At 59.1% G+C, this 97152-nt stretch carries 84 protein-coding genes, 1 tRNA gene, 2 rRNA genes, 1 pseudogene and 1 riboswitch (2 of these 89 cut by a window edge); of the genes and pseudogenes, 48 read left to right on the forward strand and 40 right to left on the reverse strand.

The features are described 5' to 3' along the window. A protein-coding gene (locus tag ACTG1P_RS10555) for a protein disulfide oxidoreductase (protein WP_440001213.1) crosses the window boundary here: on the forward strand, nt 1-35 show its 3' end. The gene continues 481 nt to the left of window position 1, outside the view; 35 of the gene's 516 nt are visible here — the last part of the coding sequence; its start codon lies off the left edge, out of view; its stop codon occupies nt 33-35. Between the two features lie 62 nt (nt 36-97). Here ACTG1P_RS10555 and ACTG1P_RS10560 read toward each other — a convergent pair whose 3' ends face one another. Continuing rightward, entirely contained in the window at nt 98-922 is an 825-nt protein-coding gene (locus ACTG1P_RS10560; protein WP_440001214.1) for a LysR family transcriptional regulator, read from the reverse strand. 130 nt (nt 923-1052) lie between these two features. Between ACTG1P_RS10560 and ACTG1P_RS10565 the strand changes: the two genes are divergently transcribed. The 9 genes from ACTG1P_RS10565 to ACTG1P_RS10605 all read left to right on the forward strand — a co-directional run bounded on the left by ACTG1P_RS10565 (nt 1053) and on the right by ACTG1P_RS10605 (nt 10667). Continuing rightward, a complete protein-coding gene (locus ACTG1P_RS10565) occupies nt 1053-1319 on the forward strand; it encodes an NAD(P)-binding domain-containing protein (RefSeq protein WP_440001215.1) in 267 nt (88 codons plus the stop codon). Beyond that, entirely contained in the window at nt 1316-2068 is a 753-nt protein-coding gene (locus ACTG1P_RS10570; protein WP_440001216.1) for an SDR family NAD(P)-dependent oxidoreductase, read from the forward strand. The genes ACTG1P_RS10565 and ACTG1P_RS10570 overlap by 4 nt, the downstream gene beginning before the upstream one ends. Nucleotides 2069-2348: 280 nt before the next feature. Further along, nucleotides 2349-2633: a cold adaptation protein ActJcold adaptation protein ActJ gene (atcJ, locus tag ACTG1P_RS10575; RefSeq protein WP_005343121.1), complete on the forward strand. Its 285-nt coding sequence runs from the start codon at nt 2349-2351 to the stop codon at nt 2631-2633. A 23-nt stretch (nt 2634-2656) separates the two neighbouring features. Then, on the forward strand, nt 2657-3199 hold the full coding sequence (atcA, locus tag ACTG1P_RS10580; RefSeq protein WP_440001217.1) for a cold adaptation protein AtcA: 543 nt from the start codon (nt 2657-2659) through the stop codon (nt 3197-3199). A 12-nt stretch (nt 3200-3211) separates the two neighbouring features. Beyond that, a complete protein-coding gene (atcB, locus tag ACTG1P_RS10585; RefSeq protein ID WP_005335887.1) occupies nt 3212-3979 on the forward strand; it encodes a cold adaptation protein AtcB in 768 nt (255 codons plus the stop codon). Nucleotides 3980-3990: 11 nt separating this feature from the next. Next, on the forward strand, nt 3991-4893 hold the full coding sequence (atcC, locus tag ACTG1P_RS10590) for a cold adaptation protein AtcC (RefSeq protein WP_440001218.1): 903 nt from the start codon (nt 3991-3993) through the stop codon (nt 4891-4893). Nucleotides 4894-5418: 525 nt separating this feature from the next. Beyond that, nucleotides 5419-6906 carry a peptide MFS transporter gene (locus ACTG1P_RS10595; protein WP_440001219.1) on the forward strand — a complete coding sequence of 496 codons (1488 nt, stop codon included), beginning with the start codon at nt 5419-5421 and terminating at the stop codon, nt 6904-6906. A gap of 312 nt (nt 6907-7218) precedes the next feature. Continuing rightward, nucleotides 7219-8016 (forward strand): CPBP family intramembrane glutamic endopeptidase, encoded by a 798-nt coding sequence (locus tag ACTG1P_RS10600; RefSeq protein WP_440001220.1) that lies wholly within the window; start codon nt 7219-7221, stop codon nt 8014-8016. A gap of 884 nt (nt 8017-8900) precedes the next feature. Then, the gene (locus tag ACTG1P_RS10605) at nt 8901-10667 is read left to right on the forward strand and encodes an ATP-dependent nuclease (RefSeq protein WP_440001221.1); all 1767 of its coding nucleotides are present in this window, start codon (nt 8901-8903) and stop codon (nt 10665-10667) included. Between the two features lie 82 nt (nt 10668-10749). Here ACTG1P_RS10605 and parC read toward each other — a convergent pair whose 3' ends face one another. From parC to nudF, 6 genes are all read right to left on the reverse strand, one after another. Beyond that, nucleotides 10750-13044, reverse strand: a complete 2295-nt coding sequence (gene parC / locus ACTG1P_RS10610) for a DNA topoisomerase IV subunit A (RefSeq protein ID WP_440001222.1) — start codon at nt 13042-13044, stop codon at nt 10750-10752. A 71-nt stretch (nt 13045-13115) separates the two neighbouring features. Then, nucleotides 13116-15011 (reverse strand): DNA topoisomerase IV subunit B, encoded by a 1896-nt coding sequence (gene parE, locus ACTG1P_RS10615; protein WP_440001223.1) that lies wholly within the window; start codon nt 15009-15011, stop codon nt 13116-13118. Nucleotides 15012-15143: 132 nt separating this feature from the next. Continuing rightward, complete coding sequence (locus ACTG1P_RS10620) at nt 15144-15731, reverse strand: YqiA/YcfP family alpha/beta fold hydrolase (protein ID WP_440001224.1); 588 nt, start codon at nt 15729-15731, stop codon at nt 15144-15146. 12 nt (nt 15732-15743) lie between these two features. After that, on the reverse strand, nt 15744-16562 hold the full coding sequence (gene cpdA / locus ACTG1P_RS10625; protein WP_440001225.1) for a 3',5'-cyclic-AMP phosphodiesterase: 819 nt from the start codon (nt 16560-16562) through the stop codon (nt 15744-15746). Between the two features lie 22 nt (nt 16563-16584). Continuing rightward, nucleotides 16585-17073 (reverse strand): DUF1249 domain-containing protein, encoded by a 489-nt coding sequence (locus tag ACTG1P_RS10630; protein ID WP_234917839.1) that lies wholly within the window; start codon nt 17071-17073, stop codon nt 16585-16587. Further along, nucleotides 17036-17677 carry an ADP-ribose diphosphatase gene (gene nudF, locus ACTG1P_RS10635; protein ID WP_440001226.1) on the reverse strand — a complete coding sequence of 214 codons (642 nt, stop codon included), beginning with the start codon at nt 17675-17677 and terminating at the stop codon, nt 17036-17038. Before nudF ends, ACTG1P_RS10630 begins: the two co-directional genes overlap by 38 nt. Before the next feature lie 305 nt (nt 17678-17982). Between nudF and tolC the strand changes: the two genes are divergently transcribed. Then, the gene (gene tolC, locus ACTG1P_RS10640) at nt 17983-19302 is read left to right on the forward strand and encodes an outer membrane channel protein TolC (protein WP_021231688.1); all 1320 of its coding nucleotides are present in this window, start codon (nt 17983-17985) and stop codon (nt 19300-19302) included. A gap of 116 nt (nt 19303-19418) precedes the next feature. Here the strand turns inward: tolC and hldE are convergent, their stop codons facing one another. Beyond that, complete coding sequence (gene hldE, locus ACTG1P_RS10645; RefSeq protein ID WP_440001227.1) at nt 19419-20846, reverse strand: bifunctional D-glycero-beta-D-manno-heptose-7-phosphate kinase/D-glycero-beta-D-manno-heptose 1-phosphate adenylyltransferase HldE; 1428 nt, start codon at nt 20844-20846, stop codon at nt 19419-19421. A 204-nt stretch (nt 20847-21050) separates the two neighbouring features. On the opposite strand from hldE, the gene lpxL reads away from it, so the two are divergent. The 7 genes from lpxL (at nt 21051) to ACTG1P_RS10680 (ending at nt 29228) form a co-directional block, all read left to right on the forward strand. Further along, nucleotides 21051-21974: an LpxL/LpxP family Kdo(2)-lipid IV(A) lauroyl/palmitoleoyl acyltransferase gene (lpxL, locus tag ACTG1P_RS10650; protein ID WP_440001228.1), complete on the forward strand. Its 924-nt coding sequence runs from the start codon at nt 21051-21053 to the stop codon at nt 21972-21974. A gap of 633 nt (nt 21975-22607) precedes the next feature. Then, nucleotides 22608-24530, forward strand: coding sequence for a PTS mannitol transporter subunit IICBA (locus tag ACTG1P_RS10655; protein ID WP_440001229.1), 1923 nt, complete (start codon nt 22608-22610; stop codon nt 24528-24530). Between the two features lie 37 nt (nt 24531-24567). Next, nucleotides 24568-25713, forward strand: a complete 1146-nt coding sequence (locus ACTG1P_RS10660; RefSeq protein ID WP_440001230.1) for a mannitol-1-phosphate 5-dehydrogenase — start codon at nt 24568-24570, stop codon at nt 25711-25713. A 133-nt stretch (nt 25714-25846) separates the two neighbouring features. Further along, nucleotides 25847-26368 carry an MltR family transcriptional regulator gene (locus tag ACTG1P_RS10665; RefSeq protein ID WP_005335907.1) on the forward strand — a complete coding sequence of 174 codons (522 nt, stop codon included), beginning with the start codon at nt 25847-25849 and terminating at the stop codon, nt 26366-26368. Between the two features lie 190 nt (nt 26369-26558). Then, complete coding sequence (locus ACTG1P_RS10670) at nt 26559-28346, forward strand: cation:proton antiporter (protein WP_440001231.1); 1788 nt, start codon at nt 26559-26561, stop codon at nt 28344-28346. After that, nucleotides 28343-28915 carry a DNA-J related domain-containing protein gene (locus ACTG1P_RS10675; RefSeq protein ID WP_440001232.1) on the forward strand — a complete coding sequence of 191 codons (573 nt, stop codon included), beginning with the start codon at nt 28343-28345 and terminating at the stop codon, nt 28913-28915. The genes ACTG1P_RS10670 and ACTG1P_RS10675 overlap by 4 nt, the downstream gene beginning before the upstream one ends. 64 nt (nt 28916-28979) lie before the next feature. After that, nucleotides 28980-29228: a hypothetical protein gene (locus tag ACTG1P_RS10680; RefSeq protein ID WP_005363113.1), complete on the forward strand. Its 249-nt coding sequence runs from the start codon at nt 28980-28982 to the stop codon at nt 29226-29228. Nucleotides 29229-29288: 60 nt separating this feature from the next. On the opposite strand, the gene ACTG1P_RS10685 is transcribed toward ACTG1P_RS10680, so the two are convergent. Beyond that, nucleotides 29289-29801: a mechanosensitive ion channel domain-containing protein gene (locus ACTG1P_RS10685; RefSeq protein ID WP_005354921.1), complete on the reverse strand. Its 513-nt coding sequence runs from the start codon at nt 29799-29801 to the stop codon at nt 29289-29291. 13 nt (nt 29802-29814) lie between these two features. Continuing rightward, entirely contained in the window at nt 29815-30780 is a 966-nt protein-coding gene (zntB, locus tag ACTG1P_RS10690; protein ID WP_440002296.1) for a zinc transporter ZntB, read from the reverse strand. Between the two features lie 140 nt (nt 30781-30920). Between zntB and ACTG1P_RS10695 the strand changes: the two genes are divergently transcribed. Further along, complete coding sequence (locus tag ACTG1P_RS10695; RefSeq protein ID WP_005335916.1) at nt 30921-31370, forward strand: YaiI/YqxD family protein; 450 nt, start codon at nt 30921-30923, stop codon at nt 31368-31370. 125 nt (nt 31371-31495) lie between these two features. Further along, on the forward strand, nt 31496-31996 hold the full coding sequence (locus tag ACTG1P_RS10700) for a metal-dependent hydrolase (protein ID WP_440002297.1): 501 nt from the start codon (nt 31496-31498) through the stop codon (nt 31994-31996). A gap of 64 nt (nt 31997-32060) precedes the next feature. Here ACTG1P_RS10700 and ACTG1P_RS10705 read toward each other — a convergent pair whose 3' ends face one another. After that, nucleotides 32061-33266: a NupC/NupG family nucleoside CNT transporter gene (locus ACTG1P_RS10705; protein WP_440001233.1), complete on the reverse strand. Its 1206-nt coding sequence runs from the start codon at nt 33264-33266 to the stop codon at nt 32061-32063. A gap of 542 nt (nt 33267-33808) precedes the next feature. Between ACTG1P_RS10705 and dbpA the strand changes: the two genes are divergently transcribed. Both dbpA and ACTG1P_RS10715 read left to right on the forward strand, forming a co-directional pair. Further along, entirely contained in the window at nt 33809-35188 is a 1380-nt protein-coding gene (gene dbpA / locus ACTG1P_RS10710; RefSeq protein WP_005335919.1) for an ATP-dependent RNA helicase DbpA, read from the forward strand. Nucleotides 35189-35277: 89 nt separating this feature from the next. Then, nucleotides 35278-35568 carry a YkgJ family cysteine cluster protein gene (locus ACTG1P_RS10715; protein ID WP_058059358.1) on the forward strand — a complete coding sequence of 97 codons (291 nt, stop codon included), beginning with the start codon at nt 35278-35280 and terminating at the stop codon, nt 35566-35568. Between the two features lie 27 nt (nt 35569-35595). Here ACTG1P_RS10715 and ACTG1P_RS10720 read toward each other — a convergent pair whose 3' ends face one another. Continuing rightward, a complete protein-coding gene (locus tag ACTG1P_RS10720) occupies nt 35596-36003 on the reverse strand; it encodes a hypothetical protein (protein ID WP_440001234.1) in 408 nt (135 codons plus the stop codon). 279 nt (nt 36004-36282) lie between these two features. Between ACTG1P_RS10720 and ACTG1P_RS10725 the strand changes: the two genes are divergently transcribed. Then, nucleotides 36283-37677: a PepSY-associated TM helix domain-containing protein gene (locus tag ACTG1P_RS10725; RefSeq protein ID WP_440001235.1), complete on the forward strand. Its 1395-nt coding sequence runs from the start codon at nt 36283-36285 to the stop codon at nt 37675-37677. Nucleotides 37678-37752: 75 nt separating this feature from the next. Here ACTG1P_RS10725 and ACTG1P_RS10730 read toward each other — a convergent pair whose 3' ends face one another. Further along, nucleotides 37753-38658, reverse strand: coding sequence for a 1,4-dihydroxy-2-naphthoate polyprenyltransferase (locus ACTG1P_RS10730; protein ID WP_005363134.1), 906 nt, complete (start codon nt 38656-38658; stop codon nt 37753-37755). A gap of 208 nt (nt 38659-38866) precedes the next feature. Here ACTG1P_RS10730 and ACTG1P_RS10735 point away from each other — a divergent pair, with 208 nt between their 5' ends. The 8 genes from ACTG1P_RS10735 (at nt 38867) to ACTG1P_RS10770 (ending at nt 47574) form a co-directional block, all read left to right on the forward strand. Beyond that, the gene (locus ACTG1P_RS10735; RefSeq protein WP_263719114.1) at nt 38867-40189 is read left to right on the forward strand and encodes an isochorismate synthase; all 1323 of its coding nucleotides are present in this window, start codon (nt 38867-38869) and stop codon (nt 40187-40189) included. Nucleotides 40190-40221: 32 nt separating this feature from the next. Next, nucleotides 40222-41979, forward strand: a complete 1758-nt coding sequence (gene menD / locus ACTG1P_RS10740) for a 2-succinyl-5-enolpyruvyl-6-hydroxy-3-cyclohexene-1-carboxylic-acid synthase (protein ID WP_440001237.1) — start codon at nt 40222-40224, stop codon at nt 41977-41979. Further along, nucleotides 41939-42730, forward strand: a complete 792-nt coding sequence (gene menH / locus ACTG1P_RS10745; protein WP_440001238.1) for a 2-succinyl-6-hydroxy-2,4-cyclohexadiene-1-carboxylate synthase — start codon at nt 41939-41941, stop codon at nt 42728-42730. The genes menD and menH overlap by 41 nt, the downstream gene beginning before the upstream one ends. Further along, nucleotides 42723-42860 (forward strand): hypothetical protein, encoded by a 138-nt coding sequence (locus tag ACTG1P_RS10750; protein WP_156135269.1) that lies wholly within the window; start codon nt 42723-42725, stop codon nt 42858-42860. Before menH ends, ACTG1P_RS10750 begins: the two co-directional genes overlap by 8 nt. Beyond that, nucleotides 42853-43713: a 1,4-dihydroxy-2-naphthoyl-CoA synthase gene (menB, locus tag ACTG1P_RS10755; RefSeq protein WP_440001240.1), complete on the forward strand. Its 861-nt coding sequence runs from the start codon at nt 42853-42855 to the stop codon at nt 43711-43713. Before ACTG1P_RS10750 ends, menB begins: the two co-directional genes overlap by 8 nt. Continuing rightward, nucleotides 43713-44642: an o-succinylbenzoate synthase gene (menC, locus tag ACTG1P_RS10760; protein ID WP_440001241.1), complete on the forward strand. Its 930-nt coding sequence runs from the start codon at nt 43713-43715 to the stop codon at nt 44640-44642. Before menB ends, menC begins: the two co-directional genes overlap by 1 nt. Beyond that, nucleotides 44635-46038, forward strand: coding sequence for an o-succinylbenzoate--CoA ligase (menE, locus tag ACTG1P_RS10765; RefSeq protein ID WP_440001242.1), 1404 nt, complete (start codon nt 44635-44637; stop codon nt 46036-46038). Before menC ends, menE begins: the two co-directional genes overlap by 8 nt. A gap of 300 nt (nt 46039-46338) precedes the next feature. Beyond that, nucleotides 46339-47574 (forward strand): winged helix-turn-helix domain-containing protein, encoded by a 1236-nt coding sequence (locus ACTG1P_RS10770; RefSeq protein ID WP_069554676.1) that lies wholly within the window; start codon nt 46339-46341, stop codon nt 47572-47574. Between the two features lie 2 nt (nt 47575-47576). Here the strand turns inward: ACTG1P_RS10770 and ACTG1P_RS10775 are convergent, their stop codons facing one another. The 7 genes from ACTG1P_RS10775 to ACTG1P_RS10805 form a co-directional block, all read right to left on the reverse strand. After that, the gene (locus ACTG1P_RS10775; protein WP_069554677.1) at nt 47577-48128 is read right to left on the reverse strand and encodes a fimbrial protein; all 552 of its coding nucleotides are present in this window, start codon (nt 48126-48128) and stop codon (nt 47577-47579) included. A gap of 11 nt (nt 48129-48139) precedes the next feature. Continuing rightward, entirely contained in the window at nt 48140-49168 is a 1029-nt protein-coding gene (locus tag ACTG1P_RS10780; protein WP_440001243.1) for a fimbrial protein, read from the reverse strand. Between the two features lie 5 nt (nt 49169-49173). Then, a complete protein-coding gene (locus ACTG1P_RS10785) occupies nt 49174-49449 on the reverse strand; it encodes a hypothetical protein (protein ID WP_440001244.1) in 276 nt (91 codons plus the stop codon). After that, nucleotides 49409-49903 (reverse strand): fimbrial biogenesis chaperone, encoded by a 495-nt coding sequence (locus ACTG1P_RS10790; protein WP_440001245.1) that lies wholly within the window; start codon nt 49901-49903, stop codon nt 49409-49411. The genes ACTG1P_RS10785 and ACTG1P_RS10790 overlap by 41 nt, the downstream gene beginning before the upstream one ends. Before the next feature lie 10 nt (nt 49904-49913). Then, nucleotides 49914-52448 carry a fimbria/pilus outer membrane usher protein gene (locus ACTG1P_RS10795; RefSeq protein WP_440001247.1) on the reverse strand — a complete coding sequence of 845 codons (2535 nt, stop codon included), beginning with the start codon at nt 52446-52448 and terminating at the stop codon, nt 49914-49916. Nucleotides 52449-52516: 68 nt separating this feature from the next. Beyond that, nucleotides 52517-52906 carry a hypothetical protein gene (locus ACTG1P_RS10800; protein ID WP_005354943.1) on the reverse strand — a complete coding sequence of 130 codons (390 nt, stop codon included), beginning with the start codon at nt 52904-52906 and terminating at the stop codon, nt 52517-52519. A gap of 99 nt (nt 52907-53005) precedes the next feature. Beyond that, nucleotides 53006-53551 carry a fimbrial protein gene (locus ACTG1P_RS10805; protein ID WP_069554681.1) on the reverse strand — a complete coding sequence of 182 codons (546 nt, stop codon included), beginning with the start codon at nt 53549-53551 and terminating at the stop codon, nt 53006-53008. Nucleotides 53552-54422: 871 nt separating this feature from the next. Beyond that, nucleotides 54423-54509: riboswitch (cyclic di-GMP riboswitch) on the forward strand. A gap of 91 nt (nt 54510-54600) precedes the next feature. Here ACTG1P_RS10805 and ACTG1P_RS10810 point away from each other — a divergent pair. The 3 genes from ACTG1P_RS10810 (at nt 54601) to ACTG1P_RS10820 (ending at nt 59279) form a co-directional block, all read left to right on the forward strand. After that, nucleotides 54601-54918 (forward strand): fimbrial protein, encoded by a 318-nt coding sequence (locus ACTG1P_RS10810; protein WP_069554682.1) that lies wholly within the window; start codon nt 54601-54603, stop codon nt 54916-54918. Nucleotides 54919-55384: 466 nt separating this feature from the next. Beyond that, nucleotides 55385-58144 carry a collagenase gene (locus ACTG1P_RS10815; RefSeq protein WP_440001250.1) on the forward strand — a complete coding sequence of 920 codons (2760 nt, stop codon included), beginning with the start codon at nt 55385-55387 and terminating at the stop codon, nt 58142-58144. Between the two features lie 187 nt (nt 58145-58331). Then, entirely contained in the window at nt 58332-59279 is a 948-nt protein-coding gene (locus ACTG1P_RS10820) for a SanA/YdcF family protein (RefSeq protein WP_440001252.1), read from the forward strand. Nucleotides 59280-59362: 83 nt separating this feature from the next. Here ACTG1P_RS10820 and ACTG1P_RS10825 read toward each other — a convergent pair whose 3' ends face one another. From ACTG1P_RS10825 to ACTG1P_RS10835, 3 genes and pseudogenes are all read right to left on the reverse strand, one after another. Beyond that, a complete protein-coding gene (locus tag ACTG1P_RS10825; protein WP_440001254.1) occupies nt 59363-59977 on the reverse strand; it encodes a superoxide dismutase in 615 nt (204 codons plus the stop codon). A gap of 17 nt (nt 59978-59994) precedes the next feature. Beyond that, nucleotides 59995-60474, reverse strand: coding sequence for a tetratricopeptide repeat protein (locus ACTG1P_RS10830; protein WP_236375938.1), 480 nt, complete (start codon nt 60472-60474; stop codon nt 59995-59997). Between the two features lie 174 nt (nt 60475-60648). Beyond that, nucleotides 60649-61664 (reverse strand): annotated as a pseudogene (locus tag ACTG1P_RS10835) (chemotaxis protein). A 203-nt stretch (nt 61665-61867) separates the two neighbouring features. Between ACTG1P_RS10835 and ACTG1P_RS10840 the strand changes: the two are divergent. After that, on the forward strand, nt 61868-62587 hold the full coding sequence (locus ACTG1P_RS10840) for an SDR family NAD(P)-dependent oxidoreductase (protein ID WP_440001256.1): 720 nt from the start codon (nt 61868-61870) through the stop codon (nt 62585-62587). Here ACTG1P_RS10840 and ACTG1P_RS10845 read toward each other — a convergent pair. Together ACTG1P_RS10845 and ACTG1P_RS10850 are read right to left on the reverse strand one after the other, a co-directional pair. Further along, complete coding sequence (locus ACTG1P_RS10845) at nt 62574-64640, reverse strand: tRNA(Met) cytidine acetyltransferase TmcA (RefSeq protein ID WP_440001258.1); 2067 nt, start codon at nt 64638-64640, stop codon at nt 62574-62576. The two genes, ACTG1P_RS10840 and ACTG1P_RS10845, sit on opposite strands and share 14 nt — an antisense overlap. Further along, the gene (locus tag ACTG1P_RS10850) at nt 64637-64948 is read right to left on the reverse strand and encodes an HlyU family transcriptional regulator (protein WP_005354958.1); all 312 of its coding nucleotides are present in this window, start codon (nt 64946-64948) and stop codon (nt 64637-64639) included. Before ACTG1P_RS10850 ends, ACTG1P_RS10845 begins: the two co-directional genes overlap by 4 nt. Before the next feature lie 136 nt (nt 64949-65084). Here ACTG1P_RS10850 and ACTG1P_RS10855 point away from each other — a divergent pair, with 136 nt between their 5' ends. From ACTG1P_RS10855 to ACTG1P_RS10870, 4 genes are all read left to right on the forward strand, one after another. Next, nucleotides 65085-65291 (forward strand): bacterioferritin-associated ferredoxin, encoded by a 207-nt coding sequence (locus tag ACTG1P_RS10855; RefSeq protein ID WP_440001260.1) that lies wholly within the window; start codon nt 65085-65087, stop codon nt 65289-65291. A gap of 144 nt (nt 65292-65435) precedes the next feature. Then, nucleotides 65436-65915 carry a bacterioferritin gene (gene bfr / locus ACTG1P_RS10860; RefSeq protein WP_005335967.1) on the forward strand — a complete coding sequence of 160 codons (480 nt, stop codon included), beginning with the start codon at nt 65436-65438 and terminating at the stop codon, nt 65913-65915. Between the two features lie 202 nt (nt 65916-66117). Next, entirely contained in the window at nt 66118-68229 is a 2112-nt protein-coding gene (locus ACTG1P_RS10865; RefSeq protein WP_440001262.1) for a DUF885 domain-containing protein, read from the forward strand. Between the two features lie 88 nt (nt 68230-68317). Next, nucleotides 68318-68776 (forward strand): methylglyoxal synthase, encoded by a 459-nt coding sequence (locus tag ACTG1P_RS10870; RefSeq protein ID WP_005363178.1) that lies wholly within the window; start codon nt 68318-68320, stop codon nt 68774-68776. Between the two features lie 89 nt (nt 68777-68865). Here the strand turns inward: ACTG1P_RS10870 and ACTG1P_RS10875 are convergent, their stop codons facing one another. Beyond that, nucleotides 68866-70017 (reverse strand): iron-containing alcohol dehydrogenase, encoded by a 1152-nt coding sequence (locus tag ACTG1P_RS10875; protein WP_440001264.1) that lies wholly within the window; start codon nt 70015-70017, stop codon nt 68866-68868. A 143-nt stretch (nt 70018-70160) separates the two neighbouring features. Next, the gene (locus ACTG1P_RS10880) at nt 70161-70616 is read right to left on the reverse strand and encodes a hypothetical protein (protein WP_019446593.1); all 456 of its coding nucleotides are present in this window, start codon (nt 70614-70616) and stop codon (nt 70161-70163) included. A gap of 473 nt (nt 70617-71089) precedes the next feature. On the opposite strand from ACTG1P_RS10880, the gene ACTG1P_RS10885 reads away from it, so the two are divergent. After that, entirely contained in the window at nt 71090-72562 is a 1473-nt protein-coding gene (locus ACTG1P_RS10885; RefSeq protein WP_440001265.1) for a C69 family dipeptidase, read from the forward strand. Nucleotides 72563-72624: 62 nt separating this feature from the next. Here the strand turns inward: ACTG1P_RS10885 and ACTG1P_RS10890 are convergent, their stop codons facing one another. The 3 genes from ACTG1P_RS10890 to ACTG1P_RS10900 are packed head-to-tail and all read right to left on the reverse strand — an operon-like array spanning nt 72625 to nt 74217. After that, on the reverse strand, nt 72625-73371 hold the full coding sequence (locus ACTG1P_RS10890; RefSeq protein ID WP_440001266.1) for an SDR family oxidoreductase: 747 nt from the start codon (nt 73369-73371) through the stop codon (nt 72625-72627). 56 nt (nt 73372-73427) lie between these two features. Further along, nucleotides 73428-73673, reverse strand: coding sequence for a DUF3624 domain-containing protein (locus ACTG1P_RS10895; RefSeq protein WP_069554691.1), 246 nt, complete (start codon nt 73671-73673; stop codon nt 73428-73430). A 31-nt stretch (nt 73674-73704) separates the two neighbouring features. Next, nucleotides 73705-74217, reverse strand: coding sequence for an N-acetyltransferase family protein (locus tag ACTG1P_RS10900; RefSeq protein ID WP_440001268.1), 513 nt, complete (start codon nt 74215-74217; stop codon nt 73705-73707). 187 nt (nt 74218-74404) lie between these two features. On the opposite strand from ACTG1P_RS10900, the gene ACTG1P_RS10905 reads away from it, so the two are divergent. Next, entirely contained in the window at nt 74405-75844 is a 1440-nt protein-coding gene (locus ACTG1P_RS10905) for a RimK family protein (protein ID WP_440001269.1), read from the forward strand. Nucleotides 75845-75927: 83 nt separating this feature from the next. Here ACTG1P_RS10905 and ACTG1P_RS10910 read toward each other — a convergent pair whose 3' ends face one another. Beyond that, the gene (locus ACTG1P_RS10910; protein ID WP_440001270.1) at nt 75928-77556 is read right to left on the reverse strand and encodes an alpha-amylase family glycosyl hydrolase; all 1629 of its coding nucleotides are present in this window, start codon (nt 77554-77556) and stop codon (nt 75928-75930) included. A 109-nt stretch (nt 77557-77665) separates the two neighbouring features. Continuing rightward, entirely contained in the window at nt 77666-79633 is a 1968-nt protein-coding gene (locus ACTG1P_RS10915) for a TonB-dependent copper receptor (protein ID WP_440001271.1), read from the reverse strand. On the opposite strand from ACTG1P_RS10915, the gene ACTG1P_RS10920 reads away from it, so the two are divergent. Continuing rightward, nucleotides 79622-79882: a hypothetical protein gene (locus ACTG1P_RS10920; protein WP_127006022.1), complete on the forward strand. Its 261-nt coding sequence runs from the start codon at nt 79622-79624 to the stop codon at nt 79880-79882. The genes ACTG1P_RS10915 and ACTG1P_RS10920 overlap by 12 nt on opposite strands. On the opposite strand, the gene ACTG1P_RS10925 is transcribed toward ACTG1P_RS10920, so the two are convergent. Further along, nucleotides 79879-80136 (reverse strand): DUF2442 domain-containing protein, encoded by a 258-nt coding sequence (locus ACTG1P_RS10925; RefSeq protein ID WP_005335997.1) that lies wholly within the window; start codon nt 80134-80136, stop codon nt 79879-79881. The two genes, ACTG1P_RS10920 and ACTG1P_RS10925, sit on opposite strands and share 4 nt — an antisense overlap. 259 nt (nt 80137-80395) lie before the next feature. On the opposite strand from ACTG1P_RS10925, the gene ACTG1P_RS10930 reads away from it, so the two are divergent. Then, nucleotides 80396-82360 carry an LTA synthase family protein gene (locus ACTG1P_RS10930; protein ID WP_440001273.1) on the forward strand — a complete coding sequence of 655 codons (1965 nt, stop codon included), beginning with the start codon at nt 80396-80398 and terminating at the stop codon, nt 82358-82360. Nucleotides 82361-82440: 80 nt separating this feature from the next. Here the strand turns inward: ACTG1P_RS10930 and ACTG1P_RS10935 are convergent, their stop codons facing one another. Next, entirely contained in the window at nt 82441-82911 is a 471-nt protein-coding gene (locus tag ACTG1P_RS10935; RefSeq protein ID WP_201948061.1) for an Lrp/AsnC family transcriptional regulator, read from the reverse strand. Between the two features lie 143 nt (nt 82912-83054). Between ACTG1P_RS10935 and ACTG1P_RS10940 the strand changes: the two genes are divergently transcribed. Next, nucleotides 83055-83573: a cyclin-dependent kinase inhibitor 3 family protein gene (locus ACTG1P_RS10940; protein WP_440001275.1), complete on the forward strand. Its 519-nt coding sequence runs from the start codon at nt 83055-83057 to the stop codon at nt 83571-83573. On the opposite strand, the gene metA is transcribed toward ACTG1P_RS10940, so the two are convergent. Then, on the reverse strand, nt 83574-84521 hold the full coding sequence (gene metA, locus ACTG1P_RS10945; protein WP_440001277.1) for a homoserine O-succinyltransferase MetA: 948 nt from the start codon (nt 84519-84521) through the stop codon (nt 83574-83576). Nucleotides 84522-84665: 144 nt separating this feature from the next. On the opposite strand from metA, the gene ACTG1P_RS10950 reads away from it, so the two are divergent. From ACTG1P_RS10950 to yidA, 4 genes are all read left to right on the forward strand, one after another. After that, on the forward strand, nt 84666-85904 hold the full coding sequence (locus ACTG1P_RS10950) for an HD-GYP domain-containing protein (protein ID WP_440001279.1): 1239 nt from the start codon (nt 84666-84668) through the stop codon (nt 85902-85904). 53 nt (nt 85905-85957) lie between these two features. Further along, a complete protein-coding gene (locus ACTG1P_RS10955; protein WP_440001280.1) occupies nt 85958-87106 on the forward strand; it encodes a CinA family nicotinamide mononucleotide deamidase-related protein in 1149 nt (382 codons plus the stop codon). Between the two features lie 252 nt (nt 87107-87358). Continuing rightward, a complete protein-coding gene (locus tag ACTG1P_RS10960; protein WP_440002298.1) occupies nt 87359-89026 on the forward strand; it encodes a FapA family protein in 1668 nt (555 codons plus the stop codon). 113 nt (nt 89027-89139) lie between these two features. After that, on the forward strand, nt 89140-89949 hold the full coding sequence (yidA, locus tag ACTG1P_RS10965; protein ID WP_440001281.1) for a sugar-phosphatase: 810 nt from the start codon (nt 89140-89142) through the stop codon (nt 89947-89949). A gap of 110 nt (nt 89950-90059) precedes the next feature. On the opposite strand, the gene ACTG1P_RS10970 is transcribed toward yidA, so the two are convergent. The 5 genes from ACTG1P_RS10970 to ACTG1P_RS10990 all read right to left on the reverse strand — a co-directional run. Beyond that, on the reverse strand, nt 90060-93143 hold the full coding sequence (locus ACTG1P_RS10970) for a transglycosylase domain-containing protein (RefSeq protein WP_440001282.1): 3084 nt from the start codon (nt 93141-93143) through the stop codon (nt 90060-90062). Nucleotides 93144-93351: 208 nt separating this feature from the next. Further along, entirely contained in the window at nt 93352-93669 is a 318-nt protein-coding gene (gene tmaR / locus ACTG1P_RS10975) for a PTS system regulator TmaR (protein ID WP_033136060.1), read from the reverse strand. Nucleotides 93670-94069: 400 nt separating this feature from the next. Further along, nucleotides 94070-94146 (reverse strand) — tRNA-Asp (locus ACTG1P_RS10980). 95 nt (nt 94147-94241) lie between these two features. Then, nucleotides 94242-94356, reverse strand: a 5S ribosomal RNA gene (rrf, locus tag ACTG1P_RS10985). Nucleotides 94357-94435: 79 nt separating this feature from the next. After that, a 23S ribosomal RNA gene (locus ACTG1P_RS10990) occupies nt 94436-97152 on the reverse strand; it runs 173 nt beyond the window's last position.

Raw genomic sequence — 97152 nt, forward strand, 5'->3', positions numbered from 1 at the left:
GCTTGCAGCTGCGACTCTGGTGGGCGTTGCTCTAGCCACGCAGCATCGTTGCCTGCAACAGGGCCATCCCACCGGATGGCCCTTTTTTATTCCGACATCAGGCGGGGAGCTGCATCCCGCGTACCTGCTCCAGCAAGGCAGTCACCGCTATCGAGCGCAACGCATCGGGGGCGTAGCAGAGCCCCACCCGCCGCTTGAAGGAAGAGGCCGCCAGCTCGACGACCGCACAACCGGGCGGACAAAGCGAACGGGGCAACCAGGCGATCCCCGCCCCGGCGGCCACCATAGTCGCCGCCAGTCGCAGCGACCCCGCCCGCCGTGGATAGAGCGGCGCCTGATTGCCGAGAATGGCGATCAGCCGCAGGTGGGAGTCGTGGCGCGGACAGGTGACCCAGGGCTCGTCCGCCAACGCTGCCGGGGTGAGCGCCCCCTTGCCTGCCAGCGGGTGATCCGGCGGTAGCACCAGCACGAACTCCTCCTCCAGCAGGGGGATAAAGAGCTCGTCACCACAGCGCAGGGATTCACAGCCCAGCCGCACATCGCCACAGCAGCCTTCTTCCAGAGTCAGCAGGATCTCCTCGTGAGCAAGCGCCCCTTGCACCAGCGCCCCCACCACGCCATCACCCAGATCCGCCTCAATCCCCACCGTCAGCTCAAGACAGGGGGAGGTTTCACGAAACTCGCGGGCGAGGGAGTCGGTGTCGGCGATCAGCCGCTTGGCGCGGGGATAGAGCCGGTGCGCCGCTTCGGTCCCCTCCACCCCGCGCGCCTGCCGCACAAACAGGGTCACCCCCAGCTCATCCTCCAGCGTCTTGATGGTGGTGGAGAGGGTGGGTTGGGTAATGAAGAGGCGGGTGGCGGCCGCCGTGATGTTGCGCTCCTCGAAGACAGCCACAAACGCACGCAGGGTTCGCACATCCATAGAATTCACCTATACCAGACAGTCATAAAAGCCATTTTTCACGGCGACACGGGGCAAATATAGTGGCTTACCTGCCACAAGGCATCCCAATTTTCTATATCAGCGTCTATCAACACAGCCAGGAGCCATCATGCGCCAGCTCTCTGTCATCGGCCTCGGGGCCATGGGCTCCGCCCTCGCCACCACCTTGCTCAAGGCGGGCCATCCGGTCACCGTCTGGAATCGCAGCGCCGCCATCAGCCGCCTCGCAGGTCACGCCACTGATGCCGGGATCGACAACCGCTTCCCGCGCTTTGCCACCGATCTGTTTGAGGAAGGGGTGGCGCAAGGGTTTGGCCAGCAGGAGGTGTCGGCCCTCATCAAGGTGCTGCGGGCGCGCAATGGAGCGGCACAATGAACGAGCAGACCAACCAGCCCCAAATTGCACTGATCACCGGCGCCGCTGGCGGGATTGGCCGCCAGCTCTGCATCGGGCTGGCCGAGGCGGGTTATCGGGTGATCGCCACCGATCTGGCTCCTCACGCTTTTGACCATCCCGAGATCCACTTTCATCCGCTCGATCTGCGGGACGAGCAGGCCATCGTACGGCTCTTCGCCGAGGTGCGCGCGCAGCATGGCGGCATCCATCTGCTGATTAACAATGGCGCCATCAGCAAGTTCCACACCCGCTTCGAGGAGCTGAGCGCAGCCCAGTTCGATCAGGTGATGACGGTCAATGTGCGCGGCGCCATGCTCTGCGCCCGCGCCTTTGTGCAGGCCAACCGCGGGTTGCCCTATGGCCGCATCATCAATATCGCCTCCACCCGCTGGCAGCAGAACGAACCGGGTTGGGATGCCTATGGCGCCTCCAAGGGGGCGCTGGTCGCTCTCACCCAGTCCCTCGCCAACTCGCTGGCCGACTACCCCGTCACGGTCAATGCCATCAGTCCGGGCTGGATCCAGGCGGAGGATTACCACACCCTGACCGAGGCGGATCATCGCCAGCACCCGAGTGGCCGGGTCGGTCGCCCCGACGACATCACCCGCGCCTGCCTCTTTCTGGCGGATCCTCGCAACGACTTTATCAACGGCGCCAATCTGGTGGTCGATGGCGGGATGAGTAAGAAGATGATCTACCACACCTCCGCCTCCTTCTGGGAGGAGTAACCCCTGCGGCGGCAGCCTCGCCCCGGCCTGCCGCCCGCCCCTTTCCTGCCCGTTTTTTCATCGCTTTTGCCCCGCCGCCCTTGCACTGGCCAGACCGACTGGCAACAATAGGCACTCAACTGACCCCTCTTCATTTCGCCCGTTAATTGATCGCCCAACTCATCGCGTTGGCGGGCTGTTTCCGTTAAAATGACGGGTTTTTGCCGTGCCTGGTTTGCCAATCCCCACCATCAGGCACTCGCAGCGTGAATCCTATGATGCCAGTGATGCAGGATCTGCCATGAACAACTACTTTCGGGTGCTGGGCGTCAAGTCCAACGCCAGCGAAAACGACATCAAGAAAGCCTATCGTCGGCTGTCGAACCAGTACCACCCCGACAAGCTGCACGGGGCCAGTGAAGAAGAGAAAGAGCAGGCAGCCATCAAGCTGCACCAGGTAAAGCAGGCCTATGAAGTGCTGTCCGATCCGAAACAGCGGGCCGCCTTTATCAAGGATTTCAACAACGTCATCGTGACCGACCCCGCCTCCGCCATGCAGGAGATGTGGGATCAGTTCTACCCCTGAAACAGCAGGCAGAAAGAGCAACTATGCAAAAGAGATGGGACCAGGCGCGGCTCAAGTCGCTGCAAAGCGATGCCAGCGAAAACATCGAATCCTACCGGGATCAGGACGACCCCAAGGGGCTGGAACAGTTCACCGACCAGATGAAGAGCCTGCTGCTGGCCGATATGAGCATGCTGGAGTTTATGCCCGAGTATCTGCCGCTGGCCCTCTATGGCCGGGTGCAGTTCCCGGCCAAGGCCAAGTCGCAGTGGAACAAGTGGCTCACCTGCGGCGAGCAGCCGGGCTGGGACGAGTTCAAGGTGAGCGTCGGCTTCAACAACGCCGCCCTGCCGCTGGTCAAGGCTGTGCGGGCCCAGAGCGAAGATCAGCTGATGGAAGCCTGCGCCGTGCTGTTCCTGCTCGACAACCCGCTGCCGCGCGGCAGCCACCGCGGTGATGACGACTATGAGCTGCGCGACGAAGAAGAGGAAGACGGGGAAGATGCCGACGCCGACTACCATGGTGGCAGTGACCGCTATGGTGATGACGACGGCGATCAGGATATGTACGACGAAGTCCGTTTCTAATTGGGGCAAGGCATGAGCAACAGTCTGATAGAAATTACCGCCATCGAGATCAAAGAGCTGGCCGTTATCGAGCCGAAGCAGGCCAGCGAGAAGTTCGAGCTGATCGCCAAGACCATGTCTGACGACCAGCTGGCAGAAGTGATTGAAAACATTGATATCGTTACCCTGACCCAGATTAACGGCCAGCACGATATCTCCTTCCCCTCCATCATCTCCGAGCTGATGACCCCGGAGCGGATCCGCGACATCGTCTGCCAGCAGCCGCTCTATTGGGAAGAGGCGATCAAGAACAACGCCGACGAGCTGCAACAGCACACCTTCGACTTCCTCAACTACCTGATCCGCACCCAGGATAGCGAAGCCAAGCAGCGCGAGATCCTCGAGTGCGTGGCCGAAGATCCGGCCGGTCTCTTCTACCTCGCCATCCCCTTTATCGAGTTCTATCGCGGCGATCGCTATGAAGAGGACGAAGGCTATCGCGACGTGCTGCACGCCGAAGAGGAAGATCTCGAAGAGTCCCTGCGCTACAGCGAGCGCCAGCAGAGCGAGGATGTCCACGACTACGCGCTGGATGACCCGAGAAGCCTCCTGATGCTCATTCGCGAGCTGGCCCCCGAGGTGGAGAAAGCCATCAAGGCGCTGCTGCGCAACGAGCACTCCACTTGGGACGGCATCATCAACAAGTTTGCCGCCGAGCTGGTGATGCAGGCCAAAGAGAAGAACAAGGTCGAGGAAGACGAGTACGGCGACGTCGACGACATGTTCAGCTTTCTGGATTAAGGAGCCCATTCATGCAGTTAGTCATTCGCGATGCCAACCAGGGCCCCTTTCTGACCCAGGTGCTGCGCTTTGGCCGCGACAACGAACTCTTGAGTCAGCAGCAGCTGGCCGCCATCAAGGGCAAGGCGGTGCTGATGAGCCTCAAATTCGCCGACAAGTACTACAACAAGTACAAGATGCACCTGCTGGAGCAGGCCGCCCACGACGTCATCGGCGTGGTGAGCCTCGGCCTGCAGGAGCTCTCGGCACGTGATCCGGCCAAGGCGCTGGCGCTGCTGCAGGCGCCGGAAGGCCCCATCAAGCCGTTCCAGAAGGGCTGGTCGATGCTCATTACCGTCAGCCCCAAGCAGGCTGGCAACAGCCTCTACGGTGACGTGGATGCCCGCCTGCTGGACAAGATCTCGAGCCCGCCCGATGTGGAGGAGTGGCAAGGGTGGCAGGAGTACGAGAAGGCGCTGACCGAGCACAACAAGAGCCGCCTGATGGAGCTCATCGACCAGCACTTCTTCGCCTGCGAGAGCGACCACCCCACCATGGAGGACAAGCTGGCCGAAGCGCTGCTCTACCGCATCCTCTGTGGCAAGGGTAGTGGCGCCGCCCCGCTCAAGGTGAAGCAGGATCTCAAGCGCAAACTGGCGCGGGAGATTGAGCTCGACGAGAGCTGGTATGACACCGACTACCTCGCCGCCCAGCTCGCCCTGATGCTGAACGCGCTGCCTGCCGACATGGCCGCCGCCCTGCGTCAGGAGCTGAGCACGGGCTTTGTGCCCAACCTGCTGCACACCCTCGGCTTTGTGCGCCAGTACCAGCTGCTGCAAAAAGAGAACGCCTCGCCGGAGAAGCTCGACAACATGGAGATGCGCGCCGGTCTCAAGCACCCGCTGCTCGGCTGGCCGCTCTACCACGACTTCTAAGGCCGCTTTCGCCGCCCATCAGTCGCACCACAACGCCCGGCCTGCCGGGCGTTGTTCTATCCTCCCCTCACCCTCTCGACAGCAAAGAGAGAACACACGCAAGTCACCCTGAGGCTGCCCCCTCTCTTCCCGATATTTATTCACCCAATGCCCAGGGATGAATAAACAACCTGCGATACAACAACTTGGCGACAGCTGCGTTTCGGGACAAAAAAGCGGGACGCGGATCCCGCTACAGGGCCATAATCGGCACCAAATAGCCGACTGGATCACATCAACCGTGCCACAACCGCGTGGTAAGTCGAGCTAAAACCACGGCTCAATCACGCATAAAAAGGCGGAATAGATCAATAAAAAGCAATTAATCGCGCCGGATTAAATTTCAGGTATGGCTATTTGCACCGCTTGGCCGCTAAATGACAGACCGGCCTTCAGACCAGCATGGAAGCGCACAAGGCTAGCCGGCAGCAGACCGGTACGCTCTCAGGACGAGTAATGACTTTCTTCTCTCACAGGAGACAGACCGTGAGCGCTTCGAATCAACACCCCACCATTCCCCCCGGCTCCGGGGCGCTGTTCTTTATCCAGACCTTCTCGACCCTGGGGTTTGCCGTGCTCTACTCCACGCTGGTGCTCTACGCCACCAAGCGGCTCGGCTTTAGCGAATCCCAGGCCAACGCCATGATGGGGGTCTTCGGGGCCTTCAACTATGGCCTGCACCTGTTTGGCGGTTATCTCGGCGGGCGCTACCTCAGCAACCGCAACCTGTTCGTGATGGGGATGGTGCTGCAGGTGATCGGCTGCTACTTCATCGCCGAGATGGGGATCACCGGCCTCTACTGGGGGCTTGCCATGTTCCTCACCGGCAGCGGCCTCAACGTCACCTGCCTCAACATGATGCTGACCCAGCGCTTCACCCCGGATGATCACCGCCGCGAGAGCGCCTTCCTGTGGAACTACGCCGGGATGAATCTGGGCTTCTTTATCGGCTTCACGGTGGCGGGCTACTTCCAGCTCACCGAGGATTACCGCACCCTGTTCCTGTTTGCGACGCTGGGCAACATCATCGCCATCATCGCCACCTTCGCCTGCTGGCCCATTCTGGCGGATATCAGCACCCCGCTGCGCCATATCAAGGGGCGCCGTTTCTATCTGCGAATGCTCGGTGGCCTCGCCATTCTGGCCATGCTGGTGCCCGCCCTGCGCCTGCTGCTGACCCACGCCAGCTTCAGCGGCAGCTTTGTGCTGATCCTGGGGGCCGTGGTGCTGGTACTGCTCTGCGTGATGACCGCCCGCCACCCGGACGCCGCCGAGCGCAGTCGCATGGTGGCCTACCTGATCCTCGCCCTCGGCTCACTCATCTTCTGGTCGCTCTACCAGCTGGCGCCCATGGGACTGATGCTCTTCTCCGAGCATAACATCAACCTCAACGTGTTCGGGCTGCGGGTCGCCCCCCAGTGGATCCAGAACATCAACACCATTGTCATCGTCATCGGTGGCCCCCTGATGGCGCTGCTGTTCAAGCGACTGCGCGAACAGGGGTGGAATATCGACATCCCCTCCCAGTTTGCCGCCTCCCTGTTCTGCATGGGGCTCGGCATGCTGGTGCTGCCGATCGGCATCAATCTGGCGGGGGCCGACGGGCTGGTCGCCTTCAAGTGGATCGCCATCAGCTATGTGCTGCAAAGCTTTGGCGAGCTGCTTATCTCCCCCATCGGTTACGCCATGATTGGCAAGCTGGCCCCCGCCAGCCTGCAAGGCTTGATGATGGGCTGCTGGATGATGGTGACCGGCGTTGCCTCGGTGCTGGCGGGCTATGTCTCCGGCGCCATGCCGCAAAATATCGGCAGCACCCCGGTTGCCACCAACCCGGGCTACAGCTCGGTGTTCAATATGCTGGGCTGGGGCTCGCTGGCGGGCGGCGTGGTGTTGCTCCTGCTGGTGCCCCGCCTGCGCCAGTTGATCGCCTCCAAGATCACCCCGCCACCGGCGGCAACCGCCATTCCTGTCTGATCGGGCTCGGGGGCCAGCCATTTGCCAGCGCGAACGGTTGAATCAGCGGCACTGCTGTTAATGCAAGGGGCCCCGCCATCATGGATGGCGGGGCCCTCTCTTTTGACGGGATGGATGGCTTTTTCAGGCGGGCAGAGTGGCGCCCATGATGATTTTTGCATCAAATCGGCCAATCCATTTTTGGCTGTCGCATCAATGAAACAATCCAGTATCTGGGACAAGCGGCGCAACCCATGGCCGCGGCAACCTCGCGGGGCACAACCTTGGTGTACGATTGTCTGCACCACACCCGAATACATATCGAGATACACCATGAGTGAAGATCAATCTGCCGCCATGCCGGTATTGAAGGACAAGGATTGCTATGGTTTCGAGCGTAAAAATGCCGGGGATTTTCCCTTTTATCGCGAGGGGCCCCATGCATTATCTGCCCGCCACTGGGTAGTGCTCCTGCTGGGTGCGGCGCTGGGTTTCTCGATGCTGACGGTGCCGATCGCATTTTTTAAAACCACCATGGGCGGCTTTGTTCCCGCCATCCTGTTTCCACTAATCCCGCTGGCCGTGCTCGCCATCATGGTGGGTAAAGGGTGGCGCGCCCTTTTTCGCACGCCGACATGGCGGGATGTTCTGTTGATGGTCGCCATTGCTGGCGCCAATATTCTGGTCTCCTTTACCGTGGCATTGTTGCTGCAGCTTGTTTTCAAGATGAATGCAAACCCGGCCAACGCCCTGCTGGCAGAGGCCTCCGATACGGCACTCATCCTCTTTTATTTAAAAACGGCGCCGCAGCTGTTCGGTGAGGAGGTGGTCTCCATATTGCCGTTTCTGGCTGTGCTCTGGTTTTGTCACCAAAGACTCGCCATGACGCGCAGGCGTGCCATTATCACCGCCTGGCTCTGTACTGCGCTTATCTTCGGAGCGTTGCATCTGCCCACTTATGAGTGGAATTTCGTGCAATGTTTTCTGGTTATCGGAACGGCCCGCATTGTGCTGCTCAGTGGCTACATCATTACCAAAAATATTTGGGTATCAACCGGCGCGCACATTATCAATGACTGGCTGCTATTTACCATCATGGCGGCATTTCTGGGGAGTCAGGCTGCCGGATAGCGGCAATTCATGCAATCCATTGCACCAGCAACCTCGCGGATTCAATAGCGGTGCAATTTCATTGCACCCTACGGTTACCTCCCCTCACCCTGACCCTCTCCCAAGGGGAGAGGGAACCAGTGCCTGCCAACCTGTAGCCATAGCTGTCACGCATTCCCAAAATGCTGCGGTCTGGGCTCCCTTCTCCCCTTGCGGGAGAAGGGTCGGGGATGAGGGGAGCAAACCATCGACAAGCAGCAGAACGTTAAAGAAAACAGAGAGAAGTAGGGTCGATTAGCGAAGCGTAATCGTCCGCACCGCAATCCCGGTGGCTATGAACATAGAGAAGAGATCGGCTGGAGCACCAGCAGAATTACGGCAACCGCTTTTCGCGATCGTCTGATTAGGCTTCGCTAATCAGACCTACGGGCTTCCCCTCACCCTGACCCTCTCCCAAGGGGAGAGGGGATCAGCGTCTACCAACCTGTAGTCGTAGCTGTCACGCATTCCAAAATTGCTGCGGTCTGGGCTCCCTTCTCCCCTTGCGGGAGAAGGGTCGGGGATGAGGGGAGCAAACCATCGACAAGCAGCAGAACGTTAAAGAAAACAGAGAGAAGTAGGGTCGATTAGCGAAGCGTAATCGTCCGCACCGCAATTCCGGTGGCTATGGACATAGAGAAGAGATCAGCTGGAACACCGGCAGAATTACGGCAACCGGTTTTCGCGATCGTCTGATTACGTTTCGCTAATCAGACCTACGACCAGATTACGTGACAACCATCACGACAATAACCCCTCCCATTTTATAACCTGTTGATTAAATAAAAATTAGTTTTTTATAGTGGAGTTATATTTGAACCAAGTCAAAATCATTGAACTCAGCCTATTTAGCATCGGAGTTGAAATTGAATAAAGTTAAAATAAGCTCAATTAAATTCACTAATTTTAAAGCTCTTAGGGATTACTCAGTAAGCTTAAGTGACACAAATATTCTAGTAGGCCCCAATAATGCGGGCAAATCCACAATTATTAGTGCATTCAGAATCCTAGATGTTGCATTAAGAAAAGCGAGAAGACTTAATGCGGAAAGAGTCCCATTCTTCGATGGTCGAACAGGCTTCGGCCATAGAGTGCCGGAGCAATCCATTAGCCTATCTCTGGAAAATGTTGCTACCGATTATAATGAAGAAGATAGTAAAATTGAATTTAGGCTAACAAACAAAAACAAATTATTTCTATTCTTCCCTAATGAAGGTGGATGTATTCTATATTGGGAAAATGAAGGTACGATAGTAAATACAACAACAAAATTCAAAAAGGCCTTCCCAATTAACATACAAGTAGTTCCAGTCTTGGGGCCTCTTGAACACCAAGAAATGTATGTCAACGAGGATACAGTTAAAAATTCATTAAATACCCACCGAGCATGTAGACACTTTAGAAACTACTGGCATTATTTTAGTGACGACTGGTTATCATTCTCAGAAATGATATCATCAACATGGCCTGGGATGAAGATAACTAAGCCAGAGTTAGATATTCAAAATAAAAAACTAAGTATGTTTGTATCGGAAAACAGAATTGATAGAGAAATATATTGGGCTGGATTTGGATTTCAAATCTGGTGCCAATTACTAACTCATTTATCTAGAGCGAATGATGCTAATATCGTTGTTATCGATGAGCCTGAAATATATTTACATCCAGATATCCAACGCCAATTGCTTAACATCCTAAGAGATATTGATGCCGATGTATTATTAGCAACACATTCAGTAGAAATTATTGGTGAGGCAGACCCATCAGAGATACTCTTAGTAGAGAAAGGAACTCACTCAGCCAAAAGACTCAAAGACATAGAAGAGATTCAGGTTGCAATAAAATCTCTAGGCTCTACACAGAACGTTACATTAACTCACTTAGCTAGAACAAAGAAGATACTTTTTGTTGAGGGATTCAGTGACTATAAAATAATTAGAAGATTTGCAAAGAATCTAGGATTCAATGATCTCTCTTCAGGTAATGACTTGACTGCATTTGAATCAGGTGGTTTTTCATCATGGGAAAAAATAAAAGCCTTTGCATGGGGAATGAAAAGCACTATCGATGCAAACATAAAGCTTTTTGCGATCTATGATAGCGATTATTATTGCAAAGAGGAAATCCATGAAATATCGAAAGACTTGAGAAGTGAACTGGCATTTGCGCACATTCATAAGCGAAAAGAAATTGAAAATTATTTGCTCATAATTCCAGTTTTAGAGCGAGTCCTTGCCAATCAGGTTGAAAATAGGAGCAAAAGGTCTGGCAATATAATCAACATTGATAAAGGTATTGTGGATTTCCTAGAGGAAATATCAAACCAACTGAAACATGAAACTCAAGCTCAGTATATTTCAAAAAAGATTTCTTTTTATAAGAAAAGCAATCTTGACACAAGCACCATTAGCTTGGATGCAATTAAAAACTTTGAGTCTCTATGGAGCGACATTAATTCAAGAATGGAAATCATTCCAGGAAAATTAACTCTAAGGATGCTTAGAGATGCAATTCAAGAGAGATATAAGGTGAACCTTACAGATGTTCAAATAATAGATGCATTCAATAAAAATGAAGTGCCAACTGACTTGCTCGAACTAATATACCAGCTTGACCAATTTAGAACTAATTGACGTGTGATATATATCATTTATGACTAGGCACATGTACTTTTTTAATAAAATAGAAGGGCGCTTTCGCGCCCTTCTATATTAATTACCCTTCCTGATTTTCCCCAGCAGCTGGTTCGGCGCCAGCGGCGGGTTCAATCTCGATGCGATCCACCCGCTGCAAACCGCGGGGCAGTTTGGCGCCACGGCGGCCGCGCTCGCCGCGGTAGTAGTCGAGATCGGACGGTTTCAGGGTCAGCTTGCGCTTGCCGGCAAACAGGGTGACCGACTGGCCCTGCGGGATCACGGCAGCCATCACCACAAACTCTTCCCGCGCCTTCACGCGCGCCGACGGAATGCTGATGAGCTTGTTACCCTTGCCCTTGCCGAGTACCGGCAGGGTGTTGAGCGGGAACAGCAGCATGCGCCCCTCGTTGGAGATGGCCATGCAGAGATCGGTCTCTGGCGAGCCAATCTTCTGGGGCGCCATCACCTGACCCCCTTCCGGCACGGTGAGCAGCGCCTTGCCGTTCTTGTTCTTGCCGATCAGATCGTCATAGGTACAGACAAAGCCGTAACCGGCATCGGAGCAGATGAGATACGGCTCCCCCTCGTTGCCCATCACCAGATGGCGCACCTCTTCCCCGGCCCCCAGCGCAAAGCGGCCGGTGAGCGGTTCACCCTGACTGCGCGCGGATGGCAGGGTGTGGGATTCGAGGGCGTAGGTTCGGCCCAGCGTGGAGAGGAACACCGCCTGCTGGTTGCTGCGGCCACAGGCGTGGGCCAGATAGCTGTCCCCCGCCTTGTAGGAGAGCCCCTCGACATCCACGTCGTGGCCCTTGGCGGCACGCACCCACCCCTTGTCGGAGAGGATGACGGTGACCGGCTCGCTCGGCACCAGCTCTTTCTCGGTCAGCGCCACGGCGGTGGCACGCTCCACCAGCGGGGTGCGGCGATCGTCGCCGTACTTCTCGGCATCGGCCAGCAGCTCTTTCTTGAGCAGGGTGTTGAGGCGACGCTCGGAGCCCAGGATCAGCTCCAGCTTGTCGCGCTCTTCGGCCAGTTCGTTCTGTTCGGCGCGCAGCTTGAACTCTTCGAGCTTGGCCAGATGGCGCAGTTTAAGCTCGAGGATCGCTTCGGCCTGGGTCTCGGTAATGTTGAAGCGCTCCACCATCACCTTGCCCGGCTCATCCTCGGTGCGGATGATCTCGATCACTTCGTCGATGTTGAGGTAGGCGATCAGCAAGCCTTCGAGGATGTGCAGGCGAGCCAGCACCTTGTCGAGGCGGAATTGCAGACGGCGACGCACGGTCTCGCGACGGAACTGGATCCACTCGCTGAGGATGGTCTTGAGGCACTTCACCTGCGGCCGGTTGTCGAGGCCGAGGATGTTGAGGTTGACCCGGTAGTTCTTCTCCAGATCCGTGGTGGCGAACAGGTGGGCCATCAGCCCCTCTACATCCACCCGGTTGGAGCGCGGCACGATCACCAGACGGGTCGGGTTCTCGTGGTCCGATTCATCGCGCAGATCGGTGACCATCGGCAGCTTTTTCGCCACCATCTGGGCGGCGATCTGCTCCATGATCTTGGCGCCGGAGGCCTGATGGGGCAGCGCGGTGATGACAATGTCGCCATCCTCCTCGCTCCAGACCGCCCGCTGCTTGATGGAGCCCTTGCCGGTCTCGTAGATTTTGCGAATATCGCCCTGCGGGGTGATGATCTCGGCGTTGGTCGGGTAGTCCGGCCCCTGAATGTGCTGCATCAACACATCGAGCCCCGCATTGGGGTTGTCGAGCAGCTCGGCACAGGCGTAGGCCACTTCCCGCGCGTTGTGGGGCGGGATGTCGGTCGCCATGCCCACCGCAATACCGGTCACCCCGTTGAGCAGGATGTGCGGCAGGCGGGCAGGCAGCACCACCGGCTCCTTCATGGTGCCGTCAAAGTTCGGCGTCCACTCCACCGTGCCCTGTCCCAGCTCGGAGAGCAGCAGCTCGGAGAAGCGTGACAGGCGAGCTTCGGTATAACGCATGGCCGCGAAGGATTTGGGATCGTCCGGCGCACCCCAGTTGCCCTGACCGTCCACCAGCGGGTAGCGGTAGGAGAAGGGCTGGGCCATCAGCACCATGGCTTCATAACAGGCGATGTCGCCGTGGGGGTGGTACTTACCCAACACGTCACCCACGGTACGGGCGGACTTCTTGTGCTTGGACAGCGCCGATAGACCCAGCTCGCTCATGGCGTAGATGATGCGCCGCTGCACCGGTTTGAGGCCATCGCCAATATGCGGCAAGGCCCGATCCATGATGACGTACATGGAGTAGTTCAAGTAAGCCTGTTCGGTAAAGGTGCGCATTGGCTGGCGCTCTACCCCGTCCAGACTGAGCTCGATAGCATCACTCATATGTTTTTCTCTTGCTATGGCGCGCCCCTGGAGGGCACGCCTGAAATGCGGGTCGGCAGGTGACCGACGGCTTAGATGATGGCGAGGTTGCCCTTCTCTTCCAGCCACTCGCGACGATCCGGGGCGCGCTTCTTGGCCAGCAGCATGTCCATCAGCTGCAGGGTCTCATCCCCTTCGGCCTCAGGCCCCATGGTGAGCTGCACCAGACGGCGAGTGTTGGGATCCATGGTGGTTTCCCGCAGCTGTTTCGGGTTCATCTCACCCAGACCCTTGAATCGGGTCACCATCACCTTGCCTTTCTTCTTCTCGGCCTCGACTCGCTGCAGCACACCGTTCTTCTCGTCCTCGTCGAGGGCGTAGTAAACCTCTTTACCGATATCGATCCGGTAGAGGGGCGGCATGGCGACATAGACGTGGCCCTGATTGACCAGCGCGCGGAAGTGCTTCACGAACAGGGCGCAGAGCAGGGTGGCGATGTGCAGACCGTCCGAGTCCGCATCCGCGAGGATGCACACCTTGCCGTAGCGCAGGCCGCTGAGATCCTCGGAGTCGGGGTCGAGCCCGATGGCGACCGAGATGTCGTGCACTTCTTGCGAGGCGAGCACCTGACCGGCCTCCACCTCCCAGGTGTTCAGGATCTTGCCGCGCAGCGGCATGATGGCCTGAAACTCGCGATCCCGCGCCTGCTTGGCGCTGCCGCCCGCAGAGTCACCCTCCACCAGGAACAGCTCCCCCTGCATGGGGTCGGCGCAGTTACAGTCAGTCAACTTGCCGGGCAGCGCCGGGCCTTGGGTAATCTTCTTGCGCACCACCGTCTTGGCGGCGCGAATCCGGCGCTGGGCGCTGGAGATACAAAGCTCGGCGATCTGCTCCGCCAGCTCGGTGTTGCTGTTCAGATAGAGGCTGAATGCATCCTTCACCACGCCGGAAACAAACGCCGAGCTCTGGCGGGAGGAGAGGCGCTCCTTGGTCTGACCGGCGAACTGCGGATCCTGCATCTTGATGGAGAGGATGTAGGCACAGCGATCCCAGATATCTTCCGGGGTCAGCTTGACCCCCCGCGGCAGCAGGTTGCGGAACTCGCAGAACTCGCGCATGGCGTCGAGCAGCCCCTGACGCAGACCGTTGACGTGAGTACCGCCCTGGGCGGTGGGGATCAGGTTCACATAGGATTCGGCGAGGCATTCGCCCCCTTCCGGCAACCAGCAGAGGGCCCAGTCCACGGCGGACTGTTCGGAGCTGAACGAGCCGATAAAGGGCTGCTCCGGCAGGCAGGTGAACTGCTTGACCGCGTCGACCAGATAATCCTTGAGGCCATCTTCGTAGCACCACTCCAGCTTGATGCCGGTGTTCTTGTCGAGGAACTTGATGGTGAGGCCGGGGCAGAGCACGGCCTTGGCTTTGAGCAGGTGCTCCAGCTTGGTTACCGAGAACTTGGGCGAATCGAAGTAGCTCGCCTGCGGCCAGAAGCGCACCCGGGTGCCGGTGTTGCGGCGGCCGCAAGTGCCGGTGATGGTCAGCTCCTGCACCTTCTCGCCGCGCTCGAAGGCGATGTCGTAGACCTGACCGTCGCGACGTACCGTCACCTCGACCCGATCTGAGAGGGCGTTCACCACCGAAATACCCACCCCGTGCAGACCGCCGGAGAACTGGTAGTTCTTGTTGGAGAATTTGCCGCCCGCGTGCAGCTTGCAGAGGATCAGCTCCACCCCGCTGACCCCCTCTTCCGGGTGGATATCGACCGGCATGCCGCGGCCGTCGTCGATCACTTCGAGGGACTGGTCTTCATGCAGGATCACCTCCAGATTGCGGGCGTGACCTGCCAGCGCTTCATCGACGCTGTTGTCGATGACCTCCTGGCCGAGGTGATTGGGCCGGGTGGTGTCGGTATACATGCCGGGGCGGCGACGCACCGGTTCAAGGCCATTGAGGACCTCAATGGCATCCGCATTGTATTGAGTAGACATGGAGGGCCTTGCGAATTGACGTTTGGAGGGAATCTTAACTGCTAGGCGGAGGTAGAACAAACTCCCCGCACCGAAAGCTTGATCTGGAGAAGAACAAGCAGGGCGAGACCGCCCTTATTGACTCAAACCTGACTATAACCCGAGGAAACGGATGATCTGGGCGGGGTAACGCTCGAACGCGACAAAGGCGTGGTTGCCGCCGCACTCCAGCGAGAGGCGGGCAAAGCGGTATTCATCCAGCGCCTTGCGATAGTCGAGCACCTCATCCCCCTGCTGTTGCAGGATCCAGAGTCGCTCCGGCGCCGTCACCGGTACCGCCAGTGCCCGCAGCTCATCCATATGTTCAGGCCGCAGTTCGTACTGCTCACCCGTATAGGGATTGGTCTGGGGGCCGAGGTAGTCACAGAGCAGCTCGTGGGGGCGCACCGCCGGATTGATCAGCGCCGCGCGGCAGCCGTACAGCTCGCTCACCCGAGTCGCCATAAAGCCGCCGAGGGAGCTGCCCACGGCGCCGAGCTTGAATTCACTACCATAACGACCCTGCAGATCTGCGATGGTCTGCTCGATAGCCGCCCAGGCCGCCGCTGGCGTATTGGGCTGGGCCGGAATGATCACCTCGATGTCGGGCCGGTTGACGGCCACCCAGGCAGCCATCTGCCGGGCCTTGGCGGAGCCCGGTGAGGAGTTGAAACCGTGCAGATAAAGGAGAACGGACTTCATGAAATGCTCTCCTCAATAACCGGTGGCGTTGGGGTCGGGCACAAACTGCCCCACCGGCAGGCGCCACACCTCGCTGGCCACCCGCCCATCCGGATAGAGGGTGAGATAGCGCCAGCCCGGGCCGGATTCATCCAGCGCAAAACCATCAGAGAGCGGTTTGAACTGGATGCAGGTCGATGGGCTGGCAATCAGCCGCACCCCGCGGTGCACCTCGTCAAACTCCTGATGGACGTGGCCAAACAGGATGGTCTTCTGCTGCGGATGACGAGCCAGCACGGCAAACAGATCATCGGCATTCTTGAGATTATGCTGATCCAGCCAGGCGCAGCCCACCGGTACCGCCTGATGGTGCAGGGTGATAAGAGCGTGGCGATCAGGATATTGGCGCAGGGCACGGTCGAGGGCGGCCAGCTGGTGATCGCCAATCATGCCGTGGGGTTTGCCGCGCACCTGGGTGTCGAGCAGGATCACCTGCCAGTGGTCGCCCACCAGCTGTTTGGATTCGCTGATCCCGGCGGCATGGAGATATTCGGTCATCAGCGGGCTGTCATCGTGATTGCCCGGCAGCCAGTAGATGGGGCGGCCCAGGGGCGCCATCATGGAGGCGAAACGCTGATAGGATTCCGGGCTGTGATCCTGCGACAGATCGCCGGTCGCCAGAATCACCTCGTAGGTGTGTTCATTGGCCTGCACCTGTTCCAGCACGGCGGCCAGACTCTCTGAGGTGCGCACAGCCAACAGCCGCCCTTCGGCACTCGCGAAGAGGTGGGTGTCGGTAATTTGCAACAGGCGCACACTGCCGTCCTGCGCCTGGGGGAGCTCTGTTTCCAAAATCACGCTTCTTTTTATTTGTTCAACTGGAGATATTGATCGGGCTGGTACCATGTCTGAGACAAAATTTTAGCCATTCGGCCAGAAACAGATTTACCTGCTCCTTTTCGTCCCGCTGGTGCATCTTTTTATTGGGATAATCATAACGTGGTTGCAAACGGGAAATCTGTTGCGCTGCACACACTTCCGCCATCCGCACATCATGATACAAACGAATCTCTATCTGAGCTTGTAAATATTCGGGCAATTCGGGGTTGTGCTGGCTCAGGATCACCTGATTGGTGAAGCGGCTCTCGCCAATGATGGTGAGCTGGAACTGCAGATCGTTGCCGACCCGATAGCGGCGCTCGGCTCCCACCTCCCCATCTGGCGGCAGCAGTTTCATTAATGCCATGTAGTTGACCTCGCAGGTACGCTGCAAGGACATCAGGTCAGGCACATAGCGCCTGCTCTGTTGCAAGGTCAGCGCCACCTCAGCGATCCGCCAGCCAGCGGGCACGCAGCTCGCCATGGTTGAGGGTCAGCCACTGCAGGGCGATGACCGAGGCCGCATTGTCGATGCGTCCCTCTTTGAGCCAGGCATAGGCCTGCTCGCGGCTCACCACGTGCACCCGGATATCCTCGCCCTCATCCGCCAGACCGTGCAGCCCCTCGGCCTTGCTGGCATCCACCTCGCCCACAAAGACCTCGATCCGCTCGGTGCTGCCGCCCGGGCTCACCAGATAGCTGATGGCATGCTCGCAGCGGGCCACCTCGATCCCGGCCTCTTCCACCGCTTCGCGGCGCACCACCGCCTCGGCGGTCTCACCTTCGTCGATAATGCCAGCCACCAGCTCCAGCAGCCAGGGGGTCGGGCTGGTCTCCATGGCGCCGATACGGAACTGCTCCACCAGCACGATCTGGTCGCGCACCGGATCATAGGGCAGCAGCGCGGCAGCATGGCCCCGCTCGAACAGCTCGCGCACGATGGGCTGGTTCCAGCCACCAGCAAATAACCGATGCTGCAAACGATAGACATTCACCTTGAAGAAGCCGTTATATCCAGCTGATTTTTCAATGATTTTCACATCATCGGCGGCGTAATGCCGATCTTGCGGCAAGGGTTGCTGCGACATCCGGGGCTCCCGTCAGCTTGACTTGTATCAGTTTGACCATAAAATCCGAGGAACATGAATGAACGTTCATTCACTCGGCGTACCATGGCAATGAGGGGTGGATTTTAGCAGCCACAGACCATTTGGCTAGGCGCGCGGGGAGAAAACTGCGTCCGGTTCTTGACGTTCCCGTCACCGGACCTGAGACTCTTAGCATTAAATTTTGCTTATAGTAGAGTGATTAAGCTGCAATCAAGCTTGGTCGGTGACAATATTTGCCCTCTCCAGCAACCAGTTTGGGTTACTACATAAGGTTAAAACGATCTATGAAAAGAACACTTTTGTCCGTCATGGTGTTGCTGGGCGTCAGTGCCGGTGCCCATGCCGAAAACCTGCTCGACATCTACCAGCAAGCCCAGATCAAAGACCCGCAGTTGCTGCAGTCCAAAGCCGTTCGCGACCAGGCCTTCGAGAAGATCAACGAATCCCGTGCCCCTCTGCTGCCCCAGATCGATCTGGGTGCCGGGCTCAATTATCTGCAAAACAAGAATGATACCCAGAGCAATACCAACGCCAAGGGCGAGGTGACGCTGTCGCAATCCCTCTATCGTCGCAGTAACTGGGTCAATCTGGATATCAGCGAGAAGCAGGCCACTCAGTCAGATGTCGCCTACAACCTCGAAATCCAGAACCTGATGGTGCGTACCGCCAAAGCCTACTTTGATGTGCTCAAGGCGATGGATACCCTGGAGTTCGTTCGTGCCAACAAGGTTGCGGTAGAGCGTCAGCTGGAGCAAACCCAGCAGCGTTTCGAAGTGGGCCTGACTGCCATCACCGACGTCCATGAAGCCGAGGCCTCCCGTGACCAGGCGCTGGCTGACGAGATCAATGCAGAAAACTCGCTGGACAACAGCTATGAGACCCTGCGCGAGCTGACCGGTATCGATCACCGCAATCTGGACGTGCTGAACACCGATCGTTTCAGCCCGCAGAAGACCGCCTTCGGCTCCGACAAATGGCTGGAGCTGGCGCTGGACAAGAACCTGCAACTGCACAGTGCCCGCATCAGCAAGGACATTGCCAAGGAGCAGATCGATCTGGCCAAAACCGGCCATGAGCCGACTCTGGATCTGGGTGCCGGACTGCAAACCAGCAATACCGATTACAAGCTGGATAGCATGCCGGGCGGCAATGACAATCAGGCCAATATCGGTCTGACCTTCAAGCTGCCCATCTACAGCGGTGGCGCCACCAGCTCCAAGGTGAAACAGGCTCAATACAACTACGTAGCGGCCAGCGAACTGCTGGAGAAGAACTTCCGCTCGGTGCAGAGCACAGTGCGCTCCTCCTACAACAACGTGAACGCCAGCATCGGCTCGGTACGTGCCTACAGCCAGTCTGTGGTCTCCGCCGACAGCGCCCTGAAGGCGACCGAAGCCGGTTACGAAGTGGGTACCCGTACCATCGTCGACGTGCTGGACTCCACTCGCAAGCTGTACGAGGCCAAGCAGAAGCTCTCCGAAGCCCGTTACAACTACATCCTCAATATCCTGAGCCTGAAACAGGCTGCAGGTATTCTGGAAGCGCAGGATCTGGTAGAAGTGAACCAGGGCCTGATGCCCGCCACGGCAAAAGCCAAAGGCTGATAGCCGCTATCGGACATGAAAAAGGCGACCGCAAGGTCGCCTTTTTGTTATCCGTATTTCTGTCGGCTTGCTACCGCCGATAGAGAGCCCCGCCAGATTGCGGGGCCAGTGGCGCGTTAGCCGCGCTCGCGGATCGTCTTGATGATGTCGGTGGTGGAGCAGCCATCCTCGAAGTTGAGAACGCGCACCTCGCCGCCATTGGCGGTCACCTCGGCGTAACCGGCGATATCTTCCGGCTTGTAGTCGCCGCCCTTGACCAACAGATCCGGCAGGATCTCGGCGATCAGGCGCTGCGGCGTATCTTCACCAAACGGCACTACCCAATCCACCGCGCCCAGCGCAGCCAGCACCGCCATGCGGCGCTCGGTCGGGTTGACCGGACGACCCGGCCCTTTCAGACGGCGAACCGACTCGTCGGTGTTAACCGCCACGATCAGGCGATCCCCCAGCTTGCCCGCATTGGCCAGATAGGAGACATGACCGGCGTGCAGGATGTCGAAGCAGCCGTTGGTCATCACCACCTTCTCACCGCGCAGACGGGCAGCACGAACCGCCACTTTCAGCTGGGCTTCGGACATAACGCCGAAGCCGGTCTCCTGCTCGGTATAGAGAGCGTTGGCCAGCTCGACCGGGCTAACGGTAGAGGTGCCCAGCTTGCCGACCACGATACCGGCAGCGGTATTGGCCAGTGCGCAAGCTTCATCCAGGCTCTTGCCTGCCGCCAGCGAGGTGGCCAGGGTAGAGATCACGGTATCACCGGCACCGGTCACATCATAAACCTCGTGGGCCTGAGCTGGCAGATGCAACTCCGGCTGACCTTCGCGGATCAGGGTCATGCCGTTCTCGGAACGAGTGACCAGCAGGGCATCCAGCTCGAAGCGCTTGACCAGCTCCAGCCCCTTGGCGACCAGCTCCTCTTCGCTCTTCACCTTGCCCACCACGGCCTCGAACTCGGACATGTTGGGGGTCAGCAGAGTGGCGCCGCGGTACTTCTCGAAGTCGGTTCCTTTGGGATCGACCAGCACCGGAATACCTGCGGCTCGGGCCCGCTGGATCATGCCTGGCACGTCGTTCAGCGCACCCTTGCCGTAGTCGGAGAGGATCATCACGTCGCTGTTCGGCAACGCCTGCTCGACCTTGCTCATCAGCAGGGTGGCATCGACGGCGTGGAAGGGCTCTTCAAAGTCCAGACGCAGCAGCTGCTGATTGCGGGACAGCACCCGCAGCTTGGTGATGGTCGGGAAGTCGGCCAGACGAACGAAGTCACAGGCCACCTTGACGCCAGCCATCTGACCGGCCAGCGCATCGGCCGCTTCATCCTGACCGGTCAGGCCAAGCAGCACGGCGTGGGCGCCCAGCGCAGCGGAGTTGAGTGCCACGTTGGCAGCACCGCCCGGACGCTCCTCAATGTGTTCAACCTTGACCACGGGCACCGGTGCCTCGGGCGAGATCCGGCCGGTGGGGCCATGCCAATAACGGTCCAACATGACATCGCCAACGACCAGGACGCGGGCTTTTTCAAACTCGGGCAGGGTGATCTTCATCTGTATCGACTCTCAAAACCTGAAAAATCAGCAGACGATTTTATCACACTCTTTTATCCGGTGGAGAAAAAGCCGACCGCCGTTGCCGCCGCTGTCACGCTAACCAGACGCAGGCTACCCCTCTGACCAGCACACTGCCATTCGCCCCCGCCCCCCCTTTTCGGCTAGAATCCCCCGATTGTGTTTGCGAACAAGAGATTAGCCATGGCCCATGACAACCCTCCCCGCCTCGAGCCCCGCCTGTTTCATCCCCGTTACTGGGCCAGCTGGTTCGGCCTCGGCCTGCTCTGGCTGCTGACCCTGCTGCCGTGGCGCAGCCAGATGTGGCTGGGCCGTCAGCTCGGTCGCCTCGCCGCCAAAGTGCTCAAATCACGGGTGAAGATTGCCCGTCGCAATCTGGAGCTGGCGATGCCCGAGCTGACCCGGGATGAGCGGGAGAAACTGCTGAAAGCAAACTTCGAGAGCGTGGGCTGCGCCGTGTTCGAGGTGGGGATCGCCTGGTTCTGGCCAGACTGGCGGATGCGCAACCTGATGAAGGTGGAAGGGGAAGAGCACGTCATCGCCGCCATGGAAAAAGGTCAGGGCATGCTGCTGCTCTCCTGCCACTTCCTGACGCTTGAACTCAACGCCCGCTGTTTCGGGCTGGTGCGCCCAGGGGTCGGCGTCTATCGCCCCAACACCAACCCGGTGCTGGAGTATGCCCAGTACCACGGTCGCTGCGCCTCCAACAAATATCTGGTGGACCGGATGGATGTGAAGGGGATGATCAAGGCGCTGCGCAACGGCGACGCCCTCTGGTACGCGCCAGATCACGACTACGGCAGCCACGCCAGCGTGTTCGTGCCCTACTTCGCGGTAGAGCAGGCGGCCACCATCACCGGCACAGCCACCCTGGCGCGGGTGAAGAACACCGTCACCCTCCCCTGCTACAACATCCGCACCAGCGAGGGTTACACCCTGCATATCGGGGCACCGCTCGCCGACTACCCCAGCGGGGATGACATGGTCGATGCCGCCCGCGCCAACCGCGAAATTGAAGCCGCCGTACGCAAGGCGCCGGAGCAGTACATGTGGCTCCATCGCCGCTTCAAGACCCGCCCCCCCCCCGAGGATGTCGGCTTCTACTAAGCCGCAGTCTCCGACAGGGGCCTAATCGCGAAAACCGACAAACCGCCTGCTGGCGGTTTGTTTTTATCTGCTGTCAGCCCTGTGCGGCAAGCAAGATCTCCCTGCGTCCCATAACCTCCTGCACGACCTCCTGCAATCAGCCGATCATCTCCCTCAACCGGCCACAAAAGAGCCCTCATCACTGCCTGCAAAAACTGAAAGCGGGTTACAAAACTATTGATTCATTAGTGAGTAGAGAGAGATTTCGATAGATCCATCGTCACTACCCGCTGATGAGTTATTGAGTGATTTGCCCCATTCGAATACAAAAACTGAATTTGTGACGCAAATCACCTTTACGTGATGGCGCGGCAAAGCTGATTTAGTGATTCGCATCACAAAAAAATGGTCATTAAAAACAGAAAAGATCGAAATGTAGCCGAATTACAGTGCCCGAATGTGATCAGAGTCACGAGTTGGGGAGGGGGTATGGCGGGGTATCTGAGAGCCGGATCACAAGACACCCCGTTTTCAGCCTAATTTGATATCAAGCTGGTAGATTGAAGTTGCTTAGACGACCGGGATGGAGGTTCGGCAAAACCGGCCATCCCGACTACCACTTTTAATCAAACAGGCTTAAAACGGGGTCCCGACATGTTATCACCGGATACCAAAGTCAAGATACAGAATTTTGGACGCTTCCTGTCCAATATGGTCATGCCCAACATAGGCGCCTTTATCGCCTGGGGCTTTATTACCGCCCTCTTTATCCCCACCGGCTGGCTGCCCAATGAAACCTTGGCCAAGCTGGTCGGCCCCATGATCACCTACCTGCTGCCGCTGCTGATTGGCTACACCGGCGGCAAACTGATGGGCAGTGATCGTGGCGGCGTGGTCGGTGCCATCACCACCATGGGCGTCATCGTGGGGACCGACATCCCGATGTTCATGGGCGCCATGATGGTCGGCCCGCTCGGTGGCTGGGCCATCAAGCGTTTCGACAAAGCGATGGAAGGTCGCGTCAAGAGCGGCTTCGAGATGCTGGTCAACAACTTCTCCGCCGGGCTTATCGGCATGCTGCTGGCTATCCTCGCCTTCTTCGTGATTGGCCCCTTCGTCAAGGTGCTCTCCGGTCTGCTGGCCGGTGGCGTCGGCTTCCTGGTGGAAAACCACATGCTGCCGCTCACCTCCATCTTCGTCGAACCGGCCAAGATCCTGTTCCTCAACAACGCCATCAACCACGGCATCTTCTCGCCGCTGGGGATCCAGCAGGCGACCGAGCACGGCAGCTCCATCTTCTTCCTGATCGAAGCGAACCCTGGCCCGGGCATGGGCGTACTGCTGGCCTACATGGTGTTCGGTCGTGGTGCCGCCAAGCAGTCCGCGGCTGGCGCCTCCATCATTCACTTCTTCGGCGGCATCCACGAGATCTACTTCCCGTATGTGCTGATGAACCCGCGCCTCATTCTGGCGGTGATCGCCGGTGGCATGACCGGGGTCTTTACCCTGACCCTGTTCAACGCCGGTCTGGTCTCCCCCGCGTCGCCGGGATCCATCTTCGCCGTGCTGTTGATGACGCCGAAAGCCTCCCTGATCGGGGTCGCCCTCTCCATCATCAGCGCGACTCTGGTCTCCTTTCTGGTCGCCGCCGTGTTCGTCCGTGCCCAGCAACCGGAAGCTGACGAGGCCGATGCCCTCGGTGAAGCCACCCGCAAGATGAAAGCCATGAAGGGCGGCAAGCCCGAAACCGCAGCGGCCAAGAAGCCGGGCGGCGAACTGATGGCGGTACGCAATATCGTGGTGGCCTGCGATGCAGGCATGGGTTCCAGCGCCATGGGTGCCGGCATGCTGCGCAAGCGGGTGCAGGCCGCCGGGCTCGATATCAGCGTCACCAACCGTGCCATCGATCAGCTCGACGATCAGGTGGATTGGGTCATCACCCACAAGGATTTGACCGAGCGGGCCCGTCGCCATGCGCCGAATGCTCATCATATTTCCCTGACCAACTTCCTCGACAACGGCCTCTATCAGGAGCTGGTACAGAGCCTGAGACGCGCTGCCAACGATGATGTCGCCAACCCGCAGCTGCTGGTGGCGGCCAACGACGACAGCTACGAGCCGCAAGCGGCCGAAGTCTTTACCCTGAGCCGTCATGACGTGCATCTTGGACTGAAAGCGGACAGCAAGGAGGCCGCCATCCTGACCGCAGGCCGACTGCTGGCAGAGCGCGGCTACGTGGCGCCCGACTACGTCAACGCCATGCTGGAGCGCGAACAGCTGGTCTCCACCTACCTCGGCGAATCCATCGCCGTGCCCCACGGCACCATTGCCGCCAAAGAGTTTGTGAAGCGTACCGGCATCGTCATCTGCCAGTACCCGGCCGGGGTCGCCTTTGGCGAAGCCGCCGATGAAGTAGCGCGGCTGGTGATCGGCATCGCCGCCCGTAACGACGAACACATGCAGGTGATAACCCGCCTGACCAATGCACTGGATGAACCCGGTCTCATCGACCGGCTGGCCAGCACCACGGATCCCCAGGCCTTCCTGGATCTGCTGGGTGCCGAACAGGCTGCGTAATCATCTTTCATCGTCTTTGGTTCAAGAGGTTAATATCATGAAAACATTGCATTTTGGTGCTGGTAATATCGGTCGCGGCTTTATCGGCAAAGTGCTGGCGGATGCCAGCCATCAGGTCACCTTCGCCGACGTCAACGACACCCTGATCGATCAGCTCAACCACCGTCAGGAGTACAAGGTCCATGTGGTGGGGGCAGATCAGAAGCTGGACGTGGTGCGCAACGTGGCGGCGGTCAGCTCCGCCGGTCACGAGGTGATCGCCCGTATCATCACCGCCGATTTGGTCACCACTGCAGTCGGCCCCAACATTCTCGACAAAATTGCCAGCACCCTGGCCAAGGGGCTGCAGGCCCGCTTCGATGCCGGCAACCTGACACCGCTCAACGTCATCGCCTGCGAAAACATGGTGCGCGGCACCAGCCACCTCAAGCAGGAGGTACTCAAGTACCTGCCAGTCGCGTATCATGCCACGCTCGAATCCTGCATCGGCTTCGTCGACTCGGCGGTGGATCGCATCGTGCCGCCCGCCGCGGCTGCCAACGATGACCCGCTGGAAGTGACGGTCGAGAGCTTCAGCGAGTGGATCGTCGACCAGACTCAGTTCAAGGGAGAGCTGCCACAGGTAGCGGGCATGGAGCCCACTGACAACCTGATGGCCTTCGTCGAGCGCAAGCTGTTCACCCTCAACACCGGCCACATCGTCACAGCCTACCTCGGCAAGCTGCGGGGCTACCACACAGTGCGCGAGGCGATCGAAGATCCGGTGATCCGCAGCAAGGTACGCCGTGCCATGGAGGAGAGCGGTGCCGTGCTGGTGAAACGCTACGGCTTCGACCCGCGTCTGCACGCCGCCTACATCGAGAAGATCCTGGCCCGCTTCGCCAACCCCTATCTGGTGGACGAGATTGACCGGGTCGGTCGTCAGCCATTGCGCAAGCTGGCGGCGGGGGATCGACTGGTGAAACCACTGCTGGGTACCCTGGAGTACGGCTTGCCCAACGAGCAGTTGCAGGAGGGGATCGCCGCGGCGCTCCACTATCGCAATGCCGATGACCCGCAGGCGGTGGAGCTGCAAGCCCTGCTGGCGGAGCTTGGCCCGGCCAAAGCGTTGGCCCGCGTCACCGGACTGGATGAAGAGAGCGAAGTGGTTCACGCCATCGTCGCCCGTTACGAAACCCTGTAATGACCCTGCTTGCGGCGCATTCAGCCACCACTGATAGCGCGCCAAGCGCTTGAATGGCAAGGGAATGTGCCCCATATGATAAAAACCGGGAGAGAGGCTGACTCTCTCCCTGTCAGCTGGACCCAATGCACCTATGACCACACACCAGGAAGATGAAGTACTGGAACGACTGAACGAGCAGGATGGCCCCCGCGGCTTCTTTCTCGAAGCCGTGACCATCCTGGAAGAAGCGGTCGACTCCCTGATGCGACGCGCGTTTCGTCAGGAGGAGTATGCCGTCAAATACGCCATCGAACCCCTGCTCAACCAGAGCGGCCCCCTCGGCCAGCTGGAGGTGCGCCTCAAGCTCATCTTCGCCCTCGGCCTCATCTCCCTCGAGCGCTATCAGGATATCGAAGCCTATATCAAGATCCGCGACTTTCTGGTGCGCGACCCCAAGGATTACCGCTTCAGCGACAAGCCGATCCGCGATCTGCTCGACCGCCTGCACGGGGTCAATCAGGGCGGCATGATGAAGCTGGAGCCCCCCGCCAGCGAAGAGGATTGGGCCTTCTACCAGATGCAGCTCAACCGGCTCGATCAGATGGTGCGCTCCGCACTGGTACTGGCGCTGGCCGACTGTGTCGGCGAGCTCCACAAGGAGAGCCCCATCTAATCCGGCCCCGAAGCCACACCATCACCACGGTTGGCGTCTGGCTGGCGCCCTGCACGCCACCGCCAGCCACCATGACGCCGACTGTCGCACATATCCCCATCCCGGCCATGATGCACGCACCTTCGGGTGTCAATCTGACCAACTTAGCCACTACACTAGCTCCATACTCACTGCCTGAATCGAGGTCTGCATGATTGCCCTCTCTCTGGCCGGGATCGCCCTGGTCTCCGTGCTGGCCCAATGGCTTGCCTGGTCGCTGCGGGTGCCCGCCATCCTGTTTCTACTTCTTACCGGCCTGACTTTGGGCCCGGTCAGCGGCCTGCTCGACCCCGATGCCCTGCTAGGGGATCTGCTGTTTCCACTGGTCTCCCTGTCGGTAGCCATCATCCTGTTCGAGGGGGCGTTGACCCTCCATCTGGCCGAGCTCAAGGGGATCGGCAAGGTGGTGCGCAATCTCTGCTCCACCGGCATGCTGGTCAGTTTCGCCGTCATCGGCAGCGCCGGTTACTTCCTGCTGGGGCTGGACTGGCGGGTCGCCACCATGCTCGGCGCGGTACTGGTGGTAACGGGCCCCACCGTAATTGCCCCCATGCTCAACGTGATCCGCCCCACCCGGGAGGTGGACCGCATCCTGCGCTGGGAGGGGATCGTCATCGACCCTATCGGCGCCCTGTTTGCGGTGCTGGTGTTCGAGGCGGTACGCCTCGGCAGTCAGGGAGATCTCATCAGCCATACCCTGCTGGCGCTGGGCAAGACAGTGCTGGTCGGTTCCCTGATCGGGGTGGCGGCAGGCTGGCTCACCACCCTGCTCATTCGCAAGGACTGGCTACCGGTCAGCCTGCACAAATTCGGCGTGCTGGCGCTGGTGCTGGTCACCTTCAGCCTCTCCAACTGGCTGAGCCACGAATCGGGCCTGCTGGCGGTGACCGTGTTCGGCATCTGGCTCGCCAATCAGGAGGGGCTGGATCTGGAGGAGGTGCTGGCGTTCAAGGAGGATCTCGCGGTCATCCTTATCTCCAGCCTGTTTATCCTGCTGGCGGCCCGCCTCGATCTGGCCCAGCTCTGGCAGCTCGGCCCCATGGTGCTGGCGCTGCTGTGCGTGGTGCAGTTTGTGGCGCGCCCGCTCTGTATTCTGGTCTCGACCTGGGGCTCGGATCTCTCCTGGCGAGCTCGCGCCCTGCTGAGCTGGATCGCCCCGCGCGGTATCGTTGCGGCGGCAGTCAGCGCCTCGTTTGCCATCAGCCTGCATCAGGCCGAGATCCCCGATGCCGACAAGCTGGTGCCGCTGGTATTTGCGGTGATCATCTCCACCGTGGTGTTGCAGAGCCTCACTTCGGCGCCGCTGGCCAGCCTGCTCAAAATGCGCCAGAGCGCCCCCAACACCTGGCTCATCATAGGTGCCAACTCGGTGGCGCGGGCCATCGGCAAGGCGCTGGCGGATCAGGGTGTGCCGGTGCAACTCTGCGATCCCGCCTGGGAGTTCTGCAAACAGGCGCGGATGAGCAACCTGCCCTGCTACTTCGGCAACCCCCAGTCGGAACATGCCGAGCTGCACCTGCCGCTTACCAGCATCAGTACCGTGCTGGCGCTCTCCCCCAATCGCCACAACAACGCCCTCGGGGTGTTGCACTTTGCCCACCTCTACGGCGAGGAGCAGGTCTACTCCCTGCGATCCAGCGAGCAGCACGGCAAGGCCAACCGGGAGAGCGCCACCTTCCGCGCCCGCCAGAACCTGTTTGGCCCCGACATCAACTATGCCAGGCTGAGCGGCCTGCTGAGCCGGGGGGGCCAGATCAAGGCGACCCGCCTGAGCGAGGCATTCGACTGGGCCCAGTATCAGACCGCCAATCCCGGCGCCATCCCGCTGTTCATCATGGATGGCAAGAGCAAACCCCAGATCGTCACCGGCCCCGTCACCCCGCAGGCGGGTGAGCTGCTGATCGCCCTGCAACCACCCAGAGAGCAGGGCGCCGAATGAACGAAGCCAACCACAATCCGCTGATCGCCCCTCTGCTAGTGCTATTGCAACAGGCGGCGGGCAGCTACAAGGTGCATGAACTGATGGCTGCTCTGCGCCAGCAGGGGGCAATTCCGGTACTGGCAGACGATGAGCAGTTGCAGCTGTTTCGGGTCAACTTCCTGATCATGAACGCCCTCTACCAGTTGCAAGCCGAGCTTTATGAAGAGGGTTGGTGGCTGGTGATCAGCACCCTGGATATCCGGCTCGAACCGCTGGCCGAGAACCTACAAACCAACCACGGCTTTGCCCTTGGCGAAAATCTGCGTAGCTACTATCTCGACTGGCAGGTGTTCTGGCAGACCGATCGTGCCGAAGTTGAGGCCCTGCTCAACCGCTTCTGGCGCACTTATGACGGTGAGGAGCACAAAGCCGAGGCGCTCGCACTGTTAGAACTGAATGAAGGGGCGAGTCAGGAGGCAATCCGCCGCCGCTGGCGGGAGCTGGCACTGCAGCACCATCCGGATCGGGGCGGCAATGCAGAGACCTTTATCCGCATCCGCTGGGCATGGGAGGTCCTGCGGGGATGATCCCGTTGCCGCATATAAAGGGCAGGCATAGACTGGAGCTGGATATTCCCCACAGGAGAGCATCATGACAGTCAGTGAACTTCGTAAGCTCTATCAGCAACAGATCCTGCAAGAAGCCGAAATCCTCCACGATGTGGCCATTCCCGGCTGGCTCATCGAATTCAGAGGCAAGGATGGCGCACTCTACGAGCTGACCGACACCCTCGGCTGCCCGGTCAGTTTCGGCACCGTCGAGCAGGCCCGTGAACATCTGCATCAGGTAGCAGACTGCCCGGTTCAGGTGGAGCACCTCTACCGCTTCTTCGAACGCTAGCGCCACCCACAGCACAGTAAAAAGGCTCCCGAGGGAGCCTTTTGTTATTCCGGTTGCTTTCTATTCCGGTTGCAGCGGTTCCGCCACCTTGCCCTCCAGCTTTCTGACCGGCTTTTGCAGGATCAGGTTGGCCGGATAGGTGACCAGATCGCCGTTGTCATCACGCACCCGCACATAGAAGAGGCCGATCTCGGTGATGACGCCGGTGACCGAGTCATCCTTGTCGAGGATACGGATCCGGTCGCCAATCTTGTAGGGGAAGGCGAAGAAGATGGTGATGCTGGCGGTGATGTTGGAGAGGATCGACCACTGGGCGACCATGGCGACCCCCAGTACCGCAAAGAAGGAGGAGGCGAGCACCACCAGTCGGGAGAAGTCGAGCCCCCACACCCCGGCCAGCACCAGCAAGGTGGCGCAGCCGAGCAGGAAGTGGAACACATGGGCCACGTAGAGTACCCGGTTCTCGCTCACCTGCCTGCTCTGACCGAGCGCCAGCAGGCTCTTGTGAATCAGCCGCCGAATAAGGGTATGCCCCAGCAACAGCAGCAGGGTCAGGCCAATTGATTGCCACATGGGTTATGCCTCCTTACCACCAGCGCCGATGCTTGAGCCAGATGGCCAGCCCGCTTGCCAGCGCCACCAGCGAACCACAGAAGACCCAGAAGGCGGTTGGGCTCTCGGCACCAGGCATCCCACCAAGGTTGATACCAAACAGGCCGGTCAGGAAGCTGGCAGGCAAAAAGAGCAGCGCCATCACCGACATCTGGTAGGCGCGGCGGTTGGTCGCCTCTGCCATCAGATTGTTGATCTCGTCTGCCAGCACAGCGGTGCGTGCTACCCCGGCATCGAGGTCATCGAGCCAGCGCCGCAGCCGGTCGGCGATATCGAGCAGACGGCGGCGATCATCCTCATCCAGCCAGCTGATCTTCTCGTTGGCCAGCCGCGCCACCAGATCCCGCTGGGGGGAGAGGTAGCGGCGGATCATGATGAGCTGCTTGCGGATCAGCGCCAACCGGCCATTGGCGGGCATGTCGCGCATTAGCACCATCTCCTCCAGATCGAGGATCTTGTCGTGCAGCTCCTCGACAAACTCCCCGGCCCGATCGGTCAGGGCATCGCAGATCTCCACCAGCCAGTCGGCCGGGGTATCGGCGCCGCCCCCCAGCTTGAGCTGGTTGAAGACATCCTGTTCTGAGAGCAGCGGACGACGACGGCTGCTGATGATGAGATCCGGGGTGATGAAGATACGCAGCGCCACCATCTCTTCGGGCCTGTGATCCTTGTTGTGGTTGATGCCACGCAGGATCAGCAGCACCGTCTCCCCCATCCGCACCAGCTTGGGACGATTGCTCTGGCCGAGCAGCGACTCCCTGGCCGCCTCGCTGAGCAAGGGGGTCTGCAACAGCCAGCGCGCCGAATCGGGATTGCCGTAATCCAGATGCAGCCAGCCGGGATGTGCCGCCGGGACTTCGCTTCCCGCCGTCAGCGGCGCCATGCCACCCTTGCCATCCAGGGTCAGGGCATAAATCACTTCACTGGGCACCCGATCCATCTCGTCTCCTTCTCGTTTCATGTGCTGGCCCCAGCTTACACCAAAGGCGGGGCCGACTCAGCCCCGCGCCGGGAAGGGGAGGCCTGTGTTAACATGGCCGCTCTCGTTTTCCATCCGCTTTCACTACAGGAAACCATGCCATGCCCATCTGGGTTGATGCCGATGCCTGCCCCATTCCGGTCAAGGAGATCCTCTACCGCGCCGCCCACCGCGCCCAGGTCGTCACCACCCTGGTGGCCAATCAGGGATTGCGGGTGCCCCCCTCGCCCTTCATCAAAACCCAGCAGGTGGAGAAGGGATTCGATGTGGCAGATCATGTCATCGCCCAGCAGGTTCAGCCCGGCGATCTGGTGATCACCGGCGACATCCCCCTCGCCTCCTGGGTGATCGATGCCGGTGGCGAGGCGCTCAACCCCCGTGGCGAGATCTACACCCGCGAGACCATCAAGGCGCGGCTCGGCATGCGCAACTTTATGGAAGAGCTGCGCTCGGCTGGCGTGCAGACCGGCGGCCCCGCCCCCTTCAATGCCGCCGACAAACAGCGTTTTGCCAACGCCCTCGACAAGTGGCTGGTCAAAGGCAAGCTGTAAAGAGACCCTAAAGGCGCCCAACATGGGCGCTTTTTCGCCGTAACATCCTGATTTTTAAAATAAGAGCTGACCACAACCGTCAGGCTGGTAAGATGCGCCGCCATCTTGTCCACGCCGTAATCATCATGACCGCCCAAGGGCACCTGCTCTTCTCCGTAACCTGTACCCTGATCGCCCACAAACTGCAGCTCACTCCGGCGCTGGCCGATGCCAGCCTGTGGCAGACCATCCCTGCCGCGCTGGCCAGCGCCCTGTTGCCCGACCTCGATCATCCCAAATCGGTGCTGGGGCAGCGACTGCCGTGGATCTCGAAACCTCTGTCGCGGCTGTTCGGCCATCGCGGCTTCACCCACAGTCTGCCGGCAGTCGCCGCCGCCGTCTGGGGGCTGAACCAGAGCCTGCCGCCGGGCACCCTGCCCATGGGGGTCAAGGATGCGCTTATCGTCGGCTACCTCAGCCATCTGCTGGGGGACTGGCTCACCCCGGCAGGCATTCCGCTCTTCTGGCCCATCAAACGCCGCTTCCGCCTGCCGGGCTGGCCGCTGCGCAGTGGCGGCGCCATCGAAACCGGCTTTTGCACCCTCACCCTGCTGGTTGCCGGCTGGTGGTGCGGCTGGCGGCTGTAAGCCAGAAACAAAAAAGCCCCTGACGAGGTCAGGGGCCCAAGCAGTGGCGCGAACCACTAGAGGATCAGATCATGATGCCAGCGATAACGGCAGAGAGCAGGCTAACCAGGGTAGAACCGTAGACCAGCTTCAGACCGAAGCGGGAAACCATGTTGCCCTTCTCTTCGTTCAGCGCTTTTACCGCACCAGCGATGATGCCGATGGAGCTGAAGTTGGCGAAGGAGACCATGAAGATGGAGAGGATGCCGACGGTGCGCGGAGAGAGCTCGGCAGCCACCTTGCCCAGATCCATCATCGCCACGAACTCGTTGGTCACCAGCTTGGTCGCCATGATGGAGCCGGCTTGCAGCGCTTCACCACTCGGGATACCCAGGATCCAGGCGATCGGGTAGAAAAGGTAACCCATGACGAACTGGAAGTTCACGCCAAATGCCATCTCGAACAGGTAGTTGATCAGGGCGATCAGAGCGATGAAGCCCACCAGCATGGCACCCACGATAACAGCAACGGTGAAACCGGCCATGATGTACTCGCCCAGCATCTCGAAGAAATTCTCTTTCTTCGGGGTGTGGTGCTCGTCACCTTCGGCAATGGCCTTGATGTCGGTCACGGAGTTATCCGGCTCGTAGGGGTTGATCAGAGAGAGCACCACAAAGGTACTGAACATGTTGAGCACCAGCGCGGCAACCACGTAGCGCGGCTCGATCAGCTGCATGTAGGCACCGACGATGGACATGGAAACGGTAGACATGGCCGTCGCCGCCAGGGTGTACATCTGCTTCTCGTTCAGGTGCGGCAGGATGTTCTTGAGCGCGATGAAGTTCTCGGACTGGCCGACGATCATCGAGCTGATGGCATTGAAAGACTCCAACTTGCCCATGCCGTTGATCTTGGCCAGCACGGTACCGATACCGCGGATCACCAGCGGCAGCAGGCGGATGTACTGCAGAATACCGATCAGCACGGAGATGAAGACGATGGGCATCAGCACCATCAGGAAGAAGGAGAAGGCCCCTTCGTTAACCAGGCCACCGAACACGAAGTCGGTACCCTGTTTGGCAAACTCCATCAACTTGGTGAAGCCGGCCGCGAAGCCCCCCACCACCGCCAGACCCACTTCGGAGTTCAGCATGAACCAAGCCAGCACCAGTTCGACCACCAGCAGTTGGCCGATATAACGCAGTTTGATCTGTTTCCAGTTATGGCGGTTAGCCAGCAAAGCAAGAGCGAGGACCATCACCAGTCCGAGCACAAAGTGAACGTATTCCATACCTGTAGCACCTGAGTAAATTGTAATTTTTGACCGGCGCCATCATAGACATTTGCACATTTAAAAATCAGATAGCCATCACAATCCCGCGCAATATTATGGAGGCGGAATAATACAAACGTTTTTAAATTAATTGTGCAATGAACTGATATTAATCGCGCAACACGGACAACATAAATCCTTTTAAAACATCACGTTGAGTAATGGTGGCGCCGTTTTCATGTTCTTTGAAAATATTTAATCAGCATTTTTGCAACATTCCCTGTGGCGCAATAACTGTTCGCGGAATATTTTCCAGTCATTATATTAAAATACTGAAAATAGAAAACGTTTATCAATGATAAATAATTAGATGAGTGTTTGAAAAATAGTCCTTATTGGATTGTCAGTGATTGCCCAGGATCGGTTTGGCAACAAATGAACCCGGCATGCATCCTCGTGGCCAACCGTTCAAAAATCCGCCACATCCGGTGCCACATTCTGGTATGATGCGCGGCCTTAGCGCTCGCGCATCCCCGTTTTCTCCGAAATAGAGTCCTTTTGTGAACAACAGCGAATTTAGCAGCCTCAATCTCTCCCCCGCCCTGCAAGAGAACCTCACCAGCCTGGGTTACCTGCAGATGACCCCGATCCAGGCCCAGAGCCTGCCCCTGGTGCTAGATGGCAAAGACCTGATCGCCAAGGCAAAAACCGGCAGCGGCAAGACCGCCGCCTTCGGCCTCGGCCTGCTGGCCAAGCTCAACGTCAACCGCCTCGAAGTGCAGGCGTTGGTGCTCTGTCCGACCCGCGAGCTGGCGGATCAGGTGGCTCAGGAGATCCGTCGTCTGGCGCGTGCCCTGCCCAACGTCAAGCTGGTCACCCTGTGCGGCGGCACCCCGACCGCACCGCAGTCCGCCACCCTGAGCTTTGGTGCCCACATCGCCGTCGGCACCCCGGGTCGTATTCTCAAGCATCTGGAGCAAGGCACGCTGGAGCTATCCGGCCTCAAGACGCTGGTGCTGGACGAAGCGGATCGCATGCTGGACATGGGCTTTGGCGAAGATATCAACCGGGTCATCAGCTATGCCCCCCAGCAGCGTCAGACCCTGCTGTTCTCCGCCACCTATCCGGAAGGGATCGCCCAGATGAGCCGCGGCGTGCAGCGCAATCCGGTCGAGGTGAGCGTCGAGTCCCTGCACGAGGGGAGCGCCATCGAACAGAAGCTCTATGAAGTGCCTGCCGGTCAGCGCCTCGACGCCCTCACCTGGTTGCTGAGCCACTACCAGCCAAGCTCCTGCGTGGTGTTCTGCAACACCAAGCGCGCCTGTAACGACGTAGCCGACCATCTGGCCGCCAAGGGCTTCTCGGCGCTGGCGCTGAATGGCGATCTGGAACAGCGCGAGCGGGATCAGGTGCTGGTGCGCTTTGCCAACGGCAGCGCCACCATTCTGGTGGCCACCGACGTGGCGGCCCGCGGCCTCGATATCAAGGAGCTGGGCGCCGTCATCAACTACGAGCTGACCTATGATCCGGAAGTGCACGTGCACCGCATCGGTCGTACCGGTCGTGCCGGCCAGCAGGGTCTTGCCCTGAGCCTCTATCAGCCGAACGAGGCCCAGCGCGTCAACTTTATCGAAGAGTACCAGCAGGCTCCGATGCCGCTGGGTGATCTCGACAGCATCGGCCGCGACATCAAACCGATCGCGCCGCAGATGGTGACCCTCTCCATCGATGCAGGCCGCAAGACCAAGGTGCGGGCCGGTGACATTCTGGGCGCGCTGACTGGCGAAGGCGGCATTGCCGGCGCCGATGTGGGCAAGATCCAGATCTCCGAACAGTACTCCTACGTCGCGGTGAAGCGCAGCGTGGCGAGCGCCGCCCTCAAGCGGTTGCAGGAAGGCAAGATCAAGGGTCGCAGCTACCGCGCCCGCAAACTGGGCTAAGGTTTTTTGCAAGCCGTTAGCCAGACCACAGGCGCCTGACAGGCGCCTGTTTCATATCTCCGATGCCGCCATGCGGCAAGACAGGCACCATGACCCAAGCAATCCAAACCGATGTGAGCTGCCAGAACTGCGAAGCCTGCTGCTGCCGCCTCGAAGTGATGCTCTTTACCGATACCGGCGTGCCGGACCGTTATGTACTGGAACGGGAAGGCGAGATACCGGTCATGCGCCGGCTGGACGATGGCTGGTGCGCCGCCCTCGACCGCAACACAATGATGTGCCGTATCTACGAGGTGCGGCCGCTGATCTGCCGTGAATTCGAAATGGGTGAACCCGACTGCGTTGACGAGCGGGACAAGTGGTTTATCAAGCTGGAGTAAAATCCGTCCACGCGGTGGGCGGGGTAGTCAAGCGCTCGCAGGTTCACAGGGAGCGGTGTTGAGCTGCTCCCCCAGCCACTTGATGGCCGCTGCCTCCTGCTCAAAGTAACGCACCGCCCGAAACGGCAAATCCTTGAAGATGTTATCCGCCAGATAGCGCTTGAAGCCCCCCACAAAGACCACCGCCAGAAACTGACAGCCACTCTCGGCACACCAGCCAAACTGGCGACGAAAACGGGCCAGCACCTCGGGCCCGGCCGCTTCAAACTCGGTCGCGACCTCGACAATCCCCCAGGGGCCATCCATCAGACCGGCCAGTTCGTGACGAAAGCACGCCTCATAGGCCATGGCACCTGCCAGATTGAAGGGACCACTCGGGCGGCAGATCAGCATCTGGCCCCTGCGCTCCATGTCGAATTGCCCATGTGGCTGCATGACTGCTCCCATTCCGTTACCACCACCATCGCCTGCAAATTGTTACCACAAGGTAATAATTTATAAGGAAAAGTCCAGCAGCAAACAGGCTTTCCCCAAAGCGTGATCATCCTATCCAGCAAACCGTCGGCACTCTGTCAGCACCTCATGTTACCAACACCCTGCACTGAATCGATCTCGAGATGTGTGATTGCAGTTAACGAAACGTTACTGCTATTATCGGCGCCGCCACAAACATTCCACCAGCCGAAAGGTTTGGTGCTCCAACAAGGATGTGCAATGAAAAACAGGGACTCGAGTCATTACCAACGGATCTGGCGCTGGCACTTCTACGCCGGTCTCTTTGTCGCCCCTTTCCTAATCCTGCTGTCACTGACCGGGATCGTCTATCTGTTCAAACCCCAGCTCGACAACCTGATGTACCCAGAGCTGATGAAAGTCGCCCCCGCCAGCCAGACCCTGAGTGCCGACCAGCTGCTGGCCAAGGCGATGATGACCATGCCCGATGCCAGCCTGCGTAAATACCTGCCGCCTGCCGCTCCCGACCAGAGCGCCCAGTTCATCGTCAATCGGGGTGAACAGGAGCTGACCCTGTTTATGGATCCCGCCAGCGGCGCCCTGCTCGGCACCATGGACAACAAGTGGAATCTGCAAGCGGTGGCTCGCTCCCTGCACGCCGACCTGCTGCTCGGCACCACGGGGGATCGGCTGATCGAGCTGGCCGCAGGTTGGGGGCTGGTGTTGCTGCTGAGCGGCCTCTACCTCTGGTGGCCACGCAAGGGGCCCGGGGTGGGCGGCATCCTCTGGCCCAGAGTCAGCCAGCGTGGCCGCCTCTGGTGGCGGGATCTGCACGCCGTAGTCGGCTTCTGGGGCGCCGGTTTCCTGTTGCTATTGCTGCTGAGCGGCATGACCTGGACCGGTTTTTGGGGCGATCAGTTCGCCGCGGTCTGGAACCGCTTCCCGGCCGCCATGTGGAACGAGGTGCCCAAATCGGCACCGCTGGCCCGCACCCTGAATCAGGCCCATGAGCAGACCGTCCCCTGGGCGGTGGAGAATACCCCCATGCCCAGCTCGCAGCCGGTTGAGGAGGGGCACGATCACGGTGCCATGAACCACGGCGAGCACGAGGGAGTGGTGATGGCAAGCCAGCGCATTGCGCTGCAACAGGTGGTCGAGATCGCCCATGAGCGGGGAGTCCAACCGGGTTACAGCATCACCCCGCCGATCGGCGACACCGGCGTCTACACCATCGCCCTGTTTGCCGACGATCCGCGCAACGACGTCACCCTGCATATCGATCAATACAGCGGCAAGGTGCTGGCCGATGTGCGCTGGCAGGATTACGGCACGGTCGCCAAGACGGTGGAGAGCGGCGTCATGCTGCACATGGGCAAGCTCTACGGCTGGCCCCATCAGCTCGCCATGCTGCTTATCTGCCTGATGGTGCTGGCCAGCGCCGTGAGTGGTCTGTGGATCTGGTGGTGCCGTCGTCCGCAGGGCCGTCTCGCCGCGCCGCCACTGCCCGCCAAACTCCCGCCGATGCGCGGTGCCATCGCCCTGCTGATCCTGCTGGGAATCGCCTTCCCGCTGGTGGGAGCCTCCATGGTCGCCATCTGGCTGCTGGATACCCTGATTTTCTCCCGCCGCCCTCTCAGGGTGGCGCGCGCCAGCTAAACCCGCCAAAACCAAAAAGGGCTCCCATCTCGGGAGCCCTTTTCATTATTCGCCTTGGCGAGCTGCGACCAGCGGTCAGGAGAGCGCTAACCCGATGGAGAGCAGCAGGCTGAACAGAAACGCGCTGATGGCGGTCTTCTTGAGGGAACCGGTCAGCACCTCGCCATCGTAGCTTTCGCGAAGAGTCTTGGCCGCATCGCTGAGAGGCTTCATGGCGGGCAGGAAGATCCACGGCCAGAAACTGGCGGGCTGGATCAGGATAAAGGCGATGGTCGCCAGCAGCGCCGCCCCCAGCAGTACCCAGTGATAGGCGATGGCGCGATTGCGACCAAGGCGAACCGCCAGGGTGATCTTGCCGCTGGCGGCGTCGGTCTCGATGTCGCGCACATTGTTGATATTGAGCACGGCGGTGGCCAGCAGGCCACAGGCGGTGGCAGGCAATAGCAGATCCCACTCCAGCGTCTTGGTAAAGAGGTAGTAGGAGCCGAGCACCCCCAGCAGGCCGAAGAATAAGAACACCGAGATGTCGCCAAACCCGCGATAGCCGTAGGGAGTCTTGCCGACGGTGTAGGTCACCGCCGCGACAATCGCTGCGCCCCCCAGCACCACAAATGCCAAAATCTGCAGCCACTGGCCACCAAAGGCACAGCCCAGCAGCAGCAGGCCACTGGCCACCGCCGCCAGCGCAGTCAGCCCCATCGCCACGCACATCTGCTTTTTGGTGATAAGACCGGAGACCACCGCCCGCTGCGGGCCGATCCGCTCGCCGTTGTCGGCGCCGGAGACTGCATCGCCGTAATCGTTGGCCAGATTGGAGAGGATCTGCAGCAAGATGGCGGTCAGCAGGGAGAGCGCCATGATGGTGCCATCGAAGGCGCCACGACTGGCAGCCAGCCCCGAGCCCAGCAGGATGGAAGAGCAGGCGAGCGGCAGTGTTCGCAAACGCGCCGCCAGCAACCAAACAGAGAAGGTATTTGTCATTTTGTGATGGCCAAACAATCGGATATTGATCGTGTTAAGGGTTATCGAACCGGATTTGGGTATACTTGGCCCCGGAGAGTGAAGCTCCCGCGGGCGATTTACATGGACGAATGGGCAGATAATATATAGGAAATCATCGCCCTTTGGCATAAACCTACGGCATCCAGCTACCGGATCGCTCGTTACTACCCGGCTCAGACAAGAATCCATGTTGGCTCAGACCCATATCAAGCAACAACTGGACGCCCTGCGTCACAGCAACGTCAGCGGCTTCGTACGGTTGCGAGTGGCGATCGAAATCCGCTCCTTTCTGGGCTGGCTCGCGGCGCAAACCCTCTATCCCCGCATCTACTGGCAGGCCCGTGGAGAGGCTCGTCCCGAGTATGTCGCGCTGGGCGCCATCCATGAATTGACCGAGCCGCACGCCATCAAGCAGGTGTGCACTAACACAGCCAACCAGCATCATGACGACAGCCCTCGCTACTATGGCGGGCTGGCGTTCGATCCGGCCCAGTCCGGCTGGCAAGGGTTTGGCCCCTGCCGTTTCGTGCTGCCCCGCATCGAGCTGGTGCGCCGTGGCGAATGCGTCAGCCTCTGCCTCAACCTCTGGCTGGATGAAAACAATCTCGAGGCCGAACTGCAGGCGGCCGAAGCCGCCCTCGATGCCCTGCGCCCGGAAGCCCCGCTGCCCGCCCTGCAAAAGCAGCCCTGGCAGCGACAGGATTGCCCTGGCCCCGCCCAGTGGCAGACGCTGGTGGAGCGCGTCACCGCCTCCGATTTTCAGGCCCACACTCCCAAGGTGGTGCTGTCGCGGGAGAGCGTGCTGACCAGTCCGAACCATGATGCGGATATCAATCCCTGGGCCATGCTCGACCAGTGGGCCCGCCACGCCCAGGACTGCTTCCACTTCGGTTTTCAATTCTCCCCCGAGCAGGCCTTTATCGCCTGCTCCCCCGAGCGGCTCTACCGCCGGGAAGATCGCCACCTCTTTACCGAGGCGCTGGCGGGCACCATCCGCCGCTCCGGCGATGAAGAGGTGGATGCCCAACTGGCCGCCGAGCTGCTGGCCGACAGCAAGAACCGGCTGGAGAACCGACTGGTACACGCCGACATCCTCAGCCGTCTGGCACCACTGACCCACGATGCCACCCTGACCGAGCCGCGTATTCTCAAACTGCGGCTGCTGCAGCATCTCAAGTGCGATATCGAAGCCGAGCTCAAGCCCGGTGTCTGCGACTGGCAGCTGCTCGACGCCCTCCACCCGACGCCGGCGGTGGGCGGCGCTCCGCGCGAGGCCGCGCTTGCCTTCATTCGCGAGTTCGAGCCCTATGATCGGGGCTGGTACGCCGGTGCCTGCGGCATGCTGAGCCGGGAGACCTCCGAGTTCTCGGTCGCCATTCGCAGCGCCCGCATTCAACCGGGCAGCGTTACCCTGTTTGCCGGTGCCGGCATTGTCGCCGGTTCCGAGCCTGTCGCCGAGTGGGCCGAGCTCGACAACAAGATCGCCAATGTGCTCTCCCTGCTGGGATAGTCATTCACCCTTTTCACGCTACGAGAGCCCCTATGCCCACCCGTAAAGAGCCTGCCAGCGAAGAGTTTGCCTGCCCCCCGTTTTCGAGCCAGCACGCCACCTTCAACCACGTCTGGTCCTCCCTCTTGCTGGAGGAGCTCTTTCGCCTCGGGGTGCGCGACATAGCGCTGGCCCCCGGCTCCCGCTCTGCGCCGCTGACCATGGCCGCCGCAGCGCATCAGGGCTTTCGTCGTCACCTGCACTTTGACGAGCGCGGCCTCGGCTTTATGGCGCTCGGGCTGGCCAAGGGGAGCAACCGGCCGGTGGCGGTGATCATGACCTCGGGCACCGCGGTAGCCAACCTCTGGCCCGCCGTGGCAGAGGCCCAGCTCACCGGCGTGCCACTGATTATTCTCTCCGCCGATCGCCCTCACGAGCTTATCGACAACGGCGCCAATCAGGCGATCGACCAGCAGGGGATCTTCGGCCGCTACCCCGTCTATCAGCAGAACCTGCCGAGCCCCACCCCGACCATTCCGGCCGCCTTCGTGTTGAGTTCGGTGGACCAAGCCTTGGCCAAGCAGGTGCTCACCCCCGGGGTGGTGCACTTCAACTGCATGTACCCCGAGCCCCTCTACCCGGGCGAGCACTATCAGGATTTCTCCGACTATCTGGCCCCCCTCGGTGACTGGCTCGGCTCGCACAAGCCCTGGAGCCCGTGGCAGCAAAGCGAGCCGACCTGCCCCCCTCAGGCGGAGTGGGAAAGCTTTCGGCAACAGCGCGGCATCGTTGTTGCCGGTCGCATTACCGACCGGAAGCAAGCACAGGCCGCCGCCGCGCTGGCTGAACAACTCGGCTGGCCGCTGCTGGCTGATCTGCAGAGCCAAATCCGCTTCGATAGCCGCAACCTCCTCCACATGGATCTGGCGCTCAACGACCCTGAATTCGTCGCCGAGCTGGGCCGCGCCGAAGTGCTGCTGCAATTTGGCGCGCGGCTTATCTCCAAGCGGCTCGGCCAGTTTATCAAGCACCATCCATGGCAGGATTACTGGCTGGTGGATCCGCAACCGGCGCGGCTCGATCCCGACTACCGGCTGCGCAACCGGCTGCTCTGCAGTGCCAGCGCCTTTGCCGCTGCTCATCCGGTCACCAACCGGGCCCCTTGGCACCAGCTGGCCGAGCTGCAACACAACGCCAGCCAGCAGATCGCCGCCGCCTGCGAGCGCTTCTCGGAGCTCGGGGTCTGTCATCGCCTCAACCGCCTTATCGAAGGGCAACTGTTTGTCGGCAACAGCATGCCCGCCCGACTGATGGATATGCTCGGTGACACGGGCAAGGGGCCGAGCCGGGTGATGACCAACCGCGGCGCCTCCGGCATCGATGGCCTGATCGCCACCGCCTACGGGTTTGCCCAATCGATCGAACCGGGCAGTGATGAGCCCACTACCCTGCTGCTCGGCGATCTCAGCGCCCTGCACGATCTCAACAGTCTCGCGCTGCTTGGCAAGGCGAGTCGACCGCTGGTGGTGATCCTGCTCAACAACGATGGCGGCAGCATCTTCCGCATGTTGCCGGTGCCCACCGAAGGGGAGCTGCTGGAGAGCTACTATCGACTGCCCCACGGCCTCAGTTTCGAACATGCCGCCGCCATGTTTGGCCTCGCCTATCGCGCGCCAACCACCCTGGCCGAATTCGAGCACGATTACCGCGCAGCCCTCAAACATGGCGTTACCTTGATCGAGATCCGGGTTCCGAGCGAGCAGGTAGCCGATGATCTCAAGGCACTGGGGGCTGCTATCCGTGAGCGGTAACAACACACCGCTGGTGCTGCTGCATGGCCTGCTGGGGGATAGCGGCGACTGGCAACCGGTGATCGACCAACTGCCCGCCATCCGCTGCATTGCCCTCAATCTGCCGGGTCACGGCCAGCATCGCGCTCTCAACGTCAGCGACTTTGAACAGAGCCACCAGTGGCTGGTTGCCGAACTGGCCAGCCGCAATATTCAGCGCTATCTGCTGGCAGGTTACTCGCTGGGGGGGCGACTGGCCCTCTATCACGCCAGCCGCGAGCTCGCCGGACTGCAGGGGCTGCTGCTGGAGAACTGCCACCCGGGGCTACCGGCCGGTGAGCGGGCCGCCCGCATCCAGCACGATGAACAGTGGGCGCAGCGCTTCGAGCAGGAGCCCTTGGCTGACGTGCTGGCAGACTGGTACCAGCAAGGGGTGTTTGCCGATCTCGACGACGCGGCCCGGGCCCGCCAGATCGCCCGCCGCCTTGGCAACGACGGTCAGGGCATCGCCACCATGCTACGCGCCACCTCGCTCGGCAAGCAGCCGGATCTGGCCCCCTGGCTCATGGCGTGCCAGCTGCCGGTCACCTGGGTGAGTGGCAAGCGGGATCACAAATTCCATCAGCTGGCTTGCCAGCTGGCGAGTCAACATCGCAAAATCAACCACTTGGTGCTGGAGGGCGGCCACAACCTGCACGCCCATCAGCCAGAAACCTTTGCCCGACTCCTCGCGGAGTGGGTCAACCAACAAGAAGAGACGAGTCATGATTGAAGCCATGACGGAGGCTGAACTGTACGCACCTGTTCAACATGCCGGGATTGCTCAACGCTGTGCTCAACTCTTTGCTCAACTCGGTGCTCAACTGCGCTCGACCAGATCAGAAGGAAAAAACCATGATTGAAGCAATGACCGAAGCGGAACTGTACGCTCCTGTTGAGTGGCAGGATTGCTCCGCCGGTTACGAGGACATCCTCTATCACAAGTCCGGCGATGGCATTGCCAAGATCACCATCAACCGTCCCCAGGTACGCAACGCCTTCCGTCCCCGTACCGTCAAAGAGATGCTGCAGGCGCTGGCCGATGCCCGTTATGACGATCAAATCGGCACCATCATCCTGACCGGTTTCGGCGAGAAAGCCTTCTGCGCCGGCGGCGACCAGAAGATCCGTGGCGACTACGGTGGCTATCGCGATGACGAGGGGACTCATCACCTCAACGTGCTCGACTTCCAGCGCGACATCCGTACCTGCCCGAAACCTGTGGTTGCCATGGTGGCCGGTTACGCGGTCGGTGGCGGCCACGTGCTGCACATGATGTGTGACCTGACCATCGCCGCCGACAACGCCCAGTTTGGCCAGACCGGCCCGAAAGTGGGCTCCTTCGATGGTGGTTGGGGTGCTTCCTACATGGCTCGCATCGTCGGCCAGAAGAAGGCCCGCGAAATCTGGTTCCTCTGCCGCATGTACGATGCCCAGCAAGCCCTCGACATGGGTCTGGTCAACACTGTCGTGCCGCTGGCGGAACTGGAGCGCGAAACCGTGCGCTGGTGCCGTGAAATGCTGCAAAACAGCCCGATGGCGCTGCGTTGCCTGAAAGCTGCGCTCAACGCTGACTGTGATGGTCAGGCGGGCTTGCAGGAGCTGGCGGGCAATGCCACCATGCTGTTCTACATGACCGAAGAGGGTCAGGAAGGCCGCAACGCCTTCAACGAAAAGCGTCGCCCCGACTTCTCCAAATACAAGCGGAACCCCTGATGACACTCGCCCTGTATCGCTATCAACTGCCTTTTACCCAGCCCCTGACCTTTCACGGCAAGGTGGAGGTGGCGCGAGAGGGGCTGTTGGTGCGCATCAACAACGGCTGGGGGGAGATTGCCCCCCTGTCCGGCTTCTCGAAAGAGAGCCTGCAACAGGCAGAGGCGGAAGCCCTTGCCACGCTGGCGGCCCTGGCCGCTGGCGACACCCCGAACCCCGTGCTGCCGTCGGTGCAATTTGGCCTCGACTGCGCGCGCCGGACATGGCCCGAGCAGCGCAACCCGCTGCCGGAGCCCTATCCCCTCATTCAAGGCTCTCCCCAAGAGCTACTGCGCAACTGGAAAGAGTGGCTGCACCGCACGCCCGGCAAGGCCAAGCTGAAGGTGGCACGCTACCCGATGCGTGACGAGCTGGCGCTGATCCGCCTGCTGTGCGATCGGTTGCCCTCCCTCAAGCTGGTGCTTGATGCCAACCAGGGCTGGACCCGCGAGGAGGCGTGGACCTTCTGTGGCCACCTCGACCCGAATCGCATCGAGTATCTGGAAGACCCCTGCGCCGACTTTGCCGACATCGCCTTTGTCGCCAACCGCACCGGCATGCCGGTGGCGCTGGACGAGCTGCTGGCACAAGGCAAGCCGTGGGAGCCGATCCCGCAACTGCGCGCGCTGGTGCTCAAACCTACCCTGCTCGGTTCACTCGCCAACTGCGAAGCGCTGATCGCCCGCGCCCGCGAACTGCGGCTCAAGGTGATCATCTCCTCCTGCTTCGAATCGGATCTGGGCCTGAACCAGCTCTTTCATCTGGCAGGCGAGTGGGCGCCGGAACAGGCGCCGGGCCTGGATACCCGCCGCTGGATGGCAGGCAACCTGCTGGGGGAAGATGGCAAACCGGATCTGAGCCGACTGGAGCAACTGTATTACCGTGATTGACCCCTCCCGTTCATCCGAACAGACGCCTTGCCCGGTACGCCACCGGGCAATCACAGCCCCGAACCGCATTGCCATCCACACAGCCTCGCCCCTCAGTTATCGCCAGCTCGATGCCCGCCTTAACAGCCTGTGCCAACAGCTGGAACAAGCCGGAGTGCGCCGTGGCGCTCATCTGGCGGCGGTGGTGCGCGGTGCGCTGGAAGATGTGCTGCTGGCGTGGGCCTGCGTGCGCAGCGGCGTGGTGTTCTGCCCGCTCAATCCCGCCTTTCCTCTCGAAAAACAGCGCGAGCTGGCGGTACAACTCGATGCCGATGCCTTCTGGTCGGCAGGGAAGATCCCGGCAGGCAACTGGCAACCCTTGCGCCTCGACTTCACGCACGAACTGCCGGCAAGCGAGGAAACATGGCAGCTGGAATCGAACCAGCTCAACAACATGATCCTCACCTCGGGCTCCAGCGGCACGCCAAAAGCGGTGGTGCACCGGCTCTGCAACCACCTTGCCTCGGCGCGCGGCTCTGCCACCCTTATTCCTCTCGATGAGGCCTGCGGCTGGCTACTCTCCCTGCCGCTGTTCCATGTGGGCGGCTACGCCATCCTGTTTCGGGTCTTTCTGGCGGGTGCAACTCTGGTACTGGATCAACGTGAACGCTCCCTCAAGGATCGGCTGGAGTGCCAGCCCATCACTCACCTCTCGCTGGTGCCGACCCAGCTCTGGCGCCTGCTGGCAGAGGGCTTTGACCCCGCTCGTACCCGCCTTCGTGAGCTGCTGCTCGGTGGCGCCGCCATCCCGCAGCCGCTGGTGAGCCGCCTCTGCGCCATGGGGCTCGAACCCAAGGTGAGTTATGGTCTCTCCGAGATGGGCAGTCAGGTCTGTACCGCTATCCCCGGCGATGCAGGCGTAGTTGGCAAACCGCTACCGGGGCGGGAAGTGTGCATCAGGGAGCAGGAGATCTGCGTGCGCGGCGCCACCCTGTTTGCCGGTTACTACCGGGCTGGCGAGCTGGATCTGCCCCTCGATGACGAGAGCTGGTTTCATACCCGCGACAAGGGGAGGTTCACTGCGGCAGGGGAACTGCTGGTAGAGGGACGGCTCGATAACCTCTTCATCTCGGGTGGCGAAAACATCCAGCCCGAAACCATCGAGCAGCGACTGGTAGATCATCCCGCTGTCGCCCAGGCGCTGGTGGTGCCGGTGCCTAGCGACGAGTGGGGGCAACGCCCCGCCGCCTTTATCGACTGGCACGGCGAGCCGGTGCCCTACCACGAACTAGCCGCCTGGATCCGCAGCGCCCTGCCCGGCTTTATGGTGCCCGACCACTGGCTCCCCTGGCCCGATCTTGGCGGCAATCTCAAGCCACAGCGGAAACAATTTCAGAATATCATTAGGTCGCAATAATTATTCATGCGACAAAAACTGACACCATGGAGCCATCCAAATACACATATGGCTCAAAATAAAATGCTGGTGGTATCAAAATCCTCCTCCTCAGTCTGAATAAGTGAGAACGATTACATAAACGGCCTTTTTTTGCACATTTTTTGAACCAAATTAATTGGCTGTAGTACCATATACCCCACCATGCATTTAAGCTGAAAGGTAACCATTTGATAACAAAGGAAATTGACGATTTATCATTATTTGAACAAAGACTGCATGGTGGTAAAATGCTCTCCTTGGTAGTAAGGCGAGTCACACATGAGTAACAGAATTTATAAAATTGCAGAGGATATATTTTTCTCCGCTGCAATATTCCGGCTCTCGAAAGGGGACAAGGACATCAAGCTCAGCAACAAGGAAGCGGAGCTACTCGAAATGCTGTGTGATGAAGCAGGCACTGTCATTCCCAGAAGTAAACTGCAGGATGCTTTGTGGCCAAATCAGGACAATACCGATACCAATTTGAATCGGCAGATACTCTCGTTAAGAAGAAAGCTGGAATCATTCGGCTTGATGGACGCAATCGATACTATCCCGAGGGTAGGCTATATCTTTTGTGCCCCTATTGAGGCCGCAGGTGAAACGGAAGAACCTGCGCCAAATGAAGAAATTCAAGCGACTATGCCTTCCCAGGCACCTCAAGCCAGACGACAATATTCTCGTCGAAAATATGACCGGTATTTCAACCCACAGCGTATTTTTCTGTTTGCGTTGCTGCTGGTTTCGCTGACTTCACTGGCCGTCGTCATTTATAACTATGTGACAGCAAATACGCTGCGCACTATCAATCTCAGCCAAACCTCTCTCTATATGACCAGCGATACCGAAAAAACGCTGAATGTCAAAATAGATTCGCTGACACCCTTGATACAACGTATTTCACGCAAGACTGATGAGCAAGTTTCAATTCTGGTCGGAAAAGAAGCCATCAGCTATTTTTCCATCGACAATGACAGTAAAAAACTTTCTGCGAATATCTTTCTGCTGCGTAGCGGTCATCCGGTTGCTGAAGAAGTGCAATGTGTCATCACAACCATGAACCAGCAGGGAGACAATGTTTCCCACAACTATTACAACAATCCTGATACCACTGTCAGATATCACAGAAATTGTCTGGCACCGGACAACTGGGTAGAGATGACCAGAAAAAGTAAATATATTGTGACCATGAACAGAGAGATAGTGGTGGCCACCGTGATAGCCACTGACAATCAGGGAAAGACGCTGTTTAATCTGGATTCCGTCGGGGATCTGGAGCGGGATAATGGTGATATTTCGGTCGAAATCAAAAACACCATTGTCAATTTCATTGACCAACAGGCGCTGACCAATAATGGAATGGTCGCCACTCTGGTGGCAGCGCTAACGCCCCCCAGACAAAAGTCCCAGTTTATTCAATTGCCGGGCGGCATTTATCTCTCCAGTTATCTGGGTGGCGTCATCACCTGGCCCAGCCATAGCAATTCAAAGGTCATCCAGCGTAATGACCTCTGACTTTATTCATAGGCAACGATGAAATTGGCGACGGCAGAATAGTCACCAGGTTTGATGTTCTTGGCGGCCAGTGCAGCCGGATGTCCTTCTACCCGAGCAAAAAATTGCAGCTCATTATCTGTCGCACCACCCAGCAGATAGCCGCGGGAAGCGGTGCCCAGATCCAGAGGTGATTGAGTCACGTCATACAGACGAATACCCGCCCCCCTGGCAATCCCGGCAGTGAATGCCAACCCGCCGCCAAGTTGGGTATCTTGCGAGCCGGTAAAGGTTACCTTGGCCATACGGAAAATACCCGACTTGCAATTGGTCAGGCGAATGGAGAAAGGTACCAGCTGTCCGGCTCCGTTGGCATAGAGTTCCTTGACGTCAACTACTCCCATCTCGACTTCCTGATCAAGGGATTCAGGGGCAACCACACAGGGCTGATCGATGATCCGGCCATGGAGATGGACCGTATTGCCCAGCAATTCCAGATCATTGCTGGCACGGGGCTCTGCCATTACTGCCAACAGTGGGCACAGCGCCAGGCCTATCCACAATGTCCGTAGCATAAAACAACTCCTCATTGGAACTCGGCAACGATAGTCGCGGTGGCATAAAAGTCACCAGCCGGGATATCCGCTCCTGCTGGTGTTACCGGCGCAGCGATAAAACCCCAGTCACCGATATTACCCTGCATGGAAACCGGATAGAAGGTATTCAATTTCAGCTGAGAACCATCAAGTTGCTTGAATTTTATCCCCAGATCGGAAATGACATTTCCACCTTGATAGCTATCCCGGGTTGTTCGCAGATAATCTTGACTGAAGGAGGTTGTTTTACCAGAAATACCAAGATTGATCTTCAAGGCATCCCCTTCGAAAACACCGCCACGACATTGAAATGTCAGCGGAACCGTCTTTTCAAAGTTATTTCCATCCAATCCTGTGCCCGGCAGATCACCAAATTCGACTTCAATAGTCTGGCCACCATTAATCACGCACTCTTCAGGAACATATAATATTGCAGATGTAATCGTAATTCGAGACATTGGCAAATTATTAAAATCTGTAGTGGTAGACCCCAAACGGCCATACATTTCTACCACTTGACGATCTGAAATTTGCACACCATTAATTATTTGTTTTCTCACGCGAAAAGTGACCTTCCCGCGACTACCACTTTCAAAATTATTAATTCTTGTCTCTTTTCCCTTAGTACAGGCGTAATTTGGGTAATCATTACTTTCATTCGGGAACGGAGCCGTAACAAACTTATTCTTCCGACCTGCAATCCAAATTTCGACCTTCATATCCAGAAAGTCATTTAATTTTACAAAACCACCACCAGCCTGAGGCAGGCCATCCGTCATGGTCGACTTATAGTAAACTGGAGACTGTGGAATGCTTCTATCAGGACAGGTAACGATACCTGAATATTGCCCTCCCAAATTCCACTCAAATGCCTTGGTGGTAAAACCAGGTCTGTTTTGAATGTCAGCCTTGTCCAACGATATATAGTAATCATGGGTTGGGTTAGGCGTCACATAGCCATTTGCCAATGCCGTTCCTGCAAACAGCATAAGACTTGAACAGAAGATGGAACGTAGCATAGGCCTTACTCGCTCTTCACGGCTTTACAGGCATTGCCTGCACACTGGTATTTGATGTCCATATATCCGCCGTAGTCATTGACGTAGCTGATCACAAATTCATTTCCCAGTGTTTCCGGAATGGTGACCGTCTGCTCTGACTTGGGGGCAACCATAAAGGCAGAAAAACCCTTGATGGTGGTCCGCTCCTTGCCCTGCGGATGACCGAGGCCCACGTAGGTGATGTAGTAAGGAGTCGAGTTATTGACCTTGAGAGCCTTGCCCTGCTTGGTGATCAGCACCTGATCCTGCCAGACGGCGCCGCGCTCGGGCAGAATGGCCTCGGGGCGGTAGAACAGCTTGATCTTGGATTGCACGGCAATCTGCATCACGTTGCTCTTCTCGCTCTTGCGGGATCTCGCGCAGATTGAAGTAGTAGATGGACTCCCGATCCTTGGGCAGACTGTCGATGGCCGGCACGCTAGCGATACGCACGATGGACTTCTGGTTGGCATCCACCCGCTGTACCGGCGGCAGTACCACGAAGGGAGAAGAGATCTTCTGACCCTGAGCATCTTCAATCCAGGCCTGAGCCAGGTAGGGCAGCTTCTGGTTCTCGTTCTTGATGTTGAGGCTGATGGACTTGGCGCCACCCGGATAAACGGCGCGGGTACGGTCCAGCACAATGGCGGCACTGACGTTGAGCGAGGTCATGCCCAGCACGGCCAGACAGGTATAAGAGAGCAGCTTTTTCATCGGTATCCCATTACTTGCAAGTGAGAGTCTTCATCGACAGATCGGTTACTTGTTGCGGCGCCACTATCTTGCACTGGCGGGCCCCGCCCCAGGAGAGTTCAAATGCTTCATTCGGTTTCACCCCGGTCAGATAGACCAGGCCATCTTCATCCACTACCGAGAGCACCCGGCCGGAATCCTTGATGACGGTGGCACCAAACGGCGGCACTGAGCCGTCAGGCAATCTGACATTGGCCAGTAGCTTGAATCCTTCGGCGATTTCGAAGGCATTATATCCAATTGCCCCCTCAGTCAGGGTCCCCTGCTTGATGGCGTTCATCGCATCGATATCATCGCTCAGCTGATCCACATCGATCCGGGTATCGCTCTTGCGATAGTCGGTCATATCGCTGATCACCGCGACGCCAAAGCGATTGGTCACGGCGCGGCCGTTGTTGAAGGAGACACCGGAGGTCTTGTCGGTATCCACCATCATGCGGGTACCGCCACGGCGGGTCGCCTGGTGCAGGGCTGCACCATGCTCGGTTGCCGTCAGACCGCCGCGCAGGCTGGCACCGACCGAGGTGTACTCGCTCTGCACACTGTAGGCGTTGAGGCTGACCGCCCCGACGTCGCTGTTGTGGTTGTAGTAGCCCCGCGCCACGGCGTGGCCATTGCTCTGCACACCCGCCCCCAGCTGATAGGTATCATCCGGCCGGCTGTAATCCTGATAGGTTGCCAGGTGGGTCACATTGCCGTTGGAGGACTGCACGCTATATCCCGCACTCTTTCTGTCCCCGATCGGCATGCTCAGGGTCAGCATGACGCTCTTGTCATCCTCGTAGTTCTCGGTCTTGGTCTTGTAAGCCGACACATAGACAGAGACATCCTTGAAGCTGCCAATATTCACGCTCTTGTTAATAGTGAGGCCGTAGCGATCCTCTGCATCGTGTTCCCAGTAAGTTCTGTGGGTGTAGTCCAGATAGATAGTCAGCGCCTTGGCCGCATCCTCCGCCCAGAAAGTCTTGTTGGCGGTGATGGTATAAAGCTCCTTGTCACCCCAGGTGTTGTAGTCATCGCTCGAGGTCGTGGTATTGTTCTCCAGCCGCTCCTTGTTGCTCAGGAATTGCGACATAGTCATGAAGTCATGCTGGGAGAAACGATAACCGGCGAAGGTGATAGAGCTGTTGTATTCATCGAACTGCTTGGCGTAGTTCACCCGCACCGACTGGCCAATCTTGGTCGACAGGCCCGGCAGCTTCGCGATTGACTGAGTCAGGTCAGCGGAGATGGCGCCCAAGGCATAGAGATCACGACCGATACCCAGCCCCATGGAGTTGTATTCACCCGCAACCAGGCTGCCACCATAGAGCGACCAGGAGTTCGCTACCCCCCAGGAGAAATCACCGGTGACAAAGGCTGGGCCGTGCACGTCGTGCACCGAATCCGTCTGTTCGGAAGGTGCACCAACCGCCAGGTTGTATCTGACATAGCCAGGGCGGGTCAGATAGGGCACGGTCGCGGTGTCTACCTGGAACGAATTGACACTGCCATCTTGCTCCTCTACCCGTACATCGAGACGGCCGCGCACCGAGCTGTCCAGCCCCTGGATGCGAAACGGACCAGCCGGCACGTTAGTCTCATAGAGAATGTGGCCGGACTGGGAAACAGTCACCTTGGCGTTAGTCTTGGCGATGCCGCTCACTTCCGGTGCATAGCCTTGCAGGCTCGGCGGCAACATGCGCTCATCATTAGCCAGATTGACACCGGTATAACGGAAGCCATCGATCAGCTGAGAGTTGAGTTGCTGCTCGCCCACCGTCAGCTTGGCGGCCATGTTCGGCAGCGGGCGATAGGCATAGATACGGTTCAGCTCAGTCGACGTCCGCTCATTATCACCCCAGTAAGAGCTGGCCTGATAGTCCCCCCGAAGACGCCAGGCGCCGTAGTTGAACCCCAGCGTACCGTAGCTGCTGATATTGCGGTTGGAGTAGCCATCCCCTTCATTAACTTGGGCATTGATGTTGTAATCCAGCATCATCCCCGGAACACCTTCATCCCATTGCTCGGGCGGAATCCAGTTTGGATCGCTGTATTTCATCCACGCTTGAGGCACGGCGATCCTGAGCAGACCGTTACCGATATCGTTCGAGATCACCACGCCGTCCAGCGCCAGCAGGTTGGCACACTGACCATCGTGCCAGGTATCGATCTTGGCGATGGCCTCATCGGTCAGCGCCAGCTTGGGGATCACCTCTTGTGGCAGACAGGCCACACCACCCTTTCCTTTGCCGGTATCAGTCTCGTAGAAAGGGATCTTCTGCAGGGGAAGCTTGTTCTTGTTGACCTCAATCTCGAGGTAGTAGTCGCCAGGCAGGATGTAGCCTTCGTCGGCAAACTGGGAGAGGTCGATCTTGGTTCGCTCATCCAGATCGAGCGCATCAATATTAAACTCCGTTTCTGCCCATGCGTGATTTGCCACCGCCATCAGGCCGGGCACGCATAGCATAAAAGCCATTTTTGAATAAGGTTTTTTTCTCACAGAGTCTGATGTTGAAACGCTCATATTTTCACTCTAGGAATTGCATAAAGGTCTCACGTAATGAGGTGTCTACACTAAGCAATTGTGTTTGCTTACATATAATTGAGTTCTAACAGGGTCGTACTGTCCGGAAAAAACAGCTGACTGCTGATGAGCCCCAAATTGAATTCCAGATCACTGTTGACGATATCCGAGACAATAAAGCGCTCGCCGGACACCTTGTGATATTGGCCGTTATTGAGAATGCCCAGCTCATCGCTCATGGCACCACGCACGGACATGGAAATAAAAGGCAGTGATGCCACCGTTGCCCCATCAACCTGACAACCGCTGATTTTCAACGTGCCCGGTTGCTGAGCCTGCAGTGGAATACTGCGCAGCACCTCCAGCGTACAGCCCGATTCGGCTAGTCCATCCGTGAGTTCGTTGGCGTGGACTGATCCCGCCATCATCACCAGCTGCAGCACCATGGCCGCCATCATTGAAGTTTTCATGATTAGGGTTCGATGTGAGGAAACAGAATGTGTGAAGTTGTGGTGGCTCGCGCCACCACAACCCTTGTCACACGTTAAGGCACTCTATTACTCGTAGGAGAGAGTAAAGTTGGTCACTGCAGTGAAGGCACCAGCAGTCAGCGGGTTGGTGTCTTGGCTTGCATAACCTTTCAGCACGGCGCTGAACGGCAGTTCGTTATCACCATTAACCAGGGTAAAGGCTGAAGTCGGAGTACCCAGCACGATCGGGGCACCACCCGGAGCGGTCATCTTGATACCGGCACCAGCAGCTTGACCACCACCGATCACCAGCAGGCTGGAATCTACCGGGTCTTTGGCACCGCTGAAAGTCACCTTGACAGCATCTTCGGCGTCGGAGATTTCACAGTTCAGCAGCTTGATGCTGAACGGCTTGGAGTTGGACTCACCACCGTTGGCCAGCTCTTTGGTGCTGATCTGGCCCATTTCAACAACCTGGTCAACAGACTCAGGAGCAACAGAGCAAGGGGCGTTGATGATTTCACCGTTAAAAGTGACTTTACCGGAACCAGCACCACCTGCGGCAGCAAAAGCGGAGCCACACAGCAGCATGGAACCAACACCCATAGCAACCAGAATCTTATTAGCTTTCATTTGTTTATACCTACATTAACGTGTGTTGTACTGCATCACTCCAATCATGCTGGAGTCACGATATTCAGTGATGCCGCGATATACTGCACAGCAACTGCTGGTGCTCGCCTCTCATTAAGCCGATGAGAGGTCATGCCAATAATCAGCTGTGCCTTTTAAGGTTTATTTTAAGTAAGCAAAAGCAGCACACCGCATCAGGGGTAGTTCCCGCTACACCTAAACTGCACAACTACATACATCCTTGTCGTCTGTGCAGAAAGCCGCATTCCACTTTTGCTTGGCGAACAAATTAACGACTCGTTTGATGCACATCAAATACATTTTGATTTGTATAAATTTTTTTATAAACACCTTAAAAACAATAACTTAAACAAGAAATGAAATATGGAGCGACATCATAAAATAAATAAAGTTCATATAAAGGACATCTATTGCAATATTGTCAGACTATGAATTTAAAGTCGCACGCAAAATTTAAACAAGAATGCAACAAAGATAACCTGTCTATTTTTGACAATAGTTATCAACCACTTCATGCCCCCCCCCTAAAGAGGTAATCAGGTAATCAGGCAATCAGGCAATCAGGCAATCAGGCAATCAGGCAATCAGGCAATCAGGCAATCAGGCAATCAGGCAATCAGGCAATCAGGCAATCAAATTATGGGCAGCCCACACATAAATATACATCTACTACATTACATATTAATCATAGATATGACGCGATAATATAGAGGCTTGTCCGCAATATTCACAGGCAAGATTTGAGATAAAAAATAAATATACGTTATTAATTATGCGGACTTACTGTGATCCATCTCTCATGATTTTTATGCCGATTGATTTCTCAAAGTGGAGTGTTATCATCTAAACATAGAGTAAAGGGCAAACCGGTCGAAAGGTCGGGACGCAAAGCCACCGGTCTAAGGGTTTTGATACCTAAGACAGCGGAGCTGCCATCTGAGAAGAGTTATGTCATTGCCAATTTATGGTATTACTCTTTGATTGCGTTGCCCTTTTCGTACAACACCTGTGACGAAAAGGACATAGATATGAAAGCTCAACACACCGCCTCCAATTTAGTCCGCAAAACAGTTTTCTCTGCATTCACCGCCCTGCTGCTTGGTACCGCCTTGTTGCCATCCACCGCATCTGCTGCTGATGGTTCAGTGACGTTTACTGGCGCTATCTACGAATCTCCATGTGATTTTTCTGACAGCAACGTGACCTGCTATTCAGGCATCAACAAGCAGACCATGCCTTTGGCTCACTTGCAGCAAGTCGGTCAAATCAGCTCAATTAGCAGCACGATCAACTACAGAGTGATCAATGCCAGCAACATGGCGATCGTGACCGTCAGCTATCTCTGATGCTTCATCTGTATGACGCTGAAATTGGCGCGAAACAGATGAGTGGTGGTGTCGAAAGAAACTCTTATCAGGTCGCCTGTGCTAACCATACAGGCGACCTATATCAGCTCACCTTGGTCATCACGACCAAAATCTCTTCATCTCTGATTGGGGTATGTTCCCTTGCCGGTTCAGAGGGACAGTTGAAGCACTTGGGACATCCTGCTTTCTCTGGTTATTTGCTGCATGTCTCACATCAATGAAATGAGATCTGACGCACACTTTACACAACGAACAACTTCCTCAATAAAGTCGCATGTGAGCCCTCACTACGGCAGCAGGAGTTCAGAAATCGCAAGCATATAAATCAACGACATACCATTGATTTATATGTCATTTAAAAAACAATTGATATTCCTTTGAGTCCCTGTAAATTACCTTGCGATTACTCGCAAGACAATACACAGACAAGAACAAAGGGATAAAAATGAACCGTTCAGGTACCGGGTGGCTGCTGCTGGCAGGCCCCCTGCTTTTGGCTACATCCTCGGCGCAAGCCAACTACTCCCCCAATGACTGGCGACAGTATCAGCTGACTGGCGAATCGAGTCGGCAACTGGCCGCTCGCATCACCGAGATCACCTACGAGCTCAAGGCGCGCAGCAGCAATGCTCCTTACCAGCAGCTTAGGGTCTACCGTCGCTTCGACTGGCAGAGCAGCGATCTCGCCGCACTGGCCGAGCAGCAGTGTGGTGAGCCGCAGCTCAAGGTAGATGCGGGCTGGCAGATCCGCTTCGTTCGCTGCGAAGATCAGATTCCGGCGGGCAAGCTCATTCCGGCCAGCAGTTATGACTTCGGTTATGGCCTCAAGCAGGGTCGCTGGGAGCAGCTGGCGGGCACGCCGACCGCCCAGCGGCAGGATCGTCTGCCGCTGCCACAAGCCATCATCCTGGGTCAGAGCGAAAGGGAGCTGGATCGCTGCGAACTCAACGCACAAGGCCGCTGCGCAGAGCCGGAGTGGCACTATCAGCCGCAGGATTGGCAGCAGTTGCAGGTACTTGAAGAGACCCCGAGTGAACGGGATGGCCGGTTGGAGCAGATCTTCTTCCGCCTGCAACCGGTGGCAGGCAGTCAGGCTGCCGCTCAGGTCAGCGAGATCCACGTCTGGCGCCGCTATCAGTGGCAGCTGGATCAGCTCACGCCTCAGCAGGAGTGTGATGAGCCGCAGGAGCGCAAGGAGGGGAGCAACACCATCCGCTATCGCATCTGCCGTCAGGTGATCCCCGCAGGCAGCGAGGTTCAGGTAACGCTGCAAGATAGCGGCTACCAATACCCGGTCGCTGGCGGCGAGTGGCAACCCCTGCCAGAGAGCAAAGAGTGGCAGGAGAGCCGGGTGCTCAATCGTCCCATCGTGCTGGCCAGCAAGGAGGAGCAGCTGGAGTGCCGCCGCGCCAACGGTCGTCTCTGCTCCGAGCCCGAGCAGCCCGATGTGGATCTGCTCGACAGCGATGCAGCCAAACTAGTGGCCGACGTGAGCGGCCAGAACAGCCCAGCCTGGCAGGCGGATTATGGCCACGATGACGCCAAGCTGATGGCGGTGGTGCGCGGCATGCGTGCCCTGCTGGCGGCCAACCAGCCGACCCATCCGGCAATGGACAAGCTGCTCTACTATGTGCGCGCCCACAACTACCACGGCGGCGTTGGCAAGGAGAGTGATCAGGCCGCCCGGGCTCTGGCCGGGGTGATGATTGATCTGCTCAACCACCCATTGCTGCTGGGTGCCGAACCGCAGGATCAGGCTGGCACAGTGCTGGAAGCCTGGAGCGTGGCGGCGCAGGGACAACTTGGGCAAGCCGCCTTCCGCCAGAGTGCCGCCCCCATGCTGGCCCAGCTCAACCAGGCGTTCGGCTATGCGGTGCAACATGCGGCGCAGATCAATGGCCACAAACCCTGGGCCGATGGCCTGTTCGAGCTGCTCAATCTGGTCGATCAGAGCGCCTCTTACGGTCAGCATGCTGACTTCAGCGCAGCTGTGCTGCAACAGGAGGCGGCATTGCGCCAGAACCTGCTGCAACTGGGCCTGAGCGAGCTGGCCCTCTGGAAACAGCGCGATGGCTCACGGGATCTGTTTATCTTCAACAACATCCTCGATGCCCATAGCCGTCTCTACCAGATGATGCGCTACCTCCATCACACCAGCCCGGATAAGGCGATTGCCTATCGCCAACAGCTGGATCGCGATGTCATCGCCATCATGCGCCAGCAGGGGCTGATCCCGGGTGGCCAGCATCCGGCCGCCATGCTGGAAGAGGTCTCCCTGACTCTCTCCAGCTATTACCTCACCTACACGGATCGCACCAGCGAAGCCTGTGTCAGCGGTGAGTTCGCCGGGCTCTGCACACCGATCCGCATGGAAGATATTCTGCCGTTCGAGCACACCTGCTCACCCACCCTGCGTCTGCGCGCTCAGGATCTGACCCAGGCTCAGGCCGAAGGGATCTGCCGCGAGCTGGGTGATGAAGAGCAGCGCTTCCACCAGCAGATGGAGACAGGCTGGCAACCGGTGGCCGATGATCACAACGAAGCGCTGGAGCTGGTGATCTTCAACTCCTCCGCCGACTGGGGCCGCTACGGCAGCGCGCTGTTTGGTGTCTCCACCGACAATGGCGGCATCTATATCGAGGGAGATCCGGCTCGGCCCGGCAATCAGGCCCGCTTCTTCGCCTATGAGGCGGAGTGGAAACGCCCTGCCTTCCAGGTGTGGAACCTGCGCCACGAGTACGTTCACTATCTGGATGGTCGCTTCAACCAGTACGGCAGCTTCGGCCACTATCCGCTCAACCGCACCACCTGGTGGGCCGAGGGGATTGCAGAGTACATCGCCCACGGCCAGTGCTTTGCCCGGGGTCTGGATAACGTGGCAAACCGCCCTGCCAACCAGCGCCCGACACTGGCGGCGATCCTCCACCTTGACTACGAGCAGGGTGGCGAGATGGTCTACTCCTGGTCCTATACCGTGCACCGCTTCCTCAACGATACCGGTCGCGGCGCCAGCTGGCTGGCGCTGGCACAAGCGCTGCGCAATCCGGATCGGCAGCAGGCGATGAGCGACTTCGAAGGGGAGCTGGACCGGCTGATCGCCAACGACAGCGACGCCTATCAGGCGTGGCTCGCCCGGGATCTGCTGCCCTGGTGGCAAGCCAACAAGGAGTCAGACGCCTGCAAGGGTAACGACTCCGCCCACTGATAAACCTTCACCGACCAGAGGGGCTGCCACCGCAGCCCCTCTCTTCATCCTCCCGCTCTCCCGGCCTCTGCTGCGACAACCTCTGCCCGAATGAGGTGCCCGCCCGTTATCAAGCCTGACGCCAGCGGCCGAGTTGTAATAGAATGCCGATAGCCACTCCCAACTTCAGACCCTGACCGCACCGCGCATGAAGAAGTTTGCCAAGATCCTCCTCGCCTGCCTCGTTTTGCTGCTGGCCCTGATTGCCATGCTGCTGGGCTACAGCGAGTGGATCGTCTCGGATGCCCGTCACTACACCTACGATCGGGTGGACAAGGTGCCCTACAACCGGGTTGCGGTGGTGCTGGGTACCTCCAAATATCTCTCCGGTGGCGGCCCCAACCACTACTTCAAATACCGCATCAAGGCGGCGGCCGAGCTCTACAACAATGCCAAGGTGGACTTCATCATCGTCTCCGGTGACAACGCCACCGTGCAGTACAACGAGCCACGCCAGATGCGCCGCGCCCTGATTAAGGCGGGCATCCCCGCCTCCGCCATCTATATGGATTTCGCCGGATTCCGCACCCTCGACTCTGTGGTTCGCGCCAAGGAGGTGTTCGGCCAGGAGCGCTTTACCGTGGTCTCCCAGGGCTTTCACAACGAGCGGGCCATCTTCATCGCCCGCCATTTCGGTATCGATGCGGTCGGCTTCAATGCCGAGGATCCCAGCGCCTATCAGGGGATCCGCACCCGGGTGCGGGAAGTCTTTGCCCGCCTGATGGGGCTGCTCGACCTCTATGTGCTGGACAAGGGGCCCAAGTTCCTCGGCGCTCCTGTGCCCATCGGTCTACCTGTGCCTTGCCAGTCACTAAGTACCATCGGCAGCCTGCAACCCTGCCTCAAACAGCCCAAACCGGCGGTGGATGAGGTCAAGCCGGCGGCAGTCTCTGCCGCGGTTGCCACCGAGTCGGCCACTTCGTCTGCCTCGGCCACGACTGAACAAGTGACTCCTGCTTTATCCGCAGCGGCAGCGACTGAGCCGGTCACTCCCGCCCAATCCGCGGCAGAAACCACCGCCAAGACGCCCAGCGCGACCTTGCCCACAATGCCGGTGGCCCCTTCAGCCGCCAGCGCCAGCACTGCCACACCATAAACAGACGACCCGCCAACTGGCGGGTCTTGTTATTACAGCTCGGGTGTGGCGGTGAGCCTGCACACCCATACCCAGCGACCAAGTCAGCCTCTCGCCGCCTGATAGCGACGGGCAACTTCGACCCAATCCACCACCTGATAGAAGGCAGCGATATAGTCAGGACGCTTGTTCTGGTACTTGAGATAGTAGGCGTGCTCCCACACATCCAGCCCTAGGATCGGGGTATGGCCATACATCAGGGGACTATCCTGATTGGCACAGCTCTCCACCTGCAATCTGCCCGCCTTGTCCACCACCAGCCAGGCCCAGCCGCTACCAAAACGGCTCAGAGCCGCCTGAGTGAAGGCCTGCTTGAAGGTATCGAATCCCCCCAATTCCCGCTCGATGGCCAGAGCCAGTTCACCACCAGGCTCACCGCCTCCCTGCGGGCTCATCACCAGCCAGAACAGGGTGTGGTTGGCATGGCCGCCGCCATGGTTGCGTACCGCCCCCTGCAATGTGGCTGGCAGAGTATCGAAGCGGCGCAGCAGCTCCTCTACCGGCAGTGCAGCCAGCTCGGGCGCCCCTTCCAGCGCGGCGTTGAGGTTGTTGATATAGGTCTGGTGATGACGGCTATGGTGGATCTCCATGGTCAGGGCATCGATATGGGGTTCCAGTGCGTCGTAGGCATAGTTCAGGGCTGGCAGAGTATGGCTCATGATGACCTCTGTTCGGATTAATGGAGCCGGGATGAGGGCTCGCTCTGACACAGGCAGTGACCGAGCGAACGCATGATCCCGGCGTGGCTGCCGTGGCGCTGTACGAACGTCAGCAACTCGGCACGGGTTGTGCGGGTATGGCGCAAAGCAGCCTCTCGCAGGCGAGAGGAGCAAGCGGGGGAGTGACAGGTCGCCAGCAGGCAGTCGTGCACATAGCAGAGCAGGTCGGCGGCGCGATCGGGCAGAGTCATGGCAACTAGCAGATCCGCCAGATTGTGGTGAGCCACAACCAGCGCAGCCACCGCCTCATCGGCGTCATGCCACTGCACCAATTGCTGACGAGCCAGCCAGAGCGCCTGCTGATAATGGGCCAACGCCTGATGATACTCGCCGCAGTCAAACAGCCGGTTGCCCTCTCTGGTCTGCTGTTTCCAGTGATTCATGCTGCTGCCGCCTTCGGTCGACTCGACCCACCCCTTCACCCAGGTTGCGGTCATATACTTCACGCCAACAAATGATAATAATTATCATTACATAAATCATGTCCGGGAGACAAGGGGTGTCAGGATCGCAGCAAACAGCCAAAACAGCGCGGCCACCCCTTGGCAAGGAGTGGCCGCTTGAGGCACTGGTCAGTGGATTCGACCGGCCAATGGCAAGTTAATGGCAGATCAGATGTTGTTGGCGGGCGAAGGCGGGGCAATTCCCAGCAGCATGTGATCCATCATCCCCACCATGCGCCCTATCTCGGGCTTGGTGATGGTATCGTTGGCCCCCAGTTGCAGCGCTTTCTGGCGGTTGTCATCGCTCATCAGAGAGGAGAACATCACGATGGGCATCTCCTTGTAGGAGGGGGTATCCCGCAGCCGCTTGAGCAGGTGCATGCCATCCATGCGCGGCATCTCCACATCGGTGATCACCGCATTGACGAAGCCGGTCACCGGCATCCTCTCCTCCTGTGCCAGACGATCGAAATCCGTCATCATCTCCAACCCCTCGCCGCCGTCCTTGGCCGTGATCACGTTGTAGCCAGCGGTGCGCAGGGTGGTCTCGATCATCTTGCGGATAAAGGCCGAGTCGTCACCACCAGAATGGTCTTGCCCTGACGCAGCGCCATCATGCGATCGTCGATGAGCACCTTGCGATCCTGGGTGACGTCGTACTTCTCCATGCTGAGTTCGGGATTGATGTCGGCGATGATTTTCTCGAAATCGAGGATCATGATGAGGTTGCCATCGCGCCTGACCACGGCCACCACGCAGTCGTTCTCCCCCGCCTCCAGAAACTGGCTGGGGGACTCCACATCCTCCCAGGAGACCCGATGGATCCTGCTGACACTGTCGATCAGAAAACCGTTGGCCATCTTGTTGAAGTCGGTGACGATCACCACCTTGTGGCTGGGGTCAGGGTTGGTCTTGATGCCGAGCCACCCAGCCAGATCCACCAGCGGGATGAGGCGGTCCCGCAGGGAGAAGACCCCCACCATGTGACGCTGGGCGTTAGGGTAATCGGTGGTCTCCGGCACCCGGATCACCTCGCGCACCTTGGCGACGTTGATGCCGTAGTAGGCGATCTTCTCGCGCCCGTCCGGCAGCTGCTTCTTGAGGTGAAATTCGATGATCTCGAGCTCGTTGGTGCCGCTCTCGGTCAGAATGGATTTACGCTCTTCCCCGTCTTTGGCCATCATGGTGACTCTCATGCTCTGGTTGCGCAGGCAGCACTCCGCTGCGGTTTTCCCTCAGTATAGGAATGGAATTCACCCAACGGCTCGGATCTCGGCAAGATTGCAGCCTTAACTGCTTGATCCCGCGGGCTGGCACGATCGTATCTGCCAATCAGGACAACATTGGCAGATGGTGAAATTCATCATGTACTCACAAGGAGCCAGAGATGAGTGAAGGCATAGTCGTGATTGGCGCTTCCGGCGGGATCGGGGCGGCTCTGGTGACACACTGGTTGGCGGCGGGGGTCGGGCCAGTGATTGCCATCAGTCGTCAGCCCGCACCAGCAGGAGCCTCTTCGCCAGCCCTGCACTGGCTATGTTGTGATTACAGCGATGAGCAGATGGCAACTGCGGTAGCCCACATCGCGGAGTTGGCACCGAGACCGCACAGGGTGGTGATCTGCAACGGCATTCTGCATCAGGGTGAGATCCAGCCAGAGAAGCGACTCGAAGCAATCAATCTCGATGCCATGACCCGACTCTACCAGACCAACGCCTTGCTGCCGCTGCGCTGGATCAGCCAGCTGTTACCGCTGTTTGGTCGCGACCCTTGCACTCTGGCCGTTCTCAGTGCCCGGGTCGGCAGCATTGGCGACAACCGAGCAGGCGGCTGGTATGGCTATCGTGCATCCAAGGCCGCCCTCAACATGCTGCTCAAGTGTGCTGCCATCGAGCTGGCTCGGCGGGCCCCCGGTGTCAAATTGCTGGCCTTCCATCCCGGCACCGTGGATACCCCACTCTCCCGCCCGTTTCATGCAAATGTACCGCCAGGAAATGTGCAGAGTCCCGAGCTGGTAGCCGACCATCTGATTAACCTGATGAACCAGTTGCAACCGGATGGCGAGCTGAGCTTTCTCGACTGGCAGGGCAAACCTATCGAGTGGTAGAGGAACTCAAGAGACGCGCCAGCAGTGCCCGCAGCCTCTTGATCACGGCGGGCTTGCCCGCCAGTTGCAACCTCGCGGCCAGCATTCCCCAGTCGGCATATTGCCAGATGGTGGCGATCAGCAGATAACGCTCGTCAGGAGTCAGTGAAGCCAGCACAGCCAGATGGCGCGCCAGCCACAGCTGCAAGCTGGACTGGCTCAGTTCGAACGGCTTGTGATGCAGGGCAAAGCACTGAACCTCATCACGCTCGAACTCGCCAAGCTCAGCTGCGGTGACGGTGCTACCTTGCAGACATTGCCATACCAGCTCGGGATCCAATCCTTTCAACTCACCCGCCAGCAGGGTCGGCAGCTGGCGTACAAAACGCTGCTGCCACTGATTCAACTCGGGCTCATGCTCGGGTTTCAGCGCCTTTAGCAGCAGGGCTGCGTGGCAGCCGCTGGCGGCATCCCGCTGCAGGCCGATGCGCAACACCGCCAGCCCGGCCTTACGCCAGAAAGGGAGCAGGTCGGCGCTGGCCGAAAAGGCAGAACCGAGGTAATCGATCCCCACCTGACGATAATGTTCTTCAAGCCTGCCAAGCAGCAGCGACCCCAGACCGTGCCGGTGCAGCTCGGGATGGATGGCGATACGCATCACCCGGGCGTAGCTGCGCCCCCCCGCCGTTTTGAAACCGGCGTGGGCCAGCAACGACTGGGGCAGCAGATGGCCGCGCGGACGGCGACGCCCGGCCCAGATCGCCTCGGCCAGCTCGGGTTCTATTCCCCCTTCCCGCGCCACCAAGGCCACTCCCAGCAGGCTCGCATCCTGCTTCAGCAGATGGATGTCGAGATCCGGGCTCTCCAGCAGGGATCTGAGATCGCTCGGCGTAGTCTGGTAGTGAGCCAGCACCAGCAAGCCGAACAGCTGATTGAGCAGCGCCTCGTCGCTCGCCAGCGCCTCTTGACTGACCAGACGCCAGCTCGGGCTGGTCGGCAGCAAGGGAGTTGCCACTTCGGCATTGAGGCCGAGCAGGCGGAAAATCAGCGTCTCCAGCGGATCGCGCTCACTCCAGCGAATGGGTTCAGAGAGGTGGATCTCCTGCCAATCCGGGGTCTGGCTATCGAGCACCCGTTTGAAGCGCAGGTGAAAACCGCGCCCCGTCCCCTCGTAACCGTGCTCGGTAGTGGCAAACACAATGCGGCTGTGGCGGGCCAGCATGTCCTCAAGCAGCGGGGTCGGAATGGCGGCAGCTTCATCCACCAGCAGCAGATCGGGATTCATCGCCTCGTGCACCAGCCGATCCGGCGAGCAGTAGCTCAGTCCGGTCAGCTGTTCAGGCGTGGTATCTAACCCGTGAGCGGCGTGGGCAAACAGGGTCGCCACCGTCGCCTGCGAAGGGGCTGTCACCACTATGTTCAGCCCAGGCTGCTGGCGCAGCAGCTCGGCGGCAGCCAGCCCCAGCAGCGCACTCTTGCCACGACCGCGGTCGGCACTCAGCACCAGCGGCCGACGACGATGGCCCTGCAACACCTTGTGGATGGCGGGCAGTGCCCGTGTCTGATCGCAGCTCAGCCTGCGCTCCGGCCCAATCGGTTGCCACGGCTGCGAGCAAACCGGAGGCTCCAGAGAGAGGGCAGGATCACCTTCCAGCAACCGCACCAGCCGGGCTATAAAGCCGTGGCCGGCCCGGCCCGCCTCCTCCGGCTGGGCCACCAGCCGGATCCGGTCAGGATCCGGCCATGCAGGCCACTGTGTTCTTGGCGGGGTCAGCAGCAACAGCAAACCGCCGGCGCGCAGAGTGCCCGCCAGCGCCCCGAAGGCGTCAGGGTGAAAACCGCTGAAGGCGTTGAACACCAGCGTGTCGCACTCCTGACCGAGCCGCTGCAGCGCCTTGGCAGCGGGTTGCGGGGCATAACACTCGGGCCCGGCACCCAGCCAGAAGATGCGCTCGCCGAGCAGGGTTTCGGCGCGGGCAATGCACTCGGCCTCCTCCCCCTCCAGCCAGATCAGGCGCCGCTCGCCGGCGCGGGCCAGCGCCTCGCGCAGCAGGGTGACCTCTTGCAGTGTCATGAAGCTTGGCTGTCAGCCGGTTTGCGGGGCTCGAACATGCGATCTCCCATCTGATCGATAAAGGTGTGAGCCTTTTGCACCATGAATCGCTCGGCATCGGCCGGATTGGCAAACAGATCGGAGCGGATGAAACGGTGGGTTTGCAGCACGCCGTCCAGCTCCTTGGTGATGCGACCCGCCAGTCGGTACTGGCCACCTTCAGCCATGGGCTCCGGATAGATGAGATAGCCGGCATATTCGGTGGGAGTGACTTCCGGCGCCTTGGTCGGCTCGCCCCCGAACAGGGCGCTGAACAGTTTCTTGAGCATGGTGATCTCCTCTGGTTGCCAGCATTGTCCCCAAGGGGTTGCACAGTGGCAAGCAGGGGATCTTATTACCAATGGTTATTTGCACTACGAACCATTCTCATTTAGATTTCATCTCATTCCACAAGAGGTGACCATCATGTACGTCTGTTTGTGCCGCGGCATCACAGATACCCAGATCCGCAAAGCGGTGCGGTCAGGTAAAAGCGAATTCCGCCAGCTCAAGCAGTCGCTCGAGGTGGGCGCCCAATGTGGCAAATGCGTGCGCATGACCATGGAGATCATCGCTGCCGAACTCGACAAGCTGGAGCAGGAGCAACCCGTGCTCTACTACGAAGTGGCCTGATCCGGACACCTCTTTTCTGATGCGACCCGCCATCAGGGTCACCCCTTTTCTCAGGCGAGCTGGCTCGCCAGACCTCTTGTTGTCACTTTTCTGGACTAAGCTCTAACGATCGAAGCCTCAGGCACGAACCAAGGAGCACTGTCGATGAAAGGAGATCCCAAGATCATTGCCCATCTCAACAAGGTGCTGGCCAATGAGCTGATTGCCATCAACCAATACTTCCTGCATGCCCGCATCTACGATGACTGGGGCCTCAAGGCGCTCGGGCACAAGGAATATCACGAGTCTATCGATGAGATGAAGCACGCCGACGAGCTGGTCAAGCGCGTGCTGTTTCTGGAAGGTCTGCCCAATTTGCAGGATCTGGGCAAGCTGCGTATCGGTGAAACGGTGGAAGAGATGCTGCGCTGCGACCTCTCGCTGGAGATGGATGCCATCCCCGATCTCAAGGTAGCCATCGCCTATGCCGAGTCGGTGCAGGACTACATCAGCCGCGACCTGTTCCAGGAGATCCTGGAAGATGAGGAGGAACACGTGGACTGGCTGGAAACCCAGCTCGATCTTATCGATCGCATCGGGCTGGAGAACTACCAGCAGTCGCAACTGCACCACGGCTCATCCTGAATAGTTATGGCATGAAAAAACGGTTAAAAAACCCGCTCAGGCGGGTTTTTTAATGTCTGGTTGCATAGCTTTTCACACCACTTATCAGCATGAAAAATAAGCGTATTTTTGCTATTCAGATCGCAAAAACAGATGCTTGGGAGTTGCACTATTGAGGCCCCTCACAGGGACACACAATAACAACATGTGAAAGGACTACATCATGCACTTCCTACCCAACAAGCTCGCGCTAGCCTGCGCCATAGCCCTGTCTCTTGCCGCCTGCAATGACAACAGCTCGAACGCACCAGCAGACCCCGCAGCCACCAAAGCATCCCTGATGCAGACCATGGATGAGGCCCTGCGCGAGAGCCAGTCGCTCGACCCCTACGGTTTTGCCATCGATGCCGCCAGCATCGCCAAGCGAAAGGTACTCGACAGTTCACTGCTCCAACGACTGAATGCACTGGATCCCACGGTGTTAAGTGAGCGGGATCGGCTGTTCTACGACATGATCCGCTGGGACTTGCAGATCAATCTTGAAGGGTACGATTTACCCCAATCCCAGATCCCGATCCATCACTTCCGTAACCGCGTGGTGGATCTGGCAGATGACGTTGGCGTAGCCCCTGCCAGCGGCAAAGCAGCTCGTACCGTCAGCGGTGACTTCGACTATTTCGAGCACAGCTCGGCCGACCGGGTGGAACCGGGTGATGGCGCATGGCGACGGGATCTCGACCGCACAGACACAGCTCCGGCACTTGCAATGGCAACTCGAGCAAAGACAACAATGACCCCGCAGGCCTGGTATCAGGAACACCTCACCTGGCTCAAGGCCTATGATGTCTATCTTGCCGAGGTAAAACACCAGTTCGAGCTGGCCAGTGTTCAGGGCAACACCTTGCCTGATGAGCTGGTAGACCGGCTGCTGGCCCAGCTCAACAGCAAGCTGGATGGGGAGGCGATCGCCGGCTCCTACCTCGGCTGGCAGCAGTTGCCGGGGGATGCCGATGCCACACTGCGAGCAGACTACAAAGCCGTGTTGGACAGCATCAACACCCGCTATCTGGCGCTGCGCGACTATCTGGATTACCATCATGGCGGCGCCTATGCAGTGCGCTTGGGTAGTGGCGAGTGTGACGACGGTTTCTGTGGCATGACCAACGGGCGAGACTGGTATCGCTGGCTGCTGAAGAAGCACACCACCACCAACATGACACCGGAGCAGGTACATGAGCTGGGATTGAGCGAGGTAGAGCGGATCTTCGCTGCCATGGTCAAGGTATGCCATTCCGTCGGCAAATGTGACAGCGATGATGTGAGCCAAAGCAAGCAGAGCGGCCAGATCTACGCCTTCTTCCGCTATCTGAACGAGCCGGCCTTCTTCTATCAGAACCCGCTAGAGGTCTGGTCCGCCAGCCTCAACCCGGACAATGCAGCCGGGGCGACGTTGAGCGGGCCACAGCAGCAGGCGCTGGCCGAACACGAGCGGGCACTGCAGGAGTACAACGTCTTCAAGAGCAAAGCAGCACTGGTGCTGCCGGACTTCTTCGATGCCGAACGTACCATTCCCAAACTGGATTACGAGGTGGTGCCCGTCTCCTATGAAGATGCGCCATACGGCGGAGTGGCCTGGTATCAGGACGGCAACCCGCAGACCGGCCGCAAGGGGCAGTTCTTCCTCAACACATACTCCCCCTATGGTCTGCAGAGCTGGAACATCAGCACCCTGCTGGCCCACGAGGCGGCGCCGGGTCACCACTTCCAGATCACCATCGCCCAGGAGCTGGCCGCCAAGGATCCCGACTTCCCGCAGTACGTGGCTAACGCCTCCTACACCTCCTATGCAGAGGGTTGGGCGCTCTACACCGAGTACCTGGCGGATCACGACATGGGGCTATATCAGGGACGGGGACTCTATGATCCAGCGGTGGGAGACGTGAAGGTCGAGGGATCATCCGCCTTCAACAACCAGTTGCAATACTTTGGCCGCCTCAACGAGGAGATGCTCAGGGCGATGCGGCTGGTAGTGGATACCGGTATCCACTGGTATGGCTGGAGCCACGATCAGGCTGTCAACTACATGAAGGAGAACTCGGCGCTGGGGGCGGGGGACATCAGCTCCGAGGTGCCGCGCTACATGGCCTACACCGGTCAGGCAACCTCCTACAAGGCGGGCCAGCTGGCGCTGATCCGGATGCGGGAGTCGGCCGAGCAGGCACTGGGCGGAGGCTTTGACCTCAAGGCATTCCACCACCATGTGCTGGAATACGGCATGTTGCCCATCTCGGTGCTGGAGCAGAAGAACAAGCAGTGGATTGAACAGTCGAAGTGATCACAGTTACGGCGCCCGGCAAGGTAACGGGCGCCGCTTTCGATTAGGATACGGCTCTCTTCCAATAACAATGCTACGGACGATTTCCATGGAACAGATTGCACGCGAGATGGCGCCCCACAAACGGGTGGCTCTGGTGGCTCACGACAACATGAAGACCCCTCTGCTGAACTGGGTGATGCGCCGCAAGGAGGAGCTCAAGCTCCACCATCTCTATGCGACCGGCACCACCGGTACCATGCTCGGCAAGAAGGCGCAACTGCCCATCACCTGCCTCTTCTCCGGCCCCATGGGGGGCGACCAGCAGCTCGGCGCCCTGATTGCCGAAGGGAAGATCGACGTGCTGATCTTCTTTTGGGATCCCCTCAATGCGGTGCCCCACGATCCGGACGTGAAGGCGCTGCTGCGCCTCGCGGCAGTCTGGAACATCCCGGTCGCCACCAACGAGGCGACCGCCGACTTCATCATGGACAGCCCCCATATGCGCCAGGCGTTCAGCGTGCAGATCCCGGATTACGCCGGTTATCTCAAGGCGCGTACCGAGTGATCGGCTAACCCGTCATGCAAGAGGGCCGCAACAAGCGGCCCTCTTTTATTGGGAAAATGAATCAGCCAGGGAAACAAACCGGCACCGGCTTATAGCGCGCGGGCGAGAATGCGTGCCACCCGATCCGGGTCGATATCCTGCTGTTCACCGAGCGCGGTGCGTCCCACCCGCTTGAGGTTGGAGCAGACCGCCGGAATGCAACTTTCGCTGAGACCATAGTCGGCCAGCCGGGTACCCAGTCCCATCTTCTGGAAAAACTGCTCGGTGCGGATAATCGCCTCTTCGATGCGCAGGGCCTTGTCCTCACGGGTCGAATGCCACACCCGCTCGGCAAACTGGGCCAGCTTGTCCTGCTTCTGGCTCGCCCGCTCACGGAGCAGTGAGGGGAGCACCACAGCCAAGCTCTGGCCGTGATCCAGCCCGTAGAGCGCCGTCAGCTGATGACCGATGGCGTGAGAGGCCCAATCCTGCGGCACCCCGCAACCGATAAGGCCGTTGAGTGCCAGACTGGCCGCCCACATCAGATTAGCCCGCACCTGATAGTTGGTAGGCTCCGCCAGCGCCCTGGGGCCATTATCCACCAGCACCTGCAGCAAACCTTCCGCCAGCCGATCCTGTACCTCGCCTCCCACAAGAAAGGTGAGGTACTGCTCGGCAATATGGACGAAGGCATCCACCACTCCATTGCCGGTCTGGCGAGGCGGCAGGCTGTAGGTGGTCGCCGGATCGAGCACCGCAAATTGCGGCTGCACCAGCGGGCTTCTGAAGGAGATCTTCACATCCCCCCGGCTCACCACCGAGGTGGGATTGCTCTCGGAGCCGGTCGCCGGCAGAGTCAGCACACAGCCCATCGGCAGCGCCTTGTGCACGCTCGCCTGTTTGCCGCAGATATCCCAGGGATCATCCCCCTCGTAGCAGGCCGCCGCCGCAACAAACTTGGTGCCATCCACTACCGAGCCGCCGCCGACCGCCAGCAGGAAGTCGATGCGCTCGCGCTTCACCTGCGCCACCGCTTCCATCAACAGCTCGTATCTGGGGTTGGCGCCGATGCCGGAGAACTCCTGCCACGTCACCCCTTCCAGCGCCCGGGTCAGCTGCTCATAGACGCCGTTTTGCTTGATGCTGCCACCGCCATAGAGCACCAGCAGCCGACTACCGGGCGGGATAAGCGTTGGCAGGCTGGCGATCTGCCCCTCACCGAAACAGATGCGGGTCGGATTGGCATATTGGAAGTTGTACACGGCGGACTCCTCGACTGGCTCAATGCGCGGACATTGTGCGCCTGTGGGGAGGTGAGGTCAAAAGAGGTGGCAGAAGCTTGCCCATCGGCGGTCGACACAGGCCCATCGGTGCCGACCGGGTAGATCTCAGAACAGCGGCAGGATCAGGCAGTTTTGGCCTCATCTTTGGATGAGCTCTTCTTGCCGGTCAAGCGATCCATCGCCTCCTTGAGCATCGCCTCTCGCTGCTCGTTGAGCGGCTTGCTCTGCTCCGCACGCTCTTCCGGCGTCAGCTTCTTGTTATCGGCGATGGTCTTGAGCTTCTCTTCGATCTCGTTGAACTTCTTGCGATCGAAACCGAGCGCCTTGTCCACCAGCTGCTGCACCACGCCCCCCTTGTCGGAGCTCATATCGAGCGCCGGTGGCAGCTTGTTGTTCTTGGCCAGATGTTCGTAGGTCAGCACCTGCTGGGCCTGACCGGTCATGCGCTGGGTGGAGAGGCTGACCATCTCCTCCCAGCCACCACCCTGACCACCGCTACTGGCACTGTTGAGGGTAGCGAGGGCACGGTTGTTGGATGCGCTCTGGGCAAGCTGCTGGCTGTAGGGTTTGATATCCATGGGGGCTCCAATTCAGTGCACATCTGCGGCAATGGGCACAGGCTGATCCGGTCACATGGGGCGTCAGGCCCCACCATTATCAATTAAACCAGCAAGTTACAGGCCAACTTGTCAGATAGTGCGAGATCCAGAGAGATGGCGGATCTCACCACGTCCCCCACGCAAGCAGGCGTCAGAATCATGACTCATCTGCTGCCAGTTCACGCTGTTTTGGCACATTTTGCCGTCCGCTCGCCACGACGCCAGAGAAAAGTCAGGAACAGCAGTTCGATCACAAAACAAACAACCACTCAGGAATACAATTTTGGCGCACATCACAACCAGCCAGCCGTGTCATGGATGATCTGTTCGTCAAACCAATAACAGGCAGACCAATCTGCCGTGCTCACTCCGCTGCCAGTTCGGAGTTGCAGCCTCCCCACACCTCATCCCCTCGTCTGACTCTCACTCACCGCAACCCTTCGGGTACACCTATGAAAAAACACACCTTGAGTCTTCTCTCTGCCACCCTGCTCACCCTGCTTGGCACCAGTGCCGACGCCTGTACCGGCCTTATCGTCGGCAAGGGGGCCAGTGCCGATGGCAGCGTGATGATCGCCAGAAACGAGGATTTTGGCGTCAACAACTGGAACAAATACCTCGCCTTCCGGCCCGCGCAGCAGAACGAGGGCAAACTCTGGAAACTGGGCAACGGGCTGGAAGTGCCGATGCCAAAGGCATTTTTCGCCTACTCCGCCATCCACGACTGGGATGCCACAGCCAGCGATCCGGCAGGCAAATATTATGAAGAGCGCGGCATCAACGAGTTCAACGTCGCCATCTCGGCCACCACCAGTGCCGAGGTCAACGACAAGGCCCAAAAAGCGGATCCGCTGATCGAGAAGGGGGTGATTGAAGCCATCATCCCGACCCTGATCCTGCCGCAGGCCAAAACGGCCAAAGAGGGGGTCGAGCTGCTCGGCCGCTATGTGGAGCAATATGGCGCCGGTGAGGGCAACAGCCTCTATCTGGCGGATGTGAACGAGGCCTGGCTGATGGAGATTGGCTCCGGCCACCACTGGATCGCGGTGCGGGTGCCGGACGACAGCTACGCCATGGTGGCCAACGGCCTGCGCATCCACGGCGTCGCTCTCGACAGCGCCGATGTGCTGCACTCGCCCAAACTGCTGGAGTTTGTACGCGAACACAAACTGCTGGATAACGCCGATCCGAAGGATTTTAACTTCGCCAAAGCGTTCGGGGTGATTGCCGATCCCTACAACGTGGATCGGGAGTGGCTCGGCCAGAACATGCTGACGGCCAGCCACCAGCAATCAACCCGGCAGGCGCAATATCCGCTCTTTATGAAACCAGATGCCCCCATCGCCGTGCCGGACGTAGCCAGGGTGCTGAGCGCCACCTATGACGGTACGCCGCTCGCGGGCAAGGCGGAGCGGCCGATCCGGGTCGATCGCCAGCTGGAATCCCACGTCATCCAACTGCGCAAGGAGATGCCCAAAGAGCTGCAGGGGCTGATCTGGCAGAGCTACGGCGTGCTGGCCGAATCCGTGATGGTGCCGCTCTACAGCACCCTGGAAAACTATCCCCTGCCCTATCGCACCGGCAGCGACAGCTACTCCGATGATTCCGCCTACTGGCAGTTCCGCAGCCTGACCGCGCTGGCTAGCGCCGATCCGGACAAATACCTGCCGCTGCTGCGAAACGTCTGGAGCAAGGAGAGCAGCAAGCTCTACCAGGAGGTGGCGCTGCTCGACAAGAGCCTGAAACAGGCCTACGCCAACGACAAGGCTACCGCCATCGGGCTGGCTGCCGACTACTCCTATGGCCAGCTGGAGCAGACCTATCAGATGGCCAAAGATCTGCGCTACAAGCTGATGACGGATCTGACCAAGAGCAGCGAGAAGAAGTATTCGGAAGAGGAGTTCAAGAAGATCATGAGCCTCTGACCGGCTCTTCAAAGCAAAGAGGCACCCTTGGGTGCCTCTTCTCATTTCGTCAAACGGGAAGCTCAGCGACGGCTGATATTGAGCGGGCCGAAGGTCTGCGCCACCGGCATGATCTCGATGCTGTTGATGTTGACGTGGGCCGGTTGCTGGTTGATCCAGAGCACGGTATTGGCGATGTCTTCCGGCTGGATCGCCTCCACCCCCTGATAAACGGTCGCAGCCTTGGCATCGTCGCCGTGGAAGCGCACGTTGGAGAACTCGGTGCCGCCGCACAGGCCCGGCTCCACGTTGGTGACGCGGATGGCGGTGCCCGCCAGATCGGCGCGCAGGTTGAGGCTGAACTGCTTCACGAACGCCTTGGTGGCGCCGTAGACGTTGCCGCCCGGATAGGGGTAGGTACCGGCGATGGAGCCGATGTTGATGACGTGGCCGCGATTACGCGCCACCATGCCCGGCAGCAGCAATCGGGTGAGCAGGGTCAGACCGCTGATGTTGGTGGCGATCATCTGCTCCCAATCTTCCAGATCCGCCTTGTGGGCTGGCTCCAACCCCAGCGCCAGACCGGCGTTGTTGACCAGCAGATCCACTTCGCTCCAGGCGGCTGGCAAACCGGCGATCGCGGCGCGGGTGGCCGCCTTGTCCTGCACATCAAACGCCAGCGGCAGGAACTGCTCGCCCAGCTCGTCGGCCAGCGCTGCCAGCCGCTCGGCGCGGCGGCCGGTGCCGATCACCTTGTAGCCCGCCTGCACCAGCTGGCGGCTGATGGCTTCGCCAAAACCGGACGAGGCGCCCGTTACCATTGCAATCATCTGAACCTCCATATCTACACCGATATTGTTATTTATCTGTTTGAATCTATTCAGATTCATTCATCGCTCAATTCACGTCCGGTCGCCTTGCGCCAGACAAATACCACCAGATGAAGCAGCAACAGGCCCGAGCCCCCCAGCGCAAACAGCAGGCCGGTGAGGGCGTTGACCGAGGTGTCGGCGCCACACCACCACCAGACCAACCAGCCACTCAGGCCGATGACGAAAGTCTGGATGGCGCAGACCGGGCAGCGCCCCAGCTTCGCCTTGATGGCGGTGGCAAGACAGTTGTCGCAGCTCATCCTGCTCCTCAATTCTGCTCGTGCAACATGATCAGTTGGCCTGTGAAGATGGCTTGCGCGCCTGAGTGCGAGCCACTCTGCGCTCCTCGTCGCTCACCAGCGGCAGCACCAGCCGGTGGGCGTGCTGGTCGCGGCCATAGTAGTCCGCCAGCCGCTGCTGGGGACGAAACCCCAATCCCTGATAGAGCGCCAGCGCCTCTTCGTTGGCGTCCCCCACTTCGAGGCGAATCGCCCCCCAGCCAGCGGCCTTGCCCTCGCAGATCACCTGCTCCAGCAGACGGCGGGCCCAGCCCAGACGACGCACTGTCCAGCGGATGGCCAGCGCCTGAATGACCAGCCGATCCCAGCCTCTGTGCTCCAGCAGGCAGAGATAGCCCATCAGCTGATGTTTCTCGTCCAGCAGCAACAGGGTGCGCCCCTTGGCGTGGGCCAGCAGATAGTGCCAGCGGCTGCGGCCAAAGGCGACTTCGGGAGGAAAACAGTAGCGTTCCAGATTAACGATGGCGCCCAGATCATCGGTTCGGGCCGCACGTACGGTCAACACGGGGAGTCCTTGTTCGGTTATTTATCCTCAGCACCAAAAATGCGACTTGTATCACAAGTTACCAAGGCGTCATATTAGGCACTGTAACCTCTTGTTTCCCCTCGCGCCATTGTCGTGCTTGTCGGTGCATCGAAGCCCACTGGGGATCCTGCCTTTTTCAGGCAGTCTGATCTGTGGAGCCGAAAATATGAGTACCTATGTCATCGTCGAAGAGCTGGGCGACTGGCCTTGCCATGCCGATTATCTGCTGACCGCCCGCACCTATCTGCAACATGGCGTGCCGACCACCGGCGGCCGACCCCGCATCATCAACCTCTGCCGCAATCTGGAGCACCTGAGCGCAGGCTACTACTGCTCGCTGCTGGCCCAGGCCCGCGGCCACCACTGCCTGCCGGGTCTGCAGGCCATCAGCCGACTGCAACCCCAGCAGCCACCGGCCAAGCTGTGGCGCAAGGCACAAGGGTGGCTGGCCCAGCAGAGCGAGGACAGGATCCGGGTGCGCGCCATCTTCGGCCAGAGTGAACAGAGTGAGCTGGCGGGGCTGGCCCGCTACTACTATGGCCTGAGCCAGTTGCCGCTGCAGGAGCTGACCCTCAAGCGCGGCCGCCACGGCTGGTCCGTGCGCCAGCAGCAGAGCCTGTCGCCGCTGGAGCTGAGCCCAAGCGAGAAAGAGTTGATGCTGCACCACGCTCAGGCACTGGTGGGGACCGGTGACGAGGAGCAGGCGGCGCCGCTCTACCAGCTCGCCATTCTGGTGGATCCCGATGACGGCCGCGCCAGCAGTGACGGGTTGGCGCTGGAGCGCTTTATCCGTGCTGCCGCCGCCCAGGGCATCCGGGCCGAGATCCTGCCACCGTCGGCCATCGAGCGGCTGCCGGAGTTCGACACCCTCTGGCTGCGTGCCGAAACTGCGGTCGGTCACTACACCTTCGAATTCGCCCACCGTGCCGAACAGCTGAAGATGCCGGTGATCGACAGCTCCCACGCCATCCTCGCCTGCAGCAACAAACTCTATCTCTACGAGCTGATGGTGCGCAGCGGCGTGCCCATGCCGCCCACCATGGTGGTGACCCGCCGCGGCCGCCACCATGTGGACGAGCTGGTACAGCGGCTCGGCCTGCCGCTGATGGTGAAGGTGCCCGACGGGGCGCAGGGGCGCGATCTCGCCATGGCCAGCGACGAGCAGCAGCTGGCACGGCTGCTGGACGAGGGGTTGGGCCGCTCCGCCCTGCTGCTGGTGCAGAGCCGGATCCCCGCCGAGTTTGACTGGCGCATCGGCTTTCTCGACGGCTCGCCGCTGTTCGCCTGTCGCCGCTACCGGCCCGAACCAGGCAACCGCATTCGCCGCCGCAAGCACCCCCTCGACATGAGCCGCATCGAGGCGCTGCCGCTTAACGAGGTGCCGGAGCGGGTACTGCAGACCGCTCGCCGTGCCGTGCATCAGCTCGGCAATGGCCTCTACGGGCTCGATTTGCGCCAGCAAGGGCGTGACTGCGTGCTGCTGGAGATCGTCGACAACCCCTGGATCCGCGGCGATATCGAAGACAAGGAGGCGCAGGATCTCTACGAGCGACTGGCCCGCGCCTTCCGCCAGCGGCTGGAAAACCGGGGCCAGACCACCGCATAACCCGCCATGACTTTGTCGCCCACAATGACAGAGAGGGCCCCGCGAAGGGGCCCTCTCTCATATCAAAGCGTGCTGCGGCTGTCTTATTGCAGACGCAGGAAACGCCCGCTCAAGGGTGGTATCTCCACCGTTACGCTGCTACCGCCAATGGCCAGACTCTCGCCGCTTTGCAGGTCTACCAGCGCACTGCCGCTGCGCAACTTGCCCGTCGGCAGGTTGTAGCTGAGCGCCGTGGTGGAGAGGTTGAGCAGGTAGACTATCTGCTCCCCCGCCGTCTGCTTGATGTCACCATAGAGACTGCCCTCGGCCACCAGTTTGACTCGCTCCCCCTGATAGAGAGCGGGGTGTTTGGCGCGCAGTGCCAGCAGCTGGCTGAGCCACTGTTTGAGTTCTGCCTGTTCGCTGCCCGGTACAAAACCGGTGACTACGGGCACCTTGCCGTCGCTGCGGGCCACGTGATCGTCGCACAATCCCAACGCCGCGCAGTCACCGCCCACCTTGGCGGCAAAGCCCGGTACCTCGTCGCCAAACTCCTCGCCGTAATAGAAGGTGATGGGGCCGGAGCGAGCCGCCATAAAACTGAAGGCCGCTTTGTGGCGCTGCCAGTACTCGGCCGACTTGAAGTTGCCGCGCTCCAGCAGATCGCCAAAACGCACCAGATCGTGGTTGCCCAGCATCAGGTTCGGCATGGCGTGATTCGGGTAGTTCTCCACCTTGTTCCAGCTGGCATCGAGCACGCTGGCCCCCTGCCCGCCATTGCCGGACTCCTCCACCGCCAGCGCCTGCACGATGCCATAGCGCAACGGGAAGTCAAAGGCCGAGGAGAGCGCCGGATTGTCGCTGCTGCCGTAAGCCTGCGCGCGAATGTCGTCAGCCCCCTTCCACACCTCGCCCACCATGTAGCCGAGGGTACCCCACTGCTGACCGGCGGCCTTGCGCGCTGCGCTGGCCTGCTCCACCTCGCTGCGAATGGCGCGCCAATCATCCAGCCCAAGCTGATAGGCCTGATCGAGGCGCCAGCCGTCGATGCCGTACTGCTCGACCCAGTAGCGGGCCACCTCCTTGAAGTAGGCGAGGCTCTCCGGCTTGCTGTAATCCACCAGCTGGCCGGGATAACCGGCACCGCCGCTGGTGAGGGCTGGCAGACGCCCCTCTGGCGAGGGCTTGCTCACCCCCACCTTGTTGACGTGGCCAAACACACCGTCGAGGAAGACATAGAGGCCGCGCTGGTGCGCCCCATCCACCAGCTGTTTGAGCTTGGCATTGCTGCCAAAGTTGGGATCCACGGTAAAAAAGTCGCAGGCGAAGTAGCCGGTAGCATCGAGCTTGTTATCGCCGCCTTGCCCCGCGCAGGAGTCGAACACCGGGGTGAGCCAGATGGCGTTGACGTTGAGACTCTTGATGTGGTCGAGACTGTCGATGATCCCCTGCAGATCGCCGTTGTGCTGGGAGGGGCCATAGCCGACGCCGTAGTTTGCACTGCCGTCACCATCGGCAAACGACTCCACCATTACCTGATAGATGCGCAGGTTGCAGGCGGGTTGCTCGTCGCCATAGCAGGCTCGACTGGCCGTGGCGACCGGAGGGTGGGTGACCGGCGGATTGACGACGGGGGGAGCACTCTCCCCGCCTGAACTACCACTGCCGCCGCAAGCCGCAAGTAACAGGGCGGCCCCGAGCAGGCCGCCATAGCGTAACGTTCCCTGTTTCATTGTTATGTTCCCGCTGTGAGAGCAGGCGTCTGATACGCCTGTTTTTCACCATGATAGCGATGCTCGCACAGCGGTGTCTGTGACTGAAAACGTTATCTGACTCAACTGGTTAGAGCACTCCCGCCGAGGCAAAGCGGTAGTTGACCGAGAGCCAGTAGGAGCGACCCGGCTCGGGGATGCGACCGCTCTGCTCATAGCCCAGCCCGGCCTGACTGGCGTGCACCGACTTGGAGAGGTGCTCGTAGTAGAAGGTGTCGAACAGGTTGTCCACCCCGGCCGAGAGCTGCCATCCCTTGGCAAACTGCCAGGCACCGCTCAGGTTCATGGTGAAGAAGCCCGGAGTCTCCCCCTGATCCTGACCCGCAACGGTGCCGGACCAGAGATCTACCCGATCCTGCGCCGCCACCGCGCGCCCCAGCAGGGTAAAGCTCAGCGCCTCATTTGGCTGCCAGCCAAGGGCTAGCTTGCCATCGAGCGGTGGCATCTGGGCCAGCGGTTTGTTGTCGCTCTGGTTTTCGCCGTAGACCACCGCCAGACCACCATCGAGACGCCACTGCTCGGCAAACTGCCAGCGCCCCTCCAGCTCGCCACCTCGGGTCTGGGCGTCGATATTGCGCACCTTGTTCGACTTGCTGTTGTAGAGCAGGTAGTCCTTGATATCGGCGCTAAAGAGGGAGAGGGTCAGATCCAGCTCGCGGCTGCGCAAAGCCAGACCCGCATCCCACTGGCGACTGCGCTCCGGGTTAAGGGTGAACGGGATGCTGTCCTTGCTGCGCTCCCAGTAGTCCGGCGCCCGCTCCGCCTGCCCCCAGGCCAGATAGCTGGACCAGCGGGGAGACCACTGGTACTCGTAGCGGCCAAACCCGCTGTTAAGACTCAGGGTATCGCTGTAGAGGGTCTGTTCACCGGCGCCATAACGGGTGGTCTCGACCCTATCCTGACGGTAACCCCCCTTGTAGCTGTGGGCCCCCTGATGACGTCCCAGCTCGGCAAAGCCGCCCTGCTGCTCGAAACGCAGGGTGCGCTGGCGATCTTGCGTCGCATAATCGACGCCACCCCGGCTGCGGTGCTGATCCCGGTTGCTGTCGAACCCGGCGGTCAGCAACCAGTCGGCAGGCAGGGCGATGTCGTTAGCCCAGCGACCGCCGGTGTTGCGGCGATCCGGGTTGGAGAGCATCTTCATGCCGCTGTTTTGCCGCAGGCTGAAGTTGTCCATGATGTGGTCGATGTAGTTGTCCCACAGGGTCAGCTCACTGCGCTGCCAGTAAGTGGTGATCTGCTCCTGCTTGAGCTTCAGTCCGAAGGATTCGCGGTCAAACATGGGGCCATCCATGGTGCGGTCCGCATAAGCGGCGCGGGCATTGCTACGCTCGGCGGTGAGTTCCAGCCAGGTGTGCTCCCCCGGTGTCCAGCCCAACTGGGCGGTGCCGTTCTCGCGGCGATAGAAAGATCGCACCTTGTTACCGTGACCATCGCGGTAATCGTCGCTATCGGAGTGGGTGAACTGACCGCGCAGATAGCCGTCGGTCGAGCCCGCCGTCATATCCACCATCTGATCATCGCGGCCGAAGCTTCCAAAGAGGGCCGAGGCATCGGCCTTGAGACCCGGCGCGGTGAACTCGGGCCTGTCCCGCTCGAACAGCACGGTTCCCGCCAAGGTGGCACCCTGCTCGAGGGATTGCGGCCCCTTCAGCACCCGGATCCGGTCAAAGGATTGGGGGAACACATAGGCAGTGGGCGGGTCCATCCGGCCGCCACAGCCACCGGCCAGCATGCCGCCATCCATCTGCACGTTGAGGCGGGACATCCCCATCCCCCGCAGCACGGGGTCGCCACCGAGCCCCCCTTTGCGCACCATGCTCATGCCGGTGACATTCTTCAGATAACCGGCGCCGTCGGCAGCGGGCATGGGGGAACCGGGCTTCTTGGGATCCAGCGTCACTTCAAGTGTGCTGGCGGGGCGGGTTGCCACCACCACCATGGGATCCAGCTGTTGAACCGATTCCTGACCGGCAGCGCCGTGACAGGCGAGCCCGCCCACCAGCAGGGCAAGGGGTGTGCGCATATGACAAGCCATACATTTTCCTTATGTATTTGTTTGTTTTGTTATTTTCATTCAACCAATCAAACCTTTCAGCAAGGGAAAGGTTTGCCGTCAGGCCGCAAAAAAGGCCTGCGGCGCGAAAGCGGCAAGCCTCTGTCAGGTGAAGCGAAGGCAAGTTGGCAAAATGTTGCGCAGGTTTTACCCAAGTTGGCTCAGAAAGGCAAACGGGCAAACATTCCAGCAACAGGAATCTGGCGTTGGCTCACAAAAAATGGGGATTAGCTGAAGGCTTCCCGCTCATCGATGGGAGAGATGAGGTGATAGACCTCATGGGCGGATAGCGTGCAGCCAACAGGCCACTCCAGCTGGTGGTGACGGTTGATGAAGACCCGGGCGCAGTGACGCTCGCTCTCCAGCTTTGCAAACAGCGGCTGGGTTCGCCAGGGGGTCAGATCCAGCACGCCTGTGGTGCCGTCTGACAGCACCAGAAACAGGCGCCATCCCCGCACATACTCGACATCGATAAAGACCGGCATCCCTTCGGCTCCGATTGAGATAATTCGCGGCAATTATAAATTGCGCACTCATCCCCATACGCGCTGCGGGTCACATTTTATCCAGCAGGTTATGCTGTGCTCATTAAGCGCGCGACATCACATTTTTAGATGATAAATGTGTTAATGCCGACTTTTAACAAACTTGAATGCAACCTTAACCAATTCGATCTGTCATAACCTCACAACAACTAAAAAAACGTCTGTGGACAGACGCTTACAGGCTCATTCAGGAACAAACATGACAACTTTAAAACAGCGACTCGGTCCGTTCTGGCCCTTCGCCGTCTTCTGCGCGCTCGCGCTTTTCTCTCTCTCTTTCAGCCGGATCGCCCTCGGTCTCTGGCAACTGGAACGGGTGGATGCCGTGGCCGGTTGGCAGGAGATGCTGCTGCAAGGGATCCGGGTCGACTTTGCGACCCTCTGCTGGGTCTGGGGTGTCCCCGCCATGCTCACTCTGCTGTTGGCAGGCCCCCATGCCATCGGCCGGGGCTGGCTGCAGCTGATGCGCGTCTGGCTGACCGTCGGACTCTGGCTGATGCTGTTCCTCGAGATCTCCACCCCTTCGTTTGTCACCGAGTATGGCGTGCGCCCCAACCGCCTCTATGTGGAGTACCTCATCTATCCGAAAGAGGTGTTCGCCATGCTGTGGGCGGGCCGCAAAGCCGAGCTGCTGCTGGCGGTACTCTTCAGCGGCGCCGTGCTGACCGGCGGTTGGTGGCTGAGCGGCAGTCTGGTGCGTGGCCTCAGCTTCCCCCGCTGGTATCTGCGTCCGGCCTTCGCCCTGCTCATTCTGGCCATAGGTTTTCTCGGTGCCCGCTCCAGTCTCGGCCACCGCGCCCTGAACCCGGCCATGGTCGCCTTTGCCGATGATCCGCTGGTCAACGCCCTGACCGTCAACTCAGCCTACTCCCTCTTCTTTGCCATCAAGCAAATGGGCGCGGAAGGGGATGCCAGCCATTTTTACGGTAAAATGTCCCAGCAGCAGGTGTTGGATATTGTCCGCAAGGAGAGTGGTCGTCCGGCCAGTGATTTCAGCTCGGAACTACTGCCCAGTCAGACCTTCAACGAGGCAAGCTTCAAGGGCAAGCCGAAGAATCTGGTGATCCTGTTGCAAGAGAGCCTAGGCGCCCAGTTTGTCGGCTCCCTCGGCGGCCTGCCGCTTACTCCCAACATCGACCTTCTGTCGCAACAAGGCTGGGCCTTTGAACAACTCTATGCCACCGGTACCCGTTCGGTGCGTGGCATCGAGGCGGTGCTGACCGGCTTCACGCCGACCCCGGCGCAGGCTGTCGTCAAGCTAGGCAAGAGCCAAACCCACTTCTTCACCATCGCGGATCTGCTCAAACAGCGGGGTTATAACACCAGCTTTATCTATGGCGGCGAGAGCCATTTCGACAATATGCGCAGCTTTTTCCTCGGCAACGGCTTCACTACCATCGTCGAACAGAAGGACTTCAAGCAGCCGGTATTCGAGGGCTCCTGGGGGGCCTCTGACGAAGACCTGATGGCCAAGGCCGACGAGACCTTCAAGGCGCTGCACAAACAGGGCAAACCTTTCTTCAGCCTGGTGTTCAGCTCCAGCAACCACGATCCGTTCGAATTCCCGGATAACCGCATCGAACTGTTCGAGCAGCCCAAGCAGACCCGCAACAACGCGGCCAAGTATGCGGATTACGCCATCGGCGAATTCTTCAAGAAGGCGAAGCAGTCCGAATACTGGAAGGATACCCTGTTCCTGGTCATCGCCGACCACGACAGCCGGGTCGGCGGCGCCAGCCTGGTCCCCATCCCCCGTTTCCATATCCCCGGCGTGATCGTGGGGGAGGGTATCGCACCGAAGAAGGATCCACGCATCGTCAGCCAGATCGACATGGCGCCCACCCTGCTCTCCCTGATGGGGATCAGTGCCGACTATCCTATGCTCGGCAAGGATCTGACTCGCATGCCTGCCGACTGGCCGGGGCGCGCCATCATGCAGTACGACAAGAACTTCGCCCTGGTGCGCGGCAAGGATGTGGTGATCCTGCAACCGGAGCGCGCGGCGGAGGGCTATATCTACGATGATGCCAGCGAGAAGCTGACCCCGGCTGCGCAACCGGATGAGCTGAAAGAGAGTGCGCTCGGATTGGTGCTCTGGGGCAGCATGGCCTATCAGAAGAGCCTCTATCAGACGGCAAAGGATGAGCGCACCGCTGCCAATTGAGCGGCAGGTTCCAACTCAACTGATAGCAGAATGGAACAAACCGCCAGCTGGCGGTTTGTTCCATTTACCCATAGAGGCTGTTATGGCTGGGGAAAGCAGGGCAGGGAGCGACTGAACTTGTGCTCGAACACCAGCGAGGTTTCCAGGTGCACCACCTCCTCGCGGGAGGTGAAGTGGTCAAAAACGAAGTTGCGCAGGTGCTCGGTATCGGAGACACACAGGTGCACCAGAAAATCATCCTTGCCCCCCATGTGGAACAGACTGATCACTTCGGGCAGCGCCAGAATGGCATCGCGGAAGGCATCGATAATCTGACGACTGTGACGGGCCAGTTGCAGAGAGACCATGGCCTGAATGTGGCCACCGAGAGCCTGATAATCCACTTCGCAGTGCGCCCCCTTGAGCACGCCATCCTGCTGTAGCTTGCGCACCCGCTCCAGACAGGTGGAGGGGGCAACGCCCACCAGCGCGGCCAGCTCCTTGTTGGTCATGCCCGCATCCCGAAATAGATGGGCCAGGATATCCAAATCCAGTTGATCCAAGTTTCTCATCTTAACTCCTTGCACCGCTCAATTTTTTAGACTCTGCCCGTAAACCTGGGCAAACACAACGGCCATTGACATCCCCCCCGCCCAGCCTATCCTTGGCGCCATTCACCGGACGCAGCCCAGCAGCCACCACGCGAGGATCCGCCATGCACCTGTTTCACCCCTTCTGGAGCCTTGAGGTTCCCCGTGTCGATGGCCAGCTGCTGCTGACCCCCTGTCCCGGCACTCAGCAGGTGCCGCTGACCCTGGCGCTCGATCAACTGCGGTTAGCCGGTGCCCATGGCGTGGTGACCCTGATGACGAGCGCCGAGTTGATCCGGCTCGAACTGGCGCAACTCGGCCAGCAGGTAGAGCACGAAGGGATGCGTTGGTTCCATCTGCCCATCGGGGATGATCTGGCCCCCGATGCCGCCTTCGAGACTGCTTGGCAACAGGCGCTGCCGCAGCTGCGCGAGCTGCTGGGGGATGGCAAGCATCTGGTCATTCACTGCAAAGGGGGCAGCGGTCGTACCGGGCTGGTCGCCGCCGCGCTGCTGATGACCCTCGGCCAGCCGCAACAAGAGGCGATGGCTGCCATCAAGGCTCACAGACCCAAGGCGTTTACCTTGGCCTGCCACCGCCAATGGCTCGACCAGCTGGCCGAGCGGCTGGCGCGGGGCGACTGACTACTTGCCCCCCTGGTCGTAGGTGAAGACCTTGCCGATATCTTCCACTCGGTAGCTGGTGAGCTGATAGACGTAGTAGTTGAGCCAGTTGGCAAACAGCAGATGGCCATGGCTGCGCCAGCTGGCGCGCGGCGTCCGGCCCGGATCGTTATTCGGGTAGTAATTGACCGGAATGGCCGGCTCTAGCCCCGCCGTCAGATCCCGGCGATATTCGCCATCGAGGGTCAGGGCATCGTACTCCGGATGGCCAGTGACAAACACCTGACGACAATCCTTGGTCGCCGCCAGATAGACTCCTGCCTCTTCCGATTCGGCAAAGATCTGCAAGGCGGTGTGAGCGCGGATCAGATCGCCATCAAATGCCGCATAGCGGGAGTGGGGGGCGACAAACTCGTCATCGAAACCGCGCAACAGCGGCTCGTGCTCATCGAGGCGATGGTGGCGGTAAACCCCGGAGAGCTTTTCGCCCCGGGTCTGCTTCTCCATGCCGTAGAGTGCCTTGAGCGCCGCCTGCACCGCCCAGCAGAGGAACAGGGTGGAGGTAACATGCTGATGGGACCACTCGATGATCTCGACGATACGCGGCCAGTAGACCACCTCCTCAAACTCCACCAGCCCGAGCGGCGCCCCGGTAATGATCATGCCGTCGTAGTTGTTGCCACGCACCTGCTCGAAGTCGTGATAGAAGTTCTCGAGATGGGCCTGCGGCGTGTTCTTCGACTCCCGATCGTCGATGCGCAGCAGATCCACATCCACCTGCAGCGGCGAGTTGGAGAGCATCCGCATCAACTGGATCTCGGTCTCAATCTTCTTTGGCATCAGGTTGAGGATCAACACCCGCAGCGGGCGGATGTTCTGGGTGACGGCCCGGGATTCCGTCATCACGAAGATGTTCTCCTGCCCCAGCACTTCGGCGGCGGGTAACTGATCCGGGATCTTGATCGGCATGCTTACTCCCTGTACTGCATCGGTAAATATGTCTGGACATCCAGAAGCCTATAACAAAGCGCTCACCCTGTCATCAGATACCTTTTGTATTCACCCCCGCCTTTGACTAGCATACGGCTCAGTGTATCTCCTGCTGCCAAGATAATGACCGGTATCAAGATTTCCGTAGATCGACTGCAAGTCGGCAACTATGTGTCCCTGCCACTGGGGTGGCGCGAACACCCGTTCCTGTTTTCCAGCTTCAAGATCAAAAGTGAAGAAGAGATCGAGCTGATCCGCCGGCTCGGCCTGAAACTGGTCACCATCATTCCCGACAAGAGCGACGTGCCGCCCAAGCCCCTCAATCAGGTACAGCCTCAGCAACAAGAGAGCGCAGACGCCGCCCAGCGGCAGGCCCAGATGCAGCAGGAGAAGGACCGCCGCATCGAGCAGTTGCAGCAGTATCGTCGCAACCTGCAGCAGTGCGAGAAGCAGTTTCAGCAGTCGCTGGCCCAGGTGCGCAGTGTGATGAGCAAGATCCAGTCCCGCCCCCTCAATGCCATCGGCGAAGCGCAGGAGCTGGTCAACGCCATGACCGAGCAGCTGCTCTCGGTGGACGAGATGGTGCTCCATCTGGTCTCCGACAGTGAGGATGGCAACAACCTCTACTTCCACTCCCTCAATGTGAGCGTGCTCAGCATGCTGCTGGCCAAGGAGTGCTGCATGACGGCCGACCAGATCCGTCAGGTCGGCATGGGGGCGCTGTTCCACGATATCGGCAAGCTGAAAATCCCGAGTCAGATCCTGCGCAAGACCGAGCCGCTGACCAAGCCGGAGCAGAACCTGATGGCCCAGCACCCGCGTTACGGGCTGGATCTGCTCAATCTGGCCAAGGATTTCCCGTCTGAAGCGAAAGGGATCGTGCTGCATCACCACGAATATCTCGATGGCAGCGGACCGGAAGGGCTCAAGGGTGGCCAGCTCGATCAGCAGACTCAGGTGGTGTCGCTGATCAACGAGTACGATAACCTTTGCCACATGCAGGCCAAGGTGCCCTATTCGGCCCTGAGTGGCCTCTACAAGCAGCGCAAGGCACAGTTCAATCCGGAGTACCTCAGCAAGCTGATCCGGTTGATGGGGATCTACCCCCCGGGCAGCGTGGTGCAGCTTTCCAATGGTCAGGTGGGGTTGGTGATGTCGGTCAACACCTCTCGCCTGCTCTACCCCTCGGTGCTGGTCTACGATCCGCGCATTCCCCGTCAGGAAGCCGCCATCATCGACCTGCAGCAAGCCGAACTGTCAATCGCCAAGGTGATCCACCCCAAACGGCTGCCGCCCGCCGTGTTCGAGTACCTCAATCCGCGTACCCGGATCAGCTACTACTTCGAGCACAACAAAGCCTGATTGTGTTGGCCCGAGGCCAACCGTTGCCACCCGTTTAATCCAAGGAGCCTGCCATGCGTATCGAGATCATCAGCACCGGAGACGAAATAGTGACGGGTCTGGTGGTGGATACCAATGCGGCCTGGCTCAGCGCTCTGCTGCTGGAGCAGGGCTGGCAGGTGCGCCGTCGCCTGACGGTAGGGGACAACCTCGCTGACCTGAAAACGGTGCTGCAAGAGAGTGCCAGCCGCGCCGAGGTGGTGCTGGTGTGTGGCGGGCTCGGGCCCACCGCCGACGACCTCACTGCTCAGGCGGCAGCTGAAGCCTTTGAACAGCCGCTCACCCTTTTCCCCGACTGGCTTGCTACCATCACGGCCCGCTACGCCAGCCGTGGTCGCCCCATGGCACAAAGCAATGCCAAACAGGCCTGGTTGCCGCAGGGGAGCGAGATCCTCGACAACCCGGTCGGCACCGCCTGCGGCTTTGTGGTGCGAAGTGGCCAGAGTCAGCTCTTCTTCACCCCGGGTGTGCCGTTCGAGTTCAAACAGATGGTGCGTGAGCAAATTCTGCCGCGCCTCAAACAGCTGACCGGTGCGCAGATCGATACCGAGCTGCGTCGCTTTTACACCTTCGGCGTCTCGGAATCTGCCCTCAGCGATATGCTGGATGCCGAACCCTGGCCAGCCGGCATCGAGCTGGGTTACCGCTCCTCCATGCCCCTTATCGAGCTGAAGCTGATCGGCCACGGCGCCAGTGCCGCTGACATGGAGAGTGCAGAGCGCCGACTGCTGGATACGATCCGCCCCTGGCTGGTTGGCGGCGGAGATACGGAACCGGCGCAGCAGATCCTTGCGCTGCTGCAAGGCAAACCGCTGGCTCTGCTGGAGGGGGAGAGTGGAGGTGCGCTGCTGGCGCTTTGTCACGGCCATCCCCGGCTGGAAGCACACTTCAGCGCGCAACTGGCCGATGAGCTGGCGCAACTGCCGACCGCCGATGCGGGCCTGCAACTGACCATAGGGCGAGAGGGCACCGAGGGTGTACCACTGCTACTCAGCGCCGATGGAAAACACGTCGGTCAGACGGTCAAGGTCCGCCACCCCGACCCGGAGAGCCGCCGCAAGATCCTCGCCTTTGCCGCCCTCGACATGCTGCGCCGCCATATGCTGGGTGAACCGGTGCTCGGCGATTACCTCACCCTGGCCAGAACAGCCCAGCGCAGCTGATAACCACCTCCCCCCTGCCAGCTACCCTATGTCGCTGGCGCTGCGATCCGTCTTTTCACTCCGTTTCCAAACAGCGCCCACATTTATCTGGCCGCCATCACCGATTTGACTTCAATTCATTGACCATTCAGAGGAAATATCTGAATACTGCCCACTCTCAGGGTTGGTGACTCGCTTTATTAATCATTGAGAGATTAAATGACAGTAGAGGAGCGAGCCGATCGTTCCGTTCTCATCCAGCAAGGAGATGCGGTGTTAAGCAAAGAGTGGTTGCTGCTATCAAGCGATATGGAACTGGTCTGCCTGCGGATTGCCGCCGGTCTCACCAAACCTGTCACGGAACAAGATGTGCAGGCTCTGCTGCTCGCTTCCAACTGTCGCCGCTATCAGCCGCTGCCCGAGGGGATCAAACAGGCCATCAGCCTGCTTAATACCCTGCTCACCAACCCTGCCGCCTCCGTCCCCGCCAACCCCATCCCTGTCGGCAAGCGTCAGGATGCCCGACTCGCCGTAATAGTGGAGAAGGATCGCATGAGCGCCATCGCCCAGATCACTGCCGACTGGGGGGGCAAGTATGTGACGCTGGAACAGCTGAAAGAGGCGATCGCCATCAGCGAAATCAAACAGGGGGTGAGTGAGCAACTGCTCACCGCTGCCATCCAGTCAGCCAAGGAGGCTGCCCCCGGCAGTCAGCTCAAGCTGGTAATTGCCAACGGCCAGCCTGCCGTCAATGGTCAGGACACTCGCTATGAGCGGCTGGTGGAGACCCCGGCCGAACGGATCCTCAAACCGCAGGAGCTGGGGCATGGCAAGGTCGACCTGCGGGATCTCGGCTCCATCGTCACCGTCAAGGCCGGTGCTCCGCTGATGCGCCGTCATCCAGCCACCGTCGGGGTACCCGGTTTTACCGTGACCGGTCAGGATCTGCCCGCTAAAGATGGCAAAGACAGTCCGATGAGTGCTGGTGAGGGCACCTTCATCTCCCCCGACGATCCAGACCTGCTGATTGCCGGTCGGGCGGGCCTGCCCTGTCAGGAGAAAGCGGGCATGAAGGTGGACGAGGTGCTCAGCGTCAAACAGGTGGATGCCCGCCACGGTCACATTGATTTTGAAGGGGGCTTAATCGTCAGCGGCGACGTCAACCCGGGCATGAAGATCCGGGTCAGCGGTGACATCGTGATTGGCGGCTTTATCGAAGGGGGCTGGATCGAGGCAGGGGGCAGCATTACGGTACGTCACGGCATCATTGGCCGCCGCAACGAGCAGGGGGAGTACCTTTGCCAACTCAATGCGCAGGGGGAGATCCACGCCAGCTACGCCCAGTATGCCCAGCTGGAAGCGGGGGGGGATATCCAGATCCAGAGCCAGCTCAGCCACTGCTACTCCCGCAGCGGACAAGATATCAAGGTAGGCGATAGCAACATGCGCAAAGGCACTCTGCTGGGGGGCACCAGCATTGCCAATCGCCTGATCATGGCCCCCAGCCTGGGGGCCGAGGCCGCCAACCATACCCGGCTGCAGATCCTTGGCGGCTACTTCACCCACAAGGAGCAGGAACACCAGCTCAAGCTGCGCCAGCAGGCGTGTCAGGCCCAGCTGGAGAAAATCAAGGAGCTGGTCATGAAGTTGCTGCAACTGCCCGGCGACAAGCGCAATCCGGATACCCTGCGCAAGCTCAAACCGATCCGGGACCATCAGCTGGCCGAACTGGCCCAGCTCGATGAGCAGCTCACCGCCAACCAGGAGGAGCTGCGAAACTTGATGGCTCAGATGGAGGTCATTGCCACCCAGCACCTCTACTCCGGCATCGAGGTCGAGATGGCCAGCTTCAAACGCAAGGTTACCATCACTCGAGGCCCTACCCGCCTGACCATCCATGATGAAACCCTGGAGATGACCCCTTACGAGGGGCACAAATAGCTCAACCGGCACGGACTGCCGCTGTATCGTCCGTGATCCCGCCGTCGATTTTCGCTACACTCGCCACTTCCTTGGCCCCACCGGGCGGGCCACCCAGACTCAGGTAGTGAGAGATGTACAAGCTGATTGCATTGGATATGGATGGCACCCTGCTCAACCCGCAGGGCCAGATTACTCCCCACACCCACGCCGCCATCAGTGCCGCGCGCGCCAAAGGGGTAACCGTAGTACTGGCCTCCGGCCGCCCGCTGGAAGGGATGAGCCGCTATCTGGAGGAGCTCGGCCTCACCACAGAGCATGACTACGTCATCTGCTACAACGGCGCTCTGGTGCAACAGGTGGCCGATCAGCGCATCATCCGCAGCCAGCTGCTGACCGGCAGTGACGCCAGCGCCGTCGCCAAACTGGCTGACGATCTGGAGGTGAACGTTCACGGTTTCTCGGTCACCCGTGGTCTGATCAGTCCCCGTGTCAGCACCTACACCGAGCACGAATCCCGCCTGATCGGCATGCCGATCAATCTGATCGACTTCGCTACCCTGCCTGCCGACGAGCAGATCATGAAGGTGATGATGATCGACGAACCGCCCCAGCTCTCCCGCGCCATCGAGCGACTGCCTGCAGAGCTCTATGAGCGCTATACCGTGGTACAGAGCGCCCCCTTCTTCCTCGAGTTCATGAACAAGCAGAGCAACAAGGGAACCGGCGTGGCCGCACTGGCCGAGCACCTTGGCCTGACCGCCGATCAGGTGATCTGCGTCGGGGATGCGGGCAACGATCGCCACATGATCGAATACGCAGGCCTCGGGGTTGCGATGGGCAATGCCACCGACGAGATCAAAGCTCTCGCCCAGCACACCACTGCCCGCAACGATGAAGATGGCGTGGCTCAGGTGATCGAGCAGTTCGTACTGAACGCCTGATCGTAATCGAGCGCTGCTGCGTCCGACGAGGAAATAAAAACGGGGAGGCTGTCAGCCTCCCCGTTTTTCTCTGGTTAGTAATATGCGTGATGAGCGTTAATTCGCTCGCATCACTGGTTCGCCAGACACTGGGTATGGGAGCCCGGTTGCAGGTAAGGCGTCAGCAGGGGAGCCATCCCCTTGAGCACCTGCACCGGCAGCGCCGAGGTGAAGCGGAACTTGTCAGACTGGCTACCCGGTACATAGGCGGTCAGGGTACCGAAGTGATCCTCACCCAGATAGAAGACGAAGGTTGCGGTGCGGTTGCGCGCCAGCGAGCTGGTCACGTTGCCATAACGACCCACGGTTTCAATCCTGTTATCCCCGGTTCCGGTCTTGCCCCCCATTTGCAACACAGTGCCATCCGGCAGGGTAAAGGCACCGGCGATACGTCTTGCCGTGCCCCCTTCGACCACCTTGGAGAGCGCACTGCGCAGGGCGGCCGCCACCTCGGCCGGCATCACCCGGGTTCCCTCGGTGTGCTGCGGCTCAAACTCGGTCTCGAAGGGCGTCCCCTTGGCGAACGAGAGATGCTCGATACGCAAGGTTGGCGAGCGGATACCGCCATTCTGGATAATCCCCATCAGCTCGGCCAGTGCTGCCGGACGATCGCCGGAGCTACCCAACGCGGTCGCCAGCGAAGGCACCAGATGGTCGAACGGGTAACCGAGCTTGGCCCAGCGCTGATGGATATCGAGGAAGGCTTCAACCTCCAGCATGGTGCGGATCCGGCTGTCACGGGCACTGCGATGACGGGTCTTGAACAGCCAGCTGTAGACCTCCTGCCGCTCGTCACGACTGGCCGCTACCGCGTCGGCAAAGGTCGCCTTGTCGAACTCCTTGAGATAGGCCAGCAGCCACAGCTCCAGCGGGTGAACCCGAGCGATGTAGCCCTGATCCGGCAGTGAATACTTGCCCGGGCCATAACTCACATAGAGCTGATTGACCCGCTTCGCACTCAGCTTCTCCCGCGGCAACCGCTCCGCCAGGAAGGCAGCAAAAGCCGCTTCGCTGGCTTCCGGCATCAGGTAGCGGTGAACTGCCGCCAGACGTACCGCACTCGGCTTGAGACCATCGAGGAAGGTATCGAGCTGCTCCTCGGGGGTCTTGCCGCGGTATTTGCGCCAGAAGCGCAGCAGATAGGTCTGGCCCTCTTTGTCGGCAAATTTAGCCAGATACTCCTGACGACGGGGATCTTTGTCATCCTTGAGCAACTGGGCACGGTTGCCCTCCTTGTAGAGGCTGTAGCGCACGATATCGCGCATCAGCCGCACAAACGGCAGGTTGATGGACTCGCGCAACGCATCGCGGATAGGGGGAATACGCCCATTATCCTCTCTACGGAAGTTGTTGAAGGTGTGCATGCCGCCACCGGTAAAGAACCCTTCGTTGGGGCTGGCGGAATATTTGCGATCCAGCGCCGCTTCCAGCATTACAGGCAGGCTCTTGTCCTGAGCCGTCATCAGATAGGAGATTGCCCAGCGGCTGAGGTTGTCCTGAGAGACGGCAGCCAATTGACGCAGATTCTCGACCGGCATCCCGGCATAGTTGTCGTGCAGCTCGGCCACGATCTCCAGATAGGTGGTCAGCACCCGCAACTTGGCGGTTGAGCCCAACTCCAGCTTGGAACCTTCGTTGATATCGAACGGCTGATCGGTGTTGTCGGTCTGCACCCGCACCTTGAACCCTTCCGGCGACTTCTCGAACAGGGTGAAGCTGTAGCGCACATCGCCCGTCTTCTCCGGCGAGAGCAGGCGCTCACCAAACAGCCCTACCTGGGCGGCAAACGTCGGGTCGGCCAGCTGTTGCAGATAACGGGAGATTTCGTTCTGCAACGGCATGTTGAGGCTGGTATCGGCGGTCAGATCCATCCGGTCGAGGTCATAGAGCTGCACCCCAAGCTGACGGCTCAGACGAGTACGGGCAACCTGCAACCCCTTGTTATTGTTCACCCGGGTGATAGCAGGGGACTGCAGGAAGTCACGAAAAGTAATCTTGGCCTTGAGCGCCGCCTCCATCAGAGGTGGCGTAATCATTCCCTCCTGCACAAACAGGCGCAGGTAGCTGTCGGTCAGGGTAGCCAATGCCTCTCGCCCCTGAGCCAGATAGTAAGAGGGACGGCGGTGCGCAATCATCAGCGAGACCACCTGACGCAGGGCAAGCCCCTGTTCGGCCAGCGGTGCGTTCTGGTTGCGGGCGGGATCCAGCAGACGGTTCACGTCATCGACATTGGCACCAAACCAGACCCAGAGACCATCTCCCAGACCATGCACCTCACCATATCCCGGCGCAGCCGAGAGCGGTACCGAGTTGAGGTAGGCCCAGGCGACCAGTTTGCGCGCTTCAAGGGTTTCCGGTCCGAGACGATAGGCCCGCACGCTGGCAGAGGCCATCTGACGGATCTTCTCTGTCGGCGACAGGGTCAGGCCATCCGGCGAGTGGCGATACTTCTCCACCTGGGTCGCCAGGGTACTGCCACCGGCAGATTGATCCTGCATATCGAGCGCCTTGCCCACCTGAGATAGCGCGGCCTTGGCAAAACGGGGCCAGTCGACCGCCGGGTTGGCCAGCGGCTCTTCGTTGCTCAGCAAGTCGCGGTTTTCGATAAAGAGCAGCGACTGGATGACAAGCGGCGGAATGGAATCAAAATCCGGATAGTGATGGGTCGGATACTTGAATTGATAGAAGGGCTCGGCGCGGCAATCGTGCAACGTCAGTCCGGCCTGCACCTTCTCGGTATAGGGCACGAAGAAGCCACGACTGGCGTAGTCATAGAGCGCGTCGGAGAAATGTACCTGCTTGCTGACTTCATAGCCCCGCTGAAGCAAACGCTCCTGCATCATCGGCAGTTGCACATAGCCGAGCCGCTTGTCGAACGGGCCATCCTCAGGGAAAGCGATCTGCTTGCTCTGGCCAGGCTCGACCTGATAGGTGAGCTTGGCGGCATAGCGGGAGATCTCCTGAGATTGCAGCTTCGAGGTTTTCATCTCATAGCCAACCAGAGCGATCACCGCCCCCAGGCACAATAAAAAGAGAAAACAGAACAGCCAACGCCACCAGGGACGACGCTTGCGCTTTGGGTTCCCGTCCGTGGTCTGGACAGATGAATCTTGAGATGCCACTTGTGTCAAATCCGTCTGTTCTGATGCGCCCATATCAGCCCCACCATGGTTGCGCAATTTATTGTATTTCACTCAAGCTTAGTCTTTTCAAGTCAATGGCTTGAAACTATTGACCGCTTTGTAGTGATGGTAACAGGGCAATTCTAAAAAGGGGAGCCGATTGTTGCAGGAGTGGCAGAGATCCGAGCTGATAACAAAACACCGGCCAGTGGCCGGTGTCTTTTAAGCGAAAGCGCAACGCTTATTTGTGAGAGCTCATGCCCTTCAGCTTGGTGCTCAGCTCTTTACGCTCTTTGGAGAGCTCGGCGTTCTTGATGATGTGATCATCCACGCGCTCTTCATAGTCGGTACGCATGTTGGCAATGATCGCCTGTACATCATCAATGCTCATGCCCGGCTTGATGTAGTCGCTCAGGTTATCGAGCAGCAGCACGCGCTTCTGGTTGTCACGGATCTTCTTCTCGTTATCCGCAATTTCACGCTTGAGTTTGTTCTGGCGACGGGACATACGCACATATTCCAGTACATCGCTGAAGGTGGACTTGTTTACTTGTTCCATATCGATACCACTGACTTAAGGTTGATAAAAACTGGCCAAGTTACACCTGGAACCCGGCAAACTCGGCGCGGGACAGGCAAACTCAAGATGCCCTTACTCTACCGAGTTATAAACGAGATACAACCCTAATCGCGCACCATGAACAGAGTTTGGCCAAAAGTAAACCAGTTAAAATGACCAGTAATCGATCAGATAAGGGCTTGATATAGATAGAAAATGGAGGAGATAACAGGGTCTTAGTTCTCTTCCTCTAGATAAATGCTAACACTGGCTGCTTAACACGCTAAAAACAGCAGAGCCCAGTCTCACGACTGGGCTCTGCTGTGCAAATCTGTGGTTCTTATGGACAAAACCGCCCATAGCAAAAAGGCCTTCCCATCAGGGAAGGCCTTCAAATTAGTGGCGGAGCGGACGGGACTCGAACCCGCGACCCCCGGCGTGACAGGCCGGTATTCTAACCGACTGAACTACCGCTCCGCATTCGGTTAGCTTGCGCTAAATTTTTTGCCGCTTCGTTGAGGTGTCATCCTCTCGGCCAACGTCGTGATGTGCACGGCGCTGTTTAATTGGGTGCCTGGCAGTGTCCTACTCTCGCATGGCGAATGCCACACTACCATCGGCGCTACCGCGTTTCACTTCTGAGTTCGGCATGGGATCAGGTGGTTCCACGGCGCTATGGCCGCCAGGCAAAATCTTCAATCTGTGAAAGCTGATGTAAGTAATTCGTTCATTCGCTACAAGGCCCAGAACACTTCTTGGGTGTTGTATGGTTAAGCCTCACGGGTAATTAGTACGGGTTAGCTCAATGCATCGCTGCACTTACACACCCCGCCTATCAACGTTGTGGTCTCCAACGGCCCTTTAGGACCCTCAAGGGGTCAGGGATGACTCATCTCAGGGCTCGCTTCCCGCTTAGATGCTTTCAGCGGTTATCGATTCCGAACTTAGCTACCGGGCAGTGCCACTGGCGTGACAACCCGAACACCAGAGGTTCGTTCACTCCGGTCCTCTCGTACTAGGAGCAACTCCCTTCAATCATCCAACGCCCACGGCAGATAGGGACCGAACTGTCTCACGACGTTCTGAACCCAGCTCGCGTACCACTTTAAATGGCGAACAGCCATACCCTTGGGACCGACTTCAGCCCCAGGATGTGATGAGCCGACATCGAGGTGCCAAACACCGCCGTCGATATGAACTCTTGGGCGGTATCAGCCTGTTATCCCCGGAGTACCTTTTATCCGTTGAGCGATGGCCCTTCCATTCAGAACCACCGGATCACTATGACCTACTTTCGTACCTGCTCGACCTGTCCGTCTCGCAGTTAAGCTGGCTTATGCCATTGCACTAACCTCCTGATGTCCGACCAGGATTAGCCAACCTTCGTGCTCCTCCGTTACTCTTTGGGAGGAGACCGCCCCAGTCAAACTACCCACCAGGCACTGTCCGCGAGCCCGATTCAGGGCCCTGCGTTAGAACATCAAACATACAAGGGTGGTATTTCAAGGACGGCTCCAGCGCAACTGGCGTCACGCCTTCAAAGCCTCCCACCTATCCTACACATGTAGGTTCAATGTTCAGTGCCAAGCTGTAGTAAAGGTTCACGGGGTCTTTCCGTCTAGCCGCGGGTACACCGCATCTTCACGGCGAATTCGATTTCACTGAGTCTCGGGTGGAGACAGCATGGCCATGGTTACACCATTCGTGCAGGTCGGAACTTACCCGACAAGGAATTTCGCTACCTTAGGACCGTTATAGTTACGGCCGCCGTTTACCGGGGCTTCGATCAAGAGCTTCGCTTGCGCTAACCCCATCAATTAACCTTCCGGCACCGGGCAGGTGTCACACCCTATACGTCCACTTTCGTGTTTGCAGAGTGCTGTGTTTTTGATAAACAGTCCCAGCCATCTGGTCACTGCGACTCCCAACTGCTCCATCCGCAAGGGACTTCACTGTCAAGAGCGAACCTTCTCCCGAAGTTACGGTTCTATTTTGCCTAGTTCCTTCACCCGAGTTCTCTCAAGCGCCTTGGTATTCTCTACCCGACCACCTGTGTCGGTTTGGGGTACGATGACTTGTAATCTGAAGCTTAGAGGCTTTTCCTGGAAGCAGGGCATCAATGGCTTCCACACCGTAGTGTGTTCGTCTCGTGTCTCAGTGTTGTGTCTGCGGATTTGCCTACAAACACCACCTACGCACTTTCACCAGGACAACCGTCGCCTGGCCCACCTAGCCTTCTCCGTCCCCCCATCGCAATTACAAGTCGTGCAGGAATATTAACCTGCTTCCCATCGACTACGCCTTTCGGCCTCGCCTTAGGGGTCGACTCACCCTGCCCCGATTAACGTTGGACAGGAACCCTTGGTCTTCCGGCGAGGAGGCTTTTCACCCCCTTTATCGTTACTTACGTCAGCATTCGCACTTCTGATATCTCCAGCATACCTCTCGATACACCTTCGCAGACTTACAGAACGCTCCCCTACCACTCACACATAAGTGTGAATCCGCGGCTTCGGTGCCTGGTTTGAGCCCCGTTACATCTTCCGCGCAGGCCGACTCGACTAGTGAGCTATTACGCTTTCTTTAAATGATGGCTGCTTCTAAGCCAACATCCTAGCTGTCTGAGCCTTCCCACATCGTTTCCCACTTAACCAGAACTTTGGGACCTTAGCCGGCGGTCTGGGTTGTTTCCCTCTTCACGACGGACGTTAGCACCCGCCGTGTGTCTCCCGGATATTACTTACTGGTATTCGGAGTTTGCATGGAGTTGGTAAGTCGGGATGACCCCCTAGTCCAAACAGTGCTCTACCCCCAGTAGTATTCGTCCGAGGCGCTACCTAAATAGCTTTCGGGGAGAACCAGCTATCTCCGAGTTTGATTGGCCTTTCACCCCCAGCCACAGGTCATCCCCTAACTTTGCAACGTTAGTGGGTTCGGTCCTCCAGTTGATGTTACTCAACCTTCAACCTGCCCATGGCTAGATCACCCGGTTTCGGGTCTACACCTTGCAACTAGACGCCCAGTTAAGACTCGGTTTCCCTACGGCTCCCCTATACGGTTAACCTCGCTACAAAATGTAAGTCGCTGACCCATTATACAAAAGGTACGCAGTCACCCCGAAGGGCTCCCACTGCTTGTACGTACACGGTTTCAGGTTCTATTTCACTCCCCTCACAGGGGTTCTTTTCGCCTTTCCCTCACGGTACTGGTTCACTATCGGTCAGTCAGGAGTATTTAGCCTTGGAGGATGGTCCCCCCATATTCAGACAGGATGTCACGTGTCCCGCCCTACTCGATTTCACATCAAGGTTGTTTTCGTGTACGGGGCTATCATCCTGTATCGCCGGCCTTTCCAGGACCGTTCCACTAACTTCCAAGATGCTTAAGGGCTAATCCCCGTTCGCTCGCCGCTACTGAGGGAATCTCGGTTGATTTCTTTTCCTCGGGGTACTTAGATGTTTCAGTTCTCCCGGTTCGCCTCGT

Source organism: Aeromonas sp. 11P (genome assembly GCF_051920165.1).
Lineage (GTDB): Bacteria > Pseudomonadota > Gammaproteobacteria > Enterobacterales > Aeromonadaceae > Aeromonas > Aeromonas veronii.

Coding starts and splice junctions, on each gene's coding strand:
- ACTG1P_RS10790 (WP_440001245.1), bottom strand. CDS start 49,903: ATGAAAAAGCTGCTCTCTTATACCTGTCTGGCCGTGCTGGGCATGACC.
- ACTG1P_RS10895 (WP_069554691.1), bottom strand. CDS start 73,673: ATGAGCTGCGACAACTGTCTTGCCACCGCCATCAAGGCGAAGCTGGGG.
- ACTG1P_RS10855 (WP_440001260.1), top strand. CDS start 65,085: ATGTACGTCTGTTTGTGCCGCGGCATCACAGATACCCAGATCCGCAAA.
- ACTG1P_RS10920 (WP_127006022.1), top strand. CDS start 79,622: ATGACAAGCCATACATTTTCCTTATGTATTTGTTTGTTTTGTTATTTT.
- ACTG1P_RS10725 (WP_440001235.1), top strand. CDS start 36,283: ATGAAAAACAGGGACTCGAGTCATTACCAACGGATCTGGCGCTGGCAC.
- ACTG1P_RS10955 (WP_440001280.1), top strand. CDS start 85,958: ATGCGTATCGAGATCATCAGCACCGGAGACGAAATAGTGACGGGTCTG.
- ACTG1P_RS10795 (WP_440001247.1), bottom strand. CDS start 52,448: ATGAGCGTTTCAACATCAGACTCTGTGAGAAAAAAACCTTATTCAAAA.
- ACTG1P_RS10620 (WP_440001224.1), bottom strand. CDS start 15,731: ATGAAGTCCGTTCTCCTTTATCTGCACGGTTTCAACTCCTCACCGGGC.
- ACTG1P_RS10970 (WP_440001282.1), bottom strand. CDS start 93,143: ATGGGCGCATCAGAACAGACGGATTTGACACAAGTGGCATCTCAAGAT.
- atcB (WP_005335887.1), top strand. CDS start 3,212: ATGAGCAACAGTCTGATAGAAATTACCGCCATCGAGATCAAAGAGCTG.
- tolC (WP_021231688.1), top strand. CDS start 17,983: ATGAAAAGAACACTTTTGTCCGTCATGGTGTTGCTGGGCGTCAGTGCC.
- ACTG1P_RS10820 (WP_440001252.1), top strand. CDS start 58,332: ATGAAGAAGTTTGCCAAGATCCTCCTCGCCTGCCTCGTTTTGCTGCTG.
- parC (WP_440001222.1), bottom strand. CDS start 13,044: ATGAGTGATGCTATCGAGCTCAGTCTGGACGGGGTAGAGCGCCAGCCA.
- ACTG1P_RS10940 (WP_440001275.1), top strand. CDS start 83,055: ATGCACCTGTTTCACCCCTTCTGGAGCCTTGAGGTTCCCCGTGTCGAT.
- ACTG1P_RS10570 (WP_440001216.1), top strand. CDS start 1,316: ATGAACGAGCAGACCAACCAGCCCCAAATTGCACTGATCACCGGCGCC.
- ACTG1P_RS10705 (WP_440001233.1), bottom strand. CDS start 33,266: ATGGAATACGTTCACTTTGTGCTCGGACTGGTGATGGTCCTCGCTCTT.
- zntB (WP_440002296.1), bottom strand. CDS start 30,780: ATGGATCGGGTGCCCAGTGAAGTGATTTATGCCCTGACCCTGGATGGC.
- ACTG1P_RS10890 (WP_440001266.1), bottom strand. CDS start 73,371: ATGATTGCAATGGTAACGGGCGCCTCGTCCGGTTTTGGCGAAGCCATC.
- menC (WP_440001241.1), top strand. CDS start 43,713: ATGACACTCGCCCTGTATCGCTATCAACTGCCTTTTACCCAGCCCCTG.
- ACTG1P_RS10935 (WP_201948061.1), bottom strand. CDS start 82,911: ATGAGAAACTTGGATCAACTGGATTTGGATATCCTGGCCCATCTATTT.
- ACTG1P_RS10910 (WP_440001270.1), bottom strand. CDS start 77,556: ATGAAACAGGGAACGTTACGCTATGGCGGCCTGCTCGGGGCCGCCCTG.
- ACTG1P_RS10865 (WP_440001262.1), top strand. CDS start 66,118: ATGCACTTCCTACCCAACAAGCTCGCGCTAGCCTGCGCCATAGCCCTG.
- ACTG1P_RS10950 (WP_440001279.1), top strand. CDS start 84,666: ATGACCGGTATCAAGATTTCCGTAGATCGACTGCAAGTCGGCAACTAT.
- ACTG1P_RS10770 (WP_069554676.1), top strand. CDS start 46,339: ATGAGTAACAGAATTTATAAAATTGCAGAGGATATATTTTTCTCCGCT.
- ACTG1P_RS10805 (WP_069554681.1), bottom strand. CDS start 53,551: ATGAAAGCTAATAAGATTCTGGTTGCTATGGGTGTTGGTTCCATGCTG.
- ACTG1P_RS10880 (WP_019446593.1), bottom strand. CDS start 70,616: ATGGATATCAAACCCTACAGCCAGCAGCTTGCCCAGAGCGCATCCAAC.
- hldE (WP_440001227.1), bottom strand. CDS start 20,846: ATGAAGATCACCCTGCCCGAGTTTGAAAAAGCCCGCGTCCTGGTCGTT.
- ACTG1P_RS10630 (WP_234917839.1), bottom strand. CDS start 17,073: ATGGCGAGCTGCGTGCCCGCTGGCTGGCGGATCGCTGAGGTGGCGCTG.
- ACTG1P_RS10735 (WP_263719114.1), top strand. CDS start 38,867: ATGTTGGCTCAGACCCATATCAAGCAACAACTGGACGCCCTGCGTCAC.
- yidA (WP_440001281.1), top strand. CDS start 89,140: ATGTACAAGCTGATTGCATTGGATATGGATGGCACCCTGCTCAACCCG.
- ACTG1P_RS10715 (WP_058059358.1), top strand. CDS start 35,278: ATGACCCAAGCAATCCAAACCGATGTGAGCTGCCAGAACTGCGAAGCC.
- ACTG1P_RS10870 (WP_005363178.1), top strand. CDS start 68,318: ATGGAACAGATTGCACGCGAGATGGCGCCCCACAAACGGGTGGCTCTG.
- ACTG1P_RS10905 (WP_440001269.1), top strand. CDS start 74,405: ATGAGTACCTATGTCATCGTCGAAGAGCTGGGCGACTGGCCTTGCCAT.
- ACTG1P_RS10680 (WP_005363113.1), top strand. CDS start 28,980: ATGACAGTCAGTGAACTTCGTAAGCTCTATCAGCAACAGATCCTGCAA.
- ACTG1P_RS10560 (WP_440001214.1), bottom strand. CDS start 922: ATGGATGTGCGAACCCTGCGTGCGTTTGTGGCTGTCTTCGAGGAGCGC.
- ACTG1P_RS10930 (WP_440001273.1), top strand. CDS start 80,396: ATGACAACTTTAAAACAGCGACTCGGTCCGTTCTGGCCCTTCGCCGTC.
- menD (WP_440001237.1), top strand. CDS start 40,222: ATGCCCACCCGTAAAGAGCCTGCCAGCGAAGAGTTTGCCTGCCCCCCG.
- ACTG1P_RS10850 (WP_005354958.1), bottom strand. CDS start 64,948: ATGCTCAAGAAACTGTTCAGCGCCCTGTTCGGGGGCGAGCCGACCAAG.
- ACTG1P_RS10845 (WP_440001258.1), bottom strand. CDS start 64,640: ATGACACTGCAAGAGGTCACCCTGCTGCGCGAGGCGCTGGCCCGCGCC.
- metA (WP_440001277.1), bottom strand. CDS start 84,521: ATGCCGATCAAGATCCCGGATCAGTTACCCGCCGCCGAAGTGCTGGGG.
- ACTG1P_RS10600 (WP_440001220.1), top strand. CDS start 7,219: ATGAGTGAAGATCAATCTGCCGCCATGCCGGTATTGAAGGACAAGGAT.
- nudF (WP_440001226.1), bottom strand. CDS start 17,677: ATGTCGCAGCAACCCTTGCCGCAAGATCGGCATTACGCCGCCGATGAT.
- ACTG1P_RS10915 (WP_440001271.1), bottom strand. CDS start 79,633: ATGGCTTGTCATATGCGCACACCCCTTGCCCTGCTGGTGGGCGGGCTC.
- ACTG1P_RS10730 (WP_005363134.1), bottom strand. CDS start 38,658: ATGACAAATACCTTCTCTGTTTGGTTGCTGGCGGCGCGTTTGCGAACA.
- ACTG1P_RS10885 (WP_440001265.1), top strand. CDS start 71,090: ATGAAAAAACACACCTTGAGTCTTCTCTCTGCCACCCTGCTCACCCTG.
- ACTG1P_RS10780 (WP_440001243.1), bottom strand. CDS start 49,168: ATGCTACGTTCCATCTTCTGTTCAAGTCTTATGCTGTTTGCAGGAACG.
- bfr (WP_005335967.1), top strand. CDS start 65,436: ATGAAAGGAGATCCCAAGATCATTGCCCATCTCAACAAGGTGCTGGCC.
- ACTG1P_RS10825 (WP_440001254.1), bottom strand. CDS start 59,977: ATGAGCCATACTCTGCCAGCCCTGAACTATGCCTACGACGCACTGGAA.
- lpxL (WP_440001228.1), top strand. CDS start 21,051: ATGGCCCATGACAACCCTCCCCGCCTCGAGCCCCGCCTGTTTCATCCC.
- ACTG1P_RS10750 (WP_156135269.1), top strand. CDS start 42,723: ATGATTGAAGCCATGACGGAGGCTGAACTGTACGCACCTGTTCAACAT.
- tmaR (WP_033136060.1), bottom strand. CDS start 93,669: ATGGAACAAGTAAACAAGTCCACCTTCAGCGATGTACTGGAATATGTG.
- ACTG1P_RS10800 (WP_005354943.1), bottom strand. CDS start 52,906: ATGATGGCGGCCATGGTGCTGCAGCTGGTGATGATGGCGGGATCAGTC.
- ACTG1P_RS10675 (WP_440001232.1), top strand. CDS start 28,343: ATGAACGAAGCCAACCACAATCCGCTGATCGCCCCTCTGCTAGTGCTA.
- menB (WP_440001240.1), top strand. CDS start 42,853: ATGATTGAAGCAATGACCGAAGCGGAACTGTACGCTCCTGTTGAGTGG.
- ACTG1P_RS10720 (WP_440001234.1), bottom strand. CDS start 36,003: ATGCAGCCACATGGGCAATTCGACATGGAGCGCAGGGGCCAGATGCTG.
- ACTG1P_RS10695 (WP_005335916.1), top strand. CDS start 30,921: ATGCCCATCTGGGTTGATGCCGATGCCTGCCCCATTCCGGTCAAGGAG.
- parE (WP_440001223.1), bottom strand. CDS start 15,011: ATGTCTACTCAATACAATGCGGATGCCATTGAGGTCCTCAATGGCCTT.
- ACTG1P_RS10925 (WP_005335997.1), bottom strand. CDS start 80,136: ATGCCGGTCTTTATCGATGTCGAGTATGTGCGGGGATGGCGCCTGTTT.
- ACTG1P_RS10660 (WP_440001230.1), top strand. CDS start 24,568: ATGAAAACATTGCATTTTGGTGCTGGTAATATCGGTCGCGGCTTTATC.
- ACTG1P_RS10700 (WP_440002297.1), top strand. CDS start 31,496: ATGACCGCCCAAGGGCACCTGCTCTTCTCCGTAACCTGTACCCTGATC.
- ACTG1P_RS10655 (WP_440001229.1), top strand. CDS start 22,608: ATGTTATCACCGGATACCAAAGTCAAGATACAGAATTTTGGACGCTTC.
- atcC (WP_440001218.1), top strand. CDS start 3,991: ATGCAGTTAGTCATTCGCGATGCCAACCAGGGCCCCTTTCTGACCCAG.
- ACTG1P_RS10830 (WP_236375938.1), bottom strand. CDS start 60,474: ATGACCGCAACCTGGGTGAAGGGGTGGGTCGAGTCGACCGAAGGCGGC.
- ACTG1P_RS10815 (WP_440001250.1), top strand. CDS start 55,385: ATGAACCGTTCAGGTACCGGGTGGCTGCTGCTGGCAGGCCCCCTGCTT.
- ACTG1P_RS10565 (WP_440001215.1), top strand. CDS start 1,053: ATGCGCCAGCTCTCTGTCATCGGCCTCGGGGCCATGGGCTCCGCCCTC.
- ACTG1P_RS10810 (WP_069554682.1), top strand. CDS start 54,601: ATGAAAGCTCAACACACCGCCTCCAATTTAGTCCGCAAAACAGTTTTC.
- atcJ (WP_005343121.1), top strand. CDS start 2,349: ATGAACAACTACTTTCGGGTGCTGGGCGTCAAGTCCAACGCCAGCGAA.
- atcA (WP_440001217.1), top strand. CDS start 2,657: ATGCAAAAGAGATGGGACCAGGCGCGGCTCAAGTCGCTGCAAAGCGAT.
- ACTG1P_RS10685 (WP_005354921.1), bottom strand. CDS start 29,801: ATGTGGCAATCAATTGGCCTGACCCTGCTGCTGTTGCTGGGGCATACC.
- ACTG1P_RS10670 (WP_440001231.1), top strand. CDS start 26,559: ATGATTGCCCTCTCTCTGGCCGGGATCGCCCTGGTCTCCGTGCTGGCC.
- ACTG1P_RS10665 (WP_005335907.1), top strand. CDS start 25,847: ATGACCACACACCAGGAAGATGAAGTACTGGAACGACTGAACGAGCAG.
- ACTG1P_RS10775 (WP_069554677.1), bottom strand. CDS start 48,128: ATGCTACGGACATTGTGGATAGGCCTGGCGCTGTGCCCACTGTTGGCA.
- menH (WP_440001238.1), top strand. CDS start 41,939: ATGATCTCAAGGCACTGGGGGCTGCTATCCGTGAGCGGTAACAACACA.
- ACTG1P_RS10840 (WP_440001256.1), top strand. CDS start 61,868: ATGAGTGAAGGCATAGTCGTGATTGGCGCTTCCGGCGGGATCGGGGCG.